The organism is Methylocystis sp. (assembly GCF_051061225.1).
Classification (GTDB): Bacteria; Pseudomonadota; Alphaproteobacteria; order Rhizobiales; family Beijerinckiaceae; genus Methylocystis.
The window spans coordinates 1-92786 of record NZ_JBPFEB010000012.1 but is presented as its reverse complement, the minus strand read 5'-3'; the positions used below and the strand labels follow the sequence as shown (position 1 = coordinate 92786).

Here is a 92786-nt window from a genome sequence, read left to right as displayed (position 1 = left end):
CCCAGCCAGCCCTCCCGGACCATCCCAGGAGACCCCGTTTAGCGTGGCCCAACCATTCCCCCTCACCACCATAATGACAATATCCCTTGGGATAGCAAAAAACTGTCTATCGAATAGTAAGAACAACCCCAGTGGATAGGTCATAAACTACCCGATCAGGCGCATGACGGGTCGGATGACAGTGTTCCGCGCCTTCGTACAAACATATGTTTTTCATAGATTTTCGCGCTCATGGACCCAAAATGGGCGAGCGGGTGGCAATTGTGTGGCGCCATTCCAGGGCGCCCCGCCAACAGGACTGCGGCGATATGTCGGGAAAATTCTTTTCCCCGGAAGTTTTCACGCTCCTTAAGGTTCCGCACCGCCGCGCCAAAGGTCCAACCAGGTCGGACCTCGTCCCGGTGTCCCTGTCGCGCCGGGAACGCCGGAGCGGAAAGCAAAAAAGGCGCGCCCCCGGGCGCGCCTTTCGCTGTCTCGCCAATCGCGCGCTGCTTATTGCGGGCGCGGCGTGTCCTTCGTGCGGGCAGGCAGAATCGGGTAGGTCACCTTCGGCTGGTCGCCGTTCAGCGCGCCGAGGAAGGCCACGATCGCAGCGTTCTCGTCCGGCGACAGAGAAACGCCGAGCTGATCCTTCGCCATCACGTCGACCGCCTCCTCGAGCGTCCAGACCGCGCCGCTGTGGAAATACGGCGCGCGCAACGCGACGTTGCGCAGCGGGGCCGAACGGAACACATAGGCGTCGGCGTCGGCGTTGGTCACCTTGGCGCGGCCACGGTCAGCGACCGGCAGGATGGCGGCGTCCGGCTTCTGCGCCACGCCGAAGGGATAATATCCGTTGCCGCCGACGTTCACGCCGTTGTGGCAACCGCCGCAGCCCTTGTCCATGAACAGGCGCAGGCCCTTCTTCTCGGTGTCGTTCAGGGCGCTGGCGTCGCCGGCGAGGAACTTGTCGAACTTTGCGTTGGGCGTCGTCAGCGTGGCCTCGAAGGCCTCGATGGCGTTGGCCATGTTGTCAAAGGTGACAGGGCTCGAATCATTCGGGAAGGCAGCCTTGAACTCGGCGACATAGGCGGGCATGCTCTTCAGCGTCGCCTCGACCGCGGCCGGCGTGTTGTTCATCTCGACGTCCGCCTGCACCGGCCCCTTCGCCTGCGCCTTCAGATCCGTGGCGCGGCCGTCCCAGAACTGGGAGACGTTGAAGACGGCGTTCAGGACCGTCGGGGCGCGGCGGGGCCCCTTGGCCCAGCCATGACCGATGGATGTCGGACCAGCGTCAACGCCGCCCGTTCCCAGATTATGGCAGCTGTTGCAGCTGATGATCTGGCTCCTCGAGAGGCGCGGATCGAAGAAGAGCTTGTGGCCGAGCTCGATTTTCGCCGGGGTGATTGCGTTGTTCTTGACCACCGAACTCACGCTCGCGGGGTCGATCGGCTTGAAGACCGCGGTGGCGTCGGCGCGCAGGTCGCCGGCATGCGCCAGAACTGGAACCAGAAGCATCGCGCCGGTCGCGGCGATCCGAAGTCCGGACATTCTCTTTCTCTCCCTACCGCTCGTTATTCGTCGTTGAGCGACCCGCCGCCCAGGGCGGCGCGAAGCTTGCCCATGGGGCTATCACAACCCCCGACGGGGCGGAAGCCCTCGCGCGACGGCGGTCGACGCGGACCGCGCCGCTCCGTTGCGCCCGCCAATCGCCCGCGCAGTCGCCGCCGCGCCGGCGCCCCGGCCAAAAAAAATCCGCTTGCGCCGCCGCGCCTCGGACATGTTCCAAGTGCTCTCCTGTATTAGCTTTTTCCGAGCCGCTCCAAGTATCCGGCCGAATTTCTCGCCGCTCTTGCGTGTATACATTGAGAAACAATTCAGTTTTTTGACAATAACTCTGATGACCCTGACGCATGAGAGCCATCGGAGAGCATGAAAGTGTTACATCTGCTCAAACGCCTCCATATGTTTGCCCGGGACAGGAGAGGAGCGATCGGCGTTATTTTCGGGCTGATGCTCATCCCCATCACGGAGATCGCCGGAGTCGCCATCGACTACTCAAACGCGGCGCGCCTGAATTCCCGCCTGAAAGCCGCCGCCGACGCCGCCACGCTCTCCGCGGTGAGAGACATCGCCATGGGGGTGTCCACGACGACCGCCTATAACAAGGCCCAGGACGTCTTCAAATCGGATCTCTACCGCACTGCGTCCCTGCAGAACGCGACGATCTCTTTCAACACGGTGACGCAGCCCAAACTCTACACGACGACAGGAACATATAGCGCGCAGGTTGCCACCTATTTCGCGAAAATCATCGGCGTGCCAACCGTCAACCTGGGCGGAACGTCGAGCGCGAGCTTCAAGCGGCCGACCTACAAGAACTTTTTCATCGTGGTGGATTCCTCGGAGTCCATGGGGCTGGCGGCGACGACCGCGGACATCGCCAAGATGCAGGCCAACACGCCGGACACCTGCGCCCTCGCCTGCCACACCACCGAGATCGTTGGCTATCAAAGCAACGAACTCTACGCCAAGGCCCTTGGCGTCACCACGCGGCTCGACGTCGTCAAGCAAACCCTCAAAAACATCTTCTCCTACATTCAGACGAACTCCGCCTCGGGCTTTTTCAGATTCGGCGTCTATGCGATGCGAGAAAAGCTGACGCCCCTCAACCCCACCAGGAGCCTTTCGACGCTGTCGTCGGATTACTCCAATCTCTCGCTTGTCGTCGACAATATTGGCCTCACAGCCACGATGAGCGGCCTCTACGGCATGACTTATCTCAGGAGCTCCCTGGCGTCGGTTCTTGCTGACATCCCCACCTCCGGGGATGGCACGACCGCCGCGACGGCCGAAAATTACGTCTTCATCCTGACAGACGGAGTGAACGACGTTTCGGACGGAGACACCGCCTACAATAAAGCCTCCGTGGTCGTCTGCCCGGGGAGCACCCATTGCACGGGCCCCATCGATCCGACCTGGTGCGACGCGTTCAAGACGGCCAACGCCACTGTCGGGGTGGTGTACACCACCTATCTCGACGTCGGCATCCACTATCCCACCCACGTCGCGCCCTTCGCGTCGCAGATCAAACCCAAACTCACGAGTTGCGCCTCCACGGGATATTTCTACGAAGGCACGCAGGGAAGCGACATCTCCAACGCTATGCTGACCCTGTTCATGCAGGCGATCGGAAACGTCCGGCTGAGCAATTGAGCTGAAGGGCTCCGGCCGGGACAGGGCGCTCGCGCGACTGAAGACCGGTCTCACAAGACAAAGCCGCAGGCGGGTCGCTCCGCCTGCGGCTTTCTTATTGGGGCCTCGCCGCGCCGGTCAGACGCCGGTCGGGTAGTTCGGGCTCTCGCGGGTGATCGTCACGTCATGCACGTGGCTTTCGCGCAGGCCGGCGTTGGTGATGCGCACGAATTGCGCCCGTTCCTGGAAGTCCTTGATCGTCCCCGCGCCGACATAGCCCATGGCCGCGCGCAGGCCGCCCGCGAGCTGATAGAGGATCGGCGCGATCGGGCCGCGATAGGGAACCTGCCCTTCGATTCCCTCCGGAACCAGTTTGAGCTGGTCCTTCACGTCGCCCTGGAAATAGCGCGTCGCGGAGCCGGCCGTCATCGCCCCGACGGACCCCATGCCGCGATAGGCCTTGAAGGAACGGCCCTGATACAGGAACACGTCGCCGGGCGATTCCTCCGTGCCGGCGAAAAGCGAGCCCATCATCACGACATCGGCGCCGGCCGCGATGGCCTTGGCGAGGTCGCCGGAATATTTCACGCCGCCGTCGCCGATCACCGGCACGCCCGCCTTGCGGGCCTCCGCGGAGGCCTCCATGATCGCCGTGAGCTGCGGCACGCCGACGCCCGCCACGATGCGCGTCGTGCAGATGGAGCCGGGACCAATGCCGACCTTGATGGCGTCGGCGCCGGCGTCGATCAGCGCCTTCGCGGCCTCGGCGGTGGCGATGTTGCCGGCGATGATCTGGACCTTGTTGGTCTCGCGCTTCACGCGCGCCACCTGGTCGATCACCGCCTGCGAATGGCCGTGCGCCGTGTCGATCACGATGCAGTCGACGCCCGCGTCGATGAGTTGCAGCGCGCGCTCGAAACCATGGTCGCCGACTGTCGAGGCGGCGGCGACGCGCAGGCGCCCCTCGGCGTCCTTGCAGGCGTTGGGATGCTGGGTGGCCTTCTCGATGTCCTTCACCGTGACGAGGCCGACGCAATGGTATCCCTCGTCGACGACGAGGAGCTTCTCGATGCGATGTTCGTGCAGGAGACGCTGCGCCTCCTCCTGCCCTACGCCTTCGCGAACCGTGACGAGGGTCTTTGTCATCAGTTCGGCGATGGGCTGGCGCTGGTCCTGCGCGAAGCGCACGTCGCGGTTGGTGAGAATGCCGACGAGCCTGCCCTTCCCCCCATGCGGGCCGCGCTCCACGACCGGAATGCCGGAAATGCCGTTGGAGGACATGAGCTTGAGCGCGTCGGCCAGCGAGGCGTCGGGGAAGATGGTGATGGGGTCGACCACCATGCCGCTCTCATAGCGCTTCACCTTGCGCACTTCCGCGGCCTGATCGACCGGCGAGAGATTCTGGTGGATGACGCCGAGGCCGCCCGCCTGGGCCATGGCGATAGCGAGCCGGCCTTCCGTCACCGTATCCATGGCGGCGGAGACGATTGGCAGGTTGAGCGTGATCTCGCGGGTGATGCGGGTGGTCACGTCGACGGCGGAGGGCATCACGAGAGAGTGGCCGGGCCGCAGCAACACGTCGTCGAAAGTGAGGGCTTCGGTCAACGTGGCGGGCAAATGGGCCATGGGGCCAACTCCTGTTGCTAGCGGAAACGGCGGCGAGGGGAGCGCGCGCCTTTTAGGGGTTGGCGGGTGCTCTTAGCACCAATCATTGCAAAGGCAAATGGCGCCGGCGCGAATGAGCGCCAGGCGCCGCTTTTTGCCGCCCTCAGGCCGAGGCCGCCGCCGCCCCTGCCCGGTCCAGGTCGAACTGCAACTTCGCCAGCCGCGCGTAAAGCCCGCCCGCCGCGCTGAGGCTGGCGTGCGTGCCCTCCTCCACGATGCGGCCCTCGTCGAGGACAATGATCCGGTCCGCCTCCAGCACCGTGGCCAGCCGGTGGGCGATGACGATGCTGGTGCGGCCCGCCATGACGTCGTGCAGCGCCGCCTGCACCGCCGCCTCGTTCTCGGCGTCGAGCGCGGAGGTGGCCTCGTCGAGCAGCAGGATGGGCGCGTCGGCGAGAATGGCGCGCGCAATCGCGAGGCGCTGGCGCTGGCCGCCGGAGAGGGTCACGCCGCGTTCGCCCAGCGGCGTGTCGTAGCCCTGCGGCAGGGTGGAGATGAAGTCGTGCGCCTGCGCGCGCTTCGCCGCCGCGACGATCGCCTCGCGCGGAGCCCCGTCGCGGCCATAGGCGATGTTTTCCGCCACGGTCAGGCCGAAGATCACCGGATCCTGCGGGGCCAGCGCCATGGCCGCGCGCAGATCGAGCGGATCGAGCGCGCGGACGTCGACGCCGTCGAGCGACACGGCGCCCGCGTCGACGTCGTAAAAGCGCAGCAACAGCGAGAAGATTGTGGATTTGCCGGCGCCGGAGGGACCGACGAGGGCGACTCGTTCGCCCGGCGAAACGCTCAGCGACAGTCCCTTCAGCGCCGGGCGGTCCGGCGCGGTGGGATAGGCGAAATCGACGCTTTCGAAGGCGATGCGCCCGCGCCAGCGCGCGGGAGCGGGCGTCGGATGCGCTGGCGCGACGATCCGGGGTTCGACGGCGAGAATGTCCGCGATGCGCGCGGCGGCGCCGGCGGCGGCGGCGACTTCGCTCCACACGCTCGACAATTCGCCCAGCGAGCTCGCGCCGAGCACGGCGTAGAGCACGAATTGCGACAGAAGTCCGGAGCTCATGCGGCCGGAGAGAACGTCCTGCGCGCCGAGCCACAACACGCCGACGACGCTTGTGAAGACGAAGAGGATCACCGCCGCGGTGACGAAGGCGCGCATCAGCGTCGCGGCCTGCGCCGCCTCATAGGCGGCTTCCACCGCGCGACGGAACCGCGCCACCGTCGACGCCTGCGCGCCATTGGCCTGCATCACGCGAACGGCGGAGAGATTTTCGCCCGCATAGGCGGACGCCTCCGCCAGCGTGTCCTGCGCATGTCTCGACCGGCGGCGCACCATGCGCCCGGACGCGATGAGCGGAAGCACGATGACCGGAATCGCCGCCAGCGCCAGTCCGGCGAGCTTGGGACTCGTCGCCACCATCATGACCACCGCGCCGATGAACATGAACAGATTGCGCAGGGCGACGGAGGCGGACGAACCGAAGGCGGATTTGAGCAGCGTCGTATCGGCGGTCAGGCGCGACAGAAGCTCGCCGGTCTTGGCCGTGTCATAGAAGGCGGCGTCGAGCGTGGTGAGATGCCTGAACAGCTCGCCCCGCAGATCGGCGACGACGCGCTCGCCGAGCGTCATGACGAAATAATAGCGGGTGGCGGACGCCAGTGCGAGAGTCGCCGCCACGGCGATCATGGCGCCGAAATAGGCGTTGACCGTTCCGGCGCTGTCCGTCGAGAAGCCATGGTCGATCATGCCGCGCACGGCGGCGGGAAGCGTCAGAGTCGCCCCCGCCGCGACGATCAGCGCGGCGAAGGCGAGAATGATCGTGCGCTTGTAGCGCAGGGCGTAGGGCAGCAGCGGGCGCAGCGGCGCCAGAGTCGCGCCCAGCCGTCGTCTCGATTCGGGTGGAGAATCGCCGCGCGACGCGGCCTCGGGGATGTCGGTCATGGCGCGACCCTATCGCGCCGCGCGACGGATGCAAACGACTCGCGCCAGACCCGGCCGAAGCCACCCAAACTGGCCTTCCCAGTCGCCGCGAGACAAAATTTTTTTGCAGGTTTCGGGTTAAAATCATTCTAGACAAGGACGAAACGCACGAATTTTCATTGGCTTACCATGTGCGACATGTTGTCGCGGAAAATGCTGGACAGTCCTGAAACTTATGCTACCTTTCCCCTGCGTCGAAATGACGCGACCGCCAAACAGGTGGGGGGCAAAGCGCCGATCGAACAAAAATAAGGCGCGGCTCTGGGAACGAAAGAGGAGTGAAGGTTATGGCTGATAAAGAGCTCGAAATCACCACGAACACCTACATCTTCGCTGGCGTCGGCGCGGTTCTCCTTGGCGGCCTCGCGGCTGCTGCGCTCGGCGGTCTGCCGAACACGATCGCGGCTGCCGTCGTCGGCGCGCTCGCGGGCGGCTGCCTCGGCCTGTTCTTCTGATCGACGCACCAAGCGTGCGCTGGTCTGGCCGCCGGCGCAACGCTAGGTCGACACCAGCCAGCAACCGTCCAAGCGGTTGCTGGCTGTGTTGTTTTCAGGCCAGAATTCTTTTGACGCCGTTTTTGAACGATTCATTTTCAGCGAGGCGCATTCCGACTCATATCGGAATGCGCCTTTGCCGTTAGAGAGAGGCGGTTGACGCCCCGCCCGGCCACATCTCCTTGGCGCGATTGCGCAGGATGTATTTCTGGATCTTGCCGGTCGACGTCTTGGGCAGCGGCCCGAACACGACATGGCGCGGACATTTGAAATGCGCCAGATGCTTGCGCGACCAGCCCATGATCTCTTCCGCCGTAGCCTCTTCGCCTGCCCGCAACTCCACGAAGGCGCAGGGCGTCTCGCCCCATTTGTCGTCCGGCGCGGCAACGACGGCCGCCGCGCTCACCTTCGGATGCTTGAAGAGGACGTCTTCGACCTCGATGGAGGAAATGTTCTCGCCGCCGGAAATGATGATGTCCTTCGAGCGGTCCTTGAGCTGGATATAGCCGTCCGGATGCATGACGCCGAGGTCGCCGGAATGGAACCAGCCGCCATGAAAGGCTTTTTCGGAAGATGACTTGTTCTTCAGATAGCCCTTCATGACGATATTGCCGCGAAACATCACCTCGCCCATCGTGGCGCCGTCGCGCGGCACGGGCTGCATCGTCTCCGGGTCGATGACGTCGAGGTCTTCCAGCACATTGTAGCGGACGCCCTGACGGGCTTTCATCTGCGCCTGTCCCGCGTCGTCCAGCGCGTCCCAGCGGTCCTGCCATTCGTTGACGGCCGCCGGCCCATAGGTCTCGGTCAGACCGTACAGATGCGTCACCTCGAAACCCGCCGCCTTCATCGCGGCGAGAACCGCCTGCGGCGGCGGGGCGGCGGCGGTGAAGAAGCGCACAGACTGGCTCAGGGGCTTCTTCTCGCTCTCGGCGGCGCCAAGCAGCGTCGACATGACGATCGGCGCGCCGCACAGATGCGTGACGCCGTGCTCGGCCATGAGTTCGTACATATGCCCGGCCCGCACCTGCCGCAGGCAGACATGCGTGCCCGCCGCGACCGACAGCGACCAGGGAAAGCACCAGCCGTTGCAGTGGAACATGGGCAATGTCCACAGATAGACGGGATGGCGGCCCATGTCGCCGGTGAGGATATTGCCGAGCGCCAGCAGATAGGCGCCGCGATGATGGTAGACGACGCCCTTGGGATCGCCGGTCGTGCCGGAGGTGTAATTGAGGGAGATCGCGTCCCACTCGTCCGTCGGCGGCGCCCAGGCGTAATCCGGATCGCCGGCGAGGATGAAATCCTCATAGTCGATCGAGCCGAGCCGCTCCCCCGGACCCTGATATTCCGGATCATTGTAGTCGATGATGAGCGGCTTGCATTTGGCGAGCGACAGCGCCTCGCGGATCAGCCCGGAGAACTCCCGGTCGACGATCAGCGCCTTCGCCTCCGCGTGATCCAGCGTGAAAGCGAGGATCGCCGCGTCCAGGCGGGTGTTGAGGGTGTTCAGCACCGCGCCCATCATCGGCGCGCCATAATGGCATTCGAGCATCGCCGGCGTATTGGCGAGCATGACGGAGACCGTCTCGCCGCGCTTTATGCCGCCCTTCTCCAGCGCGCTGGCGAGGCGCCGGCTGCGCGCGTAAAAGTCACGATAGCTGCGCCGCAGGTCGCCATGAATGATCGCCACGCGGTCCGGAAAGACCGCCGCCGCGCGCGCCAGAAACGTAATCGGCGTCAGCGGCTGATAATTGGCCGGGTTGCGGTCGAGATCGCGATCATAGGCGGAAGCGGACATCAAGCAGGACTCCAGTAGCGCTGGCGAGCGGACTGTCGCTTGCAGGATACATGCAACTTTCCCTTCGCGCGCGCCAATATGTCCCGGCCGAGCGGCTTATTCCCCGAAATCGACGTCCTTCAGGCGGCCAAAGACGCGGTCGGCGTCGAAATTGTCTTCCTCCTCCACCGGGCGCGGAGCGGATTTGCCGAAGACGTCCTCATGGGTGGCGGGCTCGCGCTGGGTCGTGACCGCGGCGGGAACCAGCATCTGGCCATGGTCCTCCATCACCGCCGGACGATCCTTGGCGGCGCGGTTCACCTCGAAGTCCAGGTCGATCTGCGAGCACAGACCCAGCGTCACGGGGTCCATCGGGGTCAGCGCGGCGGAATTCCAGTGCGTGCGCTCGCGGATCGCCTTCAATGTGGCCTTGGTCGTGCCGACCAGGCGCATGATCTGCGCGTCCTTCAGCTCCGGATGATTGCGGACGAGCCAGAGAATGGCGTTCGGGCGGTCCTGACGGCGGGACAGCGGCGTGTAACGCGGGCCGCGCGCCTTCTTGACCTCCGGGACGACAACCTTGGACACCGACAGCTTGAGATGATGCCTGGAGTCGCGCTCGCCGCGGGCGATCTCCTCGCGGGTGAGCTGGCCGGAGGTGATCGGATCGTGGCCGCGAATGCCGGCCGCGACCTCGCCATCGGCGATGCCCTTTACCTCCAGCGGGTGGAGCTTACAGAACTCCGCGATCTGATCGAAGGTGAGCGAGGTGTTTTCGACGAGCCAGACTGCCGTCGCCTTCGGCATCAAGGGGGCGTTGGTCATCGGACGAATTCTCCTTGGGTCATGACATGGCGGGAGCGGCCGGCGCCGCGCTGTCCCGCGCTGGCGACCCCATTAGGCTCGACCGTCCATGATGGGAATGGCCGATATATACGCCTTCCGGGCCCGAAGCGCAATGATCTGGCGTCGGACGGCGCATGGACAGGCGGCGTCTTTCAAGCTGCCGCGACAGCTCCCCGATGGGCCCGGCCGAGCCGTCGTCCGAGCCGCGCGCCCCTACCCGCCCGCCCGCGCATGGGCCGGCCGCAGCTCCCGCACCGGCGCGGGCAGGAGTTCGTCCATCGCCGCGCCGATCGCGGGGCCGTATTTGTGGAAGAACAGGCCAAAGGCGATGAGAAGCACGCCAATGCCCGACAGCGCGAAGGGGAACAGGATCGAGTCGGCGAAGACGACGCTCGAGAGATAGCCGAGATAGGTCGTCACCCCCATGGCGCCGAAGACGGCATAGGCGCGGCGCATGAGAAACACCGACAGGATGATCAGACCGACGTTGACGGCGCAGTAGAACGCCTTGCCCAGCTCGCCGCCCTCGTGCTGCATGGAGAGCCCGCCCCAGAAGGCCATGAGGCCGAACAGGTGCAGCCAGAAGGCGAAGTCGCCGTTCCTGCGCTGCTTCAGGTCGACCAGCCATGCGACGGCGAGGACGAGGAGGCCGAAGCACAGGCTCACGGTCGCGCGCTGATCCCAGGTGAACGACTGCGCGCCCATCAGCCAGGGCGTCAGATCCATGGACAGGAACCACAGACAAAAGGCGATGATCATCGTCAGGAAGGGGAAGGGATAAAACACGAGCGCGAGGAGAGCCGCCGCGATCGTGCCCAGCTCCATCGGCATCCAGCTCGATTTGATCCAGACGTAGAAGTCTTTGTACCCGCCCGGCGCGTCGACGGGGCTGTGGCCGGCGAGCGACTGGAGCGCGTAGATCGCCAGCGGCGCCATGCCCACGGCGCAGGTGACGAGCAGCCCGCCCGGCGTGCGCAGCCCGCGCCGCCACAGCCAGGCGCCCGCCGCGAGAAACATCGCGGCGTAGACGCCCGCCGTCGTCAGCAGCGCCCTGTCGCCCCAGAGGCCGAAGGCGAGCGTCGAAAACATGCCCATGGCGCCGAGCACGATCAGCGCCCCCGCATACCAGAGCACGTGCACGACGTCGTAGCGCGGCGGCTGATCCGCAGGCGCGGCGCTGGCCGCACGCGCGGCAAGGAAGCTGACGAGCCGTTCGAACGTGGCCGGGTCGATGACGCCCGCGTCGCGGGCGGCGGCGATGTCGTCGATGGTCGAGCGTGACATGATGTTCCTCCAATCGACCAACATTAACCCGTCGCGCCGCAACAAATCCTTGTGCAAACGCACATCCGCCCAACGGATCGCGGATCATTTGACAGCGGGGTTTCCATTGCCCCATTAACCCAATGCGGGCGGGAGGGCCCGACGGGACAACGCCATGCAAGAAAAAGCCAAGGGGCTCACCTACTCAGACGCGGGCGTCGACATCGACGCCGGCAACCGGCTGGTCGACTTGATCCGCCCGGCCGTGCGCGCGACGAGGCGCCGGGGCGCCGACGGCGAGATTGGCGGTTTCGGCGGCGTGTTCGACCTCAAGGCGGCCGGCTTTGTCGATCCGGTACTGGTCGCGGCCAATGACGGCGTCGGCACCAAGGTGAAGATCGCCATCGAATCCGGCATGCATGGCACGATCGGGATCGACCTCGTCGCCATGTGCGTCAACGACCTCATCGTGCAGGGCGCGGAGCCGCTTTTCTTCCTGGATTATTACGCCGCCGGCAAGCTCGACACCACTGTCGCGGCGTCGGTGGTGAAGGGAATCGCCGACGGCTGCGTCATGGCTGGCTGCGCGCTGCTCGGCGGCGAGACGGCGGAGATGCCGGGCCTCTATTCGCGCAGCGATTACGACCTCGCCGGATTCGCCGTGGGCGCGGCCGAGCGCAAGGCGCTGCTGCCGCGCGCCGTGCAACCCGGCGACGTGGCCTTCGGCCTGCCCTCCTCCGGCGTGCATTCCAACGGCTATTCGCTGGTGCGCCGCATTGTGAAGGACATGGGCCTGTCCTGGGCGGCGACCGCCCCCTTCGCGCCTGAAATGACGCTCGCGCGCGCGCTGCTGGAGCCCACCCGCATCTATGTGAAGCCTCTGCTCGAGGCGCTCCGGCGCACTCCGCATATCCGCGCGCTCGCGCATATCACCGGCGGCGGCTTCCCCGACAATCTGCCGCGCGTTCTGCCGAAGGGCGTCGGCGTCGCGCTCGATCTCTCGACCTTCACGCCGCATCGCGTGTTCAAGTGGCTGGCGGCGGCGGGCCAGATCGAGGAAAACGAGATGCTGCGCACCTTCAATTGCGGAATCGGCATGGTCGTCTTCGCCGCAAAGGACGGCGCCGCCGAAGTAGAGAAGATTCTCTGCGAATTGGGCGAGAAACCCGTTCGCATCGGCGAGGCGATCGAGGCGCGCGGCGGCGACCGCGTGGCGATGAGCGGCGCGCTGAAGCTGTAAGATCCGCTCCCCAGCTCTCCCCCGCCACAGGGCGTCTGCGGGACGCCCGTCCAAAGACGGGCTATGGCGGGAGAGGGGGCGGATTCGAGCCTTCATCAGCCGCGCTGATCGTTAGCTTCCATGGAGGGGGCGTTTCGCCCGATGCCAACATGACCCGCCTGCGCACCGCCATTCTCATTTCCGGCCGCGGCTCCAATATGGACGCGCTCATCGACGCGGCGCGCGCGCCGGACTATCCGGCGGAAATCGCGCTCGTGCTCTCCAACCGCCCGGACGCGCCCGGCCTCGCCAAGGCCAAAGCCGCCGGCGTCGCGGTCGCCGCCGTCGACCACAAGATCTACGCCGGGCGCGAGGAGTTCGAGCGGTCGCTTCAGCTCGTCCTCGAAACCTACCGCATCGACTTCATCTGTCTCGCCGGTTTCATGCGCCTGTTCACGCCCTGGTTCATCGGCCAGTGGTCGGGCCGGATGCTGAACATCCACCCTGCCCTGCTGCCCTCCTATCGCGGGCTGCACACACATGAGCGCGCGCTCGCCGATGGCGTGAAGATTCACGGCTGCACCGTGCATGTCGTCGTCCCGGAGATGGACGAAGGCCCGATCGTCGCGCAGGCCGCCGTGCCCGTGCTCGACGCCGACACGCCCGACACGCTCGGCGCGCGCGTGCTGGCGCAGGAACATGTCATCTATCCGCTCGCGCTGCGGCTCGTGGCCTCGGGCAAGGTGCGGATCGAGGGCAATCGCGTGCTTGGCGCCCTGGGAGAATCGACGGATAGACTGGTGGCGCCCCCAAGTCCCTGAGACGCCCATGCTCAAGATTTACGGTTTTGGCCCCGCCCCCGGTCTGCCAGACCTCTCGCCATACGTTCTCAAGGCGATGACCTTGCTGAAAATGGCGGGGGTCGATTACGTCGTCGACACGACCGGCTTTCGCCGCGCGCCGAAAGGCAAGCTGCCGTATATCGAGGATGACGGAGTCATCGTCGCGGATTCGACCTTCATCCGCTTTCATCTCGAAAAGACACGCGGCGTCGACTTCGACGCAGGTCTTTCGCCGGTGGAACGCGCGCAGAGCTGGGCGATCGAAAAACTCTGCGAGGATCATCTCTCCTCAATCGTCGCGCTGCACCGCTGGCGGGACGAAGAGAATTTCCGGACGGGTATCGGCGCCTTTTTCGACAAGATGCTGCCCGCGCCCCTGCGCGCGCCAGCGAAATGGATCGCCAGGCGGGGCATTCTGAAGCGGCTCTGGCGGCAGGGGATCGGCCGTTTCAACGACGCCGAACTCGGCGTTCTGGGGCAACGCGACGTGGACGCCCTCGCAACGCTTCTCGGCGACAAGCCCTTCTTGATGGGCGCAAACCCCTGCGCCGCCGATGCGGCGGTTTTCGCGGCGCTGACGCTGCTGATGGACCCGGCGACAGTCTCGGCCACACGCGACGCGGCGCTGTCGCGGCCCAATCTCGTCGCCTATCGCGACAGGATGATGGGGCGATATTTCCCGGCGTCCTGATCCACTCGCACCTGTCGCATCCGTGACAGACGGCGCCAATGACAAAACATAAGGTCGCGTCGCCTTTCGCAAGGGGAGACGACGATGTCGAACATCGATCCGACGAGAACCAACGCGCCCAGCCTGCAACCGCACAACGAACAGCAGCCATCCACGCCGACAGGCGTGACCCCCAACGGCGCGACGGTTCAGGTCCATCCCCCGAGCGCAAGTCCGCATGATCAGTTGGTGGAGTCCAGCGCCCTCAACCAGACCGCGAATGATTTTGAAAGGGCGCTAGACGCACAGCAAGCGCCGTTGAGTGAACGCTCCGCCTCCCGATCACCATCGCCAGCGCCGTCGCCATCACCAGCGCCGGCGGGATCGACATCGGCGTCGGAGGAAGAATACGCCGAATACAGCGACCCAGAAGAATATCATCAGGCCTGCTGTGAGTATGCCTGGAATGAGCTGCAAGACCGGATGCCTGAAAAATGCAACAACCTGAGCGTATTGAGGAACTTCAGCGCCGAAGCGCTGACGATCAGCTATACGCCTGCACAATACGAAGCCGTCTCGAACGCTGATATTGGACTTGTTGGCTTGTTGGAACAGAATGCAGAAAGATTGATTTCAAGCCTTCCGCATTTCTCGGAAGTGGAGGCCAATCTAACGTCAATAGGAAGCGACTTGCGCGGAAAGGTGATTGAGCACGTCGCCTTGGATATGCCAAGATATCTGAACGAAAGAGCAGACCTGAAAAGCGCCTTTGCAGAGGGATTGAAGATCATCTTCCACTGGCACGATGTGTCAAGGAATGCTTGCCGCCAATTTCTGGGCGAGCCCGATCCCACCGAGCCCAGCATGTTCGATCATGATCTTTGCGCGGCCTATAAGAGAGACATGCGCTCCTGGCCTCCCGTTGAGTCCGGACTCGCGGCGCAGACCCGCGATGAGACCCTGGAAGAAATCAAACAGGAATTGATCCTGGAAAATCGACCCGTTTTTTCAGAAGCCTTCAAGGGGCGCGTTCAGAATGTTCTGCGCACGCCCTTCCATTTGGTTCACCTCCCCCCTCCGGGCATTGGCGACTGCGAGTTCGATAAACTTCTCGGAAAATATGTCCTCGCCTTTGCATGCGGCTTCCCAAAGGCGATCGACGAGAGGCAGAGGCTCCATCTTCAAATCCCCGGCGTTGCAAACAATGGCTCTCTACCGATCAATGGAACCTATGACGAGAACAGCGTGGACAGCCAAATCTGCACCGCCAAGAAGCATCTCATGCGGAACACTGTTGATCGCAAGATCGACGCGCTGTTTCTGAGGGAGCAACGTGCAAAATTCGGCGGCTGCCTCGAGGTCATGCTGGACTTCATCGAGCAACAGCCCGAGTCCGCTCCGCCCGAATTGCGAAAGGGAGCGTTCGAAAAAGCCGCTCAGCTTGTGACGACCGATATGACTTGGGATGATGTGATGGACGTCATGACCCATGCATGGGACAGCGTGTCGGAAGAAATCGGTTTTTCCGCTCCGGAAGTCTGGATCCAGACGGGTCCGGGGTCGACCGCATTCGTCCCGCGCAAGCGCGGCGAGAATTGACGCGCCACGACGTGCCAAGGCGTAGCGACAGGCAATCCAGCCTTGGCTGGATTGCCTCGCACGCGGGGACCCGCGAAACGGGTTAGCCGACGATCTCGTTGCCGGCGAAGAACTGAGCGATTTCAATCGCGGCGGTCTCGGGCGCGTCGGAGCCATGGACCGAGTTTTCGCCGACGGAGAGCGCATGCTCCTTGCGGATGGTGCCGGGCGCGGCGTTGGCCGGATTGGTGGCGCCCATGACCTCGCGATAGCGCGCAATCGCGTTCTCGCCCTGAAGCACCTGCACGACGACCGGCTCGGAGATCATGAACTCGACGAGCTCGCCGAAGAAGGGACGCTCCTTGTGCACCGCGTAGAAGGTCTCGGCCTGCTCGCGGGTCATGCGGATGCGCTTCTGCGCCACGATGCGCAGGCCGGCGCCCTCGATGATGGCGTTGATCGCGCCGGTGAGGTTGCGCTTGGTCGCGTCGGGCTTGATGATGGAAAAAGTGCGTTCGATCGCCATGAGAGCGCATCGCCTCGTCGTTGGAGTGCTGGAAAGGTGAGCGCCGCGCTTATACCGGCGGCGCCCCCGCGCGGCAAGCCTGCCGTCAGCCGATCACGCGATAGGCTTCCGCGATGGCCATGAAATCCTTCGCCGCGAGGCTCGCGCCGCCGACCAGCGCGCCGTCCACATTGGCCACGCTCATCAGTTCGCCTGCGTTGGCGGGCTTCACCGAGCCGCCATAGAGAATGCGCACGCCCGCGCTCTTGCCGCCGCCGAGCCGAGCCTCGATCCGCTCGCGGGCGAAAGCGTGCATCTGCGCGACATCCGCGACCGTCGGAGTGAGCCCCGTGCCGATCGCCCAGACCGGCTCATAGGCCACGACGATCGTATCCGGCGAGTCGGCCGGCAGCGAGGCCTCGATCTGCTCGCCGACGACCCGCAGCGCGTCGCCCGCCTCGCGCTCGGCGCGGGTCTCGCCCACGCAGATGATGGGCGCCAGCCCGGCGCGAAGCGCGGCGGACGCCTTCGCCTGCACGATGGCGTCGGTCTCGCCGTGCCCGGCGCGCCGCTCGCTGTGGCCGACGATCACATAGCGCGCCCCGAGATCCTTGAGCATTTCAGCTGAAATGTCGCCCGTATGGGCGCCGCTCGGCGCGGCGTGGCAATCCTGCCCGCCCAGGCCGATGCTCGCCTGCGTCGCAAGGTCGGACGCCATGCCGATCAGCGTCGCGGGCGGACAGACGACGAGTTCGAGACGCGCCCGCAGCGCCGAGTCATAGGCCCCGCCCATGGCGGCGATTTCCGCCAGCGAGGCCAGCAACCCGTTCATTTTCCAGTTTCCGGCGACGAGCGGGCAGCGGCGGGTCATGCGGGGAGAATCCTCTGGCGTCTCCCCATGTAGGTAACAGAAGATCGTCGGCGCGCAATGCGGCCCGCGGGCGCAGCGCGGATTCTCCAGTCCGACCAGATCGGCGGCTTGTCGCGGACCTGGTCGCGCAGCGCCCCGTGGCGGCTGGCGACGCGGGCCCCTCGCTGTGTCGTCGGGCGACGCGTTACGCGATACCTGAAGCGCGTCGGCCCGTCTGCGCCGGTGCGATCAGTAGCCGCAGAGGCGGTAGCCGAGGCTCGCGAGCTGCATGCCGCTGAGCTTGAGCAACGGACCCGGCACCTGGCCGCGCGTGTTGCGCACGTGGCTGAGGAAGATGCGGCGCAGCGGCGGCTTGTAGGCCGAAGCGAAGACAGCCGTCATCTGCCGGTCGACGACGCCGCTGGTCGGACCGCCGACCCAGGGCGCATGGAAGCCGAAGACCGCGCCCGGGTGAACGCAGGAGTTGCGGGCCGCGAGGAACAGCGTGCAGGAGGAGTCGCACTCCACCGGCCCGATACGCACTGGTTCGCCCCGGGCTTCGGCCTGCGCCAGACGCGAGACATAAGGTTCAACGCGTCCACCGTAGTCATGGTTGACAACATCAAAAGCATTGGCAGGCGCAGAAAAGAGTACGAGCGTCATCAGTCCTGCAAGACCATAAGATCGCAGCATGGCGGTTCCTTTTAGAGGCGCTTGGCGTTGCGTTCGTCGCCGCATATTTACTTTGAGCTCCGCGGGCCAAGCGCTCGCCCCGGAGCCGTTGCTTCAGGTCAATACATTCCCGTCAGCGTCAGCGTCTCAATCGTTACGCGAGGAGCGCCTGGTCGGCAAGTAGGTGGTTGATTTTGAACGAAGTTTTGTTAAAAAAAATTCCATGCAACGCTTGAAAAGAGCCAATTGCGCACATCCTCCGGCCAGAATGCGGCGGGCGCTGGGCGGACCAGCGCTCATTGCGTGGCGAGATCGCCTCCCGCCCGCGCGGGGCGGCAGCCAGGCGGCGCCGGCGCGTGAGCCGCCCGGCCTGTCAGACCGTCTTGATCCCCTCAGACAACCTTGGCCCTCTTCCTGGCCTTCTTGTCGAGATCCAGCGTCAGTGACCTGCCCACGATATGCTCGCTGCGCCCGATCACATGGGCGCTCGAGCCCACGATGAGCGGGTCCGGGCCGCGCACGACGCTGTGATCCTTGTTGGGATAGTCGAGGCTCGACAGGAAGTGCTGCATGCAGTTGAGGCGCGCGCGCTTCTTGTCGTCGGACTTGATGACCACCCAGGGCGCGTCGGCCGTATCGGTGAAGAAGAACATCGCCTCCTTCGCCTCGGTGTAATCATCCCATTTGTCCATGGAGGCGCGGTCGATGGGCGAGAGTTTCCATTGCTTCAACGGATCGGTCTCGCGCGCCTTGAAACGGCGCATCTGCTCGTCCCGCGTCACGGAGAACCAGTATTTGTTCAGCCTGACCCCGGAATGCACGAACATGCGCTCGAGCTCGGGACACTGGCGCATGAAGTCGAGATATTCGTTTGGCGTGCAGAAATTCATCACGCGCTCGACGCCGGCGCGATTGTACCAGCTCCGGTCGAAGAAAACGATTTCGCCGCCCGCCGGCAGATGCTCGATATAGCGCTGGAAATACCATTGGGTGCGTTCGCGCTCTGACGGCTTCTCCAGCGCCACCACGCGCGCGCCGCGCGGATTGAGATGCTCCATGAACCGCTTGATCGTGCCGCCCTTGCCGGCCGCGTCGCGCCCCTCGAAGATCATGACGATGCGCTGGCTGGTTTCCTTCACCCAGTTCTGCGCCTTGAGAAGCTCCACCTGCAACGCCGCCATATGGTCGAGATAGAGCCTGTTCGAAAGCCGGGTCTTGTAGGGGAATTCGCCGCTCTCGAAGGCGTGGCGGATCGCCTCCGAATCGGCGCGCATCCGCCGCACGTCCTCACGATGCGCCGCCGGATGGACCGCTGGCTTTTCCCTGGCCTCCGTCTCCGCCGCCGGGAGGGTGGACTCCGCCCCGACGGTTTCGGGGGACTCGACGGTTTCGGCTGTCATGTCGTTCTTCACTTCGTGCATTTAAGTCCCATCCCGCAGGAGGCGTCCCGGGCTGGCTGGCGCGCCGCCAAGCGTCCCTCGCCCCGGATTCAACATGGCCAAGCTGGTGCGGCAATGACGCATATCGACGCGCGCGCCGCCATATGCGCGCGGCTCATTGCCACAGGCGTCGCCCCTCCCTATAGTCCGCCGCCAATTACGGGGCGGAGCCGCCTCCAAAAATCGGGAAAAAGGGAACCGGAAAATGCTCGAGGGCCTGCGCGTCGCATCGCAGAACTGGATCGGCCGCGCCATCATGGCGGTTGTCATGGGCGTCATTGTCATCAGTTTCGCGATCTGGGGAATTGGCGACGTCTTCCGCGGCTTCACGTCCCAGCGGCTGGCCAAGGTCGGCTCTGGCGAAGTGACGGTCGAACAGTTCCGCTCCGCCTTCCAGAACGACCTGCGCCGCGTGCAGCAGCGGATGCGCCGCGCCGTGACCGCCGAGGAGGCGCATCGCGCCGGCATGGACCTCCAGGTGCTGGAGCGCCTGATCACCGAGGTCGCGCTGGACCAGAAGGCTCGGAACATGGGCCTCGCCACCGGCGACGAGACGGCGCAGCGCCTGATCGCGAATGAAAAGGCCTTCCAGACGGACGGCAAGTTCGACGCCGAGAAGTTCAAGGCCATCGCCCGCGACGCCGGCTACACGGAGCGCAGCTTCCTCGCCGAGCAGAAGGCCGCCTATCTGCACAAGGCCTTGACCGACATCGTCATTACAGGCGTCGAGCCGCCCAAGCTGATGATCGAGGCGATCCATCGCTTCCGCAACGAGGCGCGCTCCGTCGACTATTTCGTGCTGCCGGTCTCGGCCGCGGGCGACGCGGCGAAGCCCTCGGACGAGGAGCTCAAGAAATATTTCGACGAGCGGGAGCAGACCTTCCGCGCCAAGGAATTCCGCAAGCTCACCGTCGTCGAAGCGAGCCCCGCGACCCTCGCCAAGATCAACGAGGTCTCCGACGACGACGCCCGCAAGCTCTATGAGGACGTGAAGGGCAAGCGGTATGGCACGCCGGAGAAGCGCGAGGTCAGCCAGCTCGTCTTCAAGACCGAGAAGGAGGCCCAGGACGCCGTCGCCAGGCTGAAGGGGGGCATGGATGTCGATGCGCTCTCCGCCGAACTCAAGCGCAACCCCAAGGACGTCAATCTCGGCCTGGTCGAGAAGCGCGACTTCGGCGACGCCAAGGTGGGCGAGGCCGTCTTCGCCCTGACCCAGCCGGGAATCGCCCAGCCTGTCACCAACGCCTTCGGCACGGTCGTTTCCGTCGTGAAGAAGATCGTCCCCTCGGTTACGACCAAGACCTTCGAACAGGCCAAGTCCGAGCTCAAGGGCGAGATCGCCGTCCAGCGCGCCGGCCCCGAAGTGCGTCGCCTGCATGACGCGATCGAGGATCAGCGCGCCGCCGGCAAGCCGCTGGCCGAAGCCGCCGCCGGCGCCGGCGCCCAGACCCGCGTGATCGACGCGGTCGACGACGCGGGCCGCGGCAAGGACGGCAAGGCGATCGAGGTCCCGGCGGGCGCCGACCTGCTCAAGGCCGCCTTCGCCTCAGATGTGGGCGTCGACAATGAGACCGTCGCCACCCGCGACGGCGGCTATGTCTGGTTCGAGGTCAACGCCATCGAGCCCGCCCGGCAGAAGAGCTTCGAGGAAGTGAAGGATACGGTCGCCGACGCCATGCGCGCCGAGAACGCCCAGAAGGCGCTCTCCGCCAAGGCCGACGAGATCGTCGCCAGGATCAAGGGCGGCCAGTCAATCGACGACGTCGCCAAGGGCCTCAAGCTGGAGGTCAAGCGCGCCACCGACGTGAAGCGCGCCCAGCGGCCCGACCTCGCCATCAACACCATCGTGCAGTTCTTCGAGGTCGCGCCGGGCGGCTCGGGCTCGGTCACGGTGGATGACGGCCGGCTGATCTTCGTCGTCAAGGACGCGCAGACGCCGCCCTTCGACCCGACCTCGATCGAGTCGAAGACCATTGCCGAGCAGCTGAAGCCCGCGCTTCAGAACGACCTGCTGGAGCAATATGTCGGCGGCCTCGAAAAGGCGTTCAACGTCGAGATCAACCAGAAGGCTCTCGAAGCCGCCACCGGAGCGGGCAAGGAAGAGTGACCGGCGCCATGTTCGAGCCTGACTTCGGGGGCTTCGCCGCCGATTACGACGCCGGCCGTCCCCGGCTCGTCGTCACCCGCCTCGTCGGCGATCTGGAGACCCCGGTCTCGGCCTATCTGAAGCTCTCGCGCGACCGCGCCGGCTCGACCTTCCTTCTGGAATCGGTCGAAGGCGGCGCCGCGCGGGGCCGTTACTCGATGATCGGCCTCGATCCGGACGTGCTCTTCCGCGCCGTCGGAGACCGGGCCGAGATCAACCGCGACGCCCTCGCCGACAAGACCGCTTTCGTCTCCTGCGACGCGCCGCCGCTCGTCGCGCTGCGGCAGCTCATCGCCGAGTCGGCGATTCCGGCGTCCAGCCCGCAACTGCCGCCCATGGCGGCGGGCGTGTTCGGCTATCTCGGCTATGACATGGTGCGCCAGATGGAGCGTCTGGCGCCGGCGAAGGAAGACCGGATCGGCGTCGCCGACGCGCTGCTGATGCGCCCGACCGTCATGGTCGTCTTCGACACAGTGCGCGACGAAATCTCGGTCGTGACCCCCGTGCGCCCGCGGCCCGGCGTCCCCGCCAGGGCCGCCTATGAGGCGGCGCTCGCGCGCCTCGATAAAATCGTCGCGACGCTGGAGGCGCCGCTCGATCACCGCGACGCCGGCTGCGATCCGCAATTGCTGACCGCCGAGCCCGTCTCCAACACGCCGAAGCCGCGCTTCCTGGAAATGGTGGAGCGCGCCAAGGAATATATTCGCGCGGGCGACATTTTTCAGGTCGTGCTGTCGCAGCGCTTCACCGCGCCCTTCGAACTGCCCGCCTTCGCGCTCTATCGCGCGCTGCGCCGCGTCAACCCGGCGCCCTTCCTGTGCTTCCTCGATTTCGGCGATTTCCAGATCGTCTGTTCGAGCCCGGAAATTCTCGTGCGCGTCGCGGAGGGCAAGGTTACGATCCGCCCCATCGCCGGCACGCGCTGGCGCAGCGACGTGAAGGCCGAGGACGAGCGCCTCGCCGCCGAGCTTCTCGCCGACGAGAAGGAGCGCGCCGAGCATCTCATGCTGCTCGATCTCGGCCGCAACGACGTCGGCCGCGTCGCGAAGACCGGCACGGTGCGCGTCACCGACAGCTTCACGATCGAGCGCTACAGCCACGTCATGCACATCGTCTCGAATGTCGAGGGCGAGCTGGACGACGCGCGTTTCGACTGCATCGACGCGCTGGCGGCGGGCTTTCCGGCTGGCACGGTTTCAGGGGCGCCGAAAGTGCGCGCCATGGAAATCATCGACGAGCTCGAGACCGACAAGCGCGGCATCTATGGCGGCTGCATCGGCTACTTCGGCTCGGCCGGGCAGATGGACACCTGCATCGTGCTGCGCACGGCGATCGTGAAGGACGGCAAGATGCATGTTCAGGCGGGCGCCGGCGTCGTCTATGACAGCGAGCCGGAGTATGAGAACCGCGAATGCGTGAACAAGGCGAAGGCGCTGTTCCGCGCGGCCGAGGAAGCCGTGCGTTTCGCCGCCCGCGCCCGCCGGGGACAATAGAGCGCTCTCGCTAGCAGGCCGCTGAAAATGAACCACGATAGCGCCTCTCGGCCCTGCCCCTCACCCCAACCCTCTCCCCGTTTCACGGGGAGAGGGAGCGCGCCGATCGCGCCCCGGACTCCCTCTCCCCGCTTGCGGGGAGAGGGTTGGGGTGAGGGGCAAGGCCATCGCGCTTTCTTCGGCGAACCGGTTTCCACCTTCGGCTGCGGAGACCGCTGATGGCCGATCCGAGCATCTACGACGACGGCGACGATCCGTACCGGCCGATCCGCGTCGGCGATCCCGGCCCGGCCGGCGACGCGGCCAGATGGGGCATGCTGCTGTCGCGCTTCATGCGCATCGTCGCGCTGTTCTGGTTGATGCAGGGACTGATGCATTGGCGCATCGTTCTCATGGCGAACCAGTCGATCTTCGACACCATGCCGCAGAACGCCGCCTTCGCGGTGATCTTCTTCGCCGTGCTGGATCTCGTCGCCGGCGTCGGACTGTGGCTCGCGACGCCTTGGGGCGGCGTGCTATGGCTGCTCATCGCGAGCGCGCAGATCTTCCTCACGCTCAGCATGCCGGGCTTCTTCATCGGCGGCTACTGGCTCATCGGCGTCAACGCCATTCTCATCCTTTTGTATTTCGCGCTGACCTTCGAGGCCGGACGCGATTTCGACGCGCATCGCCTGCGTGAGCGCCGCCGGCGCCGGGCGGCGGCGGCGAAGCAGCAGGAGCCGCGTCCTTCTCGATGAGGCGCCGGCCTTCGCGAATTTGCGTTCAGCAAAGGCCGAGGAAATGTTCGATCATGAAAAAGTGGTCCTCGAACATTCTCCCCCGCAACCCATCGAGCTCGGACATGGGAACCCATCTCGCGCAAGCGGCGTCGTCCCCGCCCTGAACGTTCGGCAGCGCGCCAGAGGGAAAGTCAAAGTAGAAGCCGTTGGAAATGGTGCGCCCGCGCAGCGAGCGGTCGGGATGGTCGAAAACGGCCCGCGCGCGCAGGCTCCCGAGCAATTCGGCCGTCGACAGCTCGATCGAGGTTTCCTCGCGCAGCTCGCGAATGGCGGCGTCGCGCAGCCATTCCTCCGGCTCGACAAAGCCGCCGGGCAGCGCCCAGAGCCCCTGCCCCGGCCGATTCTTGCGCTCGATCAAAAGCACGTGGCCCGAATGCGCGACAAGTGAATCCACAGTTACGAAGATCGGCGGATAGGGCGTGTGCGACCAGGCCGCGCGCACCTCTTCGACACAGCGATATTCCTCGCGCAGCTCGTCGAAGGCCGGCGTGTCCCGAAACGCCGCGATCCTGTCGCGGACAGGCGCCGGCGTATGCGTTTCAAGGAACCGCAAGCCGTCGCCCGCGTCGCTGAACAGCGCATCGCGGAACGCTCGCGCCGGGGGCGCGCGCGGCGCATCGACGTCGAGAGGCGCCCATTGCGGAAACGCCTGCGCGAGCGCGCCGGGGCAGAGCAGCGCGATCTTCGTATTGGCGCCGGCGACGCGCGCGACGCGCGACTGAGTTTCCGCGCGCCATCTGTTTTCGTTGTAGAGATGATCCGGCAACGGCAGCGCCATCACGCGCGCCGCGTCGTCTCCAAGCGCAGCGGCGATCATGTCCGCACGCTCCTCGAAGCTCCAGGGATGTTTCGGAGTTCGCGCCATTCCGGACGATCCGACGAGCGCGACCAGGCGACGCGCGCGCGCAAGCGCCGCCTGAAGAATGGCGAGATGCGTATTGTGGAAGGGTTCGAAGCGGGCAATGAAGACCGTAAGATCGTACGTCATCCCAACCTGACCTCTGTCGTCGACGCCGCGACGCCGTTAACCGCCCAAGCCGCGCATCTTAACAAATGACCGGCGTTTGTTACCGGAGCCGGAGCCGGCGTTAACAGCCGTTTAAGTCTAAATCGCCGGTTGCAGTTCAGTTTTCATTCACCCAAAGAGCGGGACTCTGGGTAAACGCGCGATTCAGTCTGTTGTTTAAACTCAAGTTCATCCGTGGCGCGATAATTTGAGCCCATCAAGCAAGAGATGCGACACGCATCGGATGGAGAAGAAGATGAGCGCCGCCATGAAAACCGCCCCCCAGCCCGCGCAGGACGAACGCGTCGGCGAAATCCGCCCGGTGTATCTGGAAGCCCTCACCCTCGTCGAGCGTCTTCACCGCCGCCTTCTGGACGTCATCAAGGATGAATTCGACCGCCGCGACCGTGGCGACGTCAACGCCGTGCAGGCGCTGCTGCTCTACAATATCGGCGACAAGGAGCTGACGGCGAGCGAGCTGCGCACGCGCGGCTATTACCTGGGCTCCAACGTCTCCTACAACGTCAAGAAGCTCGTCGAGATGGGCTATCTGCATCACGCCCGCTCGCGCCTGGACCGCCGTTCGGTGCGCATCAGCCTCACGCCCAAGGGCAAGGAAGTGCACGACATCGTCGCCCAGCTCTACGACAAGCACGCCACCACGGTCGCGCAGATCGGCGGCGTCTCCAGCGACGAATTCCGCAACCTCAACCAGTCGCTCACCCGTCTGGAGCGCTTCTGGACCGATCAGATCCGTTATCGTCTGTAACTCCCGCCTGCCCTTCTTCATCAACAACCTTCGCCGGCAGAAGCCCCCGGGGCGTCTCGCCGGCGCTTTTGCGTTTGGCCCCCGCCGTCCCGCGCTCTGGCGCGAACTGCGCCAACGCCCTATGTTTCAGGGGTTCTTGCACGCTCCGGGGCGTTTCTCATGCGCTGGTCCTTCACGCTCGGCACCTTCAGGGGAACCGCCGTGCGCATTCACGTCACGCTGTTGATCTTCCTCGCCTGGATTGGCATGGCCGCCTTCCAGCGCGGCGGCGCCGAGGCCGCCGGCCAGAGCGTGCTGTTCATTTCAGCCGTCTTTCTCTGCGTCGTTCTGCACGAGTTTGGCCACATCCTCACCGCGCGGCGCTTCGGGATCGTCTCGCCGGAAGTCACGCTGCTGCCGATCGGCGGCGTGGCGGACATGGAGTCGATGCCGCAGAAGCCCTGGCAGGAACTGCTGGTCGCCATCGCGGGGCCGGCGGTCAATGTGCTCATCGCGGGGGCGCTGCTCGCCGTCTCCGGGGCCTTCAACCTCCACGAGGCCGCGCAGATCGCCAATCCCTCCGTCGGCATGCTGGAGCGGCTCGCGGCGACGAACATCTTCCTCGCCATCTTCAACATGATTCCCGCTTTCCCCATGGACGGCGGGCGCGTGCTGCGGGCGGCGCTGGCCATGTGGCTCGGCCAGGCGAACGCGACCCGCGTCGCGGCGGCCGTCGGCCAGGGCTTCGCCTTTCTGCTCGGACTCGCGGGGCTGTTCGGCAACCCCATGCTTCTGTTCATCGCGTTCTTCGTCTTCATGGCGGCGGCGGGAGAGGCGCAGATGACCACGATGGCCGAGGCCGCGCGCGGTCTGCCGGCCGTGGACGCCATGGAGACGCGCATCGCAACCATCGGCCGCGGCGCCACCGTGAGCGAGGCCATAGACACGCTTCTCGCAACGTCCCAGGACGATTTCCCCGTCGTCGACGCCGCCGGGCGGCCGGCGGGTCTGCTCTCGCGCGGCGAGATCGTCGACGCGCTGCGCGAGTCCGATCCCGGAGCGCCGGTCGCTCCCTTCGCGCGCAAGGAGCTGGCGCTCATCGGCGCCCGGGACAACGTCGACGTGGCCCTGCCGACGCTGAACCAGGGCGATCCGGTGGGCGTGGTCGATTCCGACGGACGCCTCGTGGGGCTTCTCACGCGGCAATCGCTCGCCGAAATCATGATGATCCGGGAGGCCCGGCCGGATTGGCGGTTCCCGAAGCGGGCGCCGGCGCCATGAGCGGCCCGGCTGAAGGCCCGAAAGGTTGCCTAACAGGCCCCCTGGGCCTATTGGAAAATCCCGGCAGATCCCGCGGGGCGCGCAGGCGGCGGAAAGAACATGTCAAACGTCACGCTGATTGATAATTACGACAGCTTCACCTTCAATCTGGTTCACTACTTCGGCCAGCTCGGCGCGAATGTCGCGGTGCATCGCAATGACGCCGTGTCCGTGGCGGAGGTGCTCGCGGCCACGCCGGACGCCATCGTCCTCTCGCCCGGCCCCTGCACGCCGCACGAGGCCGGCATCTGCATGGACCTGATCCGCGCCGCCGCCGAGACGGTTCCGATTTTCGGCGTGTGCCTCGGCCATCAGTCCATCGGCGAGGTGTTCGGCGGCGAAGTGATCCGCGCGCCGCTGCCGATCCACGGCAAGATGGCGACCATTCTGCACAAGGGCGACGCCGTGTTCCGCGGCATCGAGGGGCCGTTTCAGGCGACCCGCTATCACTCGCTCGTCGTGAAGCGCGAGACCCTCCCCGACTGCCTCCGCGTCACCGCCGAGACGCCCGACGGGCTGATCATGGCGCTCTCCCACAACACGCTGCCGGTGCATGGCGTGCAGTTCCATCCGGAGAGCATCACCTCGCAGCACGGCCACAAAATCCTGCAGAATTTCCTCGATCTCGCGCAGGAGTGGAACGAGGGCGGGAGACGGAAGGTGGCTTGACCCCCTCCCCGTCCCGCTGACGCGGGAGAGGGGACGCTCGCGAACAGCAGTCTTGATCAAGGCCCGAATGTGCCCCCTCTCCCGCAAAGCGGGGGAGGGTTGGGGAGGGGGCAAACCCTCAATGCAGGATTTCAAACCCTATCTCGCCACCGTTGCCGAAGGCCAGCCGCTGGCCCGCGACGAGGCGCGCGCCGCTTTCTCGCTGATCTTCGAGGGCGCGGCGACGCCGGCCCAGCTCGGGGCCTTCCTGATGGGCCTGCGCCTGCGCGGCGAAACCGTCGACGAGATCATCGGCGCGGCCGAGGCCATGCGCGCCGTCATGACCCCCGTGGAGGCGCCCCCCGGCGCGATCGACATTGTCGGCACCGGCGGCGACGGCGCGGGCACCTACAATATCTCGACGCTCGCCGCGATCATCGCCGCCGCCGCCGGCGCCGTCGTCGCCAAACATGGCGGCAAGGCGTCGTCCTCCCGCTCGGGCGCCTCGGACGTTTTGGGCGAACTCTGCGTCAAGGTGGGCATCCCCGCGACGGCCGCGGCCGCCTGCCTGCGCGAGGCGGGCATCTGCTTCATGGCGGGGCCGACGCATCACCCCGCCCTGCGCCACGCCGCCCCCGTGCGCGCGGAGCTTGGCGTGCGCACGATCTTCAATGTGCTCGGGCCGCTGTGCAATCCAGCGCGAGTCGAGCAGCAGACCATCGGCGTCTATTCCCCCGCCCTGCTGGAGCCCCTCGCCCGGGCGCTGCGCGACATGGGCTCGCGCCGCGTCTGGCTGTTGCATGGCGAGGACGGTCTGGACGAGGCGACGACGACGGGCGTCACCCATGTCGTGGCGCTGGAAGACGGCGCCATCCGCGCCTTCGATATCCGCCCGGAGGACGCGGGATTGCCGCGCGCCACCGCGCAGGAACTCGTGGGGGGCGATCCCGCCCATAATGCGCGCGCGCTGCGCGCCGTGCTGGCGGGCGAGAGGAGCGCCTATCGCGACATCGCCGTGCTCAACGCCGCGATTGCGCTGGTGGTGGCCGGGCGCGCCGCCGATCTGCGCGAGGGCGCCGGGCTGGCGGCGCAGGCGCTCGACAGCGGCGCGGCGGCGCGAAAACTCGAGGCGCTGGTGAAGCACTCCAACGCATGAGCGACGGCCGCACGCACGGCGGGGCATCGGCGGGTATAGGATTGCGGGCGGCAATCGGCTATTCATTTAACAAATCACGGGCGGCGCGCGGCGCGCGGTCCTCAGGCGCGATGACATGACCGATATTCTCGACCGGATTGAAGCTTACAAGCGCACGGAAATTTCGGAGGCCAAGGTGCGCATGCCCATGGCCACGCTGGAGCGCAAGGTGCGTGACCATGATCCGCCGCGCGGATTCGTTCACGCCATCGAGGCCAAACTGAACCAGCGCCGCATCGCGCTCATCGCGGAAATCAAGAAGGCGAGCCCGTCCAAAGGCGTGATCCGCGAGCATTTCGATCCGCCCGCGCTGGCGCGCGCCTATGAGAAGGCCGGCGCCGCCTGCCTCTCGGTGCTGACGGACGGCCCGTCGTTCAAGGGCAAGCTCGAAGATCTGGAGGCCGCCCGCAAGGCCACGCATCTTCCGGCGATCCGCAAGGACTTCCTCTTCGACCCCTATCAGGTCTTCGAGGCGCGCGCCTGGGGCGCCGACTGCATCCTCATCATCATGGCCGCCGTGAGCGACGAAGAGGCCAAGGCGCTCAACACCGCCGCGCACGACTTGCGCATGGACGTTCTGGTCGAAGTGCACAATGAGCGCGAACTCGATCGCGCCCTTGCGCTGGAGACGCGGCTCATCGGGGTCAACAACCGCAATCTGCACGACTTCAGCGTCTCTCTGGAGACGAGCGAACGCCTCGCCGAGAAAGTGCCGCGCGACAGGATTCTCGTGGCCGAGAGCGGCATCATGACCCATGACGACTGTCTGCGGCTGGAGAAGTCCCACATCTTCGCCTTCCTCGTCGGCGAGAGCCTGATGCGGCAGGAGGATGTCGAGGCGGCGACGCGCAAACTTCTGAACGGCTGAGGGCCTTGCCAGAGCCCGCGCCAGCGCGCAGAGAGCGGCCATGACCGTATTGACCCATCTCACGGCCACCGGCGACGCCCATATGGTGGACGTCTCGGCCAAGGCGGACAGCAAAAGGATCGCGCGGGCGCGCGGGCGTGTCGTGATGGCGCCGGAAACACTGGCGCTCGCCCTCGCCGGGCAGGCGAAGAAAGGCGACGTCCTCGGCGTCGCGCGCGTCGCGGCGATCATGGCGGCCAAGAAGACGAGCGACCTCATCCCGCTTTGTCATCCCCTGCCCCTTTCGAGCGTCACGGTGGAGATTGCGCCGGACGAGTCGCTGCCGGGCCTGCGGGTGGAGGTCGAGGCCGGGGTCACCGGCAAGACGGGTGTCGAGATGGAGGCGCTGACCGCCGTTTCCGTCGCCTGTCTCACGATCTACGACATGCTGAAGGCCGTCGATCGCGCCATGCGCATCGAGGGCGTGGAGTTGGTGGAGAAACAGGGCGGCAAGAGCGGCGACTGGCGCCGGGATTAACCTCTCCCCGCTTGCGGGGAGTGGTCGAGCGAAGCGAGGGTGAGGGGCAGGCCGCCGCGTGACTCTTGCCAGCTACCCTCTCCCGCCAAGCGGAGAGAGGGGAACAAGCTGAGAGGAACGATGTCCGACAACAAGCTTCTTCCCGTGGACGACGCCCTCGCCCGCGTCCTCGCTGGCGCCGACCGGCTCGGCGATGAGGATGTGAGCCTCGCCGCCGCGCGCGGGCGGACGCTCGCCCGCGATCTGGTGGCGAAACGCACCCAGCCGCCGGTCGACGTATCGGCCATGGACGGCTACGCCCTGCGCGCCGCCGACCTCGCCGCGGGGCCACTCAGGCTCGTTGGCGAAAGCGCCGCCGGCCATGGCTACAATGCGCCGCTGGCGCCCGGAGAGGCCGTGCGCATCTTCACCGGCGCCCCCGTCCCCGCCGGGGCCGACGCCATCCTGCTGCAGGAAGACGCGGAGGCCGCCGACGGCGCCCTGCGCGCGCGGCCGGGCGCCTCCGCCGGCGCTCATATCCGCACGGCTGGCCTCGATTTCAGCGAGGGGCTCGCGGCGCTCTCGGCCGGCCGGCGGCTCGGGCCGGCGGAACTCGCGCTGGCGGCGGCGATGAACCATGCGACTCTTCCCGTCGCCCGCCGTCCGCGCGTGGCGCTGATCGCTTCGGGCGACGAGCTCGTCCCGCCCGGCGCGGAGCCTGGACCGTCACAGATCATCGCCTGCAACAGCTTCGCGGTCGGCGCCATCGCCGGGGACGCGGGCGCGGAGGTGATCGACCTCGGCATTTTCCGCGACGACCTCACGGAACTGGAGCGCGCCATCGGCCTCGCCCGCGACGCGCAGGCGGATGTGATCGTCACGCTCGGCGGCGCGTCGGTCGGCGACCGCGATCTTCTGCGCCCGGCGCTGGCCCGTCAGGGCATGACGCTGGATTTCTGGAAGATCGCCATGCGGCCGGGAAAGCCGCTGATCTCCGGGCGGCTGGGCGCGGCGCATATTCTGGGCCTGCCGGGCAATCCGGTGGCGTCGATCGTCTGCGCGCTGGTGTTTCTGGCGCCGCTCCTGCGCGCCCTCCAGGGCGATCCCGACGCCGGCATGGACCAGACCGAGCGCGCCGTCGCCGGCGCCGACCTTCCCCCCAACAAGGGACGGCGCGACTACATGCGCGCGCGGCTCACGCGGGACGCCGAGGGGCGCCTCGTCGCGACGCCGCTGCCGATGCAGGATTCGTCCCTGCTGACGGAGCTGGCGCAGTCGCAGGCGCTACTCATCCGCGAGCCCGGCGAGCCCGCGCTGGCGGCGGGCGGGTCGTGCCGGATATGGCGGTTGCCGGGATACTAGGAGCAGAGCCCCCACCCCATCCCTCCCCCGCGTCGCGGGAGAGGGAGCAGATGCGGGCCTTCATCGAGAGCGCCCCACTCACGAGCGCACCCCTCTCCCGCCATCACCCCGCTACGCCGGACAGCGAGGGGCCAGACCCGCGCGCGGCGCCCGTGACTTTACCGGCGCAAAATGGCAAACAGGCGCGACGAAACGCAGGCCCGGGAATCACTCAGGGCGCCGCGCAACGGGAGCCCCCCATGTCCGTCATCGACTCCGTTCGCAAAGTTCTCGTGCCGATTCACCCCGAGGGCTATGTCTTCATCGCGGCCTTTGCCGTGGCGGCCTTCGTGCTCGACTGGATTTCGCCGACGCTCGGCTGGATCGGCTTCATCGCCACCGCCTGGTGCGTCTATTTCTTCCGCGATCCGCCGCGCGTGACGCCGCTGAAGGACGGGCTCGTCGTCTCGCCGGCCGATGGCGTCGTCTGCTCGGTCGGCTTCTTCCTGCCGCCGCCGGAGCTGGGCATGGGCGCCGAACCCTTGCAGCGCATCTCCGTCTTCATGAGCGTCTTCGACTGCCATGTGAACCGCATGCCGGTCACCGGCCGCGTCGCGAAGATCGCCTATAAGCCCGGCATCTTCATCAACGCCGACCTCGACAAGGCGAGCGAGGACAATGAGCGCAACGGCCTCGTGATCGAGACGCCGCGCGGACGCTTCGGCGTCGTGCAGATCGCCGGCCTCGTCGCGCGCCGCATCGTCTGCTTCGTGAAGGAAGGCGAGAGCCTGGGCGTGGGCGACCGTTTCGGCCTGATCCGCTTCGGTTCGCGCGTCGATGTCTATATGCCGTCATCCGCCCGCGCCATGGTGGCGGTGGGCGCGCGCGCCATCGCCGGCGAGACGGTGCTGGCGGACATGACCGCCGAAGCGGCAGCGCTGACCTTCAAGACCGGCTGAGGCGAAAAAAGATGAGCGACGATTTGCAGGGTTTCGAGCTTTCGGCGTCCGAGCTGCGGCGGCTGCGGTTTCGCAACATCCCGCTGCGCGTGGTGCTGCCCAACCTCGTCACGCTGCTCGCGCTCTGCATGGGCCTCACGGCGATCCGATATGCGATCGAAGAGGATTTCGTGAAGGCCGTCACCGCCATCATGGCGGCGGCCGTGCTCGACGGCCTCGACGGCCGTCTGGCCCGCGCGATCAAGGGCACCTCGCGCTTCGGCGCCGAGCTGGACTCGCTGGCCGATTTCGTCGACTTCGGCGTGGCGCCGGGGCTGCTGCTCTATCTGTGGAGCCTGCACGAGATCAAGGGTCTCGGCTGGTTCGCCGTGCTCGCCTTCGCCATCGCCGGCGCGCTGCGGCTCGCCCGCTTCAATGTGATGATCGACGATCCCGGCAAGCCGGCCTGGCAGGCGGAATTCTTCGTCGGCATGCCGGCCCCCGCCGGCGCCGTGACGGTGCTGCTGCCGCTCTATCTGCATTTTTCGGTGCTGGAGCTGCCCGCCTCCAAGGCGCTCGTGCCCTTCTACATTCTCTACGTGCTGGCCATCGCCTTCCTGATGGCGAGCCGCATCCCGCATTTCTCCGGCAAGCGCATCGGCCGCATCCCGCGCGATCTCGTGATTCCCGTGCTGTTCGGCGTGGGCGTGACGGCGCTGCTGCTCGCGACCTATCCGATAGAGGTGCTGTCGGTGGTCAGCGTCGCCTTCCTCGCCATGATCCCCTTGAGCGTGAAGCGCTACAATGCGCTCATGAAAGCGGAGGCGGAGAAGACTCAGGAGAGCGAGGGGGAGGCCTAGGCGCCGGCGCGGGTTTATTGCTGCTTGGGGATGTAAATCACGCCTCGCAATCCCCTGAAGTGGGCGTCGCATGTCAGAAGGTCTGCGCCATAAGCGAGCGCAGTCGCGTAAATAATCGCATCCGCAGAGGCCAAGCTGTGCTGAGCGCCAATCTCGGCCGCAGCCAGAGCAATGGCGGTGTCGAGCGGCGCCACCACGCAGAGTTGCGTGAAGGCGATGACCTGATCCGCTTTTTCTTCGCTCATCTCCCGCGTCAGCCACTTGGCGAGCTCCATTTGCACCATCGTCGGCACAAGCCAGGCGTCCTGATCCGGCAATTGCGGCGCAAGGGTCTCGCCCGTCGGTGAGGCGATCAGCCACTCAATCACGGCCGACGTGTCGACGAGGCGCATCAAAACCGGTCTTTTCGATCGCGATAGCCTTCCGCACTGGCGCCTTTGGCGATCCCGGCAAGCTGGTCACGCTCCGGCACGGGCACGAGCAAAAGCCCCGCGCTCTTGGGAATGAAGGCAAAGCGCTGACCAGCCTTCCAGTTCCGGCTTTCACGGACTCCCTTGGGGATGGAAATCTGAAATTTGGCGGATAGCGTCGCGATGTCTGCCAATTTCTTACACCTTTAGATCGATGCCGGTAATGTAAGAAATAGCGCGTATTGTGGCGTCTCTCAACCGTTTCCTACCGTCCCGCCACAGGCGGCAGCGGGGAACTCTCGACCTTGCTGCTCGCCGCCGGCGGCGGGGGCGGCTCGACCGGGCCGCCGGTGTCCTGCCCCCGGAAATCGGGAACGGCCTGCGTTTCGGCGTCCTGCGCGCGCGGCGCGCCGATATGGGCGCCGATCCGGCGCACCACGTCCGGCGCCTCGGCGAAGGCGCCGTGGCCGATGAAATCCGTCGAGAAGGACGAAATGTCGTGCACCGACACGCCGAGCCGGTCGAGCGCGGCCTTGTCCTCAGGCTTCTCGGGGTCCATGGCCCCGAGACGCGTCCGGGCGCCCGCGATGCGCGAGGACAGCGTCAGCGCGCGGTCATTCTTGGCGACGAAGATGGACACATGCCCCGGGTCGATCCGCGCGATCTGCTGGCGGAACACGTTGAGGTCGATATCCGGATTGGCCAGCATGACCTCGCCGAGCCGGCCGTCGAGGTCGGGATGGCCCGCGATGGCGACATCGCGCAGCGTTTCCATCGAGAGCCAGGCGCCCAGGGAATGCGCGAGAATGTGAACGCGCCCCACGCCCGGCGTCCTGCCCAGCGCCAGAAGAACCTTCTCCAGGGCGTCGCGCGAGACGGTCGCGGCTTCCTTGTCCGACTCGTAATTGAAAAGCCCGCCGCGTGAATTCCAGGTGAAGAGCACCGGAACGCCCGCGAAGCCGCCGTCGGAGACAATCTGCGCCAGACGGAAACGGGCCTCGTCGAGGCTGGTGTTGAAGCCGTGCACGTAAAGCAGAATGTCGCGCGAACTGCCGACGCGGCCCGACACATAGGAGGCGACCTGGCTGAAGAACTCCTCTTCGTCCATGCCGCTCTTGGACAGCACGGTGAAGTGACGGCTGTGGTCGGCGCCGCCGAAACTCGGCCGTTCGATCACGCCCGGCTGATGGCTCTGCGGCACGCCGATCGCGGTGAGAGAGAAATGCGCGCGCCCGTCGTCGACCGCCGCCTCTCCGCGTCGGGTGGACGCCACGAACAGCGGCACGCGGTTCGGTTCTCCCTGCGGCGCGGACATCAGCGAGACCGCGTTGGCGACATGGCCGTCGACCATGCGCGCGCCATCGGAGACGCATCCCGACAGGAGCGTCGCGGCAAGGAAGGCCGTGAATGTCACAGAGGCGATGCGCAAATAGCCGATCCAGCGCGGCCGGGAAGGCAGTGCCTCGCTCACGAGGACGCCGGCCGATCCCTGTTCTTACCCGAGAAAGCGACGAAAGCGGGGCGCGGCCGTTTCGCCGCCAACAGGAAACTTGCCTGTCTGGGTTAACCAAAGGCAAATTTGCCGCACTTGCGCCGTCGCGCCGAGGGTGCATAGTGCGCGCCAACAACATCAACAAGAGACGGGAGAACGGCGCGCCGCGCGCCGCCTTGAGACGCGATGCGGATCAGAATTCTGGGCTCGGGCGCCGGCGGCGGCTTCCCGCAGTGGAACTGCAATTGCGCCAATTGCCGCGCGGTGCGCGCGCGCGCGCCGGGGTTTTCGCCGCGCACCCAATCTTCGCTCGCGGCGAGCGCCGACGGCGTCAATTGGGTCCTTCTCAACGCCTCGCCCGACCTGCGCGAGCAGATCGCCGCCGCGCCGCAGCTCGCGCCCGCCGAGGGCGACCCCGTGCGCGCCAGCCCGATCAAGGCCGTCGCGCTCACCAATGGCGACGTGGATCATGTCGCGGGACTGCTGAATCTGCGCGAGGCGCAGCCCTTCAGCGTTTATGCGGCGGGCCGCGTGCTCGGCGCGCTGGCCGCCAATCCGATCTTCACCATCCTCCAGCCGCAACTCGTGCCGCGCGTCGAACTGCCGATGGACGAGACAGTCGCGCTTACCGGCGCGGGGGTCGATCTGGGTCTCTCGATCCGCGCCTTCCCCGTGCCGGGCAAGATCGCGCTCTATCTCGAAGACAAAAACGCGCCCAATTTCGGAACCAGCGCCGGCGACACGCTCGGTCTCGAAGTCATCGAGACCAGGACCGGCAAGTCCTTCTTCTACATTCCCGGATGCGCGAGGGTGGACGAGGCGCTCGCCGCCCGCCTGCGCGGCGCCGCGCTCGTCTTCTTCGACGGCACGCTGTTCCACGAGAACGAGATGATCGAGCAGGGTCTCATGGGCAAGACCGGCTCGCGCATGGGTCACGTGAACATGAGCGGCGACGACGGCTCCATGGCCGCTTTCGCGCCGCTCAACGTCGCGCGCAAGATTTACGTGCATATCAACAATTCGAACCCGGTCCTCGACGCAAACTCGCCGCAGCGCGCCGCCGTCAACGCGGCGGGTTGGGAGATTGGCGCGGATGGCATGGAGGCGACATTATGAACATCATTTCGAAAGTGAGATGTTTCGGCGCCGCATCCGCCTGCGTCCTGGTTTTTGCGACGGGCGCCTGGGCGTCGAGCGCATCGCAGCGCGAATACAAGCGCGGCTACGCCGATTGCGCGGCGGGACGCTGGGACGACAATCAGCATGGGGCGTCCTACAAGGAAGGCTGTCGCGCGGCGGAAAACAAGCGCGACGCCGGCGCCGCCGCGACGGAGCCAACCAAGGCCGCGCCTGCGGAGAAGCCGTTCATTGACGCAGCCGTTCCCGGCCGCGACCGGCAGGCCTGCGTTCGCGCCGTCAAGAGCAAGACTCACAACCCCAAGGTCGCGATCATCGGCGCAGTCAGCTCCGAAGCGGCCAATACCGTGACCCTCGGCGTCGGCCCGGATCGCGCCCCCTGGCGGTGCCTCGTGAAGCGCGGCAAGGTCTCCGACGTCATGTCGCAGACCAACGAAGGCGCCATGTGACTGGCCTGACCAATGCGGATGGAGCTTTGAGATGAATCAGATCGTGACCGACTGGCGCGACGCCGCGCCGCTCTCGAGGGCCGATTTCGAAGCCGCCATCCGGAATGTCGGCGTCGAGCGCTATCACGACAAGCACGAGTTCCATAAACTGCTCCATGGCGGCAAGTTGCAAAAGCACCAGGTCGCCGCCTGGGCGCTCAATCGTTACTGCTATCAGGAGGCCGTGCCGCGCAAGGACGCCGCCTTCATGAGCCGCGTGCACGACCGCGACTTGCGCCGCGAATGGATTCACCGCATCCACGATCACGACGGACTGGGCGAGGAGGCCGGCGGCATCGAGCGCTGGCTTGTGCTCACCGACGCGCTCGGCTTCTCGCGCGATTACGTGACCTCGCGCCGCGGCGCCCTCCCCGCCACCAAATTCGCGGTGGAGGCCTATGTGCGTTTCGTCGTCGAGCAGCCGCTCGTCGTCGCGGTGGCGTCGTCGCTGACCGAACTCTTCGCGCCCTCGATCCACCGCGAGCGCATCGCCGGCATGCTGGAGAACTACAACTTCGTCGACGACCATGTGATGGCCTATTTCAAGCGCCGCCTGTCGCAGGCGCCGCGCGACTCCGAATTCGCGCTCGCCTATGTGCTCGACAATGCGCGCACGAGAGAGGAGCAGGAAGCCTGCGTCGCGGCCGTGCGCTTCAAATGCGACGTCCTATGGGCGCAGCTCGACGCCCTGCATCACGCTTATGTCACGCCGGGGCTCATCCCGCCGGGCGCCTGGCGGCCGGAGTGACCCCCACCTCAACCCTCCCCCGCTTCGCGCGAGAGGGAGCAGAGCCGGGACGTTATCGAGAACGCTGATCGTGAGCGTCCCCTCTCCCGCTTGCGGGGGAGGGACAGGGAGGGGGTCCAGGGCCCCCACGAAGAAACATCATGACCGCCACCCGCTACATCATCGGCCCGGAGTCCCGCCCCGCCTTCACGCGCTATGCGCGCCTGCACGAGGATCGCGCGCGCGGCCGCACGGTCATTCTCGCGCCCGAGGGCGCCTATGAGCTCGACCCCATCGGCCTGATCGTCCTCTCCGCCATCGACGGGAGGATCCGCATCGCCGATCTCTGCGCGCGCCTCGCCGAGCAATACAAGGCGCCGCTGGAGATCATCACACGCGACGTGACCAATCTGCTCCAGGGCCTCGCGGACAAGCGTCTCCTGCGCGACGGCGTCGATCCGTTCCGGGCGGCGGGCCTTTCCGAATTCGCCATGTCGATTCAGCCCTTCGCGGGCGGCCCCGCCGGCCTTCTCGCGGAACTCACGCATCGCTGTCCGCTGCAGTGCCCCTATTGCTCCAATCCGCTGGAGCTCGAAAAATCCAACGTGGAGATGACCGCCGCCCAATGGGGCGAGACCTTTCGTCAGGCGGCGTCGATCGGCGCGCTGCAATTGCATCTCTCGGGCGGCGAGCCGACCGCGCGGCGCGATCTCGAAGACATTCTGACCTCTGCCGTCGAGGCCGGCCTTTACACCAACCTCGTCACCTCCGCCGTGCTGTTGACGCGCGAGCGGCTGGAGCGCCTTGCGGAAATCGGACTCGATCATGTGCAGGTGTCCATTCAGGACATTGTGCCGGAAAGCGCCGACCGCATCTCGGCCTATGACGGCGGCGTGCCGAAGAAGCGCGACGTCGCCCGCTGGACGCGCGAACTGGGCATGGGCCTCACCATCAACGCGCCCATGCACCGGCAGAACATTGCGCATCTGCCGCAGATCATCGACTTCGCCGTCGAGGTCGACGCGCAGCGCATCGAGATCGCCCATATCCAGTATTACGCCTGGGCGCAGATCAATCGCGCGGCGCTCATCCCCACGCGCGAGATCTTCATGGAGACGGTCGGAATCGTCGAGGAGGCGAAGAAGCGGCTTCAGGGCGTGCTCAACTTCGACTTCGTCATCCATGACCACTACGCGACGCGGCCGAAGCAATGCACGGGCGGCTGGGGCCGCTCGATCATGGCCGTCACGCCCTCCGGCAAGGCCCTGCCCTGCCATGCGGCGCAAACGCTGCCCGGCCTTGTCTTCGACGACGTGCGCGAGCGGCCGCTCGGCGACATCTGGCGACATGGCGCGGCCTTCAACGCCTGGCGCGGCACGGAGTGGATGCAGGAGCCCTGCCGTTCCTGCGACCGCCGCGAGATCGACTATGGCGGCTGTCGCTGCCAGGCCTTCGCCGTCACGGGAGACCCTGCGGCGACGGACCCGGCTTGCTCCCTCTCTCCCGATCATGCGCGCTTCGCGGCCTTCGCCGAGACCGAATCGCATGCGCCGCCGCCGGCGTTCGTTTATCGCCGCTACGGCGGCGCCGCGTAAGGCGCGCCGAAGGCCGACGCTGCTTCCCGCCCCTCTCGTCATTCGACGCCGCGTCCGTCCGTCGCGCGCGGTGTGATTCGCATGCGACGGACGGGGAGGACGCCTGTCAATTCCTAAAATTATGGCGCCCCGTTTTGAGGATCGCGCGCGGGAAGGGAATGTTGTCAATTCGAAAGGTCAATGCTACGTTCAAGGCCGGGTGATGACCAATAATAAGTCCCGCGACGTTGTTTCACTTCAGGAGCTGCGCGCGATGCTGACGATCTGCCAGAAACTACTTTTGCACTCGCATCCATCAGCAGCGATCATGATCAAATACGCCGCCGAGGATCTCGACAAGAACGCAGGAACAGAACAGCAACCTCTTGCAAAACGCACAGAGTTTCTGCCCAACCAGAAGACGCGAAATGGAGACCGAAGGAATCATCCGAAAGATAGAGACCGCGAAGGATGATCCGCTGGACATCCTCGAAGTCGCCAGGAATTGTCTGGGCCTCAAATATTTGAGCTACTTCGCGGTCAATTTTACCAAACCCGGTTCCGGCGATCTGCCTATTCACGCAACCAACTACCCAAGAGAGTGGCAGATCCGTTATCTGAATCAAGATTACGCAAAAATCGATCCCGCTTTTGACCGTCGCGTCCCAGAGCATTGTTCCAGTTGACTGGGACGAATTCGATAGAAGCGCAGCTTATGTGAAAAAGTTATTCGGAGAGGCGCGTGAATTTGGTATCTGCTGCGGTCTTTCCGTCCCGATCCGCGGCTCCCACGGAGGGATTGCCGTCGTGACCGCGGCGACGGACCTTTCCGTGCCGACCTGGGAGCAATACAAGCGCGAAAACATGCGGAAAATCGACGTGGCGGGCGCACTCCTTCATAGGAGAATACTCCAATTGCATCGTGTCGCCGATCAGCGGCCCAAGCTCACGCGGCGCGAAATCGAATGCCTTTTGTGGACGTCACAGGGCAAGACTTGCGCCGATGTCGCCGAGATTCTCAGCATCGCGGAAAACACGGCGCGCTCCTATCTGACTTCGGCGCGCAACAAGCTCAATTGCCTAACGATCGCGCATTGCGTCGCCAAGGCCATTTCATTGCAGATCATTCCGCCCGTGATCTGACTTGACAGGCGCGCCGCCACGAGTCGCGGCGGCGGCTCCGCGCCCGGCTGCGTTCGACACCCCTGCATCGGCGAACGCGGCGTATGTCAACGCCGCGTTCGCTTTTGTTTACATCACGCGCGCCTGCTGTTCTCGGCCGTATAGGTCCGGTCGCGGTAGGAGACACATTCGAGCCTGAGATCGCCCTTCCGATCGAAGGCGTCCGGGCGGGCGCGCAACTCGCCGTTTTCGAACTCCAGCCCGAGCATGGCGTAGGCGGCGGAGAGCATGCGGGCGGCGGCGCCCGTATACCAGTCCCAACCGCCACGGCCCTCATAGCCCTCGCCTTCATAAACATCCGCCGGCTGCTGATGCGGCGGAAGACCATAAATGTCCGCCTCCGCCGGCGTTCGCAGCTTGGAGATGGGAGAAATCGCGATCCAGGTCTCGAAGGCCTGGCGGAAGAGCTCCGCCGCGGCGTCTTCGTCGCCCCCCGTTTTCGCCTGGGCGCCGAGCTTGGCCAGCGCGTCGACGAACCAGGACACGCCGTGCGAATATTGTCCGCCATTTTCGCGGACGCCCGGCGGGTATTCGGCGCTGCGGCCCGGATAGGGGTCCGAATGCTCGTTGAAGGGCGGCGTGACGAGCAGAACCCGGTTCGAGCGCCCGAGCACGGCCAGCGCCTTCTCGATTGCCTCGCGCCCGCGCGCGGCGTCGACCGCATTGGAGAGCGTCGGCCAATGCGCCGTCATGGCGCTCATCGGCGACAGTTCGCGGCCATCGTCCGCGAAGTCGCGCACGTAACGGTCGCCGCGCCAGCACTCCGCCAGCGCCGCGCGGAGTTTCTCCGCGCGTTCGCGGTAGCGGTCGGCCCGCGCCTTGTCGCCCCTCGCCTCGAAGATCGGCGCGATGTCGACAAGGATTCCGTGCAGGAAGAAGCCCAGCCACACGCTTTCGCCGCGCCCCAGCGGACCGACGAGATGCATGCCGTCATCCCAGTCGCCCGAGCCGACGAGCGGCAGGCCATGAGCGCCGAAACGGTCCAGCGAATAGTCGATGGCGCGGGCGCAATGGCCGAGCAGCGTGTCCTTGTCGCGCGATTTCAGCGGCACGGTCACGTCGCCTTCCTGATCCTTGGGCACGGGCGCGGCCTCGAGGAAGGTCTCGACCGCATCCAGAATGCCGGCGTCTCCCGTGCCCTTCACATAGCGAATGGCCACATAGGGCAGCCACAGATGCGGATCGGAGGAATGCGTGCGGTCGGCGAGCCCGGTGCCGCCGCTCGCCGAGCGGTGCCACCATTTGGCGGCGTCGCCCTCGAGATACTGGTGGCGCGCGTGCAGGAGGATCTGCGCGCGGGCGCGTTCCGGCGCAAGATGAATGAGCGGAATGACGTCCTGCAACTGGTCGCGATATCCGGTCGCGCCCGAGCGCTGCGCCGGTCCGGTGCGGCCCCACAGGCGCGACGCAAGGAGCTGATAGGGCAGCCAGTCGTTGACGAGACGGTCGACATCGGGCCGGTTGGTCTTGATCCGCAGGACGGAGAGCTGCTCGTTCCAGGCGGCGGCGCTCGCCTCGTATTGCTTCTTCGCGTAAGCCGGATCGCGCGCCATGCGCGCCAGCCGCTTGGCGTCCTCCATCGCGCCCGTCTGGCCGAGCGCGACGACGACGACGGCCTCCTCGCCCGCGGGAACGTCGATCGCGCCACAGAACGCCGCAACCTTGCGCTCATGCTCGGGCGCCCCGGCGTCGGGATGGCCGTGCTCCACCATATACGGCAGATAGGGATTGCGGCTCTCGTGACCGAGGAAGCGGCGCCGCGAGGTCTCCGCGAATTCGGCGTGGATAGATGTGCTGACGAAGGCCCATCCGTTGACGAAATGATTGCGGCGGTTACGGAAATAGATCGCCTGCGTATCATCGTCGATGACCGACTCGATCTGGCCGAGGCTTTCGTTCGGCGTCTCGGCCAGCACGATCTCCATCGCCGGCACGATCTGCAACAGCCGCTCATGCACGGATTTGTTGCGGATCTTCAGCAGGCGGAATTCGATCGGCTCGTCGGGGCTGACAAACACCGTCATCTCCAGTTCGAGATGATCGCGCTCCGAACGGAAGATCGCCGCGCCCGGCGTATAGGTCACGTCATAGCGCGTATCGCGCCGGCGCAGCGGCACGAAGGTGGGGCTGTAGGCGTCCGTGCGGGCGAGATCATAGACGTAGATCATCTGCCCCGCCGGCGCCATGCGGCCCTCGCCGAGGCGGAACGGCGTGAAACTGTTGAGACGCGAGTTCACCGAGAAGGAGAAGATGTCTCCGTCATTGGTGAGCACGCAGCCATGGCCCAGCGGATTGGCGATGACATGAGCAAACGGGCGCGGCGTCCCGGGCGCCAGGGTCAGGCTGCGCCCGTCCGCCGAGAAGGCGTAGCGGTGATCTTTCGGGGCGGGCGGCATGATCAGCGCACGGCGGCGCGACAGGGCGCGGTCCAGAATTTCAGGCGCGACCGCCTGAACGCCGAGATGGCGCGCGACGGAGTCGGTGGCGCGGCCCATGTCGCGCGCCCAGCCATCGACGATGATGAGCTCGGCGCTGCCGCCGGGCGCAATGTCGAGCTCGACATGCAGGCTGGCGATGGGCTGGAAACCGTAGAGCAGCCCCTCGTCGTCCGGGCTGCGCGGCGATTCGCCGAGCCCGTTGAGACTGTCGGGCGCCGTTGTCGGCCCCATGCCGTAGAATCGCGACTTGACGTCCTCATAGCCGACGACAGTCATCTTCGTGTCCGGTCCGGCGCCGATGGCGTGGAAGCCGATCTCCGGCGACAGGCGCCGGTCGGCGGCGCGGCGCGCGCCGCCCTTGAGCAGCCGGTTCTGCGCGAAGATCGCGTTGAGCGACTTCACATACCAGGAGCCGAGGTGAATGGCGTTGTAGGGCGGATCGCGCAACTCCACCGTGGTTTCGTTGAGGACCCATTCGCGCAGCGAGGCGATAGTGAGTTTGCGCGCGCGAGATTGCAGATTCACGATCTTGAGATGCTGGATCTCCACCGCCTCGTCGGCCGCGAGCGAAATGCGGGTCTCGACCGCGAAGCCGTTGTTCTCGGCCATGAAGAAGAGGCAGTTTTCGCCCGCGTCGGTGAGCTTCGCGCAGGCGCCGGGACAGCGCGTCGGCGCCTCGCCCACGGACCAGAGCTCGCCGCCCGCCTCGCGCAGGAACAGGAAGCGCCCGCGCGGGTGCGCGTGATCGAACGGCCGGCGCGTGAGGTCGATCGGCGGGCCGCCGCGCGCGACGCCTTCGATACGGATCGCGCCCTGCCCGTCCTCGAACCATTCGCTGGTCATCAGGCCATTGGTGAGCTTCAGCGGCCGTGAGCCCGGCACGCCGCCGCCGCCCGTGATGCCCTCGAGCGGGATCTTCTGCGCCTGCGCCAGACGGCCGAGCAGGAAGAGCACGAGTCCCAGAGCGACGAGCCCCGCATAAACGAGATAGCCGCCGACCAGATAGGTGTAGGACGGCGGTCGCGTCACGCTCAATTGCTCGGCGGCCGTCCAGGCCTTGTCCCATTCGGCGCCGCGCGGGATGTAGAAGGGCAACAGCAGCGGCGCCCATGTGCCGAAGCGGCGGATGCCTTCCGGGATGGCGCGGCTCGTCTGCTCCTTGCCGAGAAAGCGCGCCGCCGACTCGTCCAGCGCGTCGCCGCCGACGAAGGAGAAGTTCACCAGCGTCGCCACGCGCAGGCCCATATGGTCGAACCAGATGAGCACCCGGATCGCGTCATAGGCGAGCAGCGCCGTGAAAATGTCCAGGCTCCAGGCGCGGAAGTCGTTGTCCGGCAGGACATAGCTCATCCATGTCGCCACGCCCGTGCGGATCAGCCCGTCCTGATTGTACCAGGTCGGGTCCGGCGTCGCCTTGAGGAAGGAGTAGATGACCGGCGCCATCCACAGGCCCCAGCGCAGCACGCGCACGGCGTTCTCGATCAGCATGTCGAGACCTTCCCAGCTCGCGAGCTGGCGCAGCGGCTGAAGGCTGCGTTGCACGAGCGCGGTCAGGAAGAACAGATTGATCGAGAACAGCGGCGCCGCGAACACCCACTGGATCACGCCCGACCAGGACTCGTCGTAGAGAAGCAGCGTTCCCCCGTTGACGGGGCCGAGATTGGTCGAGCCCCATTTCGTGAACAGCGGGCGCACGATGTATTCGTTGATCGGCCGTCCGTCGGCCGCATAGTCGAGCGAGGTGTAGGCGAAGAATTTGCGCACCACCGTCGAGAGCTGATCGGCGTCGAAATACCAGGCGATGGCGCCGGCGACGAAAGCGCCCAGCAGCGCGCCCAGCGTATAGACGCGCCAGCTCCGGAAATGCTGACGCCGCACGCGCATCAATTCGTAGAAGTCGAAGGCGAGATCGACGCCGGCAAAGGCGAGCGCCCCGGTGAGGGCGCCGAAGATGAAGCGGTGCGTTCCGCTCGCGGCGGGCAAATCGAGCATCAGCGCCACGGAGACCGCCACGCCGGCGACCGCGCCGCGCGCGTAATTGGCAGGGCAACGATAGGCTTCCTCCAGACGCCCAAGGAAAGGCGGCGTCGAATCCGTGCTCTCCATGATGGCGCGCGCCAGCGGATAGGCGAGCGCCCCGATGAGCGCCGCCCCGATGGGCCCGGAGACCGCGATCACCGACGCGGCGAGCGGCCAGGAGGAGACCAGCCCCACCGCCATCACCAGCGCCATGAAGACGAAGCCATAGACGGCGCCCTTTTCGGCGCCGCTCTTCCAGTCGTTGTAGACCACGGCGGAGAGGGAGGGCGTGGCGCGCAGCAGCCCGGCGAGCGCCTGCGTGACGAGATAGGTCTCGCCCCACAGGCCGGCCTGCGCCGCCGCCTCGGCAAGCGCCGCGCCGACCGCTGCGAGCGGCTGCGGGACGTAAGGCGTGATGAAGACCGGCACGGCGGCGGCGATGAAGGGCGTCAGCGAGGCGACAAAGGCCGAGAAGAACAGCATTCCGTGCGGGCGCCATTGACGCGGCAGGAAGCGGCCCAGCGCCAGCGGCACGCCGACGACCACCGCCTCGTTGAGCACGAACAGCACCAGCGTGCGGCCGGCGATCTTGGCCACGGGCTCCGGGACGTCGAGGCCAAGGAACAGGGCGGCGCCCACTCTCGTCACCGGAGGCGACCCGAGCGCGATGAACAGGCTGAACAGGAAGGGCAGCAGGAAGAGCGCGAGCCGGAGCGGCATGCGCGACCGCGCGGTCAGCACGAGGACGCCGGCGATATACAGCGCCGCGGCGGAGCCCGCGCCGACGGGGGAGAGGCGGAAGAGCGCCTCGAAGGTCTCCGGCGCCCGCCACAGCACCTCCGAGCGGTCGCACAACGCCGCGAAGGCCCCCACGGCGAGGAAATCGACGGCGAAATTCACCGACTGCCGGCCGACTTCGCTCGACGGGCGCAGCAGATAGAGCGCCGCCGCAGCGAAAAAGCCAGCGACGAGCAGATGCGTCGGCCCACCCGAGGCCTCCAGCGAGGCCACCACGGCAAAGACCAGGCCAAGGAGGATGCGCTCGAACAGCGCGCCGCCGGTTTCCGATTCGCTGGCAGCCATGGGGGGTTCCTCCGGGCGTCCGTTGGCCGACGCCATTTTATGGTTAAGAGCCGGAATCGCCGGCAGCGTAGCCGATTCCCTAGCCGTTGGGCGGGGGAAAAGTCGACCCCTTCTCACGCCGGGCGCTTGCCGAGCTTTCTTCCGGCGACTGTACCGTTATAGTAACCAAAGCGTTAACTGCGGCGCCGTCGAGGGCGAAGCGAGTGAGTGACATGGAAGAGCCTTTGCCCACACAGAGCGAGAGCTCTCGCCCCTCCCGGCTGAGACGGCAGGCCGCGTCTGATCGCCTGGCGACCGTCCTCGCAGCCGAAACTTGCGCGGGGCGCGCTGGCCCCGACTCCGCCAGGCCGTCGGCGGAGCAGCGCATGGCGACGCTGGCCACGGCCCTGCGACGAGCGCGCCTCGAAAACGCCGAGCATTCCGCCGCCCTCGCCGACCTGCGCGCCGCCGAGGTCGTGCGGCTCGAACTTCTGGCCGACGCCATCGCTCCGGTGCTCGCGCAGGCGCCCGAGGACTGCGACCTGTTCGATCTCGCCGTCACGACAGGCGAACGGCCGCGGCTCTTCATCGACTGCATCGGCTTCGTCGAGATGGACCGGGACCGGCGGTCCTATCGCTTCCTGCAGGATACGCGACACGGCCGCATCACCCTGCGGGAAAGCGCCGATATCGACGAGATTGTCGACGCCGCGACCCACTACATCGCCCATCGGCTGATCGAGCGCGACAAGGCGCTCGCCATCGACTACGCCAGCGGCGGGGCGGCGAAGGTCGTGGGCGAGGCTGTCCCGGCGAAAACGCCGTCCGCCGTCAGCGGAAAGGCGTTCGAGGCGTTCCTGTTCTTCGTCGAATTCCTCGGCTCGGCGGCGTTCTTCAGCCTGCTGGCGGTCCTCGCCATGTGGGCCTATCGGACCTATGGTTCAGGCTGAGATCACCTGAGGCGCCAGCAGCGGTGGCCGGCGCGCTCTCAACAGGCCAAGCGAGCGCTTCTTCAGACAAGCTGCTCGGCGGCGGTCTCCACGACCTCGCCCGCCTCATTCAATTCGCGGCGGCGCAGCGTGATGTTCAGGGACTCGCCCGCCCGCTCGATCGCGTAAAGATTATACGCGGCCGCCGGATAATGCCCGCCCGGCTTGGCCGAGGCCGAGGCGACGCCCACTACCGGCGCCCGTCCCTGCGGAGTCGCGATATGGGCGACGCTCGGCTTGTGATTGTGGCCGTGAACGATCAGCTCCGCGCCGTGGCGCGCGATCACCGCCTCGAAGGCGGGCGCGTCGTCGAGCCCGCGCAACATCCGCGCGCCGCCGACATGCGGCGGATGGTGCAGGAAGACGACCCGCGCCAGCCCTTCCGCACGCATCTGGTCCAGAAGCGCTCCCAGCGCGGCGAGCTGGGTCTCGCCGAGCCGTCCCGAGGCGACGAAAGGCGCGGTGGGAATCCCTGAGTCGAGGCCGATCAGCGCCACGCCGCCGCGCCGGCGCAGGAAGGGAAAACCGGCGGTCGGCGCTTCGCCGCTTGTCCAGGGCTCGAATGTCTCATGGACGAGCGTCGTGGCGGCGGCGACATAGGCGTCGTGATTTCCCGGGGTGAAACTCACCGCCTCCGGCGCGCCGAGGGTCGCGAGCCATTCCCTCGCCAGCGCGATCTCGGCCGGAAGGCCGATGTTCACAATGTCGCCGGTCATCAGAATGTGATCGGGCCGCTGCGCCCGCATGTCGGCGGCCAGGCGCGCCAACACGCCCATATCGTGCTGGCCCGCACGCTTGTAGAGCCAGTTCACATAGCCGGTGACGCGCTTCCCGAGCAGCTCGTGGAGATTGGGGCGTGGAATGGGTCCGATATGGGCGTCCGAGAGATGGGCGAGGAGGAGGCTCACTGTCGACCTTTGCGGCGCGCGGCGCCTTTGAGCGGGGGAAACAACGCCGATAGTCCTAGAGCCTCCGCGCGCCATTTGCCATAGTGGCCAACATGGCGCAGGAGCCCCCGGTGACGACGACGCTTCAGAATGCGACCCCGCGGCCTTCGCTTCGGGGACGGATGGTCTCGCGGATGATCACCTTCGCCGCCCTGTTCCAGCGGCCCATGACGCTCGGCGTGCGCGGGCTCGTCCTCGACCCCGCGGAACGGGTCCTGCTGGTGCGGCACACCTATGTGCCGGGATTTTACCTGCCGGGCGGCGGCGTCGAGAGCGGCGAGACCATGCTTCAGGCTCTCGCCCGCGAGCTTCAGGAGGAGGGCAACGTCCATCTTCTGGGCGCGCCCGCGCTCCATGGCGTCTATCTCAACCGCCGCGCCTCGCCGCGCGACCATGTCGCGCTTTATGTCGTGCGCCATTTCCGCTGCGACCAATTGCCGGCGCCCAACAGCGAAATCGCGGAGGCGGGGTTCTACCCGCTCGACGCCCTGCCGCCGGACATCACGCCCGCGACGCGCGCCCGGCTGCTCGAATATTTGGACGGCGAGCCCATCTCCCCTTATTGGTGAGCAAAGCTCTCGGTGCAGGACTCGTTTGATGAAGCTTTTTCCCGCCGCTCTTCTGGTCATGCTGGCGGCCGGCGCGGCGCCGGCGCGGGCGCAGAGCGACGCCATTCACATGATCGACGCCATCTTCCAGATGTTCGACGAGGACAAGGACGGCTATATCACCGCGCCCGAAGCCAATCGCTTCATCGACAAGTCCTTCGCCGAAATGGACATGAAGAAGACCGGCCGGATCACGCCGCAGGCGTGGCTGCAATTCAGCTTCGGTCTCGCGGACATCGCCGCCGACTGGGACCGCTCCGAGGCCTACTACCGCGCCAAGGCGCGCATCTTCAAGCGCTGGGACCGCCGCCACGCCGGCGCGCTGACGCTGGAGGACTATCGCGCCGGCGTTCTGAGCGAGGCGCGCGCGGGGCTCGGCGGCACGGCGAAGGAGGGCGAGCCGTTGAGAATCGACCTCGCGGCGTTCAAGCGGGCGCCATTCGTGCGCCAGCTCCTGAACAGTCTGCACTGACCAGCGCCGTCAGGTCGCTCCAGCCATAGGCCAGATCCGGCAAAATCATGCCGTAAATCTCCCAGACGCCCGCGACGCCCGTTGGCGCGGCGCCAAGGGCTTCGTAGAATCGGCGCGCGTGCGGCGCGTCGCGAAACACCCAGACGCTGGCGCTGTCGCATCCCTGTTCGAGAAGATGCGCCGCCATGGCGCGCAACAGCCGCCGCCCCGCCCCGCGCCGCTGTATCCGGCGCAGCAGATAGATCGAGGCAATCTCCCCCGAAAAGCCCAGCGGCGCCAGTTTCTCGCTCGCTTGGCGGCGGCAGGCGCCGAATCCCGCGGCCGCGCCCGACTCGTCGAACGCCAAGAAGGTTGCGGCGGCCGGGTCCGGGTCGGACAGCTTCGCTTGCCAGCGCTCCGTCCATTCCGGGACATCGAGCCCGGCGAGCGTCGCCGCCGGCATCATCCCGGCATAGGTCTCCCGCCACGCGGCCACATGAATTCCGGCGATCCGCGCCGCGTCGGCGGCCCCTGCCCGTTCGATCTGGATCCGGCTCATCGGCGGGAGCTTGGCACGATGGCTGGCGCGAGGGCAATGGCGAAGGTTTTGCCCCGCGCGCGCCGCGTGATATGGGCTGCGTCCGGCCCATGATCGACCTTGTCATCAAATTCTTCCCCATGACCCCCGCCGACGAGGCGCAGATCGAGAAACTCGACGAGCGCGCCTTCGGCCCCGGTCGCTACGCCCGCACGGCCTTCCGGCTGCGCGAAGGCGTCCCGCCAGACCTGTCGCTCTCCTTCGTCGCGCGCGTCGGCACGCTGCTTGTCGGCGCCAATCGCATGACCGGCATTCTCGTGGGCGACGCGCCGGCCCTGCTGCTCGGGCCGCTCACCGTCGAGCCGGCCTTCCGCTCGCAGGGGGTCGGCGAAAAGCTGATGACCCATTCGCTCGACGCCGCCCGCGCGGCGGGCCACGGTTTGGCGCTGCTCGTCGGCGATTACGATTATTATTCGCGCGTTGGCTTCCAGCGCGTCCCGCGTGGAAAAATCACCATGCCGGGGCCGGTCGATCCCGCCCGCATTCTCTATTGCGAATTGCGGCCCGGCGCTTTCGAGGCCGCCAACGGCCAGATGCGGCGCGCGTGACATGAGCCGTGGCCTCATCGACCGATATGACGCGCTCGTCGTCAAATTCCATCTCCACCCCGACCAGTCGCAGCGCGAGGCGCTGAAGAAGCTTCAGTCGCTCCTCGACACGCTCGGCAAAAGCGCCGCTCCCGCGACTGGTCTTGCGCGCCTCATTCGCGCCTTCCGCAAGGAGGAGGCGCCGCGCGGCCTCTATCTCTGGGGCCCGGTCGGCCGCGGGAAGACGATGTTGATGAATCTGTTCTTCGAGCTGGCGCCTGTCGAACGGAAGCGCCGCGCGCATTTTCATGGCTTCATGATGGATGTGCACGAGCGCCTGCACCGGCTGCGCGCCAGCGCCGCGACCGGAGTCGCCGATCCGGTGACGCGCGTGGCGCAGGAGATCGCCGCCGAAACGCGGCTCCTGTGTTTCGATGAATTCGCGGTGACGGACATCGCCGACGCGTCCATTCTCGCGCGACTCTTCACGACGCTCTTCGCGGAGGGCGTCGTGGTCGTCGCCACCTCCAACGTCGAGCCGTCGCGGCTCTATGACGGCGGGCGCAATCGCGACCTGTTCCTGCCCTTCATCGCGCTGTTGCAGCAGCGGATGGACGTGCAGCGGCTCGCCGCGCCGATTGATTATCGCGCGCGCCGCGACTGCGCGGGCGAGCTCTATTTCACGCCGGCCGACGAACGCGCCCATGCCTCGATGGACGCGCTCTTTGTCGCTCTGACCGGCGCGAGGCATGGAGCCCCGGCGACGATCGAACTCAAGCGGCGGACGCTGTTCATTCCGCAGGTCGCCGGCCGCGTGGCGCGGCTGAGTTTCGCGGAGTTGTGCGGGCGTCCGCATTCCGCGTCCGATTACATGGCGCTGGCGCAGCGTTTCGATGTGGTGATGCTGGATGACGTCCCCATCCTCGCATCCGAGCAGCGCAACGAAGCGCGCCGCCTCATCACGCTCATCGACGTTCTCTACGAGGCGCATACGCTGCTCGCCGTCTCGGCGGCGGCGGAGCCGGACTATCTCTACGACGCGGCCGAAGGCGCCGAGGCGCGAGAGTTCCAGCGGGCGGCGTCCCGGCTCACCGAGATGCGCTCGCGCGGCTGGCTCGAAGGCTGCGCGGCAGGCGCCGCTTTCTCGGGCTCCGAGGCGCGCGCGGGGCTGTAGCGCCCCCTCCCCAACCCTTGCGGGAGAGGGAGCAGAGCCGGGCCTTCATCCAGCCCCCTCTCCCCGCTCGCGGGGAGAGGGTCGGGGTGAGGGGCAAGCCGATCTCAAAGCGTCACGGCTTCGCCATGCACTCCTTGATGTCGCTTTCCTTCTTCATCCGCTCGAACGTATCCGAGCAGTAGCGCTCGAGTTCGGGGCGGAGCTTCGGATCGCTGGAGGCGGCGCGCATGCCCATGGCGCCGTCGAGCAACTCCTTCTGCGCCGCGTGCACCTGCTTGGGCGACAGCAGCGACGAACAGGCCTCATATTTTTTCAGTAACGCGTCGCATTGCGGAATGCCGGTGGGATCGACCGCGAGCGCGGGCGTCGCGATGAGGGCGAACAGGCAGACAAGGCGAAGTTTCACGGGGCTAGCTCCCTTTTTGCTTCTTGTTCCGGGCCGCTTCATGCAGCCGGTTTATCGGCGACGCTCTCGCCGCTCTCATCCCTCCCCCTTTGCGGGGAGGGTGGCGCGCGCAGCGCGACGGGTGGGGCTCCGGCGTTACGAACATAGCCGGACGCGCTTTGGTCGCGCCAGCGCTACCGCCTGATATGCGTCAGCCCGCCCATATAGGGCCGCAGCGCCATGGGCACGGTGACCGAGCCGTCGGCTTCCTGATAATTCTCCAGCACGGCGACCATGGCGCGGCCGACCGCGACGCCCGAGCCGTTGAGCGTATGGACGAAGCGCGGCTTGCCGTCCGGCCCGCGCGAGCGCGCGTTCATGCGCCGCGCCTGGAAGTCGCCGCAAACCGAGCAGGAGGAAATCTCGCGATATTTGCCCTGCCCCGGCAGCCAGACCTCCAGATCGTAGGTCTTCTGCGAGGCGAAGCCCATGTCGCCGGTGCAGAGCACGACCTTGCGATAGGGCAGATCCAGCGCCTGCAACACCTTTTCGGCGCATCCGGTCATGCGCTCGTGCTCTTCGAGCGACTGCTCGGGCGTGGTGATCGAGACCAGTTCGACCTTGTAGAACTGGTGCTGACGGATCATGCCGCGCGTGTCCCTGCCGGCGGCGCCCGCCTCGGCGCGGAAACAATAGGTGCCGGCGGTCATGCGCAGGGGCAATTGCGCTTCGTCGAGGATCGACTCGCGCACGAGATTGGTCAGCGGCACTTCGGCCGTTGGGATGAGCCAGAAATCGGCGGTCGGGACGAAAGGCTCCGCCGTCGGATCGGGCGGCGTCGCCTGTCGCCCGGCGGTCACGGAGAACTGATCCTCGCGAAACTTCGGCAACTGCGCCGTGCCGAACATGGCGTCGTCGCGCACCAGCAGCGGCGGATTGACCTCCACATAGCCGTGATCGCTCGTATGCAGATCGAGCATGAATTGCGCCAGCGCGCGCTCGAGCCGGGCGAGCGGCCCCTTGTTGACGACGAACCGAGCGCCGGACAGTTTCGCCGCGACCTCGAAATCCATGAGCCCGAGACCCTCGCCGATTTCGAAATGCTCCTTCGGCGTGAAGTCGAAGGCGCGCGGTTCGCCCCAGCGCAAGACCTCGATATTCTCGTTCTCATCCGCGCCGTCGGGAACGCTGTCGAGTGGCGTGTTGGGGATGCTCGCCAGCGCATTGTCGAGCTCGGCGATGGCGTAGCGTTCGGCTTCCTCCAGAGACGGCCAGTTTTCCTTGATCTCGGCGACCTCGGCCTTCAGCGCCTCGGCCTTCGCGGCGTCGCCGGCCTTCATGGCCGCGCCAATCTCCTTCGAGGCGGCGTTGCGGCGCTCCTGCGCCTTCTGCAATTCGCCGATCGCCGCGCGGCGCGCGTCATCGAGCGCCAGAAGCTGCGCCGACAGCGGCTCGAGCCCCCGGCGCCGGCGGCCATTGTCGAAAAGGTCGGCGTTGTCGCGTATCCATTTAATGTCGTACATGTCGGACTACCGGGCGTTTGATGGAACGGGCTGGAACGCAAACGCGCTGCGCCCCGCTTGCGCCGAAGGCGGCGGGCGGTTCGGCGTCTTTGTCTCGCAGGCGCGAAAAGGGGTCAAGCCGGCGCCTTGTCGCTTTACTCCTGCCCCGCTGCTTCGGCGGCCGCGCGCTTTTTCTCGACCAGGCGCACCGAATAGATCGACGCCTCGTAGAGCAGCATGCCCGGCAGGGCCAGCGCAAGCTGGGAAAAGACGTCCGGCGGCGTCAGAATGGCGGCGACAATGAAGACGATGACGATGGCGTAGCGGCGCTTCTCGGCGAGGAACTGGGAAGAGACAATGCCGACCTGTCCGAGCAAAGTGAGAACCACCGGCATCTGGAACACGACGCCGAAGGCGAGCACCAGCGTCATGATCAGCGACAGATATTCCGAGACTCGCGGGAGAAGTTCGATCTGCGCCTTGCCCGGCTCATTGGCCTGCTGCATCCCGATGAAGAAGCGCAGCAGATTGGGCATGACCAGGAAATAGACGACCAACGCGCCGAGCGCGAAGAAGACGGGGGTCGCGAACAGATAGGGCCGGAAGGCCGCGCGCTCGTGGCGATAGAGGCCGGGCGCGACGAAGGCGTAGACCTGCGAGAACACCACGGGGCAGGACAGAAACGCCGCCGCGAACAGCGCTACCTTGATCTGCGTGAAGAAATATTCCTGCGGCGCCGTGTAGATCAGCTTCGCCTCGGGTCCCGCCGCATGCGTATAGGGGATCACGAGGATGTTGTAGATGTCCTTGGCGAAGAAGAAGGAGAGGACGAACATCGCAAGGAAGGCGAGCAACGCCTTGATCAGGCGCTCGCGCAGCTCCATCAGATGTTCGATCAGCGGCGCCTTGCTGGCTTCGATGTCCGCTTCGTCAGCCTCGGTCATGCCTCTTCCGATTTGTTCACAATTGCCGCTTGCCCCTCACCTGGCCTCTCCCCGCAAGCGGGGAGCAGAGCAGACTGCGGCCAAGGGTCGCGACCCTGCCCCCTCCCCCGTGCGCGGGGAGAGGGCTAGGGTGAGGGGCAAGCCGCGTCAGCCTGCTAAATCCTGTCCCGCGCGCCCTCTTCTTTCGGGGCGGGAGCGGGCGGCTCCTCATCCTGCGGCGCGTTGCTTTCCATCTCTTCATGCGGCGCGAGCGGGTTCGATGGAATGTCGCCCTCGATCGCCTGCGTCATCTGCTTGCGCGCCTCGCCGAGCGGATCGAACGCCCCCTCAAGCTTGACGCTGTCCATGATCTTCCGGTTCGTCTCGTCGAACTCTTTCTTGAGATCGGCGACCTCCGCCTCGCGCAGGGCCTCCATGAGCTGGCCCTGGAAATCGGCGGCCATGCGGCGCATGCGGCCGGTCATCTGCCCGACGGTGCGCAACACGCGCGGAAGGTCCTTCGACGGGATCGCGACCAGCGCGACAATGCCGATGACGATGAGCTTGCCGGCGTCGAGATCGAACATGGGTGGGTCCGAGGAAAGATAACGAGGGGTTTTGTGGCTGGAAGGCCCCCTCCCTGTCCCTCCCCCGCTCCGCGGGAGAGGGGAGGCTCATGATCGGCAATGTGGATGAAGGCCGCGCTCTGCCCCCTCTCCCGTGAAGCGTGAGAGGGTTTGGGGGCGATCCCCTCGCCTGCTCAAACCTGCTTGCGATCCGCCTTGTCCGCCTCGAGGGCGCGCGGCGGAACGGCGTCGTCCACCTTCGCGGCGTCGTCATCCTCGGCCATGCCCTTCTTGAAGGCCTTGATGCCCTTGGCGACGTCGCCCATCACATCGGAGATCTTGAACTTGCCGCCGAACAGGACGAACACCACGCCGCCGACGATGATCCAGTGCCAGATCGACAGACCGCCCATGGCGGAAACCTCCGGTTGAGTAACGGGCCGGGCGCCACGCCCGAACTGTCGGGAACCTATGCGGCCCGCGCCACAAAAACAAGGCGACTGGCCAGCGAATTGGCAGGTTCTGGCGGTTGGCCTCAGCCCTCGTCGCCGTCGATCGCCTCCGGCGGCTCGGCCTGCTCCGGCTCCTCGGGAAAATCCATCTCCAGCAACTGCGGCGCATCCTCCTCCAGCGGCTCCTCGTCCTCGCGCAGCGCATGGTCGTCGGACGGCTGCGGCACCCCGAAGCCCTTGGGCAGCCGGCCGTCGAACAGGCCCGCCCCCTTCAATTCGTCGAGACCCGGCAAGTCGCTGATCTGCTCCAGCCCGAAATGCATCAGAAAGGCGTCGGTCGTGCCATAGGTGATCGGCCGGCCCGGCGCCTTGCGGCGGCCGCGCAGGCGAATCCAGCCCGTCTCCAGCAGCGTGTCCAGCGTGCCCTTGGAAATGGCGACGCCGCGAATTTCCTCGATCTCCGCGCGCGTCGCAGGCTGGTGATAGGCGATGATCGCCAGCGTCTCCAGTGCGGCGCGGGAGAGCTTCTTCTCCTCCACCTGCTCGCGCGCGAGAATCCAGTTCAGATCCGCCGCCGTGCGGAAGAACCATTTCTTGCCGACGCGGGTGAGGTTGACGCCGCGATTCGCGTAATGGGCGCGCAGGCGCTCGAGCACGTGGTCGAGCGACACGGCCTCGTCGATCCGCCGGGTCATGTCCGTTTCGTCGAGCGGCTCGGACGCGGCGAAGAGCATCGCCTCGACTATCCGCTCTGCCTCACGCAGCGCAACCTCGTGACGGGCCAGCGCCTCGTCGCTGTTGACGTCAAAAAGTTCTACTTTTTCAGCGGGCTGCGCCAATGCGCGTCCTCCAGTGATCAAAACGGGCCTTCCAGCGGGAGCTGGCCGGACGGAGCCGACCGGCGGCGCAGCCACAGCGGCGCGAAGGGCCGGTCCTGCCGAATGTCGAGGCGCCCCTCCCGGACCATTTCCAGCGAGGCCGAGAAGGACGAGGCGCGCACGGTGCGCGCGGTTTGCAGATCAACGCAATATTGCAGCAGAAAATCGTCCAGCACGGTCCATTCGCCGGCGACCCCGGCAAGGCGCTCCAACGCCTCGCGCGCCTCCGCCAGAGACCAGACGGCGCGCTGCTTGAGCACGACGCGCGCCACCGCCGTCCTGGCGCGCTGGCGCGCATAGGCCGAGAGGAGATCGAACAGGCTCGCCTGCCAGTTCGCCTGAGAGATGGTCTCCAGCCCCTCTCCGCCGCCGCGCAGGAACATGTCGCGGCCGAGCTGGGCGCGCTGGGTGAGCCGGTCCGCGGCCAGACGGATCAGCTCAAGGCGGCGCAGGCGCTCGGCCAGCGCGGCGGCGAGGTCCGCCGCCGAGGGCTCGTCGCTGTTCCTGGGCTGCTCGGGCAGCAGAAGGCGCGATTTCAGAAAGGCAAGCCAGGCGGCCATGACCAGATAGTCGGCGGCAAGCTCCAGCCGAACCCTGCGCGCCTCCTCGATGAAAGCGAGATATTGCTCGGCGAGCGCCAGAATCGAGATTCGCGCGAGGTCGACCTTCTGGCGGCGGGCAAGCTCCAGCAGCAGGTCGAGCGGACCCTCGAATCCGTCGACGTCGACGAGGAAGGCTTCGCCCTCCGCGCGCTCTTCGCCGTCCAGATCGAAAGCAAGTTCCTGCGCCAACTGATTCTCCGTCCACCTGCGCGCGGCGATCCCGTTGGCGGGGAGATTGGTCGCTTTGCCGGCCCCCCGCAAGAGCGACGGCGCATTTGAGCGGCCCATCCACAAGATAGAGTAGCCGCCCCCCGCCAAGCCCACACATTCTGGGCAGGGCGAATGGCTGCAAGACCCCCTGGCCGAGGTGTGTGGGCGGGGCAATATTTTCCGCCCCCCGCCGCCGCCGGCTTGCCAAGACAGGGGCGCTTTGGCATATGTCGCGGACCGCGCCAGGCGCGGCGTGGAGACGTGGCCGAGAGGCTGAAGGCGACGGTTTGCTAAATCGTTATAGGGGAAACCCTATCGTGGGTTCGAATCCCACCGTCTCCGCCATACCTATAATAAAATCAAATACTTGTGTCGGATTTTCCATCGAGACATAGCGCCTGCCATAACGGAAAGTCGCCATGACGCGCTTTGATGGCTCCCTTCAGAGAGGCACTCATGACGAATAAAGCTGAATGCGAATCAGCTATCCGCCAGCTAAGCCACACATGGGCAACCGAAACTGGCGTGAATGTCGGGGTCGACCACGCGAGCTTTTCGGCATTTGAGACTTGGCTGGGCGCGAGAGGATATTCACGATACCTGAGCTTTCGATCCGTGAGAGGTTCCCGAGAAGACGCCGAGGATTGGTTTGACGAGGAAATGAAGCAGACTTGGCGCCGGTAGACGGAGCTAGGCCAACCGGCCTACCGATTCGGTCCCCGCTCACGTACGGAACGCCCCGCCGCTTGCGCGGCGAGGCGCCGGGGGTATCTTAGCGCTGATAAACCGGCCGGCGCTCTGCTTCCTTATCGGCGAAGTGCTTGCGCTCACTTTCTTTCGTTTCGTCGCTTCGGTCGCTTAGCCAGAAGATTTGCACATCAAGGCCTGGCTTTGGTACCCCAGTGTTCCCGGGCTTCGGACGTTTTTTCCGGGCAGCCCTTTGATGCAAGTTCTCCGGCGTCATCCTGAGAGACTGCCAAATTCGCGCAGAATTGGGATCCGCTGCTCAAGCGCCGCATTCTGGCGCTTGCTCGAACAGTCTTCCTCCGTGCTCGGCTATCTCGCCGGCGTTGATGGTCAGCGCCTTGGCATGGCCTACGAGTGAAACCGCACTGGTACCCGAGTTTAATCCTGATTAAAACAAACGACATTGCGCAGCGCGCGGCCCGCCATCCAACCTACGGCAATGGCAGCGATGCGCTAGAGCGGCGCCCTCAGCTCGCCGCAGCGCTAACTGATGCGCGCCGTCGCCGCCGCTCCCTCGTCGTCGCGAAAATAGACAGGCTCAGCCGCGACGTCGCCTTCATCGCCGGCCTGATGGCGCAGCGGGTGCCGTTCATCGTCGCCGAGCTCGGCGTTGATGCGGACCCCTTTATGCTGCATCTGTTCGCAGCCGTCGCCGAGAAAGAGCGTCGCATGATTTCTGAGAGGACCAAAGCCGCTCTCGCCGCGGCGAAGCGGCGCGGCGTTGAGCTGGGCAATCCGGTGCTAAAGGAGATTGTCGCGCCGATTAACGCGCGCCGCCAGCGGGAGGCCGACGCCTTCGCGAAGCAGATCAAGCCGGTGATCGGCGAGATCCAGGCCAGCGGCGTTAAGACAGTGCGCGCCATCGCCGCCGCTCTAAATCAGCGTGGCATTCCGACCGTCACTGGGCGTGAGTGGAAAGCGCAGAGTGTGGCGAACATCGTCCGCCGTATATACGACGAGCGTTAAGTAGGCGCTCTTGAATCGTCTCTAGACGTTGGTGCCTGGGGCCGCCCAGATTGAAAATCGAGCCGCTCCGAAATATCCTAGATCGATTAAGGGAGGTCAAATTGTTAAGAGAGCTTAGGGTGCGGGGATTTAAGTCACTCGCTGATTTCCATTTGGAAATTAATCCAGGATTGAACGTATTAGTCGGGCCCAACGGGGCTGGAAAAACCAATGTGCTGAAATTCCTCGAGTTCTTGTCCGACCTTTCCACTTTTAGTGTCTCGGAAGCTGTGGGCCGCGCAGGAGGTGCGGGCGAGATCTTTAGGCGCGGATGCGCTTCTTCGTATTCCAACCGAATCTGGTTCGAGGTCAAGGGAGAAGGAAGATTAATAGCGCCCCGCTTGCGAAAAGGTGGGGTTGATATTGGAACAGTAAAATATAGGCTGGAAGCAGAGATCATTTTAACTGAAAATAGCGTTTTCTTTTTATCCCAAACGATAGATGCCTGGACAAAAGAAAAAGCATCAAAGCTTCCTGATCTTTCTATTTCAATATCTTTTGACCTTGAGACGAACTCTCAGCGCGCTAAAATCCGATTGACAAATGACGCCGCAGAGAAGTCCTATATGCCAGATGAAACTCGCTCTTATATCAAGAATATTGTCGAGAATGACCCATTAGTTATTGAACACTTGGTTTTATCTTTTTTCTACGGACCCATTCCTATATTCCGAACACCATTAGCCGACCTTCGGTCGGGCAAAGCCTATAATATCAATCCTACGAAAGTAAGGGCGCCCGAAGATATAGCCCGAAAACCGGGCATAGAGTTCGACGGCGGTGGTCTCGCGTCAACGCTTCTCTACCTCAAAAAGCTATCGAGGAAGAAACTGCGAGACGCCTCCCCTAACATCTTCTTGTTGGAAGATGTGGTCAGTTTTGATCAAAACTCGCTCGAGCAGATCGAAGCATTTTGCAAGCTAGTCAACGACAATATTGTCGAATTGGACGCAACATCAGACTTTATCGAAAATAAGAACCGAGTAACGGTGAAATTTCAGTTAAACGGAGACGAGGTAGACTTCCCCATCTCCCTCATTTCAGACGGTACCGCGAAATGGTTTTCCTTAATGGCGGCTATCGTGACGAGCAAATCGGCCTTTTGCATTGAAGAGCCCGAGAACTTCATCCATCCCAGACTGCAGGAAGAGGTTGTTAGAATTGCGCGCGCCATAACTGAAGAAGATCCTAACGGTGAAAGGTTCGTCTTAATGACGACACATAGCCAGACACTGTTAAATGTTCTTAATCCAAAGGAAGTAATTGTCACAAATATGACCACGGAAGGAACCAAGTGTTCAAGACCATCTAATGCGGAGAAGCTCGAAGAGATGATAAATAAGACTGGATTTGGGCTCGGCTATTTTTATCTGACGGATGCGGTTGAGTCATGACGACAGCGTTCATCGTTGAAGGCCACATGGAGCAAAAGATTATCCAGCGCCTGTGCCCTGGCGTTACTGTCCGCCGCATAGGTGTAAATGGCGATCACGTTGAGTTAAGCACGATGGCAAAGCATATAGCTGCTCAAATAGAATTGTTGAATAACCGCCACTATCCAATCAATATAATTTTCGATCGAGAGAAAAGATCACATGATTCTTCATCAATCATAGAACTTACCACTGAGTTGATTGAGAAGCATGAGATAGCTCGCGAGCAATTCAACCTGTTTGTGCCAGACCGGACAATCGAAAACTGGATTCTACCGTTTCTAAATCCAGACTGCTCGATAAACACCTCGATGATTGTAAAGGATGGCTGCGAGGGTTGTGATGGAAAATCAGAAGTAAAGGCCGTTTTTAGACAAAATAAGCTCCGCTACGTAGAGACAGTTCAAGGTGTCGATTTGTTTTGCGCGCTGAATCCTAGCTTGCTGGCCGAAACCAGTCCGACTTTTCGTCCTCTTAAGGACAAGCTAGACTCGAATTGCCGCTGGCTTGTTAGGTAGAGTCTATGACGAAGCCTGCAACCCATTTGCTAGCACGGAGCGCGTCCCGCTCCAATGCTACAATTCGCGCCATTTTGGCAGTCTATCTTACTTTTTTTAAGAGGTTTATTAAGAGCCCGGCAGAGTTCAATCCTCTTTTCAGACACTTGCGGCATGCGCTAGACTGCCGCGTTGGCATTTACTCACCATATATCCCCCGAAATGTCCCGACTGGGGCAGTTGGTACACGGACGACTTCAGCTAAAACTCTCCGCGTCGTTGAGAGAGGGAAACAATGAGCGATCTGAGCATACGAGAGATCCTCGAACAGGTATCCCGCGGCCAAATTCGTATTCCCGCCTTCCAGCGTGGCTTCGTCTGGGAACCAGATCGAGTCGCTTATCTGATGGACAGTATCCATAAGAAATATCCATTTGGTTCTCTCCTGTTTTGGCGGACCAGGGAGGTTTTGAAATTCGATCGTAAGCTCGGGCCCTTTGAACTTCCCTCGCCGGTCGTCGATTATCCTGTCGACTACGTGCTCGACGGACAGCAACGCTTGACCTCGATTTTCTGCGTGTTTCAGAGCGGAATGGAAATTCCGAAGGACACGCCTTGGCTACCCATTTTTTTCGATATGGAAGCTGAGCCTACAGCGCAAGACAGTCAATTTGTCGCGCTTGCTCCCGAAAACGCAGATCAGCAGCGATATTTTCCTTTATCCGTGCTTTTCGAAACAGTTGCCTATCGCAAGGCGACGGAGGCACTTGACGTCGGTAAGATCGAGAAAATTGACAAAATGCAGGAAATCTTCAAAGAGGCGAAGATTCCAGTTCAGACTTCAAACACCGAGGATAAAGCAACGGTTGCAATTATATTTGAGCGGGTCAACCGCCAGGGCGTTGAGCTTGACACCCTGCAACTCCTTTCAGCATGGACTTGGAGTGAAGAATTTCAGCTACAAGATCAGTTTCTCGAGCTCTCCGATGATCTCGGACCGTTTGGTTTTGAAGAGGTCGGCGCAGACAGCAACTTGCTACTGCGGTGTTGCTCTGCGATCCTTAAACAGGATGCTTCGCCTCAAGCTTTGATGTCCATGAATGGAGCGGATGTCCGCAGCTCCTTTGAAGAGGTGGTCAACGGTGTAAAATATTCCGTCGACTACTTGAGGTCTAATTTCTGCGTCGAAACACTCAACAATCTGCCCTTCCCTACTCTGCTGGTCCCGCTGTCTGTGTTTTTTGCTGTCCCAGGCAACAAAGAAGCGCCTATCACTGATGCACAACGCTCCAAGATTAACCGCTGGTTTTGGAGGGCATGTTTTTCGAGGCGCTATAGTTCTGCCGTGCTTCGCAATCTAAATGCCGACATCGAACAGATGATGGCGCTTAGACGCGACAGAGATAGCACCCTCGGCGAATTCCAAGTGACAATTTCTCCCGATTTCTTCGTGGAGAACGCGTTTGGGCTTAATAACGTAAATACAAAGACGTTTATATTGATGTTGGCTGGTTGCAGCCCGCGCTCCTTCATTTCGGGTGCTGCCGTCAACCTCGCAGAGACTCTCAAGGCGGCTAATCGGACTGAGTATCATCACATGATGCCGAGAGCCTTTCTGAAAGAGAGCAAACAAAATAGATGGAATGATAGCGTTCTTGCCAACATGTGTTTCCTTTCGCGGGCCGATAATCGTGAGTTAGGTGGCACGGCTCCTTCAGCTTATCGAACAAAAATGCCCGGGGATGTAACGGCAATTCTCGAGTCCTCTGTAAGTTCGGAAGTTCTCTTCACTGATCGTTTCGAGGACTTCATTAAAGATCGCGCGATCCGGCTGACCAAAGTCGCTGCATCATTGTGCGAGATCGAGCGGTCCAGAGCTAGTTGGGAATCGATCATTAACCAAGTATTGGATATCGGTGTGGTGAGCAGGATTCATGAGATATCGAGACTAGCCCAGTTTTTGTCAGATTCCGAAGAACAATAAGAGAGCTACTCAAATCCACAGGAAACCCTCGGGCCGCTCGTCTGTCTCATAGACGCTCGGGCCCGCGTCCATCGCAAGGATGCGGCCGACCGCCATTGCGGCCGCAACCGCGCCGTCTATGCGGCCTCTGGCGCGTTCCTTCGTAAACTTCTCGTTCTCGGCGGCGTCGCGCTCCGCGACCACGTTCGCGAAGCAGCTCCGCATGATCGGATTGCCGCCATGTCGGAAGCTGCCGCAGAGGATGGCCCGCTTCAGTTCCTTCACCGGCGCCGCCATGCTGGCGAAGCCCTGCCCGAACTGCGAGACGGTAAAGCCGTCTTCGCCCAGCCGGACGCTTACAGCGGTCGAATTCCAGCGATCGATGGCGACTTCCTGGACAGAATGGCTGATGGCGAAGTCGACGATCCATTCGACGATGGCGGAATGGTCGACCACGTTCCCGGGCGTGAGCCGCAGGAAGCCCGCCTTCGCCCACTTCAAATAATCGGCCCGGTCTCGCTCCGCCTTGCGGGCGAGTCCGGCCTCGGGCAGGAAAAACATCGGCGCCACGTCATAGCCGCGCTCGCCGCCGTCATCAGTCGGGAAGACGGCGACAACCGCCGTCAAATCTTCGACGCTGGAAAGGTCGACCCCAATCCAGCACGGCTGCCCGATCAGGTCCTCATCGCTCGCGCGGTTCTCGGCCGTCTCATAAATCTCGAGGGCAATCCATGGCTGGGCCGCGCCTACCTGCCACTGGTTGAGGTGGAAGCGCCTGAAATCGGCAATCTCTGAAGGGAAGTGTTCGATCCGCCGCGCCTTGATCCTCAGTTCCTCGAGGCTGCAAAACCCGGCATCAATCGCCGGGTTTGCATCCATCCACGCCGCCTCGTCTCGCCAGTCCGCATTCTCCGGCGCGGCGAAGATGATCGGCGCAAATGACGGGTCGTCGACCTCTCCGCTGGCGACCTTGCGGCTGTATTCCCAGAGATCGAAGGCGAGACCACCGGTCCCCTCGCCGGCCGTCGAGATGATCACGGTCAGCGGATGCTCCCGCTTCACCATTGAGTCGGTAACGGTCTTAAACAGCTTCCGGGCCTCCGCCGGAGCCCAGGCATGCACCTCATCGGCGAGGAAGAACGAAACATTGAGGCCGTGCTTAGAATAGGCTTCCGATGAAATCGCCTTCAGGATGCTGGACGTCTTGGGGTGCCTCATTTCCTTGCGGCTCTCGAGGGGCGAGACGCGCGACAGGAGGGCCGGGTCCTGCTTCACCATTTCGAAGCAGTGCTTGAACGCAATGCCCGCGTTCTCCCGATCGGCCGCCGCCTGGATCACCTGGCCGCCGGCCTCGGCCTCGGGCCCCATGAAATGCGCCAGCGCCGTCGTACTGGCCAGCGTCGTTTTTGCGTTGCCGCGAGGCATCCATATTGCCGCCGTCCGGACCAGGCGCCCGCCATCAGGCGCGCTCGGCCCGTAGATGCGGCGGATGATCGCCTCCTGGAAGGGAGCCAGGCGAAACGGCTCGCCGGCGAAGCGACCTTCCCACAACTTCAGGCGGCGGACGAAGCGGCATATGCGCTCCGCCCGGCCCTCAGGGTCCGGATAGAGCGCCGGATCAGGCGAGAAGATCGTCGTCCCAGCCATCGGCCGCGCTCCCCTTGCTTCCCCCATCCGCGCCGGTCCGGCGATAGGGCGTGAGACCCAGCTCGCAGGCGAGGAGTCGCGCCTCGCGCAGCGACGCAACCTGCATCCGGAAGGCCGGGTGCGGCTTTGGGCCGGCAGGGGTGTTCACGATCCGCCCGTCTTTCTGCATGGTCTCCTCGAGGTCGCGGACCGCGCCCATCGCCGCGCAGTAGGACTCCAGCGTCCCGATCACGTCCGGATGCAGGAGCCCCCGGGAGTGGAGCTGGGGGGCCGCCCGCTTCCATTCGGCCTTCGCATTGTCCGACAACCACGAGGGCGCCGCCGGGCATTTTCCGCGGACCTTGCCTCCCTCAATCAGTTTCAGCGCCGGCTTTTTACCCCTCACTGGCTCGGTCCTTTTGCGAAATTTGAGGAAAATCGAATATGAGAAGATTGCGCGCGAGACCCCCCAACCGGTCACGCGCCCCCTGCCCTATGGATGACCCACCCCCCGGGGTCTGCGGCCGAAGGCGCCATCGTGCTTCGCCGTCTTGCGGTCATGGCAGGGCTTGCAGAGCGGCTGCCAGTTCGATCGCCTCCAGAACAGCTCCTGATTGCCCTTGTGGGCGATGTGGTGGTCGACCACGGTTGCTTGCGCGCCGCACTCAACGCAGATGGGATGATCGCGCAGGAACGCGGCGCGGGCGGCGCGCCACTTCGGGCCGTAGCCTCGAGCCGCTGCGTTGGGCCGGAGCGCATCCGCTTCAGCGCGCGTGCGACGCGCGCATTGCGGGCAGCGCGGGCCGGTGAAGGCGGGATGTCCATGCGGGCAATGGCGGGCTGGGGCATAGGGCATCACGACGCCTTTGAATGGGATGCGAGCCGAGAGCGGCATCTTGCTGCGTCTCGGCTCTACTGCGGCTCTACGTGATTGAACGGTTGCAAAGCTTCTGGCGCCCGCATCACGCTTGTCGTTATTCGGATAGCCGCTTCTCCGTCGCCTGTGCGCCAGCTAGGTGCGGCGCGCGCCGATCCATCCGCGGTCGCGCGCCGCTCGTCTCGCGACGAAACTTGACTAGGTAGGCGGATTGGCCGTGGGCTTGGAATGCGGATGGCCAAGCAGCCAAACGCCGGCAACGAACGCGTCACCCGCATTGTTGCCGCTCGGCGTGATCGTCACGCGGCAATAACGCTTTGGCCCGACGTAGCCGATCTTGCGGACCTTGTTGTCATCGTTCGCGGCGGTGAAACTCGCGATCGCTTCGGTCCCGAGGAGGAAGGCGTCGTCTACCGCAGCGTTATCAGACAAGTTCGCCGCGTCGCCATCTTCGAAGAGAACAGCAAACGTCGCGTCCGCGTCGGTGTTGTTTCCGATCAGGATAATGAATTCGCACGACTCAAAACCGGCCGTGTCGACGATCTGGGAAACGAAGGGCGTGTTGAGATTGGTGACGGCCGCGACGGGCGAGAGCCCGCGCTTGACGTCAATGCTGTTGTGGAGGTCGCGGCTTGCCATCGTGGCCAGTCCTTATCGCGAGAGAAAGGGGAGCGCCGGGCGCCTTGCCCGGCGCAATTGATTAGGCGCTGATCTTCAGCTTGCGGATGGCCTCGGCGCGCACCACGCCGCCGCCGACGCGACGGCGCGCGTGGAAGCGGGTGAGGCCGGACGTCGCGACGCTGTAGGGGTCACGCAACAGGCTGATGTTCACGCGGTCGTAAATGCGATAGGCGCTCGCGAAGTCGCCGAAGCAGACTGGATAGGTCCCGGCGCTGATGCTCGGCATGTCGACGGCTTCGATCAGGGGGCGGCCGAGGAACATGTCGGGCTGGCCGGCCTGAAGGCCCGGCTGCCAAAGATATTGCCCGTCGCCGTCCTTCAGCTTCCGCAGGGCTGCGAGAGTGGTTCCGTTGGCCATCCACACACCGCGCATCCGATAGGCCGGATTGAGCGCATAGAAGAGGTCGATCATGCCGTCTGCCGTGATCGAACTCGCAGCTCCAGAATTCGTCGAGAGCACGTTCGTGTCGGACATGAAGCCCAGCGGCTGCTTCACGCCCGTGCCGGAAACGAACGCGGCCCCCTCTGCACGGCCGAATTCCTCGGCGAGGTCGAAAGCCACCTCAGCCGCAATATTGACGGCCGCGTCTTCAAGCAGCCGGTTGCTGACGTCGACATAGCAGGCGAGCTCATCGATCGGGATTTCGACCTGGCCATAAGCCGACGCCGTTGCGCTGCGTGTGTCCGTCTCGCCAACCCACGAAGCCGTTGGGGCGCCGGTCCGCCGCGGGATGATGACCGAGCCGCTCGCCGTCGCGCCGACGCGGGCCGCAGCGCGAACGGGAGAGAACTGCACAAGGTTCTTGTCGACTTCCGCCGAGAAATCGGCGGGCGCGAGATAGCCGCCGAGCGTGTCATTCGCGACCTGGAGCGACTTCACTTCGTCGGCGCCGAGGGCTTCCCTGCCCTTGCGCAGGAACGCGGTGAATGCCTTCTTTTCCAGATCCTCACGCGTGTCCTTGACTTGCTGCGCGCCCGGGCGCTGCATTTTCAGTTCGAGGGCGTCGGCGCGCTTGTTCGCCGCCTTCAGCTCATTTTCGAGGTCATCGATTTTGGCCGTCTTGCTCTCCAGCTCGGCGAGCTTCTTTTCGATGTCCGCGTTGCCGGCCGCGGCGCCGTTGTTCTCGTCGTCCATTGTGTGCTCCTTCGCCGCGCCAGCGGCCTTTACATTCGTGATTTTCGCCCGTTCGTTCATGGGCACGGTCACGAAGCTGATTTCGCCGAGATACGCGGCTGTAATGGTGCGGACGCCTCGGGCGTCGCGTGTTGCCTTGATCGCGCGATAGCCGATTGAGAGGCCTTGCAATGCTCCCATCTGCGCAAGCGACCTGGCCTCGGCGCCTTTGATCGTGTCGAGCGCCAGGCGGCCTTTGATGCGGAGGCCCATGGGCGTCTCGGCGAGGGAGTCGACAACCCCGATCGGCTGGGTTGCATCGTGCTGCCAAAGGAGCGCCGGCATGGTGCCTGCCGCTTTATGCTGGGCCAGACTCTCGGCGAAGGCGCCCGGCGCGAGGATGTCGCCGCCGCGGTCGACGTTGCCGTATCCGGCGGCGAGCCCCTCGAAAGCGCCCGTCTCTTGACCTGTCGCAAATTTGAGCTCGAGGTCGAGGTCGAGATGTTTCGTCTCTGTCACGGGAGCGGTTCCTGCATCGGCGCGGGCGCCGGGGCCGCGCCGGTCGAGTTGAGCGGGGCGACCTGGACGCTGCGCATGGGCATGTCGCCGCCGTCGACGGGCGGCAGGCCCTCACGGTCGCGGGCTTCGTTGAGCGTCAGAACGCCGCATTCGATGCCGGTCTTCAGCGCGGCGAAGCGCTTTTCAATGTCGTTCCTGACGAAGTTCGAGGTGTCGAATTCGATGCAGTAGCCGCCCGCCCGGTCTTCCTCGCTCAGAAGCGCAAGTTCGAGCGCATCCTCGAACAGTTCGATGATCGGCAACAGCGTCATGTCCAGAAACTGCTGCCGTAGCTCGGCGGAATTGTTGAGCGTGGCGTTTTCGAGGTCGCCGAGCAATGTCGGGGCGATGTTCAGAAGGCGGGCGGCTTCCTGAATTTGAAACTTTCGCAGCTCGATAAACTGCGCGTCCACGCTGGAAAGCTGTTGCGCGACGAACTTGGCGCCTTGCTCCAAGATGATCGTGCGGCCGGCATTTTCGCTTCCGGCATACGACTGTGAAAAGCTTTTCCTCAGGCGAGCCAGCATCTCGGTGCCGATCTTGCCCGGCATTTCCAGGACTCCGCCGGGGCGCGCGCCGCGCGCGAAGAGGCCGGAGGCGTAGGCTTCAAGCAACAGTGAAAGGGCGACCGCCTCTTGGCCGAGGCTGACCAGGCCGAGGCCTCGGATTCCGTCAAGGGAGGTGTTGCGGAGGTGGATGACGTCGCGCCAGCCGTAATCCTGTGCACCGCCTTCCGTCATCGCGATGGAATAGGCGGGCTCGCCGGACGTCATGTCTTGGACGATGTTGGAGACGCGCGGGTCGGCGCGATAGAGCTCACGCGGCGCGCCGTTCACGCGCGCGACGATGCTCACGCCATTCCCCCAGATCAGATAGTCCGCGACGATCTGGCGCTTGAATTCCGTCTCGCCGGTCCAGCCGTTGGGCTGTTCGAGCAGCGCAGCGACGGGATGGTCTCCGGCCTTCACCATCTCGCGGCCGGCGGGCGCCTCGCGGTAGAGGCCCCAATCGAGGGAGCCGATGGCCTCACTGATCAGCCGAACGCCGGCATTGAAAGCCGGAACCTTCAGAACAGCCGTCGCGTCGATCGGGAGATTGCTGGAAGTCGCCGGCGCGCCGAAGATTTCGAGAGCCGCAGGGCTGGAAAGCGGCACATTGCCGAGCGCCTTACGCGCAAGATTAGCGAGTAGATGCAGCATGGATTTCCGTCGCGAATGACTGAAACGTGGCGACGGTTCTCAGTTTGGTCAAATGAATTGTGCCACGGATGGCAAGATCACATTGCTACGATTTACCAGACGTTTCTTGAGTTATCTTCACAGGACTGCATTCAATACATCAAATCAGAAACGCGCGGACTCGTCGAGCAGTTGCACAGCAATGAGGGAGTGGCGCATGTGCGCCACGCCTCTACGCTGCCTCCTCTGGCTCCCCTGATTGAGACGAAGCGGTCATTTTCTGCGCGACCCACGCGTCCAGGGCTGCGGGACGATAGAGCACGGATGAGAGGAATTTATCGAACTGCGGGCCGCCTCCGACTGATCGCAGCTTCGCGAGCGTCGAGGGTGCGACTGTGACGCCATGGGCCGCCAGGAGATATTCGCTTGCCTCAGCCGTATGCAGCCGCACTTTCGTCAGGTGCGGCGGCAGGCGAGGCCTTTCGGGTGCTTCCGCGGTCATCTTCAGGCATTTCCTGGTTGGGCTGGTTAAAGGGTCGCCATGGGCTGCGCTGCCGCGTGGCCTTTAAAGGCCACGGGCGCGGGGGCGCTGTAGCGGCTTGCCTCGGCTGTCTCGCGTTCTGTGATCGCAGCGAAGGCCGCCGTCGCGTGTAGGCAGTCGACAAAGGACGCCCCGCGCGAAACCAGTTCCCGCCGCATCGCGCGGCGCTGCTCCTCCCAGACCGCGATCATGCGCAAGGCATTGTCGGCCGGGTCGCCATCCAAGTCGCGCGCCCGCAACATGATCAGAGCGGCCTCGTGGGCGAGCCGGATCACGAGCGCGCCATTCTCGACCCCGATGGCTTGGAGGATGTTCCTGCCGGGTATGCTCGCCGGCATGTGCGGCTGCGGCGGCAACGGCGGGCGCTGTCCAGCCGGGCCAATGATGTAGCGTGACCCCCTGCCCTTTTCCGATGAGCTGGCGGCGGGTGCCGGGCGCGCGCCGGCGGGCGCGCCAGCAACTGCGGACTTTGCGACATCCGGATCCGTGAGGAACAGGGGCGCTGGAGTCTCACTTGTCTCAAGTGTGACAGGCTCTGCTCTCTGCGGCTCCGCTCTCGAAAGTGTGACAGGTTCGGCTTGTTGCTGGCGCTGCCTCTCTCGCTGAAGTCGCTTGCGAAGGGTTGCGGGGGAGATTCCCATTGCCCGCGCCTGCTCGGCAAGGGTGTCACGCTTTGTCGCGGGTCTGTCCGCAGAGCAATTACTATCCACCCCGGACACACTCGCGACATCGGGTGTGACATGCGAGGTGGGCGCGCCTGAAGGGCGCCCACCATCGCCACCGTTGGCCGTGACATTTGAGACAGGTCTGTCCGCAGCGCTATTATTATGCACGGTGGACAGACTTGTCTCACCGTGACAGCCGGATTTCCTGAGATTGCCTATGACCTCCGACCTCTCTTTCGCAGGCAGTCGGTAGAAGCTCGCTCGGCTCATCCCGATGGCTTCCCACGGCGCAAGCTTCGTTACGCTATTAGCCTCGTATTTTTCCCGTTCAGCCATTCCCTGCTCCCGTCGCTGTTGCTCTTTGCGAACCCTATCCTTCGCCCTCCGCTCGGCCGCGCGCGCGCTCCTGCGCGCCGCGAGGTCGTCATAGGTCGACCCCATTGGCCAGATCGCCCAGACCTTCAACTCCTCCCGCAGCTCTTGCGTCATGCCCAGCGCGCGGCCGAGAGCAGCGCCATCGGCGGGAATGCGTTTCCCGATGGCCAGAGCCTCGGCGACGCCGGCCTCGGCCTCGGCGAGAATATGCGCCGGGACTTCGCCGATGGTCGTGAAGGGGGCGTTTCGGCCGTAACAGAGGGCAGTCGCGACGTTCGGCGTGATGGTGGGAACGCCGATCGCTTCATTGGTGATGCCGCGGCAGCAAGCCCGCCACGGGAAGGCAGGATCGTCGCGCAGACGGCGAGCTACCTTCTGGACGTACGCGCGGATCACGCGAGCGGGGGCGCTCATTGCGCGCCCCCGCCGAGCATTGCCGCGATCCTATCGAGGTGCGCCTTCTCGGACTCCTCCGCGACCTTCGCGACGCGCAGCGCGTTCTCCGGCAGATAGGATTCGATTTCCTCGCGCAGAATTTCCCGAAGGATATGCGCCGGCATCGCCTCCGCTTCGACCGTGCACTCCACATGCAGGGCGCGACGTTCTCCAGTCTTACGGGGCTTTTCGGGGAGGCCATAAGCCGCAATTTGCAGGCGAGTGATTCCGATGCGAGTGAAATGCAGCGGAATCGCCGGCTCTAAGTGCTGGCGAAGTTCCCGTTCGAGCGCAACGTCGATCAGGACGCCCGCGGGGTCATAGTCCCCAATGTAGAGCACGACCACCGGATCACGTGTGTCATCGGTGTATGTCGTGACGGTTCGGTTTAATTCCTGCGCGGCTTCATGGGCGAAGCTGATCGACGAAAATCCGCCGCATGGATAGAGGGACACGGCCAGCTCGCGGCAATCATCTTGGATGACGCTCGCGATCGACCGTGACTCGCACCAAACCTCAACTTTAACGCCGGCGTCTTCCCATAGATCGGCCCGATAGAGGCCGCGCATCTGGGCAATGAAATCGCCGGCACCAGAGAACGTGTTGACGAAATAGCCTCGCCTGCTCATGTCCGAGAGCCAGCTATATGGGATCGCCCCGGCGCGCCGCAGCTTCACCAGCCGAGATTGGACTTGCGCGTAGCCTTGGTCGCTCTTCTCTACTGGCTCGGGCAGGCGCGGGTCGGTCATCCGATAGAAGACGTGCCGGACGGACTGCGGATGATCCTCCCTCAAGACATCGATGATCTGCGCGTCGAGCTGTTCAATCTGGGCGCGGGTGCGCCGGCGTCGTTTATCAGGCCGGCCTGTTAAAATGGCCGCGCTGTTCATCCGGCGTCGCCTCCATCGGACTCGCCGGCTTCCCGGAACCGCTCATGCGCGACGGTTAGAAGGACCTGGAGTCTCGAGAAAAAGTCCCGGGTGATCGCCAATGCGGCAAGCAAATCCCGGAGACCATCGGGGCCGAGCGCCTTCACATAGACGCGCGACGCATCCTTCGGCTTTGTGACGGCGAGAAATGCGATCCGGATGCGGACCAAGTCCGTTTCAGAGAGCTTCGCCCATTGTGCGCTCGTGGGAGGCGTCCAACCGCCCATTGCCTCAACCAGGTAGGCGATTACGTCATCATTGCTCAGGAGGTCGTCAGCGCCGGCCGCGCCGGCTCCGGGCCCCGCCTGGGGCCGGCGGAAGGGGAGGACGTTGTCGCTCATCGACAGCCCTCCGCACTCGGGAGCCGCAAGGCCAATCCAAGGCGCACCTTCGCAAGCTGGTCGTGGCGGTGCTGGTCCAATTGCAGAGGGATCAGGCCCAGGGGAGCCAACACTTCGTGCGCTTGCAGGAAAAGAGCCGTGCGGGTAATTTCAATCCCGGAAATGCCACCAAGCTTTCCGTCGCTCACGCCGCCCCCACCCCCGGGGGCGGCTTTTCGTTTTCCGTAACGCATCATTTGGCCCCCCGGTCCCGAGAGGCGCCGCTGCGCTCGGCAATACGCGCTTCGATCCAGGCGACGACTTCTGCGCGAACGAAGGCAATCCGCTTGAAGCCAACCGGGACGGGCTGGGGAAACCTGCCCTCAGCGCGATAGCGATTGATCGCCGTGCGCGACAAGCTGGTCAGTTGGCAGGCGTCATTTAAGGAGATGAGAGTGGGAAGCTCCGTGTTCGGCATAGCCATTCCTCGATTGGTTGGAATGGTTAGCCATCATGCGCATATTCGAGAGAGCTTCTACGGCGCCTAAATCAGCCTTTTGGGCTCATTTTCTTGCGGCGAATTTGGAGGGCGAGGTCCCGGCGAAAGGTCTCATCATCATTCGGGAAGGAAATGATGGTCCCAAATTGCGGCGGTTTGGATCTCGCTCTTTTTAAGTAATTTTCAAGCGCATCCATCTGAATATTATGCCTCTTAGCAACCGCTTCGAGTAATCGTTCAGTCGACCAAAATAAGCTTCCGGCCTTCTTCAGGTGCCAGCCCTTTTTTCGAAGAAACGCCCGTGCCCGGTCATAATCGCGGCCGGCCCACCCGATCTTTGTTCTAAGATCATGACCAGAAGAACACCACAGCGCGGCCTCCGCCTGATCGGGCGCGGGCCTGCCCTTTGGCAATTTGACGGGCTTGAGACTGCCCTCGAGCCAGTCCGCGAGGGCGTCACGCGTGCGCCGAGTCAACGGATCGCCGCTGCGAAGCAACGCGACCAATTCCGAACGGTCGCCTTCGACGGCTCTCCAAACGGCAACAGGAGGGGCAATTTCGGATCGCTTCATTCGGCCGCCCTCCCGATCGAAGCCGGGCTCGAGGGAGGAGATCCGCAATAATCCGCCCACGCATCCATCAACGCACGGCGCTTTTCCAGCGCCGTGCCGCGCCTGTATGCCGCCTCCACTTTGTTCCCGATCTCATGGGCGAGCGCCGCCTCGGCGATTTCGCGCGGAAAGGCGGTGCAATCGCCTGCCCAGTCCCGAAATGAGCTGCGCATCCCGTGGAGCGTCGCCCCCTTGTCGGGCGACGCCAGCCGCAAGGCCTTTGTCATCGCCGTTTCGCTTATCGGTCGGCCCTCGACGCCGCCCCCAAAAACAAATTCGCCAGTAGCCCGCTGGCGCATAGCCTCGACGATCGCCAGCGCCCGCTCGCACAAGGGGACGACATGCTCCTTCCCGGCCTTCATTCGGCTGGCCGGGACGGTCCACGTGCGGGCCTTCACGTTGATTTCTTCGAATGTTGCGCCGCGCACCTCGCCGGAACGGGCGGCCGTGAGCGTCAAGAACTCGACGGCGCGCGCCGCGACGCCGCTAGACTCTCGCAGTGCCCCCACCATTGCCGGGACTGAGGCGTAGGCGAGCGCGGCGTGGTGCCCTCTTTCGAGCTTCCGCCGGGCGGGCATGACCTTATCCAAGAGCCCTTTCCATCGGGCCGGGTTGCCGGCCGAGCGCCATTCGTGGGCTATGGCGTAGTCAATGACGGCTTGGATGCGGGAGCGCAGCCGGTCCGCGGTCTCGGGCCGTTCGGCCCAGTGCGGCAGGATGCAGGCCTTGACGTCGCCCATGGCGATTTCAGCCACGGGTAAGTCGTGGAGCGGCTTGGCATATTCCCGCAGGGTCATTTCCCATTGGGCGCGATGCTTATCATTCTTCCACTCAGGCGCCTTGGCCGCGAGCAATTCGTCCATGCAGTGCTTGAAAGTGACCACGCGGGGCGCCTTCCGCTCCGCTGAAGGGTCCAGCCCCCGCGCCAATGTGTCGCGGATGGCCTGCGCCTTCTCCCGGGCTAGCGCCAGCGATACGGGCGCTGTGCCCTGCCCATAGCCTCCCAAGCCCAGCTCATGGCGAGCGGTCCCGCGCCTGTATATGAAGAACCATTGCCGTGAGCCGCCCTTGCGGACGCGCAGGAAGAGGCCGTCACCATCGGAATAAATTCCGGGGGTATCGAGCTTTTTGAGGTTGGACTCCGAGAGCTTATGCCGCGCCAATTTCTCTGCCCGTTGCCATAACGACCAGATTGACCATATCGTCTTTTCTGCTAACTTCAATGGGATAGTTGGCAGTATGGACGGCAAAAACGGCGGAGGGGCGGGCACCGTCTCCGCCATTTCCTCGCCAGCCCTCCAGACGAATCGCCGCCCACCCATTTTGGAGCGCATTCGCGCGCCGACCTCCATGTCCCCCACCCTGCAGGGGGCCAATCTTGCAACGCCCGGGACGCGGATTAGATAACCGCCTTCACCTGCACGCAGGAGGATAAGGCTATGGGCAAGTTGAATTTTCTGAGGGCGACCCTCATCGCGGCGGTCTTCGTTGGAGCCGGCGCGGCCGCCTCGGCGGCGCCCGTGGCCGCGACGCCGCAGGCCATCGGCGTTTCTGCGTCGCAGACCCAACTGGTCCATATGACAGAGGGCATGGAGCGCCGCGAGGCGCGGCGCACGGAGAGACGGGTCCATCGCTACGAGCGCCGGTCTGAGCGCTACGCTCACCGCGCCACGCGGCGGGCGATCCGGCACGGCTACTATTGACGCAGGCCCGGTTGGCGTTCGCCTCTGGCGAAAAAGTCGCCTGCCTCGAACGCCGCCGCCGCGGGCCGGCGCGTCGAGGCAGGTTTTCTGTTTCCTTTCGGACACCGGGCTTTATGATTGCGCCACGACGATCGGTCCAACGAGGTCTGGCGATGAATGAATTTGGAAACGGCTTTCTTCTCAACGCGCTGATCGGTTTCGCTCTCGCCCTGCTCGTTTCCTTTGCGTTCGTCTGGTACCGCTGATCAGCCGAGGGCGATGAAGGCGCTGAAGGCCGCAACGCTCATCACGAGAAACGAGAGCGTCACCAGCGTTACTCGCGTCGCCCGCGCGGTGTGCGCCCCGTCGTCCTCCAGAAGTCGCTCGGTTTGAAGAAATCGAACCGCCGACACCATGATCAGCACGACGCCCGCGCCGACGAGCACAGTCCCGCCGTAACGACCCGCCGGGCCACTCAGCCGGTGAAAGCGGCCGAGATTGGCGACGCCGGCGTCGCCCGCCACCGCCAGCAGAAAGAGATTGAACCGCTCGATGACGAATCCGAGCGCGATGACGGCGACGCCGGTCCGGACCCAGGCGAGGAACGTGCGCTCATTGGCGGCGATGTTGGTGTAGTCGCGGATCATGGGAAGACCTCCTGCCTGAGCATTTAGGTCGCGCGTCATTGCCGCCACGGCGCCGAATGCCTATAACATCGGAGGCGTGGCGAGGCCGCGCCTGAGGCCACATTCGAGAATCGCGAGACGAAATGCCCTGGAGCGATCAAGGCGGCGGGCGCAATCAGAACAATTCGCCGTGGGGACAACCGGGCGGGCCCTGGGGACAGGGCTCCGGCGGAGGACAGCCGCCCGACCTGGAAGAGCTTCTGCGCCGCAGTCAGGAAGGACTGAAACAGGTTCTGCCCGGCGGCTTCGGCGGCGGCGGCGCGGCCATTCTCGTCCTGCTGACGCTGCTGGCCTGGCTGCTTTCGGGCTTTTACACCGTCGGCCCGAATGAAATCGGCCTGAACCTCATCTTCGGCAAATATCGCGGCAAGACGCAGGCGGGTCTCAATTACAATCTTCCGGGTCCGGTCGGCGCGGTCATCAAACTCGCCGTCACGGACCGCAACGTCACCGACGTGGGATTCCGCGAGGAGGCGCCGGCGGCCGAGGGACGCCGCCGTCCGCAGAGCCCGCATCTCGGTCCGGACGCGCCGGAAGAAAGCCTGATGCTGACCGGCGATGAGAACATCGCGGACATCAAGTTCCGGGTGGTCTGGCAGATCGACCCCGCGAGGCCCGAGGATTACGCCTTCAATGTCGCCAATCCGCACACGACGGTGAAGGCCGTCGCGGAAAGCGCCATGCGCGAGATCGTCGGCCAGTCGCAAATCCAGAAGATTCTCACCGCCGACCGCAAGCTGATCGAGCCGGCCTGCCAGGCGCTGATGCAGAAGGTGCTGAACGATTATCACAGCGGCGTGCTGGTGCTTCAGGTGCTCCTGCTCTCCGTCGATCCGCCGCAGCAGGTCATCGCGGCCTTCCGCGACGTGACCGCCGCGCAGCAGGATTTGCAGCGTCTCGGCAATGAGGCGGAGGCCTACGCCAATCGCGTCGTGCCGGAGGCGCGCGGCTCGGCGGCGCGCATCCTTCAGGAGGCGGAAGCCTATCGCGAGCAGATCGTCGCCGAGGCGCGCGGTCAGGCCTCGCGCTTCGACCAGATTTACGCGGAATACAAGAATGCGCCCGCGATCACGCGCCAGCGCCTTTACATCGAAACCATGGAGCGGGTGCTCGGCGGCGCGGAGAAGGTGATCCTCGACGATCCCGCCAAGGGCGGCGCCAGCGTCGCGCCCTTCGTGCCCCTGCCCTCCTTCACCCCCTTTCACGGAGGCCAGAAGTGAAGAGCGGCCTTCTCTTCGTCTTCGCGCTGCTGGCGCTGATCGGGCTCGCCGCCCTGGGCGGCGCCCTGTTCACGGTGGAGCAAACCGAGCAGGCGCTCGTGCTCAGATTCGGTGAGCCCGTCGCCGGGCGCGGCCTGATCACCCAGCCCGGCCTGCACTTCAAAATCCCGCTGATCGAGAATGTCGTCACCTTCGACAATCGCATTCTCGACGTCGAAAGCCCCAATCTCGAAGTCCTCGCGGCCGACAACCAGCGCCTCGAGGTCGACAGCTTCATCCGCTACCGCATCGTCGACTCGCTGAAATTCTATCAGTCGGTCAACAGCGTGCTGGGCGCCAACAATCAGCTCGGTTCGGTGCTGAACTCCGCCGTTCGTCGCGTGCTGTCCGAGGCCAATCAGCAGCAGATCGTCCGGGACGAACGCGCCGCCCTGATGGCGCGGATCAAGGAACAGGCCGACGCCGAAGCGCGGCGATTCGGCGTGCAGGTGGTGGACGCCCGCATCCGTCGGGTCGACCTGCCGCAGCAGATTTCCGAAAAAGTCTTCGGCCGGATGCAGACGGAGCGTCAGCGCGAGGCGGCGGAATATCGCGCGCAGGGGTCCGAGCAGGCGCAAAAGATCACCGCCAGGGCCGATCGCGACGTGATCGTGCTCAAGGCCGAGGCGCAGCAGAAGGCCGACCAGATCAAGGGCGAGGGCGACGCCGAGCGCAACCGCATCTTCGCCGAGGCCTTCGGCAAGGACCCGGACTTCTTCGCCTTCTATCGCTCGATGCAGGCCTATGAGGCCGCCTTCAAGCCGGGCGAAACCCGCTTTCTCGTCAGTCCGCGTTCCGAGTTCTTCCGCTTCTTCTCGGCTCCGGAGTCCCACGCCCCCGACGCTCCGGCGGCGGCTCCTGCTCCGACGCAGAAGCGGTAAATGGAGACCGGCGCGCGGTCTCGCGCGCCCGGCAGGGCCGGCCGGCTTCGCATTTTCAGGCGACGTCTGCCGATCGTGCCGCAGATGATTGAATCAGCGTGACTTTTGCCAAATGCCCGCTTTCCCGCAATCCGAAAGCACGCTAAAGGTTAACGTGTCCGTCCAGGAGACAGCAGGCATGACATCCGCATTTCGTCGCGCGGCGATCGCTATCGCGGCGGTAACCTCCCTGTGGCTCGCCGGCCCGGCTTCGGCCAAGGGCCCCGATTCGCTCGCCGATCTCTCCGCGCAGGTTTCTGACGCCGTCGTGAACATCTCCGCGACGCAGACCGTCGAAACCAAGCGCAAGGGCGGCGGCGACATGCCGGGCATGGGCCCCGGCTCGCCCTTCGACGATCTGTTCGAGGAATATTTCAAGCGCCGTCAGGGTCAGGGCGCGCCCGAGCTGCCGCGCCAGCGCAAATCCTCCTCGCTCGGCTCCGGCTTCGTGATCGACCCGGCGGGCATCGTCATCACCAACAATCACGTCATCGCCGACGCGAATGAAGTGACGGTGATCTTCAACGACGGCCAGAAGCTGAAGGCCGAGATCATCGGGAAGGACCAGAAGGTCGATGTCGCCGTGCTGCGCGTCAAGCCCGAGAAGCCGCTGAAGGCGGTCAAATTCGGCGACAGCGACAAGGCGCGCGTCGGCGACTGGGTGCTCGCCGTCGGCAATCCCTTCGGCCTCGGCGGCTCAGTGACGGCCGGCATCGTCTCGGCGCGCAACCGCAACATCGACAGCGGTCCCTACGACAATTACATCCAGACGGACGCCTCGATCAACAAGGGCAATTCCGGCGGACCGCTGTTCAACATGGACGGCGAGGTGATCGGCATCAACACCGCGATTCTCTCGCCTTCCGGCGGCTCGGTGGGCATCGGCTTCGCGACTCCGTCGAACACGGTTCAGCCCGTCATCGAGCAGCTCCAGCAATTCGGCGAGACGCGCCGCGGCTGGCTCGGCGTCCGCATCCAGAATGTCGACGACGCCATCGCCGAGACGCTCAATCTGGGCGCCGTGCGCGGCGCGCTGGTCGCCGGAGTGGATGACAAGGGGCCGTCGAAGCCGGCGGGCGTGAAGGCCGGCGACGTCATTGTCAAATTCGACGGGAAGCCGATCCGCGAATCGCGCGACCTGCCCAAGCTGGTGGCGGCGACCCCGGTGGGCAAGGACGTCGAGCTGGTGATCATGCGCGGCGGCAAGGAGGAGACCAAAAAGGTCAAGCTCGGCCGTCTCGAAGACGGCGAGAAGGTCGCCTCCCGCGAAGAGGGCAAGGAGAAATCCGAGCCGACCAGCCCCGCCTCGCAAAGCGCGCTGGGCATGGAGCTCTCGCGCCTCACGGACGACCTGCGCGCCCGCTATCAGATCAAGGACAGCCTCAAGAACGGCGTGCTGATCACCTCGGTCGATCCGTCCTCCAGCGCCGCCGAAAAGCGGTTGCAGGCCGGTGAGATTTTGCTCGAGGTGAATCAGGAGCCCGTGAACGATCCCGCCGACGCCGTCAAGAAGATCAAGGCGCTGAAGGACTCTGGCAAGAAGACCGCCCTGCTGATCGTGGCGAACGGCCAGGGCGACGCGCATTTCGTCGCGCTGCCGGTGGAGTAAGGAGCTCTGCATCGGCGGCCAACCATCAGGGGAGACTGCCGATGACGAGGATCATTCCAAGCCTGTGGTACGCGGAGAAGGCTGACGAGGCCGCAGCCTTCTACGCGTCCCTGCTTCCCGACTCCTATGTCGAAACTGTCACCGGCCTGCCGGCGGACACGCCGAGCGGCCCGGCCGGGTCCGTGAAGGTCGTCTCCTTCACCCTCCTTGGACAGCCATTCATGGCCATCGCCGCCGGGCCGTTCGAAAGCTTCAACCACGCCATTTCCTTCGTCATAGAGTGCGACAGCCAGGATGAGGTGGACCGGCTCTGGGACGCGCTGTCCCAGGGCGGCCAGGTCGAGCAATGCGGTTGGCTGAAGGATCGCTACGGCCTTTCCTGGCAGATCGTGCCGAAGGCGCTTGGCGAGATGATGAAAGACCCGGACCGGGAGAGGGCCAAGCGGGTGGCCGAGGCCATGCTGAAGATGGTCAAGCTCGACGTGTCGGAACTGAAGCGCGCCTATGAGGGCGGATGACCGCCCGGACGGACGGCGGCCTGCCGTCACGTCAGGCGTCGTCGCCCGAGTTCGAGTCGCCCCAGGAGAAGGAGGCGTCGCTCGAGGAGCCGCCCGACGATGAGCCGTCGCCGCCATTGTCCCAGCTCACGCCCGCGCCGCCCTCGATCCGCGCCGGAGCGCGCGCGAGGATCTGCCCCGCGAGCCGCGAGATGGGCATGGATTGCAGCCACACATGGCCCGGGCCGACGAGGCGCGCGAAGAAGAAGCCCTCCCCGCCAAACAGCATCGACTTGATTCCGCCCACGACGTCGAAGCTGATGGTTGACGTCTGGGCGACGAGGCAGCCCGCATCCACATGAAGCTCCTGGCCGGGCGCGAGCTCGCGCTCGATCACCATGCCCCCCGCGTGGACAAAGACCCAGTCTCGACCCACGAGGCGCTGCATGATGAAGCCCTCGCCGCCGAACAGGCCGGTCATGATCTTCTTCTGGAAGGCGATGTCGATCTTCACGCCTTGCGTGGCGGCCAGGAAGGTCTCCCGCTGGCAGACCAGCTCGCCGTCATAACGGTCGAGGCGAAGCGGCAGGATTTTTCCGGGATAGGGCGCGGAAAAGGCCACCCGCGCCGGCCCGCCGCCAGCATTGGCGAATCGCGTCATGAACAGGGTGGCGCCGGAGAGGACGCGCTTGGCGCCGCCCAGAAGCTTGCCGAAAAAGCCGGTTTCCCGCGGCTCGCTGCCGTCGCCGAAAATGGTTTCCATGGACACGGCGGCGTCCTTGAACATCATCTGTCCGGCTTCAGCGATCATCGCCTCGCCGGGCCGCAGCTCCACTTCGAGGAATTGCAATTCATGGCCGAGAATCTCGAAGGCGAGCGCGCCGTCGTCCCCGGGCTGCGCGGCGGAGGCCCATGACGACACGCCGCCGCCGCCGAGGAATGAACCGCCCTGCCCGCCTGCGCTCATGCGCCCCTCCCGATGTTGCCGGGGCATGCTACCCGTCAGGCGGAGCCGTAACAATAGGCTGCGCGGAATGGACGAGGCGGCGGTCGACGTCATAAGTTCGCGCGCGAGGTTCGAGCCAGAGGCCGCATGACAAAACCCCTCCACCGCCTGCTGTATGTCCAGGTGCTCGCCGCCATCGCGCTTGGCGCGCTCTTTGGCTGGCTCGCGCCGCACGCCGCCTCGGCCGACTGGGTCAAGGCGCTGGGCGACGGCTTTGTGAAGCTCATCAAAATGGCCATTGCGCCGATCATCTTCTGCACGGTCGTTTCCGGCGTCGCGCATATCGAGGACGCGAGGAAGGTCGGCAGGGTGGGCGTCAAGGCGCTGGTCTATTTCGAAATCGTCTCGACCTTCGCCCTCGCCATCGGCCTTCTCGTCGGCAATTTCCTGAAGCCGGGCGGCGATTTCGCGGGCAAGGCGGACGCCGCCGCCATCACGAAATATACGGAAGCCGCCGCGAAGCGCAGCGGCGTCGACTTTCTTCTCGACGTCATTCCCGACAGCGCGATCGGCGCCTTCGCGAAAGGGGACATCCTTCAGGTCCTGCTGTTTTCGCTGCTCTTCGGCTTCGCGCTGCTGTCGCTGGGTGAAAAAGGGCGCGGGATGCGCCAGTTCGTCGACGACGCCGGTCACGCCATGTTCGCGCTCATCGGCATCGTGATGAAGGCCGCCCCGATCGGCGCATTTGGGGCCATGGCCTATACTGTGGGCAAATATGGCTCGGCTGCCCTGCTCTCGCTCGGGGGGCTGATCGGCGCCTTTTACCTCACCTCGGCGCTGTTCGTGGCGATCGTGCTCGGGTCGATCGCGGCGGCGGTGGGGTTCAACATCTTCCGCTATCTCGCCTTTCTGAAGGACGAGCTGCTGATCGTGCTCGGCACCTCCTCCTCCGAAAGCGCGCTGCCCGCGCTGATGGAGAAGCTCGAACGCCTCGGCTGCTCAAAATCCGTCGTCGGCCTCGTGGTGCCGACCGGCTACTCGTTCAATCTCGACGGCACCAACATTTACATGACGCTGACCACGCTGTTCATCGCCCGCGCCATGGGCTCCGAGCTGGATCTCGCCCATCAGGCGACGATCCTCGTGGTCGCCATGCTGACGTCGAAGGGCGCGAGCGGCGTGTCCGGGGCAGGCTTCATCACATTGGCGGCCACGCTCACCGCCGTCGATCCGGCGCTGGCGCCGGGCATGTCCTTTGTGCTCGGCATCGACAAATTCATGAGTGAGTGCCGGGCGCTGACCAATTTCATCGGCAATGGCGTCGCAACCATCGTCGTCTCCGCCTGGGAGGGCGAGCTCGACCGGGAGAAGCTGCGGGCGGGGTTGTCGTCGGAAATGCCCGCGCCCGAGACGGAGGCGACGGCGGGGGCGTCTGTCGAGCAATCATAAGCTTTCCTGATCCCGGTCGCCTCCAGCGATGCTTGCGCCGCTCACAGGCGAGTGCTAGAACAAAAAAAGAACGATGATGCGCCGAGACGCGCATCATCTGTGGACAAGCCGGATCGGGCGCGTCAGTTGCCGCGTTGATGGCGTTAGAGTGCCGCGCGTCAGCAAGTGGAGAGAGAGATGGCGGGTAGCGTCAACAAGGTCATTCTGGTCGGCAATCTGGGCCGCGATCCGGAAGTGCGGACCTTCCCTTCGGGCGACCGCGTGGTCTCCTTCTCGCTGGCGACGACCGAATCCTGGCGCGACAAGAGCACCGGCGAGCGCAAGGATCGCACCGAGTGGCACAATGTCCAGATCTTCAACGAGAATCTCGGCAAAATCGCGGAGCAGTATTGCCGCAAGGGGTCCAAGATCTACATCGAGGGCCAGCTCCAGACCCGTGAATACACCGACAAGGACGGCAATCAGCGCAAGGTCACCGAGGTCGTCGTGCCGCGTTTTCGCGGGGAGATGACGCTGCTCGACAGCAAGGGCGGCGGCGGCGGCGCCGGCGATTACGAGGGCGGCGGCTATGGCCAGGGCGGCGGCTCTTTCGGCCGCTCCTCGCCGATGGAGCGCGCCCCGGCCGAACGGCGCCCGGCCCCGGCGGCGGGCGGCGGGCGCCTCTCCGATCAGCTCGACGACGACATTCCGTTCTGATCTTTCCGAGCGAGAGCGACGCGTTTTCCCGGCCGCTCTTGCCTTGCGGCGCCCGTTGCGTTAGCAGACCAGAGCGAGACGCGGCCTGCCCGCGTCACCGAGAGAAGCTCGAGAGCCCCGCCATATGAGCCAGAAGCCCATCAACCTCGCCCATCTGTCCACGCTGATCGCCGTCGCGATCCTCGTCGGGACCGAGCTTGTCGGCGCGTCATGGGCGGCCGGTTGGGCGCTCGGGGGCCTTTTCCAGCTCGACCCGATGATTAGCCGCGCGATGGAAGTCATCTTCTCGCTGCTTGGCTTCGTCGGCCTCTATTTCTTCATGAAGACCGCCGTACGCAACGAGCCGATCCGCGGCTGAGCCGGACGGTCTCCCGCTCCCAGGCGCATGTGCGAGCTCAAGGCCACGAACGCGCCCGATTGCGTGGTGACGCCCTGGCGTCTTTCAACAGGTGATTTCGGGATGATCGAGAAGCAGGACCGCCGTTCCTTCCTCAAAACCGCCGCGGCGACCGGCGCTCTCGGCGCCGCTGGAGCGCCAGCCAAGGCCGCGCCGACGCGCGTCTCGAACGTCAAGCTGGGCGATCCGGCGCCATTCTCCTTCGAGGCGCTGAAGAAGGAGGCGCAGCGGCTCGTTGCCGAACCCTATCGCGCGCCGAATATTCCGTCGCCGGAGATCACCTCGCAGATCGACTATGAGAAGTGGGGCCAGATCACCTACAACACCGACCACGCGCTCTACGCCGATACGAAAGAGCGGTTCCCGCTCGAGTTCTTCCATCTCGGCATGTTCTTCCGCAAAGCCGTGCGCATCCATGTCGTCGAAAACGGCGAGGCGCGCGAAATCCTCTACGACACGAGCTATTTCAACATGCCGGCCGACTCCGTCGCCCGCCAGCTCCCGGCCGGGGCCGGTTTTGCGGGATTCCGGATTCAGGAAGCCAAGGACGGCTCGCTCGACTGGAAGAAGAACGACTGGGTGGCCTTCCTCGGCGCCTCCTATTTCCGCGCGATCGGCGAATTGCGCCAATACGGTCTCTCCGCGCGCGGCGTCGCGCTTGACACCTGGCAGGCGGGCGCGCCCGAGGAATTCCCCGACTTCACGCATATTTATGTCGGGCCGGAGACGCAGGACGGCGTCGTGCTGCATGCGCTGCTCGAAGGCCCGTCCATCGTCGGGGCGTATAAATTCCTGATGACGCGCGGCAAGGGCGTCGTGATGGACATCGACTGCGCGCTTTATCTGCGCGGCAAATTCACCCGCTTCGGCATTGCGCCGCTGACCTCGATGTACTGGTTCTCGGAGACCGTGAAGCCGACCGCGATCGACTGGCGCCCGGAGGTTCACGACTCCGATGGTCTCAGCATGTGGACGGGAACGGGCGAACGCCTGTGGCGACCGCTGAACAATCCCCCGCGCGTCATGGCGTCCGCCTTTGGCGACACCAGTCCGAAGGGCTTCGGCCTGATGCAGCGCGACCGCAACTTCGACCATTATCAGGACGGCGTCTTCTACGACCGCCGCCCGAGCGTGTGGGTCGAGCCCAAAGGCGACTGGGGCAAGGGCGCGATCCATTTGATCGAGATCCCGACGGACGACGAAATCCACGACAACATCGTCGCCATGTGGGTTCCCGAGAAGCCGGCCATTCCCGGCGCCTCGTTCGAACTCTCCTACCGCCTGCACTGGCTGGCCGACGAACCCTACCCCACGCCGCTCGCGCGTTGCGTGGCGACGCGCATGGGCAATGGCGGGCAGCCTGGCAAGCCCCGTCCGAAGGGCGTGCGGAAATTCATGGTGGAGTTTCTCGGCGAACCGCTGGCGAAACTGCCCTTCGGCGTCAAGCCCGAGCCCGTCCTCTGGGCCTCGCGCGGAACCTTCTCCTATATTTACACCGAGGCGGTTTTCGACGGCGTGCCGGGCCATTGGCGCGCGCAGTTTGATCTCACCGTCGACGGGCGCGACCCGGTCGAGATGCGCCTATATCTCAAGAACGGCGACACGATCCTGTCAGAGAACTGGCTCTATCAGTATCACCCGTTCTGAGCCCATCGGCGTCGCGCCGGTTCGTGGAAGGCTTGCGTCATCTGGAAATCGCGGTTGCGCGCCATGTCCAGGAGCTGCGTCGCGGAGTCTCGCCAGCTGACCGGCGTGAGCGCCGGCGCGCGCAGCTTTTCCTCGAATGCGGCCCGTATCGCGCGGGAGAGACTGTCGCTGTCCAATAAGCGAAAATAGCGCGCGCTGTCGCCCGCCGCCTCGCGAAAGACCGGTATGTCGGTGGCGATGACCGGCGTGCGATAGTGAGCGGCCTCGACAATTGGCAGGCCAAACCCTTCCGCGAAGGAGGCCAGAATCATCGCCCTGGCGTTCCGGTACAGGAGGGTGAGATCAGCGTCGCTCGCATTGCTCAGCCAGAACAGCCGCCGGTCGAGTTCGACATGCCGTTCGATGCGCCGCTCGAACTGGCTCATGCCCCAGCCTTTGCTGCCCACAATGACATAGGCGGCGTCGACGCCCTCCGCCCACAATGTCTCCATTGCATCGAGAACGACCGGATAGCCCTTGCGCGGCTCGATCGTGCCGACGCCAAGGAAGTAGGGCTTGCCTCCATAGGCGATCCGATCCGCGAGAGGCGACGCGTCTCCCCCGCCGTCGCAGGAAAAATCATCCCCGAGCCGCCACCAGCCGATGGGCAGCGTCGGGGTCGAGGGGCCGCCGTCGGCGAGATAATTCCTCAAGCTTTCCGCGGTGCTTTGGGAATTGGCGATGACGCCATCGCTCTTCAGGACGACTTCAGAGACCCATCTCGCAAAACGCTCCACCAATTCGGGCGGGAACGCATCCGGATAGGTGATCGGCAGAATGTCGTGGAGGCAAACGATCAGGGAAGCGCCCCTGCGTCTCATCTCGTCGAGGAGGGGCAGATATTCGTCCAGATGGTTCCATACGGTGTCGAGCATCAGGAAGATATCGCCGGCCTCGATCTCCAGCGTCTCGGCGAAGCCCGGCGCCCAGTAACAGGCCCGCACCTCTCCGTCGTGGATCGCCACGGGAATCCCCTCTCCCATCATCCAGCCATTGCGCGCGATCTCCCGAACGACGCGCTGGATGCCCGTGTTTTTTCCGGACCGCAGCGTGCCCGTCATGTCCAGGAGCAGGCGCGGCCGACGGACAGGCAGATTTTCCGGAACGAGGCGCTCGGGGGCCCAGACTGGCTGCGGCTCGCCGGCGCCTGCCTCTCCAAGCGTCGCGGCGACCGCGTCAGACGGCGACAATCTCGCCATTCCATTCCTGAGCAAGCGCGAAACCGTCCAATACAGCTCCATGCAACGCAAGCGGAGAAAGCTCTCGATGGCGCCTGGCTCTCTCCAGGCCGGCGAGACCTGAATCCTCCCGCGTCCAGCTCACGCCTCGCGATGCCGCGCAGATACGCGCGAATCTCGAGTTCCGCGCCGGACGAAAGAAGCTCTTCGCTCAATGGGACGTGCTTTCCTGGGCATTTTCCAGCGCCCGGAATTTACTACGGCCACGCTTAAACTTGAAGAAAAAATTAATTATAAACAGCTGAATGCAAACGAATAAGTGTATTTCAAAACTTGGACTTGACTTTGCACGTCATGCGTGTGCCGGCGAGGTTCGTCGCCGCCTGCGCCGGGAACGAATTATCGTTGGTCATGGACTTCGCTTTTCTGCAGCCACTTGCTATGACTAGCCGTGGTTGGCGGCGGCCGATTGCCCGCAGGGCCGCGCAAATGATCCCTCGGGGCCAATCGGAGGGACGCCAGCGCGTCTGTGGAAAACCGGAAATGGTAGAGCATTTTTCCTAGCCTGCTGGAGCCCCGCGCAACGACCGGCGACATTTTTTGAATGGCAAACGAACGACCCTGCGAAATCAGAATGCTCCGGCATGCGCCGGCGCGGCCCGTGACGGCTTTCTTTCGTTTCTTCAATGCTGAAGGCAAATGCGTCGTCGCGTTCCCGTTCCGCCTGGCGGATCGGGTGACCTATTTCAATGAAGTCATGATGGACCCGGCGCTGACCGTCCAGGTCGACTGCGGGGAGCCTGACGCCCGCATATCCGTGCGCGTTCGGCCCTGCGATTGGCGCTACAACTGCCGGCGGGAAATTTCATATGTCCTCGACAGGCTGCTCAGGAAGCCGTCCGCTCCGGCCCCTGATCCCGCCCGGATCGCAGCTTTCGAAGCCACGGGCGTGGCGACGTCCTCCGCGACGCCCCTCGTCAGCATCGTGATCCCCACGCGCGACCGCGCGGCTCTTCTCGCGTGCGCCGTGGAAACGCTGTTCGAGACATCGGATTGGCCGCTCAAGGAACTCGTGATCGTCGACAATGGCTCTGTCGAGCCGGAGACGTTTGCCCTCTTCGAGAGGCTGCGCGGTCATCCCGACGTGACCATCCTGCGCCAGGACGAGCCGTTCAACTTCGCCCGCCTCATCAATGCGGGCGCGCGTGCGGCGCGGGGGGAAGTGCTGGCGCTGGTCAACAATGACGTGGAGGCGCGGTCCCCCGACTGGCTTTCGCCGCTCGTCCGCCTGGCGATCGACCCGCGCGTCGGCGTTGTCGGCGCCAAGCTCCTGTACGAAAACGGCCTGGTGCAGCATGCGGGCATCGTGCTCGGGATACGCGGCCTCACCGGCCACGCTGGCAGCGGCCGCGCGGCGGATGATCCCGGCCCCTACGCCATGTTGACCACCACGCGGCGCGTTTCCGCCGTCACCGGCGCCTGCCTGCTGACGCGCCGGCAAGTGTTCGAGGAACTTGGCGGGTTCAACGAAGACTTCGTGATCGAATACAACGACGTCGACTACTGCCTGCGCGCCGGCGCGGCGGGCTATGCGGTGGTGTGCGCGGCTGCGCCGGCGCTGCTTCACAAGGAGGGCTCGACCCGGCAGGCGCGCCCTCTGCGCGAGCAGGAAGTGCTCGACCGCAGCCTCTTCATGCAGCGCTGGGGCCATGCCCTCATCAACGATCCCTATTATCCCCCGGAGCTGACGCTGCGCGACGAGTCGCTCGACACAGAGGCGGCCCGGCATGCTGGGTAGGCTCTCCCCCGAGGCGATCGATGCTGCCGGAGGAAGTCAAATCGCTCGACCAGGCGCTGGACGCGCGCCCACGGCCTGATCCGAAAGCAGCTTAGTCGGCGAGCCACACCGGTCAGCAATCACCCCAGCGCTCGGTTCACTCCGGGCGCGGGGCTGTTTTCGTTTCAGGAGGCGGCGATGGCGTATGATCTATAGGGTCCAGCCCTAAAATCATTTGAGCAAGTCTCAACGCGGCGCGGCGGACGGGGGCGGGAGCCAGCATCGGATTACCGCGCTCGATAGCGATATCAAGCGCCGCGCGCTCTGCCGCGCGCATATGGATGTCTCGGACAGCCGCACGTTCGCCTTCGAGGTCCTGATAGGTCCGTGGTGCTACGCCCATCCGCTCAGCCATTTGAGCCTGCGTGAGGCCAAGCGATTTGCGGAGATCGATCAGCTCCGCTGTTGAATTTTCACCCATGGTCGCTAGCCAACCTGGAGTTCGATTTTGAGCGTCATGCTCATCGTCTTACTCCGTCGTCAGGCGAAATTGCTGACAGCATCTTTATACGCGGAAACCATGTCTTGGTTAATAGCCAAGGCACTGTTTTCATGGGGGGTGGCCTGAGAGCCGCGCTCGGTCCAGCCCTCGACGCAGGCCATTCCTGGAGTCGCTTACGCCTCCCGAAAAGGGGGGCCCTCCTGAAAATCGGAGGTGTGCGTTCAGATGGCTAAGCTAACCTTCGCCTGCCTAGAGATGGCGCGTCTTTTCAATGATTTGACAGGAGGTTGGGTATGGCGAGAGTTCGACTTCTGAAGGGGACCGGGAGAGCCCGGCAACTCGGCCCGCGAGACCATGCAATCCTCAAACTATGGTCCGCTCTCACCCACATCGACGACAGTTACGCCAGAACTCTGGTCAGATCGGCAATGACGCATCTTGCGGAGGTTCGCTCCTAAGTGACGGCCCGGAGGGGTCGCGATCATCGTGGCTCCTCCGCGGCCAATCTTTCGCATGGCCTCGACTCCCTCCAAATCATACGCCATGGGGTCTGGCTTCTACGTCAACTCGCGTAGAATGGCGGAAATGGCCGCTGCGGCCGGGAACACGACGTTGAAAAGGCGCCATGCAAGCTGCTGAAAAAAGGAAAACGCTAACTGGCGACGACATCCGCTTTTCCGTCGCCCCGATGCTCGATTGGATCGACGAAAATAAGACAAGGCATAGAATCAACGGGTTGGAAAACAGGAAAAGGACGATTGCGTAGAAAATGGCGTAGCAGCACTCTCCCATTTGTCTTCAAGCCACAGCGCAAGGTAGTCGAGACGATTGCCGAACGTGTCACCCTGCGGCGGCGGTTCCTAGCCGACCCAGCAGCCACAGGAACACTTATGGTCTTCGCCGGAAGCATCGCCGCGGCCTGAGCAGCCCGCCGAGGCTACATCGACGCGATGTATAGCCGCCAATCCTCCGCTCCTCAGAAATCAGATCGCAATCCGAGTCGGCCGCACGTTGATAGAAGCGCCAAGCTCCTTGGAAATGTAAATCGGAGTGTTGAAGCAGCCGCTTGGGCTTTTCCGGCCATCCTGAGCGGCGGTCGTAATCAGACGTACAATGAAGGTCGCGGCGGCCAAATCTTGTATCGATCGGGCACGAGCAATTTCGTTCTTCTCACAAAATTTGTGAACTGGGTGCGCGTCGCACTTTTTGACTTATCGTACAAAGCGCACATTTGCTGCGCATAGATATAAACATCCGCAAGTTGCAGCATTCGACTCTGGTGAGAGTGTGTAAAACGAACCGTATCACTCAACCGATCTATGGTCTGCTCAAATTGGAACTCCCTCCCGTCTTCGTGATCCCTCGACAGCTCACGAATTGAAGCACTGACCGAAAATCGTTTATCGGCGCCAACAAGCATCCCGATGGCGCTGAGATGACGAAGCTGTCCCTCCACCTGTTCAACAAAAAACATGAACGCCTTGTGCTCTGGGTCAGAGGCGAGCATGCGTGCTGGCTCAAGCCGAATGACAACCTTATAAATCTCGTCGGGCCGATCGATGATTTTTATCAGCCTTTGAAGCACTTCGATGCGTTTGATTGGATCCCAACCTTTGAAGTTGCATTTACCATGGAAAATATCCTTAGCGCGAAACTCTGTGTTAGCTTCGAGAAGCGCTGTGCCATAGCATTCCTTCGAAAGCTCGTTCACTTGTATCTCAAGCGCTGCGACCAAACGTGCATCAACCATAATGCCGCCTAGCCAATAGTATGGCTGTACGCCCTTTTGATATTTCACTTCATCGAAGTACGTAATATACATCGTGCTCCGTTCGCGCGCCTCGTCCTCATTCGCCTAAGGCGGTTGCGTGGATTATTTTGGCAGCGTCCACAAGAAGCGACATGGCTGCTTTGCAGGCTCCCCGCAATTGTAATGTTGTAAAGAGAGCTGCCAGCTTGCGTGTCAGCTATTCGCCTGAACGCAACATTGATTTGATCTGCAGGCGAACGCCCGCATCAATTCCTGCGCGCCGCCTTGACGACGGCGCGCAGGCTTCGTTTCGATTCGAGCCCCCGAAATCCCGGGACCTCCAACGCCGCCGTCAAGACTAATAAGTGAAAGCTAAGCCCCTTAGTAAGGCCACGCTCCTTGGCTGCAAAGCTTGTCATTCGGATTGAGAACGTTCCGAGAAATCTTCGGGCCGTCTGTTATGACAAAGTAATGCTTCGAAGCATGGGCGCTGAGCGGTTCCAACACCTGGAAGGCTTTGATGCCGGCCGTAGCGGTTAGATAACAGCACCACTCATGACTCGAAGGTGAATACGGCGCACCAGCGTCGTTGCCTGTGCAGGCGATCGGCTTGGCGGTATCTGGCGTCCAAATTTGCTTTGCCGGGTCGGTCGCTTCGACAAAAGTGCTAGGGTCAGCGACGACTTTGAAAGTATAACGTTGTGCAGGGTTTTTGTCATCTTCGAAGAAGACCGGGCATTTTCCGGGATCGTTCGCATTGATGACAAAGCTGTTGAAAAATGAACGAGTCGGTTTCCAATGCTGGTCGTTGCACACGGAGTATTTGGTGAAGACGACGTTTCCGGTGTTGAGGCCGTAATTGATAGTGATTGGTTCGGATGCTGGCAGCTCGTTCTCCAAATGCACTGTGCTACCAACATCAATTATGATGCCTTGCCCTTCCGCTTGGACATTGCCAACCGCGTCGTCCACCGAATAGGCGTAAGCATTTTTTATGTTCATGTAGTCCGCACCGTGAACGAACGACACGTACGGATTGAAGACATATTTTTGGTTAGGCAGGAATCCGTAATTCAGTCGGTCATATTGATCTTTGACCACGGCGTATTTTTGATAAAAGTTCTCTTTGTACCCAGGCGTGTCTTGAAGGAGATTTATGTTGGACGGGCAACCATTTTCAGTAAACGGCGCCCAGCCATAGACGTGCGATACGAGCAGCTGATCAGAAAGCGCTATTGGCGTGCCATTGCCACATGGTTTGTTCGGACCAAAAAGTTTCTTGTACTCGTCATAATTGGCTAGCATGAGAGTCTTGACGCTGATAATCGCGTCGCAGAACTGCTTTCCATCTCCGGCTGTACATTGACCAGGGGACTTGAAATCGCCGGCCCAGGTTGTCCAATTCGTATAAAGCGCTCTGATCGGGGCCCAAAGACTTTCGGGCTTCGGCCACTTACTGGGATCGCCGCCGTGGTTTTTATCGGGCAACGGCTCCAAATCCGGAGGCGGCAAAATATCGGGCCGAATTTTCGCGAAGATTTCCAAGGGTGATGGGACCTTATTAATCGCGACTTTCTGGTCGTTGACGAACCGCGGCCAACCCGCAAAATCCTTCAACCATTTGTCCCGTTTACCCTCAAACGCGGCAACCCCGTCTGGCGTGCCAACATATCCGACTTGGTTATTTTTATAAGGGCCCATGGCTGCTGGGCCGAATACGTAATTAACGTAGCTGACGTCGAAATCGACGTTCTCCAGGTCCAAATCATTTGGCCGATCACCGTCCTTACACTTATTGAAGATTTCACACAGTTCGACGCGAGCGCCTAAAGTGAATTCAATCAATTGCGCGGGACGGTTCTTGGGAATATCAATTGTATCCCAAACAAATTTCAGACGCTGGCAACCGGTGCTGCACGAAGGAAACACTTTGACGGGAGCGTCGCTGTTCAATGGGTTTTTGGTATTTCTTAGGAGATCCGCTACTAAAACGGCAGGGGGAACTGCTGAGTTGCTATAGAACATCTGGATTGTCGCGCCGTTCCACCAGTCCGCGTACTGGTTATCCGCTGCGGGGCTGGGGTTTGCGACGAGTTGAGTGTAAAGAGGAATTTGCAACTCGACGCTCTTTTTCGGTGCAATTCCCAGAGGAAGTAGCCCCGATTGGTCAGTCAAATAAAATCTAAAGCTATGGCTGCTCTTATAGTCAAAGTTTCCGGAAAGGATTTGCGCCTTTGTATTCTTAAACCATGTCTGTAGCCAGATATCCCCTCTTTCCTTTGTAAGTGTGTGCTGGCCAGTGGTGTAAACAGGAAACACATAATGATCCGGGTCATCGTTATAAATTTTAATCGTCATGGTCGGGATATTGGACGCCTGCGGGGCGGGTGGACGAAGGCGCCCCAGGATTGCATTATAATCTGGCACCTGCGCGTGGGCTGTGCTTATAGCGATAAGGCTTGAAACTAGTGGCAAGCCGTAGGCGATTTTCATGTTACCCCCCAGCGAAAGAAACTTGAAACAGACCGGCAATCACTGGCCATGTTATAGCCATATAGCCGCCGCAGAATGCCCTTCGGCTGGGGCTCTGACAAGCTAGACCGCCTCGCTTAAAAACGTTTCAAGATGTAGCGATTAGTTACAATCGGCATATCGCCGTCATTACAGCCAGCAAACTGATGTCGGTTTCGCCAGGTTAAGCTAACCCGCCTTCCACCCGGGCAGAGATTGTCAGTGCGCATAGGATGCCCGACGAAAACGCGGTCACCCCACCAGCTGCTGCAATTCCTTCCGCGCGTCCTCACGGCGCGCATCCAGATAATCTGCGAGGTCGACCAGGTGGACACCCTTTGCGGCCTTCTGACTACCCTCCATGCGAACCATCGGTAACCTGATCTCGCCCAGAGCTATTTTGCGCGCGAGCTTATCAGGGGTCAGATGCGAGAAATAGTCACGGCATACCTTATGAAGCGGAATGACCGCGGCGCCGTCATACTGAGCCATAAGAAGGAAACGCGTGTTCATCAGCCATCCGCTCCATCACGCCGAAACCAACCACAAAAACCACTGAATTGCTGCCACGGGCCGCGCATCCTTTTTTTACGCTTTACGTAGCGCGTAATTTACCATTTCACCCATACCACTGCGCTGCGATGGCCTGCTTGAATTCAAAAGGGAATCTCGTCATCGAGTTGGTTGGAGAGCCGCTGGGGCGCTGGCTTGTCGCCCATCGCCATGCGTGGGTCGTCATAGCGCTTGGGTTGCTGTGCCGATCCCCGAGACGTCTCAGACCCGTAGCTACCCTCTTCCGGAACGGGCCGCGCTCCGACGGCGTCCAACAGGCAGAGCTCGCCCCGAAACTGTTTCAACACGACTTCGGTTACCTTACGCGCGTGTCCATCCCGATCGGTGTTGATTTCCGCTGAGAGTTGACCCGGGATTTTCACTGAGAAGTGACCCTGGTTGATTTATGTTTTCATGCCTGGTCCGTGGTCAAGAGCTTTGCTTTCTCCTTTCTTCCTTTTGTCGTGGCGGCGCTCGCTTTGAA

At 64.1% G+C, this 92786-nt stretch carries 89 protein-coding genes and 1 tRNA gene; 45 read left to right on the top strand and 45 right to left on the bottom strand.

The genetic code is table 11. The annotated features are described in order from the left end of the window. Nucleotides 1-492: 492 nt before the first annotated feature. Entirely contained in the window at nt 493-1530 is a 1038-nt protein-coding gene (locus ACR652_RS03660; protein ID WP_434505164.1) for a cytochrome-c peroxidase, read from the bottom strand. Nucleotides 1531-1917: 387 nt separating this feature from the next. Here ACR652_RS03660 and ACR652_RS03655 point away from each other — a divergent pair, with 387 nt between their 5' ends. Then, nucleotides 1918-3195: a TadE/TadG family type IV pilus assembly protein gene (locus ACR652_RS03655; protein WP_434505163.1), complete on the top strand. Its 1278-nt coding sequence runs from the start codon at nt 1918-1920 to the stop codon at nt 3193-3195. A 117-nt stretch (nt 3196-3312) separates the two neighbouring features. On the opposite strand, the gene guaB is transcribed toward ACR652_RS03655, so the two are convergent. Together guaB and ACR652_RS03645 are read right to left on the bottom strand one after the other, a co-directional pair. Then, nucleotides 3313-4800: an IMP dehydrogenase gene (gene guaB, locus ACR652_RS03650; RefSeq protein ID WP_434505162.1), complete on the bottom strand. Its 1488-nt coding sequence runs from the start codon at nt 4798-4800 to the stop codon at nt 3313-3315. 142 nt (nt 4801-4942) lie between these two features. Continuing rightward, a complete protein-coding gene (locus ACR652_RS03645; RefSeq protein WP_434505161.1) occupies nt 4943-6775 on the bottom strand; it encodes an ABC transporter transmembrane domain-containing protein in 1833 nt (610 codons plus the stop codon). A 326-nt stretch (nt 6776-7101) separates the two neighbouring features. On the opposite strand from ACR652_RS03645, the gene ACR652_RS03640 reads away from it, so the two are divergent. Further along, on the top strand, nt 7102-7269 hold the full coding sequence (locus ACR652_RS03640) for a hypothetical protein (RefSeq protein WP_363348046.1): 168 nt from the start codon (nt 7102-7104) through the stop codon (nt 7267-7269). A 181-nt stretch (nt 7270-7450) separates the two neighbouring features. On the opposite strand, the gene ACR652_RS03635 is transcribed toward ACR652_RS03640, so the two are convergent. The 3 genes from ACR652_RS03635 to ACR652_RS03625 form a co-directional block, all read right to left on the bottom strand. Further along, nucleotides 7451-9109, bottom strand: a complete 1659-nt coding sequence (locus tag ACR652_RS03635; protein ID WP_434505160.1) for an acyl-CoA synthetase — start codon at nt 9107-9109, stop codon at nt 7451-7453. A 96-nt stretch (nt 9110-9205) separates the two neighbouring features. Next, on the bottom strand, nt 9206-9913 hold the full coding sequence (locus tag ACR652_RS03630) for a DUF1013 domain-containing protein (protein ID WP_434505159.1): 708 nt from the start codon (nt 9911-9913) through the stop codon (nt 9206-9208). Between the two features lie 234 nt (nt 9914-10147). Next, entirely contained in the window at nt 10148-11218 is a 1071-nt protein-coding gene (locus ACR652_RS03625) for a hypothetical protein (RefSeq protein ID WP_434505158.1), read from the bottom strand. Nucleotides 11219-11372: 154 nt separating this feature from the next. On the opposite strand from ACR652_RS03625, the gene purM reads away from it, so the two are divergent. The 4 genes from purM to ACR652_RS03605 all read left to right on the top strand — a co-directional run bounded on the left by purM (nt 11373) and on the right by ACR652_RS03605 (nt 15527). Next, a complete protein-coding gene (gene purM / locus ACR652_RS03620; protein WP_434505157.1) occupies nt 11373-12437 on the top strand; it encodes a phosphoribosylformylglycinamidine cyclo-ligase in 1065 nt (354 codons plus the stop codon). Nucleotides 12438-12586: 149 nt separating this feature from the next. Next, nucleotides 12587-13237 (top strand): phosphoribosylglycinamide formyltransferase, encoded by a 651-nt coding sequence (purN, locus tag ACR652_RS03615; RefSeq protein WP_434505156.1) that lies wholly within the window; start codon nt 12587-12589, stop codon nt 13235-13237. 7 nt (nt 13238-13244) lie between these two features. Beyond that, entirely contained in the window at nt 13245-13949 is a 705-nt protein-coding gene (locus tag ACR652_RS03610; protein WP_434505155.1) for a glutathione S-transferase C-terminal domain-containing protein, read from the top strand. Between the two features lie 84 nt (nt 13950-14033). Further along, on the top strand, nt 14034-15527 hold the full coding sequence (locus ACR652_RS03605) for a hypothetical protein (RefSeq protein ID WP_434505154.1): 1494 nt from the start codon (nt 14034-14036) through the stop codon (nt 15525-15527). An 82-nt stretch (nt 15528-15609) separates the two neighbouring features. Here the strand turns inward: ACR652_RS03605 and ndk are convergent, their stop codons facing one another. From ndk to ppk2, 4 genes are all read right to left on the bottom strand, one after another. After that, nucleotides 15610-16032 carry a nucleoside-diphosphate kinase gene (ndk, locus tag ACR652_RS03600; RefSeq protein ID WP_434505153.1) on the bottom strand — a complete coding sequence of 141 codons (423 nt, stop codon included), beginning with the start codon at nt 16030-16032 and terminating at the stop codon, nt 15610-15612. An 85-nt stretch (nt 16033-16117) separates the two neighbouring features. Then, entirely contained in the window at nt 16118-16882 is a 765-nt protein-coding gene (gene tpiA / locus ACR652_RS03595; protein ID WP_434505152.1) for a triose-phosphate isomerase, read from the bottom strand. A 228-nt stretch (nt 16883-17110) separates the two neighbouring features. After that, nucleotides 17111-17554 (bottom strand): hypothetical protein, encoded by a 444-nt coding sequence (locus ACR652_RS03590; RefSeq protein WP_434505151.1) that lies wholly within the window; start codon nt 17552-17554, stop codon nt 17111-17113. A gap of 371 nt (nt 17555-17925) precedes the next feature. Next, the gene (gene ppk2 / locus ACR652_RS03585) at nt 17926-18933 is read right to left on the bottom strand and encodes a polyphosphate kinase 2 (protein ID WP_434505150.1); all 1008 of its coding nucleotides are present in this window, start codon (nt 18931-18933) and stop codon (nt 17926-17928) included. Between the two features lie 244 nt (nt 18934-19177). Between ppk2 and ACR652_RS03580 the strand changes: the two genes are divergently transcribed. The 3 genes from ACR652_RS03580 (at nt 19178) to ACR652_RS03570 (ending at nt 23348) form a co-directional block, all read left to right on the top strand. Further along, nucleotides 19178-21079 carry a SurA N-terminal domain-containing protein gene (locus tag ACR652_RS03580; RefSeq protein ID WP_434505149.1) on the top strand — a complete coding sequence of 634 codons (1902 nt, stop codon included), beginning with the start codon at nt 19178-19180 and terminating at the stop codon, nt 21077-21079. Nucleotides 21080-21087: 8 nt separating this feature from the next. Then, nucleotides 21088-22611, top strand: a complete 1524-nt coding sequence (trpE, locus tag ACR652_RS03575; RefSeq protein WP_434505148.1) for an anthranilate synthase component I — start codon at nt 21088-21090, stop codon at nt 22609-22611. Between the two features lie 218 nt (nt 22612-22829). Then, nucleotides 22830-23348, top strand: a complete 519-nt coding sequence (locus tag ACR652_RS03570) for a DUF6163 family protein (RefSeq protein WP_434505147.1) — start codon at nt 22830-22832, stop codon at nt 23346-23348. 25 nt (nt 23349-23373) lie between these two features. Here ACR652_RS03570 and ACR652_RS03565 read toward each other — a convergent pair whose 3' ends face one another. Continuing rightward, nucleotides 23374-24378, bottom strand: a complete 1005-nt coding sequence (locus tag ACR652_RS03565) for a bifunctional nicotinamide-nucleotide adenylyltransferase/Nudix hydroxylase (RefSeq protein WP_434505146.1) — start codon at nt 24376-24378, stop codon at nt 23374-23376. A 274-nt stretch (nt 24379-24652) separates the two neighbouring features. On the opposite strand from ACR652_RS03565, the gene ldtR reads away from it, so the two are divergent. From ldtR to pssA, 9 genes are all read left to right on the top strand, one after another. Next, on the top strand, nt 24653-25165 hold the full coding sequence (gene ldtR / locus ACR652_RS03560) for a transcriptional regulator LdtR (RefSeq protein WP_434505145.1): 513 nt from the start codon (nt 24653-24655) through the stop codon (nt 25163-25165). 159 nt (nt 25166-25324) lie between these two features. Next, the gene (locus ACR652_RS03555; RefSeq protein WP_434505144.1) at nt 25325-26425 is read left to right on the top strand and encodes a site-2 protease family protein; all 1101 of its coding nucleotides are present in this window, start codon (nt 25325-25327) and stop codon (nt 26423-26425) included. A 99-nt stretch (nt 26426-26524) separates the two neighbouring features. Continuing rightward, complete coding sequence (locus ACR652_RS03550; RefSeq protein WP_434505143.1) at nt 26525-27133, top strand: anthranilate synthase component II; 609 nt, start codon at nt 26525-26527, stop codon at nt 27131-27133. A 121-nt stretch (nt 27134-27254) separates the two neighbouring features. Then, nucleotides 27255-28268, top strand: a complete 1014-nt coding sequence (trpD, locus tag ACR652_RS03545) for an anthranilate phosphoribosyltransferase (protein WP_434505142.1) — start codon at nt 27255-27257, stop codon at nt 28266-28268. Between the two features lie 115 nt (nt 28269-28383). After that, nucleotides 28384-29175, top strand: a complete 792-nt coding sequence (trpC, locus tag ACR652_RS03540; RefSeq protein ID WP_434505141.1) for an indole-3-glycerol phosphate synthase TrpC — start codon at nt 28384-28386, stop codon at nt 29173-29175. 40 nt (nt 29176-29215) lie between these two features. After that, nucleotides 29216-29692: a cyclic pyranopterin monophosphate synthase MoaC gene (moaC, locus tag ACR652_RS03535; protein WP_434505140.1), complete on the top strand. Its 477-nt coding sequence runs from the start codon at nt 29216-29218 to the stop codon at nt 29690-29692. A 120-nt stretch (nt 29693-29812) separates the two neighbouring features. Then, a complete protein-coding gene (locus tag ACR652_RS03530; protein WP_434505139.1) occupies nt 29813-31033 on the top strand; it encodes a molybdopterin molybdotransferase MoeA in 1221 nt (406 codons plus the stop codon). A 239-nt stretch (nt 31034-31272) separates the two neighbouring features. Continuing rightward, nucleotides 31273-31971: a phosphatidylserine decarboxylase gene (locus ACR652_RS03525; RefSeq protein ID WP_434505138.1), complete on the top strand. Its 699-nt coding sequence runs from the start codon at nt 31273-31275 to the stop codon at nt 31969-31971. 11 nt (nt 31972-31982) lie between these two features. Then, nucleotides 31983-32810, top strand: a complete 828-nt coding sequence (pssA, locus tag ACR652_RS03520) for a CDP-diacylglycerol--serine O-phosphatidyltransferase (protein ID WP_434505137.1) — start codon at nt 31983-31985, stop codon at nt 32808-32810. Between the two features lie 14 nt (nt 32811-32824). On the opposite strand, the gene ACR652_RS03515 is transcribed toward pssA, so the two are convergent. From ACR652_RS03515 to ACR652_RS03505, 3 genes are all read right to left on the bottom strand, one after another. Continuing rightward, nucleotides 32825-33202, bottom strand: coding sequence for a type II toxin-antitoxin system VapC family toxin (locus tag ACR652_RS03515; RefSeq protein ID WP_434505136.1), 378 nt, complete (start codon nt 33200-33202; stop codon nt 32825-32827). After that, on the bottom strand, nt 33202-33414 hold the full coding sequence (locus tag ACR652_RS03510; RefSeq protein ID WP_434505135.1) for an AbrB/MazE/SpoVT family DNA-binding domain-containing protein: 213 nt from the start codon (nt 33412-33414) through the stop codon (nt 33202-33204). Before ACR652_RS03510 ends, ACR652_RS03515 begins: the two co-directional genes overlap by 1 nt. Nucleotides 33415-33485: 71 nt before the next feature. Further along, the gene (locus ACR652_RS03505; protein WP_434505134.1) at nt 33486-34691 is read right to left on the bottom strand and encodes an alpha/beta hydrolase; all 1206 of its coding nucleotides are present in this window, start codon (nt 34689-34691) and stop codon (nt 33486-33488) included. 207 nt (nt 34692-34898) lie between these two features. Here ACR652_RS03505 and pqqB point away from each other — a divergent pair, with 207 nt between their 5' ends. The 7 genes from pqqB to ACR652_RS03470 all read left to right on the top strand — a co-directional run bounded on the left by pqqB (nt 34899) and on the right by ACR652_RS03470 (nt 39781). Continuing rightward, nucleotides 34899-35828: a pyrroloquinoline quinone biosynthesis protein PqqB gene (gene pqqB / locus ACR652_RS03500; protein WP_434505133.1), complete on the top strand. Its 930-nt coding sequence runs from the start codon at nt 34899-34901 to the stop codon at nt 35826-35828. Then, nucleotides 35825-36298 carry a hypothetical protein gene (locus tag ACR652_RS03495; RefSeq protein WP_434505132.1) on the top strand — a complete coding sequence of 158 codons (474 nt, stop codon included), beginning with the start codon at nt 35825-35827 and terminating at the stop codon, nt 36296-36298. Before pqqB ends, ACR652_RS03495 begins: the two co-directional genes overlap by 4 nt. Before the next feature lie 31 nt (nt 36299-36329). After that, nucleotides 36330-37085 carry a pyrroloquinoline-quinone synthase PqqC gene (pqqC, locus tag ACR652_RS03490; RefSeq protein WP_434505131.1) on the top strand — a complete coding sequence of 252 codons (756 nt, stop codon included), beginning with the start codon at nt 36330-36332 and terminating at the stop codon, nt 37083-37085. 140 nt (nt 37086-37225) lie between these two features. Beyond that, entirely contained in the window at nt 37226-38659 is a 1434-nt protein-coding gene (gene pqqE, locus ACR652_RS03485) for a pyrroloquinoline quinone biosynthesis protein PqqE (RefSeq protein ID WP_434505130.1), read from the top strand. A gap of 202 nt (nt 38660-38861) precedes the next feature. Further along, a complete protein-coding gene (locus ACR652_RS03480) occupies nt 38862-39113 on the top strand; it encodes a hypothetical protein (protein ID WP_434505129.1) in 252 nt (83 codons plus the stop codon). After that, complete coding sequence (locus ACR652_RS03475) at nt 39067-39324, top strand: autoinducer binding domain-containing protein (RefSeq protein ID WP_434505128.1); 258 nt, start codon at nt 39067-39069, stop codon at nt 39322-39324. Before ACR652_RS03480 ends, ACR652_RS03475 begins: the two co-directional genes overlap by 47 nt. Nucleotides 39325-39355: 31 nt before the next feature. Continuing rightward, nucleotides 39356-39781, top strand: coding sequence for a LuxR C-terminal-related transcriptional regulator (locus ACR652_RS03470; RefSeq protein WP_434505127.1), 426 nt, complete (start codon nt 39356-39358; stop codon nt 39779-39781). A 113-nt stretch (nt 39782-39894) separates the two neighbouring features. Here ACR652_RS03470 and ACR652_RS03465 read toward each other — a convergent pair whose 3' ends face one another. Further along, the gene (locus ACR652_RS03465; protein WP_434505126.1) at nt 39895-45360 is read right to left on the bottom strand and encodes a GH36-type glycosyl hydrolase domain-containing protein; all 5466 of its coding nucleotides are present in this window, start codon (nt 45358-45360) and stop codon (nt 39895-39897) included. A gap of 365 nt (nt 45361-45725) precedes the next feature. Between ACR652_RS03465 and ACR652_RS03460 the strand changes: the two genes are divergently transcribed. Further along, on the top strand, nt 45726-46289 hold the full coding sequence (locus tag ACR652_RS03460) for a hypothetical protein (protein ID WP_434505125.1): 564 nt from the start codon (nt 45726-45728) through the stop codon (nt 46287-46289). A 62-nt stretch (nt 46290-46351) separates the two neighbouring features. On the opposite strand, the gene ACR652_RS03455 is transcribed toward ACR652_RS03460, so the two are convergent. Then, nucleotides 46352-47236 (bottom strand): metallophosphoesterase family protein, encoded by an 885-nt coding sequence (locus ACR652_RS03455; RefSeq protein ID WP_434505124.1) that lies wholly within the window; start codon nt 47234-47236, stop codon nt 46352-46354. A gap of 161 nt (nt 47237-47397) precedes the next feature. On the opposite strand from ACR652_RS03455, the gene ACR652_RS03450 reads away from it, so the two are divergent. Beyond that, on the top strand, nt 47398-47844 hold the full coding sequence (locus ACR652_RS03450; RefSeq protein ID WP_434505166.1) for an NUDIX domain-containing protein: 447 nt from the start codon (nt 47398-47400) through the stop codon (nt 47842-47844). A gap of 28 nt (nt 47845-47872) precedes the next feature. Next, nucleotides 47873-48355, top strand: a complete 483-nt coding sequence (locus ACR652_RS03445; protein WP_434505123.1) for a hypothetical protein — start codon at nt 47873-47875, stop codon at nt 48353-48355. On the opposite strand, the gene ACR652_RS03440 is transcribed toward ACR652_RS03445, so the two are convergent. Then, entirely contained in the window at nt 48309-48893 is a 585-nt protein-coding gene (locus ACR652_RS03440; protein WP_434505122.1) for a GNAT family N-acetyltransferase, read from the bottom strand. The genes ACR652_RS03445 and ACR652_RS03440 overlap by 47 nt on opposite strands. Nucleotides 48894-48982: 89 nt before the next feature. Here ACR652_RS03440 and ACR652_RS03435 point away from each other — a divergent pair, with 89 nt between their 5' ends. Together ACR652_RS03435 and zapE are read left to right on the top strand one after the other, a co-directional pair. Continuing rightward, nucleotides 48983-49480 (top strand): GNAT family N-acetyltransferase, encoded by a 498-nt coding sequence (locus ACR652_RS03435; protein WP_434505121.1) that lies wholly within the window; start codon nt 48983-48985, stop codon nt 49478-49480. A gap of 1 nt (nt 49481) precedes the next feature. Further along, nucleotides 49482-50633: a cell division protein ZapE gene (zapE, locus tag ACR652_RS03430; protein WP_434505120.1), complete on the top strand. Its 1152-nt coding sequence runs from the start codon at nt 49482-49484 to the stop codon at nt 50631-50633. A gap of 112 nt (nt 50634-50745) precedes the next feature. On the opposite strand, the gene ACR652_RS03425 is transcribed toward zapE, so the two are convergent. From ACR652_RS03425 to ACR652_RS03395, 7 genes are all read right to left on the bottom strand, one after another. Next, nucleotides 50746-51039 (bottom strand): hypothetical protein, encoded by a 294-nt coding sequence (locus tag ACR652_RS03425; protein WP_434505119.1) that lies wholly within the window; start codon nt 51037-51039, stop codon nt 50746-50748. A gap of 173 nt (nt 51040-51212) precedes the next feature. Continuing rightward, nucleotides 51213-52541, bottom strand: a complete 1329-nt coding sequence (gene serS, locus ACR652_RS03420; protein WP_434505118.1) for a serine--tRNA ligase — start codon at nt 52539-52541, stop codon at nt 51213-51215. A gap of 134 nt (nt 52542-52675) precedes the next feature. Further along, on the bottom strand, nt 52676-53464 hold the full coding sequence (tatC, locus tag ACR652_RS03415) for a twin-arginine translocase subunit TatC (protein WP_434505117.1): 789 nt from the start codon (nt 53462-53464) through the stop codon (nt 52676-52678). A gap of 155 nt (nt 53465-53619) precedes the next feature. Then, on the bottom strand, nt 53620-54030 hold the full coding sequence (locus tag ACR652_RS03410; protein ID WP_434505116.1) for a preprotein translocase subunit TatA: 411 nt from the start codon (nt 54028-54030) through the stop codon (nt 53620-53622). A gap of 173 nt (nt 54031-54203) precedes the next feature. Beyond that, nucleotides 54204-54422, bottom strand: coding sequence for a twin-arginine translocase TatA/TatE family subunit (locus ACR652_RS03405; RefSeq protein ID WP_434505115.1), 219 nt, complete (start codon nt 54420-54422; stop codon nt 54204-54206). A gap of 122 nt (nt 54423-54544) precedes the next feature. Continuing rightward, nucleotides 54545-55300, bottom strand: coding sequence for an SMC-Scp complex subunit ScpB (scpB, locus tag ACR652_RS03400; protein WP_434505114.1), 756 nt, complete (start codon nt 55298-55300; stop codon nt 54545-54547). Between the two features lie 17 nt (nt 55301-55317). Continuing rightward, nucleotides 55318-56130 (bottom strand): segregation and condensation protein A, encoded by an 813-nt coding sequence (locus ACR652_RS03395; RefSeq protein WP_434505113.1) that lies wholly within the window; start codon nt 56128-56130, stop codon nt 55318-55320. Nucleotides 56131-56406: 276 nt separating this feature from the next. Between ACR652_RS03395 and ACR652_RS03390 the strand changes: the two genes are divergently transcribed. The 5 genes from ACR652_RS03390 to ACR652_RS03370 all read left to right on the top strand — a co-directional run bounded on the left by ACR652_RS03390 (nt 56407) and on the right by ACR652_RS03370 (nt 61817). Beyond that, nucleotides 56407-56496, top strand: a tRNA-Ser gene (locus ACR652_RS03390). Between the two features lie 756 nt (nt 56497-57252). Further along, nucleotides 57253-57864 carry a recombinase family protein gene (locus ACR652_RS03385; RefSeq protein ID WP_434505112.1) on the top strand — a complete coding sequence of 204 codons (612 nt, stop codon included), beginning with the start codon at nt 57253-57255 and terminating at the stop codon, nt 57862-57864. A gap of 50 nt (nt 57865-57914) precedes the next feature. Continuing rightward, on the top strand, nt 57915-59297 hold the full coding sequence (locus ACR652_RS03380) for an AAA family ATPase (RefSeq protein WP_434505111.1): 1383 nt from the start codon (nt 57915-57917) through the stop codon (nt 59295-59297). Next, nucleotides 59294-59854 carry a hypothetical protein gene (locus ACR652_RS03375; RefSeq protein ID WP_434505110.1) on the top strand — a complete coding sequence of 187 codons (561 nt, stop codon included), beginning with the start codon at nt 59294-59296 and terminating at the stop codon, nt 59852-59854. Before ACR652_RS03380 ends, ACR652_RS03375 begins: the two co-directional genes overlap by 4 nt. Nucleotides 59855-60128: 274 nt before the next feature. Then, complete coding sequence (locus ACR652_RS03370; protein WP_434505109.1) at nt 60129-61817, top strand: GmrSD restriction endonuclease domain-containing protein; 1689 nt, start codon at nt 60129-60131, stop codon at nt 61815-61817. A gap of 9 nt (nt 61818-61826) precedes the next feature. Here the strand turns inward: ACR652_RS03370 and ACR652_RS03365 are convergent, their stop codons facing one another. The 13 genes from ACR652_RS03365 to ACR652_RS03305 all read right to left on the bottom strand — a co-directional run bounded on the left by ACR652_RS03365 (nt 61827) and on the right by ACR652_RS03305 (nt 73368). Further along, entirely contained in the window at nt 61827-63443 is a 1617-nt protein-coding gene (locus ACR652_RS03365) for a terminase large subunit (protein ID WP_434505108.1), read from the bottom strand. Then, on the bottom strand, nt 63415-63750 hold the full coding sequence (locus ACR652_RS03360; RefSeq protein ID WP_434505107.1) for a P27 family phage terminase small subunit: 336 nt from the start codon (nt 63748-63750) through the stop codon (nt 63415-63417). Before ACR652_RS03360 ends, ACR652_RS03365 begins: the two co-directional genes overlap by 29 nt. A 165-nt stretch (nt 63751-63915) precedes the next feature. After that, nucleotides 63916-64278, bottom strand: coding sequence for an HNH endonuclease (locus ACR652_RS03355; RefSeq protein WP_434505106.1), 363 nt, complete (start codon nt 64276-64278; stop codon nt 63916-63918). A 219-nt stretch (nt 64279-64497) separates the two neighbouring features. Then, nucleotides 64498-64938, bottom strand: a complete 441-nt coding sequence (locus tag ACR652_RS03350) for a hypothetical protein (protein ID WP_434505105.1) — start codon at nt 64936-64938, stop codon at nt 64498-64500. 61 nt (nt 64939-64999) lie between these two features. Beyond that, nucleotides 65000-66613 (bottom strand): phage major capsid protein, encoded by a 1614-nt coding sequence (locus ACR652_RS03345; RefSeq protein ID WP_434505104.1) that lies wholly within the window; start codon nt 66611-66613, stop codon nt 65000-65002. Further along, nucleotides 66610-67851 carry a phage portal protein gene (locus ACR652_RS03340; protein ID WP_434505103.1) on the bottom strand — a complete coding sequence of 414 codons (1242 nt, stop codon included), beginning with the start codon at nt 67849-67851 and terminating at the stop codon, nt 66610-66612. The genes ACR652_RS03345 and ACR652_RS03340 overlap by 4 nt, the downstream gene beginning before the upstream one ends. A 211-nt stretch (nt 67852-68062) precedes the next feature. Then, entirely contained in the window at nt 68063-68332 is a 270-nt protein-coding gene (locus ACR652_RS03335) for a hypothetical protein (RefSeq protein ID WP_434505102.1), read from the bottom strand. Nucleotides 68333-68358: 26 nt separating this feature from the next. Then, entirely contained in the window at nt 68359-69825 is a 1467-nt protein-coding gene (locus tag ACR652_RS03330) for a hypothetical protein (RefSeq protein ID WP_434505101.1), read from the bottom strand. After that, entirely contained in the window at nt 69822-70736 is a 915-nt protein-coding gene (locus ACR652_RS03325) for a hypothetical protein (RefSeq protein WP_434505100.1), read from the bottom strand. The genes ACR652_RS03330 and ACR652_RS03325 overlap by 4 nt, the downstream gene beginning before the upstream one ends. Continuing rightward, entirely contained in the window at nt 70733-71116 is a 384-nt protein-coding gene (locus ACR652_RS03320) for a hypothetical protein (RefSeq protein ID WP_434505099.1), read from the bottom strand. Before ACR652_RS03320 ends, ACR652_RS03325 begins: the two co-directional genes overlap by 4 nt. 232 nt (nt 71117-71348) lie before the next feature. Beyond that, nucleotides 71349-71573, bottom strand: coding sequence for a helix-turn-helix transcriptional regulator (locus ACR652_RS03315; protein ID WP_434505098.1), 225 nt, complete (start codon nt 71571-71573; stop codon nt 71349-71351). A gap of 71 nt (nt 71574-71644) precedes the next feature. Continuing rightward, nucleotides 71645-72166: a hypothetical protein gene (locus tag ACR652_RS03310; RefSeq protein ID WP_434505097.1), complete on the bottom strand. Its 522-nt coding sequence runs from the start codon at nt 72164-72166 to the stop codon at nt 71645-71647. Then, nucleotides 72163-73368 carry a tyrosine-type recombinase/integrase gene (locus ACR652_RS03305; RefSeq protein WP_434505096.1) on the bottom strand — a complete coding sequence of 402 codons (1206 nt, stop codon included), beginning with the start codon at nt 73366-73368 and terminating at the stop codon, nt 72163-72165. Before ACR652_RS03305 ends, ACR652_RS03310 begins: the two co-directional genes overlap by 4 nt. A 276-nt stretch (nt 73369-73644) precedes the next feature. On the opposite strand from ACR652_RS03305, the gene ACR652_RS03300 reads away from it, so the two are divergent. Next, nucleotides 73645-73908: a hypothetical protein gene (locus ACR652_RS03300; protein ID WP_434505095.1), complete on the top strand. Its 264-nt coding sequence runs from the start codon at nt 73645-73647 to the stop codon at nt 73906-73908. A 245-nt stretch (nt 73909-74153) separates the two neighbouring features. On the opposite strand, the gene ACR652_RS03295 is transcribed toward ACR652_RS03300, so the two are convergent. After that, nucleotides 74154-74534 (bottom strand): YidH family protein, encoded by a 381-nt coding sequence (locus ACR652_RS03295; RefSeq protein WP_434505094.1) that lies wholly within the window; start codon nt 74532-74534, stop codon nt 74154-74156. A gap of 122 nt (nt 74535-74656) precedes the next feature. On the opposite strand from ACR652_RS03295, the gene hflK reads away from it, so the two are divergent. The 4 genes from hflK to ACR652_RS03275 all read left to right on the top strand — a co-directional run bounded on the left by hflK (nt 74657) and on the right by ACR652_RS03275 (nt 78879). Continuing rightward, on the top strand, nt 74657-75793 hold the full coding sequence (gene hflK / locus ACR652_RS03290; RefSeq protein ID WP_434505093.1) for an FtsH protease activity modulator HflK: 1137 nt from the start codon (nt 74657-74659) through the stop codon (nt 75791-75793). Continuing rightward, complete coding sequence (gene hflC / locus ACR652_RS03285) at nt 75790-76713, top strand: protease modulator HflC (protein WP_434505092.1); 924 nt, start codon at nt 75790-75792, stop codon at nt 76711-76713. The genes hflK and hflC overlap by 4 nt, the downstream gene beginning before the upstream one ends. A gap of 178 nt (nt 76714-76891) precedes the next feature. Beyond that, entirely contained in the window at nt 76892-78361 is a 1470-nt protein-coding gene (locus tag ACR652_RS03280; protein WP_434505091.1) for a DegQ family serine endoprotease, read from the top strand. Between the two features lie 41 nt (nt 78362-78402). Beyond that, a complete protein-coding gene (locus ACR652_RS03275; RefSeq protein WP_434505090.1) occupies nt 78403-78879 on the top strand; it encodes a VOC family protein in 477 nt (158 codons plus the stop codon). A 31-nt stretch (nt 78880-78910) separates the two neighbouring features. On the opposite strand, the gene ACR652_RS03270 is transcribed toward ACR652_RS03275, so the two are convergent. Then, nucleotides 78911-79825: an AIM24 family protein gene (locus ACR652_RS03270; RefSeq protein ID WP_434505089.1), complete on the bottom strand. Its 915-nt coding sequence runs from the start codon at nt 79823-79825 to the stop codon at nt 78911-78913. A 126-nt stretch (nt 79826-79951) separates the two neighbouring features. Between ACR652_RS03270 and dctA the strand changes: the two genes are divergently transcribed. From dctA to ACR652_RS03250, 4 genes are all read left to right on the top strand, one after another. Continuing rightward, nucleotides 79952-81253 (top strand): C4-dicarboxylate transporter DctA, encoded by a 1302-nt coding sequence (dctA, locus tag ACR652_RS03265; RefSeq protein WP_434505088.1) that lies wholly within the window; start codon nt 79952-79954, stop codon nt 81251-81253. 177 nt (nt 81254-81430) lie between these two features. Further along, nucleotides 81431-81949 carry a single-stranded DNA-binding protein gene (gene ssb / locus ACR652_RS03260; protein WP_434505087.1) on the top strand — a complete coding sequence of 173 codons (519 nt, stop codon included), beginning with the start codon at nt 81431-81433 and terminating at the stop codon, nt 81947-81949. Between the two features lie 124 nt (nt 81950-82073). Then, entirely contained in the window at nt 82074-82307 is a 234-nt protein-coding gene (locus ACR652_RS03255) for a hypothetical protein (RefSeq protein WP_434505086.1), read from the top strand. A gap of 102 nt (nt 82308-82409) precedes the next feature. After that, complete coding sequence (locus ACR652_RS03250; protein ID WP_434505165.1) at nt 82410-83993, top strand: glucan biosynthesis protein; 1584 nt, start codon at nt 82410-82412, stop codon at nt 83991-83993. Here the strand turns inward: ACR652_RS03250 and ACR652_RS03245 are convergent. Then, nucleotides 83981-85222, bottom strand: coding sequence for a glycosyltransferase family 4 protein (locus ACR652_RS03245; protein ID WP_434505085.1), 1242 nt, complete (start codon nt 85220-85222; stop codon nt 83981-83983). The genes ACR652_RS03250 and ACR652_RS03245 overlap by 13 nt on opposite strands. 622 nt (nt 85223-85844) lie before the next feature. Between ACR652_RS03245 and ACR652_RS03240 the strand changes: the two genes are divergently transcribed. After that, nucleotides 85845-87008 (top strand): glycosyltransferase family 2 protein, encoded by a 1164-nt coding sequence (locus ACR652_RS03240; RefSeq protein WP_434505084.1) that lies wholly within the window; start codon nt 85845-85847, stop codon nt 87006-87008. Between the two features lie 136 nt (nt 87009-87144). Here the strand turns inward: ACR652_RS03240 and ACR652_RS03235 are convergent, their stop codons facing one another. The 5 genes from ACR652_RS03235 to ACR652_RS03215 form a co-directional block, all read right to left on the bottom strand. Beyond that, nucleotides 87145-87468, bottom strand: coding sequence for a helix-turn-helix transcriptional regulator (locus ACR652_RS03235; protein WP_434505083.1), 324 nt, complete (start codon nt 87466-87468; stop codon nt 87145-87147). Nucleotides 87469-87527: 59 nt separating this feature from the next. After that, nucleotides 87528-87650 carry a hypothetical protein gene (locus ACR652_RS03230; protein WP_434505082.1) on the bottom strand — a complete coding sequence of 41 codons (123 nt, stop codon included), beginning with the start codon at nt 87648-87650 and terminating at the stop codon, nt 87528-87530. A gap of 941 nt (nt 87651-88591) precedes the next feature. Beyond that, nucleotides 88592-89311, bottom strand: a complete 720-nt coding sequence (locus ACR652_RS03225; RefSeq protein ID WP_434505081.1) for a DUF3800 domain-containing protein — start codon at nt 89309-89311, stop codon at nt 88592-88594. Between the two features lie 309 nt (nt 89312-89620). Beyond that, nucleotides 89621-91732 carry a hypothetical protein gene (locus ACR652_RS03220; protein WP_434505080.1) on the bottom strand — a complete coding sequence of 704 codons (2112 nt, stop codon included), beginning with the start codon at nt 91730-91732 and terminating at the stop codon, nt 89621-89623. Between the two features lie 270 nt (nt 91733-92002). Beyond that, nucleotides 92003-92263 (bottom strand): pyocin activator PrtN family protein, encoded by a 261-nt coding sequence (locus ACR652_RS03215; protein WP_434505079.1) that lies wholly within the window; start codon nt 92261-92263, stop codon nt 92003-92005. Nucleotides 92264-92786: the final 523 nt, after the last annotated feature.

Excerpts from the sequence above, each read along its gene's own strand:
- ACR652_RS03445 (WP_434505123.1), top strand. The coding sequence starts at position 47,873 with ATGAAGCTTTTTCCCGCCGCTCTTCTGGTCATGCTGGCGGCCGGCGCG.
- ACR652_RS03315 (WP_434505098.1), bottom strand. The coding sequence starts at position 71,573 with ATGCCGAACACGGAGCTTCCCACTCTCATCTCCTTAAATGACGCCTGC.
- ndk (WP_434505153.1), bottom strand. The coding sequence starts at position 16,032 with ATGGCGATCGAACGCACTTTTTCCATCATCAAGCCCGACGCGACCAAG.
- serS (WP_434505118.1), bottom strand. The coding sequence starts at position 52,541 with ATGTACGACATTAAATGGATACGCGACAACGCCGACCTTTTCGACAAT.
- ACR652_RS03555 (WP_434505144.1), top strand. The coding sequence starts at position 25,325 with ATGCGCTGGTCCTTCACGCTCGGCACCTTCAGGGGAACCGCCGTGCGC.
- ACR652_RS03255 (WP_434505086.1), top strand. The coding sequence starts at position 82,074 with ATGAGCCAGAAGCCCATCAACCTCGCCCATCTGTCCACGCTGATCGCC.
- guaB (WP_434505162.1), bottom strand. The coding sequence starts at position 4,800 with ATGGCCCATTTGCCCGCCACGTTGACCGAAGCCCTCACTTTCGACGAC.
- ssb (WP_434505087.1), top strand. The coding sequence starts at position 81,431 with ATGGCGGGTAGCGTCAACAAGGTCATTCTGGTCGGCAATCTGGGCCGC.
- ACR652_RS03270 (WP_434505089.1), bottom strand. The coding sequence starts at position 79,825 with ATGAGCGCAGGCGGGCAGGGCGGTTCATTCCTCGGCGGCGGCGGCGTG.
- ACR652_RS03570 (WP_434505147.1), top strand. The coding sequence starts at position 22,830 with ATGGCCGATCCGAGCATCTACGACGACGGCGACGATCCGTACCGGCCG.
- ACR652_RS03350 (WP_434505105.1), bottom strand. The coding sequence starts at position 64,938 with ATGGCAAGCCGCGACCTCCACAACAGCATTGACGTCAAGCGCGGGCTC.
- ACR652_RS03220 (WP_434505080.1), bottom strand. The coding sequence starts at position 91,732 with ATGAAAATCGCCTACGGCTTGCCACTAGTTTCAAGCCTTATCGCTATA.
- ACR652_RS03630 (WP_434505159.1), bottom strand. The coding sequence starts at position 9,913 with ATGACCAACGCCCCCTTGATGCCGAAGGCGACGGCAGTCTGGCTCGTC.
- ACR652_RS03610 (WP_434505155.1), top strand. The coding sequence starts at position 13,245 with ATGCTCAAGATTTACGGTTTTGGCCCCGCCCCCGGTCTGCCAGACCTC.
- ACR652_RS03450 (WP_434505166.1), top strand. The coding sequence starts at position 47,398 with ATGGTCTCGCGGATGATCACCTTCGCCGCCCTGTTCCAGCGGCCCATG.
- ACR652_RS03635 (WP_434505160.1), bottom strand. The coding sequence starts at position 9,109 with ATGTCCGCTTCCGCCTATGATCGCGATCTCGACCGCAACCCGGCCAAT.
- ACR652_RS03440 (WP_434505122.1), bottom strand. The coding sequence starts at position 48,893 with ATGAGCCGGATCCAGATCGAACGGGCAGGGGCCGCCGACGCGGCGCGG.
- ACR652_RS03230 (WP_434505082.1), bottom strand. The coding sequence starts at position 87,650 with ATGGCCTGCGTCGAGGGCTGGACCGAGCGCGGCTCTCAGGCCACCCCC.
- pqqC (WP_434505131.1), top strand. The coding sequence starts at position 36,330 with ATGAATCAGATCGTGACCGACTGGCGCGACGCCGCGCCGCTCTCGAGG.
- ACR652_RS03580 (WP_434505149.1), top strand. The coding sequence starts at position 19,178 with ATGCTCGAGGGCCTGCGCGTCGCATCGCAGAACTGGATCGGCCGCGCC.
- ACR652_RS03365 (WP_434505108.1), bottom strand. The coding sequence starts at position 63,443 with ATGGCTGGGACGACGATCTTCTCGCCTGATCCGGCGCTCTATCCGGAC.
- tpiA (WP_434505152.1), bottom strand. The coding sequence starts at position 16,882 with ATGACCCGCCGCTGCCCGCTCGTCGCCGGAAACTGGAAAATGAACGGG.
- ACR652_RS03435 (WP_434505121.1), top strand. The coding sequence starts at position 48,983 with ATGATCGACCTTGTCATCAAATTCTTCCCCATGACCCCCGCCGACGAG.
- purN (WP_434505156.1), top strand. The coding sequence starts at position 12,587 with ATGACCCGCCTGCGCACCGCCATTCTCATTTCCGGCCGCGGCTCCAAT.
- ACR652_RS03330 (WP_434505101.1), bottom strand. The coding sequence starts at position 69,825 with ATGAGCGCCCCCGCTCGCGTGATCCGCGCGTACGTCCAGAAGGTAGCT.
- ACR652_RS03465 (WP_434505126.1), bottom strand. The coding sequence starts at position 45,360 with ATGGCTGCCAGCGAATCGGAAACCGGCGGCGCGCTGTTCGAGCGCATC.
- trpC (WP_434505141.1), top strand. The coding sequence starts at position 28,384 with ATGACCGATATTCTCGACCGGATTGAAGCTTACAAGCGCACGGAAATT.
- ACR652_RS03340 (WP_434505103.1), bottom strand. The coding sequence starts at position 67,851 with ATGCTGCATCTACTCGCTAATCTTGCGCGTAAGGCGCTCGGCAATGTG.
- ACR652_RS03530 (WP_434505139.1), top strand. The coding sequence starts at position 29,813 with ATGTCCGACAACAAGCTTCTTCCCGTGGACGACGCCCTCGCCCGCGTC.
- ACR652_RS03640 (WP_363348046.1), top strand. The coding sequence starts at position 7,102 with ATGGCTGATAAAGAGCTCGAAATCACCACGAACACCTACATCTTCGCT.
- ACR652_RS03475 (WP_434505128.1), top strand. The coding sequence starts at position 39,067 with ATGGAGACCGAAGGAATCATCCGAAAGATAGAGACCGCGAAGGATGAT.
- ACR652_RS03300 (WP_434505095.1), top strand. The coding sequence starts at position 73,645 with ATGGGCAAGTTGAATTTTCTGAGGGCGACCCTCATCGCGGCGGTCTTC.
- pqqE (WP_434505130.1), top strand. The coding sequence starts at position 37,226 with ATGACCGCCACCCGCTACATCATCGGCCCGGAGTCCCGCCCCGCCTTC.
- ACR652_RS03275 (WP_434505090.1), top strand. The coding sequence starts at position 78,403 with ATGACGAGGATCATTCCAAGCCTGTGGTACGCGGAGAAGGCTGACGAG.
- ACR652_RS03355 (WP_434505106.1), bottom strand. The coding sequence starts at position 64,278 with ATGCCCTATGCCCCAGCCCGCCATTGCCCGCATGGACATCCCGCCTTC.
- ldtR (WP_434505145.1), top strand. The coding sequence starts at position 24,653 with ATGAGCGCCGCCATGAAAACCGCCCCCCAGCCCGCGCAGGACGAACGC.
- ACR652_RS03590 (WP_434505151.1), bottom strand. The coding sequence starts at position 17,554 with ATGCTGCGATCTTATGGTCTTGCAGGACTGATGACGCTCGTACTCTTT.
- ACR652_RS03295 (WP_434505094.1), bottom strand. The coding sequence starts at position 74,534 with ATGATCCGCGACTACACCAACATCGCCGCCAATGAGCGCACGTTCCTC.
- ACR652_RS03460 (WP_434505125.1), top strand. The coding sequence starts at position 45,726 with ATGGCGACGCTGGCCACGGCCCTGCGACGAGCGCGCCTCGAAAACGCC.
- ACR652_RS03550 (WP_434505143.1), top strand. The coding sequence starts at position 26,525 with ATGTCAAACGTCACGCTGATTGATAATTACGACAGCTTCACCTTCAAT.
- ACR652_RS03335 (WP_434505102.1), bottom strand. The coding sequence starts at position 68,332 with ATGACCGCGGAAGCACCCGAAAGGCCTCGCCTGCCGCCGCACCTGACG.
- trpE (WP_434505148.1), top strand. The coding sequence starts at position 21,088 with ATGTTCGAGCCTGACTTCGGGGGCTTCGCCGCCGATTACGACGCCGGC.
- zapE (WP_434505120.1), top strand. The coding sequence starts at position 49,482 with ATGAGCCGTGGCCTCATCGACCGATATGACGCGCTCGTCGTCAAATTC.
- ACR652_RS03215 (WP_434505079.1), bottom strand. The coding sequence starts at position 92,263 with ATGAACACGCGTTTCCTTCTTATGGCTCAGTATGACGGCGCCGCGGTC.
- ACR652_RS03515 (WP_434505136.1), bottom strand. The coding sequence starts at position 33,202 with ATGCGCCTCGTCGACACGTCGGCCGTGATTGAGTGGCTGATCGCCTCA.
- ACR652_RS03240 (WP_434505084.1), top strand. The coding sequence starts at position 85,845 with ATGCTCCGGCATGCGCCGGCGCGGCCCGTGACGGCTTTCTTTCGTTTC.
- ACR652_RS03660 (WP_434505164.1), bottom strand. The coding sequence starts at position 1,530 with ATGTCCGGACTTCGGATCGCCGCGACCGGCGCGATGCTTCTGGTTCCA.
- ACR652_RS03320 (WP_434505099.1), bottom strand. The coding sequence starts at position 71,116 with ATGAGCGACAACGTCCTCCCCTTCCGCCGGCCCCAGGCGGGGCCCGGA.
- ACR652_RS03625 (WP_434505158.1), bottom strand. The coding sequence starts at position 11,218 with ATGTCACGCTCGACCATCGACGACATCGCCGCCGCCCGCGACGCGGGC.
- dctA (WP_434505088.1), top strand. The coding sequence starts at position 79,952 with ATGACAAAACCCCTCCACCGCCTGCTGTATGTCCAGGTGCTCGCCGCC.
- pqqB (WP_434505133.1), top strand. The coding sequence starts at position 34,899 with ATGCGGATCAGAATTCTGGGCTCGGGCGCCGGCGGCGGCTTCCCGCAG.
- ACR652_RS03405 (WP_434505115.1), bottom strand. The coding sequence starts at position 54,422 with ATGGGCGGTCTGTCGATCTGGCACTGGATCATCGTCGGCGGCGTGGTG.
- ppk2 (WP_434505150.1), bottom strand. The coding sequence starts at position 18,933 with ATGACAGCCGAAACCGTCGAGTCCCCCGAAACCGTCGGGGCGGAGTCC.
- pssA (WP_434505137.1), top strand. The coding sequence starts at position 31,983 with ATGAGCGACGATTTGCAGGGTTTCGAGCTTTCGGCGTCCGAGCTGCGG.
- tatC (WP_434505117.1), bottom strand. The coding sequence starts at position 53,464 with ATGACCGAGGCTGACGAAGCGGACATCGAAGCCAGCAAGGCGCCGCTG.
- ACR652_RS03565 (WP_434505146.1), bottom strand. The coding sequence starts at position 24,378 with ATGACGTACGATCTTACGGTCTTCATTGCCCGCTTCGAACCCTTCCAC.
- ACR652_RS03310 (WP_434505097.1), bottom strand. The coding sequence starts at position 72,166 with ATGAAGCGATCCGAAATTGCCCCTCCTGTTGCCGTTTGGAGAGCCGTC.
- ACR652_RS03480 (WP_434505129.1), top strand. The coding sequence starts at position 38,862 with ATGACCAATAATAAGTCCCGCGACGTTGTTTCACTTCAGGAGCTGCGC.
- ACR652_RS03605 (WP_434505154.1), top strand. The coding sequence starts at position 14,034 with ATGTCGAACATCGATCCGACGAGAACCAACGCGCCCAGCCTGCAACCG.
- ACR652_RS03370 (WP_434505109.1), top strand. The coding sequence starts at position 60,129 with ATGAGCGATCTGAGCATACGAGAGATCCTCGAACAGGTATCCCGCGGC.
- ACR652_RS03250 (WP_434505165.1), top strand. The coding sequence starts at position 82,410 with ATGATCGAGAAGCAGGACCGCCGTTCCTTCCTCAAAACCGCCGCGGCG.
- ACR652_RS03225 (WP_434505081.1), bottom strand. The coding sequence starts at position 89,311 with ATGTATATTACGTACTTCGATGAAGTGAAATATCAAAAGGGCGTACAG.
- ACR652_RS03375 (WP_434505110.1), top strand. The coding sequence starts at position 59,294 with ATGACGACAGCGTTCATCGTTGAAGGCCACATGGAGCAAAAGATTATC.
- ACR652_RS03495 (WP_434505132.1), top strand. The coding sequence starts at position 35,825 with ATGAACATCATTTCGAAAGTGAGATGTTTCGGCGCCGCATCCGCCTGC.
- ACR652_RS03645 (WP_434505161.1), bottom strand. The coding sequence starts at position 6,775 with ATGACCGACATCCCCGAGGCCGCGTCGCGCGGCGATTCTCCACCCGAA.
- purM (WP_434505157.1), top strand. The coding sequence starts at position 11,373 with ATGCAAGAAAAAGCCAAGGGGCTCACCTACTCAGACGCGGGCGTCGAC.
- trpD (WP_434505142.1), top strand. The coding sequence starts at position 27,255 with ATGCAGGATTTCAAACCCTATCTCGCCACCGTTGCCGAAGGCCAGCCG.
- ACR652_RS03410 (WP_434505116.1), bottom strand. The coding sequence starts at position 54,030 with ATGTTCGATCTCGACGCCGGCAAGCTCATCGTCATCGGCATTGTCGCG.
- ACR652_RS03325 (WP_434505100.1), bottom strand. The coding sequence starts at position 70,736 with ATGAACAGCGCGGCCATTTTAACAGGCCGGCCTGATAAACGACGCCGG.
- moaC (WP_434505140.1), top strand. The coding sequence starts at position 29,216 with ATGACCGTATTGACCCATCTCACGGCCACCGGCGACGCCCATATGGTG.
- ACR652_RS03235 (WP_434505083.1), bottom strand. The coding sequence starts at position 87,468 with ATGGGTGAAAATTCAACAGCGGAGCTGATCGATCTCCGCAAATCGCTT.
- ACR652_RS03280 (WP_434505091.1), top strand. The coding sequence starts at position 76,892 with ATGACATCCGCATTTCGTCGCGCGGCGATCGCTATCGCGGCGGTAACC.
- ACR652_RS03525 (WP_434505138.1), top strand. The coding sequence starts at position 31,273 with ATGTCCGTCATCGACTCCGTTCGCAAAGTTCTCGTGCCGATTCACCCC.
- hflK (WP_434505093.1), top strand. The coding sequence starts at position 74,657 with ATGCCCTGGAGCGATCAAGGCGGCGGGCGCAATCAGAACAATTCGCCG.